This window comes from Methanobacterium paludis (assembly GCF_000214725.1).
GTDB lineage: Archaea > Methanobacteriota > Methanobacteria > Methanobacteriales > Methanobacteriaceae > Methanobacterium_C > Methanobacterium_C paludis.
Window position 1 is genome coordinate 2330758 of sequence record NC_015574.1, and the last position, 115343, is coordinate 2446100.

The 115343-nt window shown below is 37.7% G+C and carries 113 protein-coding genes, 3 tRNA genes and 1 other RNA gene (2 of these 117 only partly in view); 47 read left to right on the plus strand and 70 right to left on the minus strand.

Translation table 11 applies throughout. From position 1 onward, the window contains the following. Nucleotides 1-925, plus strand: the final stretch of a protein-coding gene (gene hypF / locus MSWAN_RS11120; RefSeq protein ID WP_048188114.1) for a carbamoyltransferase HypF. Its footprint begins 1385 nt before the window's first position; the window shows 925 of its 2310 coding nt (coding positions 1386-2310); its start codon lies off the left edge, out of view; it ends in the stop codon at nucleotides 923-925. A gap of 242 nt (nucleotides 926-1167) precedes the next feature. Here the strand turns inward: hypF and MSWAN_RS11125 are convergent, their stop codons facing one another. Next, nucleotides 1168-1608: an ArsR/SmtB family transcription factor gene (locus MSWAN_RS11125; RefSeq protein ID WP_013826751.1), complete on the minus strand. Its 441-nt coding sequence runs from the start codon at nucleotides 1606-1608 to the stop codon at nucleotides 1168-1170. A gap of 135 nt (nucleotides 1609-1743) precedes the next feature. Here MSWAN_RS11125 and MSWAN_RS11130 point away from each other — a divergent pair, with 135 nt between their 5' ends. The 3 genes from MSWAN_RS11130 to dnaJ all read left to right on the plus strand — a co-directional run bounded on the left by MSWAN_RS11130 (nucleotide 1744) and on the right by dnaJ (nucleotide 5826). Continuing rightward, a complete protein-coding gene (locus MSWAN_RS11130) occupies nucleotides 1744-2277 on the plus strand; it encodes a nucleotide exchange factor GrpE (RefSeq protein ID WP_013826752.1) in 534 nt (177 codons plus the stop codon). Between the two features lie 177 nt (nucleotides 2278-2454). After that, nucleotides 2455-4326, plus strand: coding sequence for a molecular chaperone DnaK (gene dnaK, locus MSWAN_RS11135; RefSeq protein ID WP_013826753.1), 1872 nt, complete (start codon nucleotides 2455-2457; stop codon nucleotides 4324-4326). 336 nt (nucleotides 4327-4662) lie between these two features. Beyond that, on the plus strand, nucleotides 4663-5826 hold the full coding sequence (dnaJ, locus tag MSWAN_RS11140; RefSeq protein ID WP_013826754.1) for a molecular chaperone DnaJ: 1164 nt from the start codon (nucleotides 4663-4665) through the stop codon (nucleotides 5824-5826). A gap of 138 nt (nucleotides 5827-5964) precedes the next feature. Here dnaJ and MSWAN_RS11145 read toward each other — a convergent pair whose 3' ends face one another. Then, on the minus strand, nucleotides 5965-6921 hold the full coding sequence (locus MSWAN_RS11145) for a TIGR03557 family F420-dependent LLM class oxidoreductase (protein WP_013826755.1): 957 nt from the start codon (nucleotides 6919-6921) through the stop codon (nucleotides 5965-5967). 258 nt (nucleotides 6922-7179) lie between these two features. Between MSWAN_RS11145 and MSWAN_RS11150 the strand changes: the two genes are divergently transcribed. The 7 genes from MSWAN_RS11150 to MSWAN_RS11180 all read left to right on the plus strand — a co-directional run bounded on the left by MSWAN_RS11150 (nucleotide 7180) and on the right by MSWAN_RS11180 (nucleotide 13949). Further along, on the plus strand, nucleotides 7180-7434 hold the full coding sequence (locus MSWAN_RS11150) for a DUF2769 domain-containing protein (protein WP_227716963.1): 255 nt from the start codon (nucleotides 7180-7182) through the stop codon (nucleotides 7432-7434). Nucleotides 7435-7692: 258 nt separating this feature from the next. After that, nucleotides 7693-9033 carry a PQQ-dependent sugar dehydrogenase gene (locus tag MSWAN_RS11155; RefSeq protein ID WP_144011587.1) on the plus strand — a complete coding sequence of 447 codons (1341 nt, stop codon included), beginning with the start codon at nucleotides 7693-7695 and terminating at the stop codon, nucleotides 9031-9033. Nucleotides 9034-9375: 342 nt separating this feature from the next. Next, nucleotides 9376-9939: a PadR family transcriptional regulator gene (locus tag MSWAN_RS11160; RefSeq protein WP_013826757.1), complete on the plus strand. Its 564-nt coding sequence runs from the start codon at nucleotides 9376-9378 to the stop codon at nucleotides 9937-9939. A gap of 168 nt (nucleotides 9940-10107) precedes the next feature. Beyond that, complete coding sequence (locus MSWAN_RS11165; RefSeq protein ID WP_013826758.1) at nucleotides 10108-11124, plus strand: ABC transporter ATP-binding protein; 1017 nt, start codon at nucleotides 10108-10110, stop codon at nucleotides 11122-11124. A 4-nt stretch (nucleotides 11125-11128) separates the two neighbouring features. Continuing rightward, entirely contained in the window at nucleotides 11129-12313 is a 1185-nt protein-coding gene (locus MSWAN_RS11170; RefSeq protein ID WP_013826759.1) for an ABC transporter permease, read from the plus strand. A gap of 275 nt (nucleotides 12314-12588) precedes the next feature. Further along, entirely contained in the window at nucleotides 12589-12960 is a 372-nt protein-coding gene (locus MSWAN_RS11175; protein ID WP_013826760.1) for a carboxymuconolactone decarboxylase family protein, read from the plus strand. A 113-nt stretch (nucleotides 12961-13073) separates the two neighbouring features. Beyond that, entirely contained in the window at nucleotides 13074-13949 is an 876-nt protein-coding gene (locus tag MSWAN_RS11180; protein WP_013826761.1) for a hypothetical protein, read from the plus strand. Between the two features lie 99 nt (nucleotides 13950-14048). On the opposite strand, the gene MSWAN_RS11185 is transcribed toward MSWAN_RS11180, so the two are convergent. The 6 genes from MSWAN_RS11185 to MSWAN_RS11205 form a co-directional block, all read right to left on the minus strand. Then, nucleotides 14049-14747 (minus strand): FtsX-like permease family protein, encoded by a 699-nt coding sequence (locus tag MSWAN_RS11185; protein ID WP_013826762.1) that lies wholly within the window; start codon nucleotides 14745-14747, stop codon nucleotides 14049-14051. A gap of 291 nt (nucleotides 14748-15038) precedes the next feature. Next, an RNA gene (gene rnpB, locus MSWAN_RS12400) (RNase P RNA component) lies at nucleotides 15039-15325 on the minus strand. A 23-nt stretch (nucleotides 15326-15348) separates the two neighbouring features. After that, nucleotides 15349-15423, minus strand: a tRNA-Met gene (locus tag MSWAN_RS11190). A 207-nt stretch (nucleotides 15424-15630) separates the two neighbouring features. Then, a complete protein-coding gene (locus tag MSWAN_RS11195; RefSeq protein ID WP_227716964.1) occupies nucleotides 15631-15903 on the minus strand; it encodes a DUF1622 domain-containing protein in 273 nt (90 codons plus the stop codon). A 107-nt stretch (nucleotides 15904-16010) separates the two neighbouring features. Then, nucleotides 16011-16496, minus strand: coding sequence for a hypothetical protein (locus tag MSWAN_RS11200; protein WP_013826764.1), 486 nt, complete (start codon nucleotides 16494-16496; stop codon nucleotides 16011-16013). 3 nt (nucleotides 16497-16499) lie between these two features. Beyond that, nucleotides 16500-16916 (minus strand): hypothetical protein, encoded by a 417-nt coding sequence (locus MSWAN_RS11205; RefSeq protein ID WP_013826765.1) that lies wholly within the window; start codon nucleotides 16914-16916, stop codon nucleotides 16500-16502. Between the two features lie 330 nt (nucleotides 16917-17246). Between MSWAN_RS11205 and map the strand changes: the two genes are divergently transcribed. Beyond that, entirely contained in the window at nucleotides 17247-18173 is a 927-nt protein-coding gene (map, locus tag MSWAN_RS11210) for a type II methionyl aminopeptidase (RefSeq protein WP_013826766.1), read from the plus strand. Nucleotides 18174-19183: 1010 nt separating this feature from the next. On the opposite strand, the gene frhB is transcribed toward map, so the two are convergent. From frhB to frhA, 4 genes are read right to left on the minus strand one after another with little or no spacing between them, the layout of a single operon-like run. After that, entirely contained in the window at nucleotides 19184-20068 is an 885-nt protein-coding gene (gene frhB, locus MSWAN_RS11220) for a coenzyme F420 hydrogenase subunit beta (protein ID WP_013826767.1), read from the minus strand. A gap of 12 nt (nucleotides 20069-20080) precedes the next feature. Then, on the minus strand, nucleotides 20081-20872 hold the full coding sequence (gene frhG, locus MSWAN_RS11225; RefSeq protein WP_013826768.1) for a coenzyme F420 hydrogenase subunit gamma: 792 nt from the start codon (nucleotides 20870-20872) through the stop codon (nucleotides 20081-20083). 6 nt (nucleotides 20873-20878) lie between these two features. Continuing rightward, nucleotides 20879-21352 carry a coenzyme F420-reducing hydrogenase, FrhD protein gene (gene frhD / locus MSWAN_RS11230; protein ID WP_013826769.1) on the minus strand — a complete coding sequence of 158 codons (474 nt, stop codon included), beginning with the start codon at nucleotides 21350-21352 and terminating at the stop codon, nucleotides 20879-20881. Nucleotides 21353-21361: 9 nt separating this feature from the next. Then, a complete protein-coding gene (frhA, locus tag MSWAN_RS11235; RefSeq protein ID WP_013826770.1) occupies nucleotides 21362-22582 on the minus strand; it encodes a coenzyme F420 hydrogenase subunit alpha in 1221 nt (406 codons plus the stop codon). Between the two features lie 396 nt (nucleotides 22583-22978). Here frhA and MSWAN_RS11240 point away from each other — a divergent pair, with 396 nt between their 5' ends. The 4 genes from MSWAN_RS11240 (at nucleotide 22979) to MSWAN_RS11255 (ending at nucleotide 24433) form a co-directional block, all read left to right on the plus strand. Beyond that, complete coding sequence (locus tag MSWAN_RS11240) at nucleotides 22979-23440, plus strand: hypothetical protein (RefSeq protein WP_013826771.1); 462 nt, start codon at nucleotides 22979-22981, stop codon at nucleotides 23438-23440. Between the two features lie 15 nt (nucleotides 23441-23455). Next, on the plus strand, nucleotides 23456-24166 hold the full coding sequence (locus MSWAN_RS11245; RefSeq protein ID WP_013826772.1) for a proteasome assembly chaperone family protein: 711 nt from the start codon (nucleotides 23456-23458) through the stop codon (nucleotides 24164-24166). Nucleotides 24167-24175: 9 nt separating this feature from the next. After that, nucleotides 24176-24249 (plus strand) — tRNA-Arg (locus tag MSWAN_RS11250). Nucleotides 24250-24358: 109 nt separating this feature from the next. Further along, a tRNA-Arg gene (locus MSWAN_RS11255) sits at nucleotides 24359-24433 on the plus strand. 490 nt (nucleotides 24434-24923) lie between these two features. Here MSWAN_RS11255 and MSWAN_RS11260 read toward each other — a convergent pair. The 17 genes from MSWAN_RS11260 to hpt all read right to left on the minus strand — a co-directional run bounded on the left by MSWAN_RS11260 (nucleotide 24924) and on the right by hpt (nucleotide 36986). Next, nucleotides 24924-25190, minus strand: coding sequence for a hypothetical protein (locus MSWAN_RS11260; protein ID WP_013826774.1), 267 nt, complete (start codon nucleotides 25188-25190; stop codon nucleotides 24924-24926). 232 nt (nucleotides 25191-25422) lie between these two features. Continuing rightward, on the minus strand, nucleotides 25423-26661 hold the full coding sequence (locus MSWAN_RS11265; RefSeq protein ID WP_013826775.1) for a TIGR00375 family protein: 1239 nt from the start codon (nucleotides 26659-26661) through the stop codon (nucleotides 25423-25425). Nucleotides 26662-27111: 450 nt separating this feature from the next. Further along, nucleotides 27112-27885, minus strand: coding sequence for a proteasome assembly chaperone family protein (locus MSWAN_RS11270; protein WP_013826776.1), 774 nt, complete (start codon nucleotides 27883-27885; stop codon nucleotides 27112-27114). After that, the gene (locus MSWAN_RS11275; RefSeq protein ID WP_013826777.1) at nucleotides 27886-28068 is read right to left on the minus strand and encodes an RNA-protein complex protein Nop10; all 183 of its coding nucleotides are present in this window, start codon (nucleotides 28066-28068) and stop codon (nucleotides 27886-27888) included. Next, nucleotides 28065-28844, minus strand: a complete 780-nt coding sequence (locus MSWAN_RS11280; protein WP_013826778.1) for a translation initiation factor IF-2 subunit alpha — start codon at nucleotides 28842-28844, stop codon at nucleotides 28065-28067. Before MSWAN_RS11280 ends, MSWAN_RS11275 begins: the two co-directional genes overlap by 4 nt. Nucleotides 28845-29012: 168 nt before the next feature. Then, nucleotides 29013-29198, minus strand: coding sequence for a 30S ribosomal protein S27e (locus tag MSWAN_RS11285; protein WP_013826779.1), 186 nt, complete (start codon nucleotides 29196-29198; stop codon nucleotides 29013-29015). 9 nt (nucleotides 29199-29207) lie between these two features. Next, the gene (locus MSWAN_RS11290) at nucleotides 29208-29486 is read right to left on the minus strand and encodes a 50S ribosomal protein L44e (RefSeq protein ID WP_013826780.1); all 279 of its coding nucleotides are present in this window, start codon (nucleotides 29484-29486) and stop codon (nucleotides 29208-29210) included. Nucleotides 29487-29621: 135 nt separating this feature from the next. Then, a complete protein-coding gene (locus MSWAN_RS11295; protein ID WP_013826781.1) occupies nucleotides 29622-30683 on the minus strand; it encodes a DNA replication complex subunit Gins51 in 1062 nt (353 codons plus the stop codon). Between the two features lie 2 nt (nucleotides 30684-30685). Next, nucleotides 30686-31420, minus strand: a complete 735-nt coding sequence (gene pcn / locus MSWAN_RS11300; RefSeq protein WP_013826782.1) for a proliferating cell nuclear antigen (pcna) — start codon at nucleotides 31418-31420, stop codon at nucleotides 30686-30688. 15 nt (nucleotides 31421-31435) lie between these two features. Further along, complete coding sequence (locus MSWAN_RS12375; protein WP_013826783.1) at nucleotides 31436-32296, minus strand: hypothetical protein; 861 nt, start codon at nucleotides 32294-32296, stop codon at nucleotides 31436-31438. Nucleotides 32297-32352: 56 nt separating this feature from the next. Further along, entirely contained in the window at nucleotides 32353-32670 is a 318-nt protein-coding gene (locus MSWAN_RS11310) for a transcription factor S (protein WP_013826784.1), read from the minus strand. 155 nt (nucleotides 32671-32825) lie between these two features. Continuing rightward, on the minus strand, nucleotides 32826-33239 hold the full coding sequence (locus tag MSWAN_RS11315) for an NUDIX domain-containing protein (protein WP_013826785.1): 414 nt from the start codon (nucleotides 33237-33239) through the stop codon (nucleotides 32826-32828). Between the two features lie 236 nt (nucleotides 33240-33475). After that, entirely contained in the window at nucleotides 33476-34165 is a 690-nt protein-coding gene (locus MSWAN_RS11320; protein WP_013826786.1) for an endonuclease dU, read from the minus strand. Then, nucleotides 34155-34424, minus strand: coding sequence for a DNA-directed RNA polymerase subunit L (locus tag MSWAN_RS11325; RefSeq protein WP_013826787.1), 270 nt, complete (start codon nucleotides 34422-34424; stop codon nucleotides 34155-34157). The genes MSWAN_RS11320 and MSWAN_RS11325 overlap by 11 nt, the downstream gene beginning before the upstream one ends. A gap of 1 nt (nucleotide 34425) precedes the next feature. Beyond that, nucleotides 34426-34995 (minus strand): exosome complex RNA-binding protein Csl4, encoded by a 570-nt coding sequence (locus MSWAN_RS11330; RefSeq protein ID WP_013826788.1) that lies wholly within the window; start codon nucleotides 34993-34995, stop codon nucleotides 34426-34428. 344 nt (nucleotides 34996-35339) lie between these two features. Next, entirely contained in the window at nucleotides 35340-36332 is a 993-nt protein-coding gene (dph2, locus tag MSWAN_RS11335; RefSeq protein ID WP_013826789.1) for a diphthamide biosynthesis enzyme Dph2, read from the minus strand. A gap of 81 nt (nucleotides 36333-36413) precedes the next feature. After that, nucleotides 36414-36986, minus strand: coding sequence for a hypoxanthine/guanine phosphoribosyltransferase (hpt, locus tag MSWAN_RS11340; RefSeq protein WP_013826790.1), 573 nt, complete (start codon nucleotides 36984-36986; stop codon nucleotides 36414-36416). A 616-nt stretch (nucleotides 36987-37602) separates the two neighbouring features. Between hpt and MSWAN_RS11345 the strand changes: the two genes are divergently transcribed. The 8 genes from MSWAN_RS11345 (at nucleotide 37603) to MSWAN_RS11380 (ending at nucleotide 44195) form a co-directional block, all read left to right on the plus strand. Continuing rightward, nucleotides 37603-38934, plus strand: a complete 1332-nt coding sequence (locus MSWAN_RS11345; protein ID WP_013826791.1) for a signal recognition particle protein Srp54 — start codon at nucleotides 37603-37605, stop codon at nucleotides 38932-38934. A gap of 157 nt (nucleotides 38935-39091) precedes the next feature. Continuing rightward, nucleotides 39092-40339 (plus strand): tRNA pseudouridine(54/55) synthase Pus10, encoded by a 1248-nt coding sequence (locus MSWAN_RS11350; RefSeq protein ID WP_013826792.1) that lies wholly within the window; start codon nucleotides 39092-39094, stop codon nucleotides 40337-40339. Nucleotides 40340-40747: 408 nt separating this feature from the next. Continuing rightward, nucleotides 40748-41038, plus strand: a complete 291-nt coding sequence (locus tag MSWAN_RS11355; RefSeq protein WP_173361665.1) for a 50S ribosomal protein L21e — start codon at nucleotides 40748-40750, stop codon at nucleotides 41036-41038. 5 nt (nucleotides 41039-41043) lie between these two features. Next, entirely contained in the window at nucleotides 41044-41376 is a 333-nt protein-coding gene (locus MSWAN_RS11360) for an RNA polymerase Rpb4 family protein (RefSeq protein ID WP_013826794.1), read from the plus strand. 84 nt (nucleotides 41377-41460) lie between these two features. Next, nucleotides 41461-42039 (plus strand): DUF655 domain-containing protein, encoded by a 579-nt coding sequence (locus MSWAN_RS11365; protein ID WP_013826795.1) that lies wholly within the window; start codon nucleotides 41461-41463, stop codon nucleotides 42037-42039. A 62-nt stretch (nucleotides 42040-42101) separates the two neighbouring features. Then, nucleotides 42102-42944: a 16S rRNA (adenine(1518)-N(6)/adenine(1519)-N(6))-dimethyltransferase RsmA gene (gene rsmA, locus MSWAN_RS11370; protein ID WP_013826796.1), complete on the plus strand. Its 843-nt coding sequence runs from the start codon at nucleotides 42102-42104 to the stop codon at nucleotides 42942-42944. Nucleotides 42945-43166: 222 nt separating this feature from the next. After that, nucleotides 43167-43481 (plus strand): carboxymuconolactone decarboxylase family protein, encoded by a 315-nt coding sequence (locus MSWAN_RS11375; protein ID WP_227716965.1) that lies wholly within the window; start codon nucleotides 43167-43169, stop codon nucleotides 43479-43481. A 120-nt stretch (nucleotides 43482-43601) separates the two neighbouring features. Continuing rightward, a complete protein-coding gene (locus MSWAN_RS11380) occupies nucleotides 43602-44195 on the plus strand; it encodes a HemK2/MTQ2 family protein methyltransferase (RefSeq protein WP_013826798.1) in 594 nt (197 codons plus the stop codon). Between the two features lie 107 nt (nucleotides 44196-44302). Here the strand turns inward: MSWAN_RS11380 and MSWAN_RS11385 are convergent, their stop codons facing one another. The 6 genes from MSWAN_RS11385 to MSWAN_RS11410 form a co-directional block, all read right to left on the minus strand. Continuing rightward, nucleotides 44303-45211 (minus strand): cation diffusion facilitator family transporter, encoded by a 909-nt coding sequence (locus MSWAN_RS11385; protein WP_013826799.1) that lies wholly within the window; start codon nucleotides 45209-45211, stop codon nucleotides 44303-44305. A 316-nt stretch (nucleotides 45212-45527) separates the two neighbouring features. Beyond that, on the minus strand, nucleotides 45528-46784 hold the full coding sequence (locus tag MSWAN_RS11390) for an Nramp family divalent metal transporter (protein WP_013826800.1): 1257 nt from the start codon (nucleotides 46782-46784) through the stop codon (nucleotides 45528-45530). 70 nt (nucleotides 46785-46854) lie between these two features. Continuing rightward, complete coding sequence (locus MSWAN_RS11395) at nucleotides 46855-48096, minus strand: magnesium transporter MgtE N-terminal domain-containing protein (protein ID WP_013826801.1); 1242 nt, start codon at nucleotides 48094-48096, stop codon at nucleotides 46855-46857. Between the two features lie 73 nt (nucleotides 48097-48169). Continuing rightward, complete coding sequence (locus MSWAN_RS11400) at nucleotides 48170-48619, minus strand: Lrp/AsnC family transcriptional regulator (RefSeq protein WP_013826802.1); 450 nt, start codon at nucleotides 48617-48619, stop codon at nucleotides 48170-48172. A 333-nt stretch (nucleotides 48620-48952) separates the two neighbouring features. Further along, on the minus strand, nucleotides 48953-49969 hold the full coding sequence (locus MSWAN_RS11405) for a hypothetical protein (protein WP_013826803.1): 1017 nt from the start codon (nucleotides 49967-49969) through the stop codon (nucleotides 48953-48955). 22 nt (nucleotides 49970-49991) lie between these two features. Continuing rightward, nucleotides 49992-50993, minus strand: a complete 1002-nt coding sequence (locus tag MSWAN_RS11410; protein ID WP_013826804.1) for a hypothetical protein — start codon at nucleotides 50991-50993, stop codon at nucleotides 49992-49994. A 664-nt stretch (nucleotides 50994-51657) separates the two neighbouring features. On the opposite strand from MSWAN_RS11410, the gene MSWAN_RS11415 reads away from it, so the two are divergent. The 4 genes from MSWAN_RS11415 to amrS are packed head-to-tail and all read left to right on the plus strand — an operon-like array spanning nucleotide 51658 to nucleotide 54615. Further along, nucleotides 51658-52056 (plus strand): Zn-ribbon domain-containing OB-fold protein, encoded by a 399-nt coding sequence (locus tag MSWAN_RS11415; RefSeq protein ID WP_013826806.1) that lies wholly within the window; start codon nucleotides 51658-51660, stop codon nucleotides 52054-52056. Next, complete coding sequence (cfbA, locus tag MSWAN_RS11420; protein ID WP_013826807.1) at nucleotides 52028-52489, plus strand: sirohydrochlorin nickelochelatase; 462 nt, start codon at nucleotides 52028-52030, stop codon at nucleotides 52487-52489. Before MSWAN_RS11415 ends, cfbA begins: the two co-directional genes overlap by 29 nt. Further along, nucleotides 52479-53549, plus strand: coding sequence for a thiamine-phosphate kinase (gene thiL / locus MSWAN_RS11425; RefSeq protein WP_013826808.1), 1071 nt, complete (start codon nucleotides 52479-52481; stop codon nucleotides 53547-53549). The genes cfbA and thiL overlap by 11 nt, the downstream gene beginning before the upstream one ends. Nucleotides 53550-53607: 58 nt before the next feature. Then, nucleotides 53608-54615 carry an AmmeMemoRadiSam system radical SAM enzyme gene (gene amrS, locus MSWAN_RS11430; RefSeq protein ID WP_013826809.1) on the plus strand — a complete coding sequence of 336 codons (1008 nt, stop codon included), beginning with the start codon at nucleotides 53608-53610 and terminating at the stop codon, nucleotides 54613-54615. Between the two features lie 282 nt (nucleotides 54616-54897). Here amrS and MSWAN_RS11435 read toward each other — a convergent pair whose 3' ends face one another. The 3 genes from MSWAN_RS11435 to purE all read right to left on the minus strand — a co-directional run bounded on the left by MSWAN_RS11435 (nucleotide 54898) and on the right by purE (nucleotide 57544). Then, nucleotides 54898-56184, minus strand: coding sequence for a UbiD family decarboxylase (locus MSWAN_RS11435; protein WP_013826810.1), 1287 nt, complete (start codon nucleotides 56182-56184; stop codon nucleotides 54898-54900). Nucleotides 56185-56274: 90 nt separating this feature from the next. Further along, on the minus strand, nucleotides 56275-56499 hold the full coding sequence (locus tag MSWAN_RS12855; RefSeq protein WP_048188120.1) for a hypothetical protein: 225 nt from the start codon (nucleotides 56497-56499) through the stop codon (nucleotides 56275-56277). Nucleotides 56500-56512: 13 nt separating this feature from the next. After that, nucleotides 56513-57544: a 5-(carboxyamino)imidazole ribonucleotide mutase gene (purE, locus tag MSWAN_RS11445; RefSeq protein WP_013826811.1), complete on the minus strand. Its 1032-nt coding sequence runs from the start codon at nucleotides 57542-57544 to the stop codon at nucleotides 56513-56515. Nucleotides 57545-57827: 283 nt separating this feature from the next. Between purE and MSWAN_RS11450 the strand changes: the two genes are divergently transcribed. After that, nucleotides 57828-59552 (plus strand): glycosyltransferase, encoded by a 1725-nt coding sequence (locus tag MSWAN_RS11450; protein WP_013826812.1) that lies wholly within the window; start codon nucleotides 57828-57830, stop codon nucleotides 59550-59552. A gap of 337 nt (nucleotides 59553-59889) precedes the next feature. Here the strand turns inward: MSWAN_RS11450 and mmp11 are convergent, their stop codons facing one another. The 7 genes from mmp11 to MSWAN_RS11485 form a co-directional block, all read right to left on the minus strand. Next, a complete protein-coding gene (mmp11, locus tag MSWAN_RS11455; protein ID WP_013826813.1) occupies nucleotides 59890-60822 on the minus strand; it encodes a methanogenesis marker protein 11 in 933 nt (310 codons plus the stop codon). Between the two features lie 439 nt (nucleotides 60823-61261). Then, nucleotides 61262-61672 carry a 6,7-dimethyl-8-ribityllumazine synthase gene (gene ribH / locus MSWAN_RS11460; protein ID WP_013826814.1) on the minus strand — a complete coding sequence of 137 codons (411 nt, stop codon included), beginning with the start codon at nucleotides 61670-61672 and terminating at the stop codon, nucleotides 61262-61264. A gap of 217 nt (nucleotides 61673-61889) precedes the next feature. Then, complete coding sequence (locus tag MSWAN_RS11465) at nucleotides 61890-63089, minus strand: aminotransferase class V-fold PLP-dependent enzyme (protein ID WP_013826815.1); 1200 nt, start codon at nucleotides 63087-63089, stop codon at nucleotides 61890-61892. Nucleotides 63090-63298: 209 nt separating this feature from the next. Then, entirely contained in the window at nucleotides 63299-64330 is a 1032-nt protein-coding gene (locus MSWAN_RS11470; protein ID WP_013826816.1) for an isocitrate/isopropylmalate family dehydrogenase, read from the minus strand. Nucleotides 64331-64550: 220 nt separating this feature from the next. Continuing rightward, entirely contained in the window at nucleotides 64551-65051 is a 501-nt protein-coding gene (locus MSWAN_RS11475; RefSeq protein ID WP_013826817.1) for a 3-isopropylmalate dehydratase small subunit, read from the minus strand. Between the two features lie 121 nt (nucleotides 65052-65172). Then, nucleotides 65173-66429: a homoaconitase large subunit gene (gene hacA, locus MSWAN_RS11480; protein WP_013826818.1), complete on the minus strand. Its 1257-nt coding sequence runs from the start codon at nucleotides 66427-66429 to the stop codon at nucleotides 65173-65175. A 123-nt stretch (nucleotides 66430-66552) separates the two neighbouring features. Then, nucleotides 66553-66966 carry a MarR family winged helix-turn-helix transcriptional regulator gene (locus MSWAN_RS11485; RefSeq protein ID WP_013826819.1) on the minus strand — a complete coding sequence of 138 codons (414 nt, stop codon included), beginning with the start codon at nucleotides 66964-66966 and terminating at the stop codon, nucleotides 66553-66555. A 398-nt stretch (nucleotides 66967-67364) separates the two neighbouring features. On the opposite strand from MSWAN_RS11485, the gene MSWAN_RS11490 reads away from it, so the two are divergent. From MSWAN_RS11490 to MSWAN_RS11530, 9 genes are all read left to right on the plus strand, one after another. After that, the gene (locus MSWAN_RS11490; RefSeq protein WP_013826820.1) at nucleotides 67365-69761 is read left to right on the plus strand and encodes an OB-fold nucleic acid binding domain-containing protein; all 2397 of its coding nucleotides are present in this window, start codon (nucleotides 67365-67367) and stop codon (nucleotides 69759-69761) included. 106 nt (nucleotides 69762-69867) lie between these two features. Further along, complete coding sequence (gene radA, locus MSWAN_RS11495) at nucleotides 69868-70803, plus strand: DNA repair and recombination protein RadA (RefSeq protein WP_013826821.1); 936 nt, start codon at nucleotides 69868-69870, stop codon at nucleotides 70801-70803. A gap of 399 nt (nucleotides 70804-71202) precedes the next feature. Continuing rightward, a complete protein-coding gene (locus tag MSWAN_RS11500; protein ID WP_013826822.1) occupies nucleotides 71203-72105 on the plus strand; it encodes an AEC family transporter in 903 nt (300 codons plus the stop codon). Between the two features lie 56 nt (nucleotides 72106-72161). Next, nucleotides 72162-72554 (plus strand): YkvA family protein, encoded by a 393-nt coding sequence (locus MSWAN_RS11505; RefSeq protein ID WP_013826823.1) that lies wholly within the window; start codon nucleotides 72162-72164, stop codon nucleotides 72552-72554. Nucleotides 72555-72738: 184 nt separating this feature from the next. Beyond that, the gene (locus MSWAN_RS11510; protein WP_013826824.1) at nucleotides 72739-74718 is read left to right on the plus strand and encodes a CoB--CoM heterodisulfide reductase iron-sulfur subunit A family protein; all 1980 of its coding nucleotides are present in this window, start codon (nucleotides 72739-72741) and stop codon (nucleotides 74716-74718) included. Nucleotides 74719-75109: 391 nt separating this feature from the next. Beyond that, on the plus strand, nucleotides 75110-75793 hold the full coding sequence (locus MSWAN_RS11515; protein WP_013826825.1) for a DUF169 domain-containing protein: 684 nt from the start codon (nucleotides 75110-75112) through the stop codon (nucleotides 75791-75793). 262 nt (nucleotides 75794-76055) lie between these two features. Then, entirely contained in the window at nucleotides 76056-77324 is a 1269-nt protein-coding gene (glyA, locus tag MSWAN_RS11520) for a serine hydroxymethyltransferase (protein WP_013826826.1), read from the plus strand. Nucleotides 77325-77510: 186 nt separating this feature from the next. Further along, complete coding sequence (locus MSWAN_RS11525; RefSeq protein ID WP_013826827.1) at nucleotides 77511-78203, plus strand: dihydromethanopterin reductase (acceptor); 693 nt, start codon at nucleotides 77511-77513, stop codon at nucleotides 78201-78203. Nucleotides 78204-78540: 337 nt separating this feature from the next. Further along, nucleotides 78541-78939 carry a HEAT repeat domain-containing protein gene (locus MSWAN_RS11530; RefSeq protein ID WP_013826828.1) on the plus strand — a complete coding sequence of 133 codons (399 nt, stop codon included), beginning with the start codon at nucleotides 78541-78543 and terminating at the stop codon, nucleotides 78937-78939. A gap of 126 nt (nucleotides 78940-79065) precedes the next feature. Here the strand turns inward: MSWAN_RS11530 and MSWAN_RS12860 are convergent, their stop codons facing one another. From MSWAN_RS12860 to MSWAN_RS11550, 5 genes are all read right to left on the minus strand, one after another. Further along, entirely contained in the window at nucleotides 79066-79218 is a 153-nt protein-coding gene (locus MSWAN_RS12860) for a hypothetical protein (RefSeq protein WP_154645735.1), read from the minus strand. Between the two features lie 219 nt (nucleotides 79219-79437). Continuing rightward, nucleotides 79438-81555, minus strand: coding sequence for a phage holin family protein (locus tag MSWAN_RS11535; protein ID WP_013826830.1), 2118 nt, complete (start codon nucleotides 81553-81555; stop codon nucleotides 79438-79440). Nucleotides 81556-81685: 130 nt separating this feature from the next. Then, nucleotides 81686-82543: a metallophosphoesterase gene (locus tag MSWAN_RS11540; protein WP_048188122.1), complete on the minus strand. Its 858-nt coding sequence runs from the start codon at nucleotides 82541-82543 to the stop codon at nucleotides 81686-81688. Nucleotides 82544-82737: 194 nt separating this feature from the next. Further along, nucleotides 82738-83019: a DUF5750 family protein gene (locus tag MSWAN_RS11545; protein WP_013826832.1), complete on the minus strand. Its 282-nt coding sequence runs from the start codon at nucleotides 83017-83019 to the stop codon at nucleotides 82738-82740. A 116-nt stretch (nucleotides 83020-83135) separates the two neighbouring features. Further along, on the minus strand, nucleotides 83136-83522 hold the full coding sequence (locus MSWAN_RS11550; protein WP_013826833.1) for a DUF192 domain-containing protein: 387 nt from the start codon (nucleotides 83520-83522) through the stop codon (nucleotides 83136-83138). A 509-nt stretch (nucleotides 83523-84031) separates the two neighbouring features. Between MSWAN_RS11550 and MSWAN_RS11555 the strand changes: the two genes are divergently transcribed. The 4 genes from MSWAN_RS11555 (at nucleotide 84032) to MSWAN_RS11570 (ending at nucleotide 91595) form a co-directional block, all read left to right on the plus strand. Next, nucleotides 84032-85240, plus strand: a complete 1209-nt coding sequence (locus MSWAN_RS11555; RefSeq protein WP_013826834.1) for a methionine adenosyltransferase — start codon at nucleotides 84032-84034, stop codon at nucleotides 85238-85240. Nucleotides 85241-85563: 323 nt separating this feature from the next. After that, nucleotides 85564-88758 carry an isoleucine--tRNA ligase gene (gene ileS / locus MSWAN_RS11560; RefSeq protein WP_013826835.1) on the plus strand — a complete coding sequence of 1065 codons (3195 nt, stop codon included), beginning with the start codon at nucleotides 85564-85566 and terminating at the stop codon, nucleotides 88756-88758. A 109-nt stretch (nucleotides 88759-88867) separates the two neighbouring features. Further along, on the plus strand, nucleotides 88868-91030 hold the full coding sequence (gene purL / locus MSWAN_RS11565; RefSeq protein ID WP_013826836.1) for a phosphoribosylformylglycinamidine synthase subunit PurL: 2163 nt from the start codon (nucleotides 88868-88870) through the stop codon (nucleotides 91028-91030). A 4-nt stretch (nucleotides 91031-91034) separates the two neighbouring features. Next, nucleotides 91035-91595: a diacylglycerol/polyprenol kinase family protein gene (locus MSWAN_RS11570; protein ID WP_013826837.1), complete on the plus strand. Its 561-nt coding sequence runs from the start codon at nucleotides 91035-91037 to the stop codon at nucleotides 91593-91595. 84 nt (nucleotides 91596-91679) lie between these two features. Here MSWAN_RS11570 and MSWAN_RS11575 read toward each other — a convergent pair whose 3' ends face one another. The 8 genes from MSWAN_RS11575 to MSWAN_RS11610 all read right to left on the minus strand — a co-directional run bounded on the left by MSWAN_RS11575 (nucleotide 91680) and on the right by MSWAN_RS11610 (nucleotide 98916). After that, nucleotides 91680-92819, minus strand: coding sequence for an ABC transporter permease (locus MSWAN_RS11575; protein WP_013826838.1), 1140 nt, complete (start codon nucleotides 92817-92819; stop codon nucleotides 91680-91682). 267 nt (nucleotides 92820-93086) lie between these two features. After that, nucleotides 93087-93287, minus strand: coding sequence for a helix-turn-helix transcriptional regulator (locus MSWAN_RS11580; protein ID WP_013826839.1), 201 nt, complete (start codon nucleotides 93285-93287; stop codon nucleotides 93087-93089). Between the two features lie 163 nt (nucleotides 93288-93450). Continuing rightward, nucleotides 93451-93885: a hypothetical protein gene (locus tag MSWAN_RS11585; RefSeq protein ID WP_013826840.1), complete on the minus strand. Its 435-nt coding sequence runs from the start codon at nucleotides 93883-93885 to the stop codon at nucleotides 93451-93453. A gap of 26 nt (nucleotides 93886-93911) precedes the next feature. After that, entirely contained in the window at nucleotides 93912-94691 is a 780-nt protein-coding gene (locus MSWAN_RS11590) for a hypothetical protein (RefSeq protein WP_013826841.1), read from the minus strand. Then, nucleotides 94688-95677 (minus strand): ABC transporter ATP-binding protein, encoded by a 990-nt coding sequence (locus tag MSWAN_RS11595; protein WP_161597495.1) that lies wholly within the window; start codon nucleotides 95675-95677, stop codon nucleotides 94688-94690. The genes MSWAN_RS11590 and MSWAN_RS11595 overlap by 4 nt, the downstream gene beginning before the upstream one ends. A gap of 270 nt (nucleotides 95678-95947) precedes the next feature. Beyond that, complete coding sequence (locus tag MSWAN_RS11600) at nucleotides 95948-97117, minus strand: ABC transporter permease (RefSeq protein ID WP_013826843.1); 1170 nt, start codon at nucleotides 97115-97117, stop codon at nucleotides 95948-95950. Nucleotides 97118-97351: 234 nt separating this feature from the next. Then, nucleotides 97352-98269: an ABC transporter ATP-binding protein gene (locus MSWAN_RS11605; protein ID WP_013826844.1), complete on the minus strand. Its 918-nt coding sequence runs from the start codon at nucleotides 98267-98269 to the stop codon at nucleotides 97352-97354. A 182-nt stretch (nucleotides 98270-98451) separates the two neighbouring features. Beyond that, nucleotides 98452-98916 (minus strand): hypothetical protein, encoded by a 465-nt coding sequence (locus MSWAN_RS11610; protein ID WP_013826845.1) that lies wholly within the window; start codon nucleotides 98914-98916, stop codon nucleotides 98452-98454. Between the two features lie 637 nt (nucleotides 98917-99553). Between MSWAN_RS11610 and MSWAN_RS11615 the strand changes: the two genes are divergently transcribed. Both MSWAN_RS11615 and MSWAN_RS11620 read left to right on the plus strand, forming a co-directional pair. Further along, the gene (locus tag MSWAN_RS11615; protein ID WP_013826846.1) at nucleotides 99554-100768 is read left to right on the plus strand and encodes a molybdopterin molybdotransferase MoeA; all 1215 of its coding nucleotides are present in this window, start codon (nucleotides 99554-99556) and stop codon (nucleotides 100766-100768) included. Between the two features lie 202 nt (nucleotides 100769-100970). After that, on the plus strand, nucleotides 100971-102128 hold the full coding sequence (locus tag MSWAN_RS11620) for a site-2 protease family protein (RefSeq protein WP_013826847.1): 1158 nt from the start codon (nucleotides 100971-100973) through the stop codon (nucleotides 102126-102128). A gap of 40 nt (nucleotides 102129-102168) precedes the next feature. Here the strand turns inward: MSWAN_RS11620 and MSWAN_RS11625 are convergent, their stop codons facing one another. The 5 genes from MSWAN_RS11625 to arsM form a co-directional block, all read right to left on the minus strand. Further along, a complete protein-coding gene (locus MSWAN_RS11625; protein ID WP_013826848.1) occupies nucleotides 102169-102843 on the minus strand; it encodes a DUF166 domain-containing protein in 675 nt (224 codons plus the stop codon). Nucleotides 102844-102897: 54 nt separating this feature from the next. Further along, nucleotides 102898-103092 carry a hypothetical protein gene (locus tag MSWAN_RS11630; RefSeq protein ID WP_013826849.1) on the minus strand — a complete coding sequence of 65 codons (195 nt, stop codon included), beginning with the start codon at nucleotides 103090-103092 and terminating at the stop codon, nucleotides 102898-102900. A 148-nt stretch (nucleotides 103093-103240) separates the two neighbouring features. Beyond that, the gene (locus tag MSWAN_RS11635; RefSeq protein ID WP_013826850.1) at nucleotides 103241-103618 is read right to left on the minus strand and encodes a putative zinc-binding protein; all 378 of its coding nucleotides are present in this window, start codon (nucleotides 103616-103618) and stop codon (nucleotides 103241-103243) included. Between the two features lie 2 nt (nucleotides 103619-103620). Beyond that, the gene (locus MSWAN_RS11640) at nucleotides 103621-104022 is read right to left on the minus strand and encodes an ArsR/SmtB family transcription factor (protein WP_013826851.1); all 402 of its coding nucleotides are present in this window, start codon (nucleotides 104020-104022) and stop codon (nucleotides 103621-103623) included. A gap of 48 nt (nucleotides 104023-104070) precedes the next feature. Further along, nucleotides 104071-104829 (minus strand): arsenite methyltransferase, encoded by a 759-nt coding sequence (gene arsM, locus MSWAN_RS11645; protein WP_013826852.1) that lies wholly within the window; start codon nucleotides 104827-104829, stop codon nucleotides 104071-104073. Between the two features lie 263 nt (nucleotides 104830-105092). On the opposite strand from arsM, the gene MSWAN_RS11650 reads away from it, so the two are divergent. Continuing rightward, nucleotides 105093-106448 carry an NAD(P)/FAD-dependent oxidoreductase gene (locus MSWAN_RS11650; protein WP_013826853.1) on the plus strand — a complete coding sequence of 452 codons (1356 nt, stop codon included), beginning with the start codon at nucleotides 105093-105095 and terminating at the stop codon, nucleotides 106446-106448. A gap of 231 nt (nucleotides 106449-106679) precedes the next feature. Here the strand turns inward: MSWAN_RS11650 and MSWAN_RS11655 are convergent, their stop codons facing one another. The 3 genes from MSWAN_RS11655 to MSWAN_RS11665 form a co-directional block, all read right to left on the minus strand. Next, entirely contained in the window at nucleotides 106680-107300 is a 621-nt protein-coding gene (locus MSWAN_RS11655) for a rubredoxin (RefSeq protein ID WP_013826854.1), read from the minus strand. Nucleotides 107301-107343: 43 nt separating this feature from the next. Beyond that, nucleotides 107344-107760 (minus strand): ferritin-like domain-containing protein, encoded by a 417-nt coding sequence (locus tag MSWAN_RS11660; protein WP_013826855.1) that lies wholly within the window; start codon nucleotides 107758-107760, stop codon nucleotides 107344-107346. 151 nt (nucleotides 107761-107911) lie between these two features. After that, entirely contained in the window at nucleotides 107912-109135 is a 1224-nt protein-coding gene (locus MSWAN_RS11665) for an FprA family A-type flavoprotein (RefSeq protein WP_013826856.1), read from the minus strand. Nucleotides 109136-109339: 204 nt separating this feature from the next. Here MSWAN_RS11665 and MSWAN_RS11675 point away from each other — a divergent pair, with 204 nt between their 5' ends. Beyond that, complete coding sequence (locus tag MSWAN_RS11675) at nucleotides 109340-110131, plus strand: V4R domain-containing protein (RefSeq protein WP_013826857.1); 792 nt, start codon at nucleotides 109340-109342, stop codon at nucleotides 110129-110131. Between the two features lie 122 nt (nucleotides 110132-110253). Here MSWAN_RS11675 and MSWAN_RS11680 read toward each other — a convergent pair whose 3' ends face one another. The 4 genes from MSWAN_RS11680 to cobI all read right to left on the minus strand — a co-directional run bounded on the left by MSWAN_RS11680 (nucleotide 110254) and on the right by cobI (nucleotide 113631). Continuing rightward, a complete protein-coding gene (locus MSWAN_RS11680) occupies nucleotides 110254-111138 on the minus strand; it encodes a hypothetical protein (RefSeq protein ID WP_013826858.1) in 885 nt (294 codons plus the stop codon). A gap of 168 nt (nucleotides 111139-111306) precedes the next feature. Beyond that, nucleotides 111307-111843, minus strand: a complete 537-nt coding sequence (locus MSWAN_RS12380; protein ID WP_161597496.1) for a hypothetical protein — start codon at nucleotides 111841-111843, stop codon at nucleotides 111307-111309. Nucleotides 111844-111908: 65 nt separating this feature from the next. Further along, on the minus strand, nucleotides 111909-112592 hold the full coding sequence (locus MSWAN_RS11690) for a hypothetical protein (protein WP_013826860.1): 684 nt from the start codon (nucleotides 112590-112592) through the stop codon (nucleotides 111909-111911). Nucleotides 112593-112932: 340 nt separating this feature from the next. After that, on the minus strand, nucleotides 112933-113631 hold the full coding sequence (gene cobI, locus MSWAN_RS11695; RefSeq protein ID WP_013826861.1) for a precorrin-2 C(20)-methyltransferase: 699 nt from the start codon (nucleotides 113629-113631) through the stop codon (nucleotides 112933-112935). Between the two features lie 273 nt (nucleotides 113632-113904). Here cobI and MSWAN_RS11700 point away from each other — a divergent pair, with 273 nt between their 5' ends. After that, a protein-coding gene (locus tag MSWAN_RS11700) for a helicase C-terminal domain-containing protein (protein WP_013826862.1) crosses the window boundary here: on the plus strand, nucleotides 113905-115343 show its 5' portion. The gene runs 301 nt beyond the window's last position; the window shows 1439 of its 1740 coding nt (coding positions 1-1439); its start codon is at nucleotides 113905-113907; its stop codon lies off the right edge, out of view.

The window sequence follows — 115343 nt, forward strand, 5'->3', positions numbered from 1 at the left end:
CCTCCACCCAATGTTCTTCACAACCAAACTTGCAGAAAAACTGGGCGATAAATTCCAATGCCCTGTTTTCCCTGTCCAACATCACCATGCACATGCAGCAGCCCTGGCTGTAGATAACGGAGTTGATGAAGTTATGTGCATAGCTGCAGATGGTGTGGGCTACGGAGAAGATGGAACAGCCTGGGGCGGTGAGATACTCCACTTGAAAGGAGGGAAATATGAAAGGGTTGGGAGTTTGATGCCGCAAAAAATGGCTGGTGGTGATTTAACAACCAAGTACCCTATTAGAATGGTTATGTCAATGCTTTATGACCATTACGATATTGAAAAACTTGTGGATCTCATGAAAACCAATTACCGGGACTACTTCAAGCACGGTGAAAGGGAAGTAGAACTTGTGGCCAAACAGCTTGAGCGTGATTTCAACATCAACCAGACCACCAGTACCGGGCGTGTTCTTGATGCAATTTCTTCAGCACTTGGTATATGTGGTGAGCGTACATACGAAGGTGAATGTTCAATGAAATTGGAGTCTGTGGCCCGAAATGGTGCTGATACCCTTGAGATTCCTGTTGAAATTAAAAAACACCATGGAATGGATGTTCTTGACACGACCCAGATAATGCGCTCCCTTCTGGATATGAAAGGATCCGGCGAGAGAGTGCAGGATATAGCAAGGGCTGCCCAGAAAGCTGTGTCTCAGGGGCTTGCGGAGTTAGCAATAAAGGCTGTGGAAAAAACAGATCTGGATGTTATAGGTGGCTCTGGTGGTGTTTTCTACAATGAAGCTGTGAGCATGACCATAAAAGCTGTTGTGGAAGATGCAGGTTACAGGTTCATCCAGCATAAAAATAGCTGTGCAGGTGATGGTTCTGTGTCAATGGGACAGGCTGCAGTTGCAGCATGGCATTACAGAGACTTATAAATTAGATTTTTTTTAATTAGAAGTTATGGGATCTAATTTTAGATCAAGGAATTTAGATTACCTGAAATAAATCTAAAAACATTTATTTTATATAACTAATTTCATAAAATTGGTTGATACTAAAACTAGAGCGTTATAAACGGTACGAACCAACTTAGAACATGTACAACAAAAACAGATAGTTTTAAAGTTATTTAAAGCATAAGCATATTATGAAGTTCATTACGCCTATGTTCGTTATCTTACCTTTTTTTTGGGTTTTCAACTTCAGCTAAAAGCTTTTCTGCATGCCTTTTTGCAACCTCATACTTCTTGATAAGGCGTCTAAGTTCATTTGCAACTTCAGTTTCACCCATACGGATTCTGCCCTCAACATTTCGAAGTTCTGAAAACTCTTCACCTATGATATTCAACTTTATAGACTCAGGACTTATGAATATTTGAATTTCTATGTCCTGGGAGATGTCGTAGTACTTACGGGGCCTTCCACGTTCTATCTTCTGAAATGATGAGCTTAATATTCCAAGTTCTTCCATTGCGCGCAGGTGTTCTATGATTGCCTTTTGACCAATATCAAGTTCCCTCGATATCTCGCTTACAAAGCGTGGCTCTTCTCTTAAAAGGTTTAATATTTCCCTTCTAGTTTTACAGCCCATTACGTCAAGTATTTCTTCAATATCCATCGTTTAACACTCAATTGTTTTTATAATTGTAGTTATTTGTTTTAATATTTAATTGTGCGAAAGGTTTATATAACCTTTGGTAACTATAATAGTTAAAGGTTACTGTTCTTTTTATACCAGATAAAAGGTGAATAAATGACTGATAAACAAGAATTAGAAAAGTTAAAGAAGGATCTGAACCGTCTGGAATCCGAGATCGAGAAGAAAGACAAGGAAATTAAGGATAAGGATGACGAGATCGAGAAAAAAGACGAAAAAATGGAAGATTACAAAGACCAGCTTCAGCGCCTTCAAGCTGACTTTGAAAATTATAAAAAACGATCAGAAAAGGACATGAAGGAATATGTCCGATACGCAAATGAACTTTTAATTTTAAAGGTTATAGATGCCTATGAAGACCTGGGAAGAGCGTTGGAGGCTGATTCCAAAGACCTCAAGGATGGAGTTGACATAATATACAAAAAACTCAAGGACATTCTCAAAGGAGAGGGACTCTGTGAAATCAAAGCTAAAGGTGAAAAATTCGACCCATTCAAACATGAAGCCCTCATGGTTGAAGACAATGAAAACTACAACGACGATTTCGTTATAGAAGAACTTGGAAGGGGATACACCCTGGGCCCTAAAGTTATCAAGTATTCAAAAGTTAAAGTCTGTAAAAAGAAGTAAGATCAAAGGTGCCAAAAAGTATTTAAAAAAGAAAAGTACTTAAAAAAAGACCAAAGATACGAAAAATTCACGTTGAAAAATTTAAAGACTACGTTTGTAAAAATAACTCGTGAAAAAAATATTTAAATTTTATGAAAAAGTTATAAAAAAAAGTATTTTAATTAAGAGGTGAATTTCATGGCTAAGAAAGAAAAAATAATAGGTATAGACCTGGGTACAAGTAACTCAGCAGCAGCCGTCTTAATCGCTGGAAAACCAACCATCATACCAAGTGCAGAAGGTGCAACACAGTATGGTAAAGCATTCCCAAGTTACGTGGCATTTACAAAAGATGGACAAAGATTAGTGGGTGAACCTGCAAGAAGACAAGCAGTTACAAACCCAGAACAGACCATAAGCGCCATAAAAAGGAGTATGGGAACAGATTATAAGGTCAAAATTATGGGTAAGGAGTACACTCCACAAGAGATATCATCCTTCATACTCCAGAAAATAAAAAAAGATGCAGAATCCTTCCTCGGTGAAACTGTAAACAAAGCAGTCATAACAGTTCCCGCATACTTCAATGACAACCAGAGAACAGCAACCAAGGACGCAGGTACAATAGCAGGCCTTGATGTTGTGCGTCTTGTTAACGAACCAACAGCAGCAAGTCTGGCCTACGGTGTGGACAAAGCAGAAGATGAAGAACTTGAAATACTTGTCTTCGACTTCGGTGGAGGAACACTGGACGTTACAATAATGGAGTTCGGAGGAGGAGTTTTCGAGGTTAAATCCACAAGCGGTGACACCAGACTCGGTGGAACAGACATGGATAACACCATAATGAAACACTTGGCTGAAGAATTTAAACGGGACACAGGCGTGGACCTGATGGACGATGACCAGGCAGTTCAGAGACTCAGAGAAGCATCAGAGAAAGCTAAAATAGAACTTTCAACCACCTTAACAACCGACATCAACCTTCCTTTCATAACAGCAACTCAGGACGGCCCTAAACACCTTACAGGCACATTAAAAAGGGCAGAACTGGAAAAACTGGTTGACCCAATCATCAAAAAATGTTCAGGACCTCTTGAACAGGCATTATCAGGCGCTAAAATGAGTAAATCAGATATTGATAAGATCATACTCGTTGGTGGACCAACAAGGATGCCTGCTGTCCAGAAATTCGTTGAAAAATTCATAGGAAAAACAGTTGAAAGGGGAATAGACCCAATGGAATGTGTGGCAATGGGAGCTGCAATCCAGGGAGGAGTCATGGCCGGTGAGGTTAAAGACCTGGTTCTTCTCGATGTTACACCACTATCATTAGGTATAGAAACTATGGGACAGGTTTTCACCAAGTTAATTGAAAGAAACACCACCATACCAACCAAGAAAAGTCAGATATTCACAACAGCAGCTGATAACCAGCCATCCGTGGACATACACGTACTGCAGGGTGAAAGGCCAATGGCACCTGACAACACAACACTTGGAAGATTCCAGCTTGTTGGAATCCCACCATCACCAAGAGGAATCCCACAAATTGAGGTTACCTTCGATATAGATGCCAACGGTATCATGAACGTTTCAGCAAAGGACATGGGAACAGGTAAAGAACAGAAAGTCACAATAACAGCCCCAAACAAATTATCCAAGGATGAAATCGACAAAAAGGTTAAAGAAGCAGAGCAGCACGCAGAAGAAGACAAGAAAAAACAGGAAGAAATCGAAATCAGGAACAACGCAGATTCAATGATCTACACATCAGAGAAAACTCTGGAAGAACTCGGAGACAAAGTGGACGCTGACAAAAAAACCAAAATTGAAGGATTGGTTAAAGAGTTAAGGGAACTTGCAACTGGCGATGACCTGGAAGCAATCAAAGCCAAAACCGAAGAACTGACAAAAACTGTGCAGGAAGTTGGAGCAGCCATCTACCAACAGGCACAGCAGGCACAGGCTCAAGCAGAACAAGAACAGGGCGCTCAGGGTCAAGAAGATGCAAGCCAAAAAAAAGATGACGACGACACCATAGACGCTGACTACAAGGTCAAAGACTAAAAGTGAATTAAGCCCCGAAATCCAGTAAAATGAAAAATAAATAGAGAAATAAAATAAAGCGAGGACAATCCTTGCTTTATATTTTTAATTTATTAAATTTGAATTTTTATACATACGGAATTGAATTACAAATTCATCAGAGGATATGAATTCATCCGTTGGATCATACTTTTATTTTAGCAATTTATAATAGTGCAATTTATAATAATGAATACATTCAATTTTTTAATGCTCATAAACCAATGTTCATAACGTTAACTAAAAACCGTTAACATGATGAAATTTTAGAATTAAGATTAAATACTCAATAAATGAAAATTTGAAGGTAAGATTATAATGGCAGAAAAGCGTGATTATTACGAAGTCCTTGGGGTGGAGAAGGATGCAGATAAAAAGGAAATTAAAAAGGCCTATCGTAAACTGGCAATGAAGTACCACCCTGATGTGAGCGAAGACCCTGAAAGTACAGAAAAATTCAAGGAGATAAGCGAAGCCTACGCAGTCCTCTCAGACGAGGATAAAAGAGGAAAATACGATCAGTACGGCCACGCAGGTATGAACGGATTCTCACAAGAGGACATATTCAACAACGTAAACTTTGAAGACATCTTCAGAGGTTTCGGATTCGGAGGAGGTAGTAGCGGAGGGGGCGGAGGATTTGACTCCATATTCGACCTATTTGGATTCGGTGGTGGCAGAAGGGACGGTTCCCGCCAGGGTGACGATATTGCCTACGAACTGAACATCACACTTGAAGAGGCTGCAACAGGCATTGAGAGGGATATTGAAGTACCCCACAAGAAGACATGCCCACACTGTAACGGTTCAAAGGCAGAACCTGGAAGCAACGTCAAGACCTGTGAAACCTGCGGTGGAACAGGACAGGTTCGTCACGTTAACAACACACCACTGGGTCAGTTTGCAACTGTAAGGCCTTGCAGCGTCTGTAGAGGTGAGGGAAAATTAATAGAAACACCTTGTAAGGAATGCCATGGAAAAGGCATAATAAGGAAAAAGAGCACGATTCACGTTACAATTCCGCCGGGAGTTGACAATGACAACCGTCTGCGCGTTCCTGGTGAAGGTGATGTCGGTGTAAGGGGAGGACCACCTGGAGATCTCTACGTGATGATAAGGGTTAAAGAACACAAGCTTTTCAAGCGTGACGGGGCAGACCTCACCTATCAAATGCCGATAAGCTTTGTTCAAGCATCTCTTGGAGACAGTGTCGATGCACCAACACTCGACGGTGCTGTAGAACTTAAAATACCTGCAGGAACTCAAACAGGCACATCATTCCGTATAAAAGGTCAAGGTATGCCCCATATGCGTTGGAATGGTAAAGGAAACCTTTACGTGAAGGTCAAGATTGTGACTCCAAAGAAACTCAACCCGAAACAGAAGGAACTTCTGCAAGAATTTGCAGATGTAAGCGGTGATGAAATCTACGCCGAAGAAAAGGGATTGTTTGATAAGTTTAAAGATGCAATAAGTCATTAAACACAACCTTTACTCTTTTTTTGAATTTTCTTTTTGAATTTTAAAATTTCATCTGAATTCCAGGATTCTTTGAGGTCTTTTCTTTTTGTGATCTGTTTTTGTGTTTTTTTGAGATGTTTTGAGATTTATTTTTTAAGATCAGTGAACTTCGGGCAAAACTTCTTCTTTACAGAATTCAATGAACTCTTCTTGATTGTTACCTATTTGCTGGATGCATATACGGTCAAAGCCAGCGTCTATGTTCTTTTTTATTTTATCTATGTGTACTTGGGGGTCAGGGCCGCATGGCATTCTTCCAGGTATATCCTCTTTTCTCGCATTTTTTACGAGTTCTTCAAAGTGTGTTTGTGTTGGGATATCCCAGCTTAGACTTCCTTTAATAACCATTAATGGCCAGTACTTGTAAACCAGGTCCATGGCTTTTTTTTCAGTTTCTGCCCAGCTAATTGAAATTTCAGAGTAGCTGGGTTTATCCTTTCCACCTGTTTTTTTAAATATGTCCAGAAGCTCTTTTTTCCCACCACTTACAATTAAGCCATCTCCATTATTTCCGGCAGCAGTAGCAGCTATTGGTCCATCTGCAGCCATGTATATGGGTGGAAGTTCTTCAGGGAGTGTGTAAATTTGTGCATTTTCAACATGATAATAGTAGCCTTCATAATCCTGCATTCCACCTTGCCATAGAGTTCTGATAACATCTACAGCTTCTGTGAGCATGTCAATTCTTATAGGTGCTGGGGGCCAGTGATCACCGTATATATGTTCGTTCAGATTCTCCCCTGAACCTACCCCGAAAATAAACCTGCCTGGCATCATTGAAGTTATTGTAGCTACAGCTTGAGCTACCAGTGCTGGGTGTTGTCTGATCGTTGGGCATGTGACTCCCGTCATCAGACCGAGATCTTCTGTTACTTGGGATATGGCACCTAGTGTACTCCAGACAAATGGACTGTTGCCCTGACTACTGATCCATGGATGGTAATGATCTGATATACTGGCAAAGTCAAATCCTGCTTTTTCAGCAAGTTCAGCATAATGAACAAGTTCCAAAGGTCCAAATACTTCACTTGCAAGTTTAAAACCAATTTCTACCATATTTTATACCTCCAGAATTTTCTAAAGAACTGTTAAAAGTTCATAAAGATTAATAAAAGGCACTTCAAGAGGTTATAAATCCACAAACAATAGGTTTTTAATCTTCTTAATGGTATAATTATGTAAAATATTATTATTATTTGTTTCGTGATCCTCAAAAAACATTAACGATGCATTATAAAAATAATACTGTTACAGAAGTTAATGGGAGGGGCTAAAAATGGGAGATATTGAATTCAATATGGAAAATGTTCAAAAATGCCTATGTCCAGATGCCCAGTGCAAGCTCAAAGTAGCTGCGTGAAAGAAAAACTGGATAAATTAAAAAGTATGAGCGGATCACCAGGTCCTGAGGATGTTCCTGGATTGTATTGTGCAACAGGAAAAGCCAAATGTGGAGACCTTGATCCAAAACAGATGTGTCAATGCGGCAAGTGCGAAATTTTCGCTAAATACGATTTAAGTCATGGTAAACCTGCAGGATATTTCTGCGCAAACGGAAAAGCACAATAAACTCTTTTTTACTCTTTTTTATTTTTTAAATAGTAACTTATGATATTTTTATTTTTTATACACAAGTTACCCCCATTTCGAATCCAAAAATGTCCCCCAGTAAGTTGTGTTTGGAAATATATGGATTAAATCCGGGTTTAACAAGTAAATAGAACTTTAAAATCAATGGTAAAGTAAAACAGGGCCAGTTATGTTAATTGATTAATAATAAAAATATATGTGTTTATAACAACAGACATTATGGTAATAGGTGATCTTATGGATGAAGATATTAAAAAACGATGGTGGATATTTCCAGGATTTAAAATAGAAACCATGGTCACAGGATTGGATCTGCCTGTAAACATCGCATTTGTCCCTAAACCAACTGATAACCCAGATGCTCCTCTTTTATACGTTACAGAATTGTACGGGAACATCAAAGCAATTACCAACGATTGGAATGTACATACATATGCTGAAAATCTCTTAAACTACGAGCCAAACTATGAATTTCCTGGAACTGGGGAATCAGGAGTAACAGGGATCTGTGTTGAGCCTGGAACCGGTGATTTATTTGTATCAATGATCTACGAAGATGAGGGAAATATAAAAAATAAGCTTGTTAGAACTAAAAGTAAAAACGGGCTAAAAATGGATTCAATTGAAACCATAATTGAAGATATTCCCTCAATCAAGGCCGCACACCAGATACAGGCGGTTAGTGTAGGATTTGATGGTAAGCTGTACGTGAATCTGGGAGAAGGTATGATCAATCCAGAGGTTGCTCAAGACGATACCGAACTTCGGGGCAAGGTTTTAAGGATGGACCTGGATGGTAACATACCTGAAGACAACCCTGATCCAAAGAGTCCCATTTATGCCAAGGGTTTCAGAAATCCATTCGGTGCTGTATGGCGTGAAAGCGATAAATCACTTTACATAAGTGATAACGGACCGGCCTACGATGACAGAGTCGCAAAAGTGGAACCTGGTAAAAACTATGGCTGGCCCGAGAGTATGCGAAAAAATTCACTCTTCTGGACGCATTTAAGCCAGGGAATAACAGCCCTTGATTTTATGCAGAACGAAGAATTTCCATTCGAATACGATAACGAACTGTTTGTGGCATTTTTTGGTGGAGCGTATGTAAAGGGCCCCGGTGTAAAGGGAAAAATGATAGTGAAAATGAAGGTCAACAAGGATACTTCAGGAGTTAACTCTTTTGATGTGTTTGTCAGGTACACCGGAGAAAATGCTGCAAGTCCCTGTGGAATAGCCTTTGGACCTGGAGGACTGTACTTTACAGATCTGCACGGCGAAGGAAATGGGCAGACACACACACCCAGTGGAAACCTGTTTAAAGTTAGCTCCATAATCAAGGCCGAAGGTGAGATATTGGTCCCATATACCAAAGAAAATACCGATAGATGCCTCTGTCCAGGATGTCCAACCCGTAACGAGTGCATGGGTAACAGAAATGAACGTCTTTTCTGTGCAGGTGGGAAAACCGACTGTGACCCTGAAAAAAAAGGTTGTCTATGTGGTGAATGTCCAGTTCAGGGCGAATATGGATTGGTAGATTTCTACTACTGTGCTGAGGGTGCTGCTAAAAAGTGAGGCTTGAAAAATAATTTTCAAGTTACCCTAAAAAAGGGTTGTTAATATGTTCAAATGACCAAATACCATTGAACTTCTATTTTTATATTTTTTGATTTTTTTTGAATTTCTTAATCTAATTTAATTACAAATAAAATTTCAATATGAAAGATTTCAACCACTTTTTTTATAGATCACAAAAATCATACCCCAAACTTTATATAGTACTAAAAGATAATATCGACTAGTCGATATCGAGAACTTGATATTGTTGTTGTACTTAGTTGAACATAAGAAATATTAAAGTTTCTACTCAATATCAAATTAAAAAGTATTATATCGACTTAGAGGCACTGATGCAATATGTGGGATAGAAAAAGCTGGTGGGATAAAGAAAGCTGGAAAAATTATCACAGAGAATTTCATGAAAGATTAGAACAGTTCGGCAGACTTGGAAGACTGAGGATATGGATAATTTACGTCTTGAGCGATGACCCAAAAAACGGTGTGGAGATCATGGATGCCATTGAAAAGATGCACAAAGCATTTCATAATATGAATCCCAAAGGCCACAAACACCATGCCCACCATGAACATGGAAAAGACCATAGTTCGTGGAGGCCTTCTCCAGGATCTATATATCCAATGCTCAGTAAGATGGTAGAAGAAGATTTGATAAGCAAAATGGAAGATGGACGGTACAAACTCACTTTAAAAGGGCAAACTACCGCTGACAAATTACTTATGCATTTCCCTGCCTATGGAAGTACTGATCAGGACAAATTAGAGAATGTCCTAACAGAAATCAATGGTTACATCTCTTATCTGGAAGATATCGAGAAAGAGAAACTGGTTCCCCACCAAGCAAAAATAGAATTACTGAGCGAAAGGCTCAAAAAAATAGGAGAATCACTCAAAAAAGAGTAGTTTAAGATTTGATTAGATCGTTTCACAGGGCCTAAATTTTCATTCACCTGGATAAACCCCTCAAAACAACGTTCTATACTTTATTTCTTTGTTTTTGGATTAATTAGCCATAGTTAGCTACGGCTATCTCCATAAACATGGATCATCCATCTAAATTAGGAGAAAAAAATGACAGAATACGCCATAGAGGTAGAAAACCTCACTAAAAAATTTGGAGATTTCACAGCAGTGGATGATTTATCGCTGAATGTGAAAAATAATGAAATATTTGGATTTTTAGGTCCAAATGGTGCAGGTAAAAGTACCACAATAAGAATGCTCTGCACCCTTGCCCAGCCCACATCCGGCTCTGCTAAAGTCGCAGGTTACGACCTCACCAAGGACCCTGCAAAGGTTCGCGAAAACATCGGACTGGTGGCAGAAAAGATGATCATGTACGACAGACTTACTGCAGCCGAAAACCTTCGATTTTTTGGAAAACTCTACGCAATGCCCAAGAAGAAACTCGAAGAAAGGATCGACGAGCTTCTTGAGCTGGTTAACATGCAGGAATGGAAAAATACACAGATCAACAAGTTTTCAACCGGTATGAAACAGAGAATCAATGTTATAAGGGCACTGCTCCCTGAACCAAAAATACTCTTCATGGACGAGCCAACACTGGGCCTTGACCCCCAGACAACGTTTTCAATAAGGGACATTACACGGGATATCAACCAAAGTGGAGTTACAGTTATATTAACAACACACGCCATGGCAGAGGCAGAGGCACTAAGCGATCGTGTGGCAATCATCGATCACGGCAAGATTGCAGCTCTTGACACGCCTCAAAACCTTAAAAAATCCATATCCCACGGTGACAAAGCCATTTTCAGTGCGAAGATTATGAATCTGACATCAGGAATGGTTGAGAAGATCAGGTCACTTGACGTTGTAACAGCCGTTGCACAGCAGGACGATTACGATCTGAAAATTAGTGCAGAAGGTAAAGACTCTCTTAACCAGATAATTGACGCTATCAGATCTGAAGGTGGCAATATAGTTTCTATAACCAACAATAGTGAGTCTACACTAGAAGATGTTTTCCTGGCAGTCACAGGTAAAGAAATGCGTGACCAGGCAAATGAAAAACCTGCAGCAGTGCACCATGGGCATGGGCATGCTCCTCAATCGAGGGTGAGGTGATACAATGGATGCAGTGAAAATGTTAAAAGATAGTTATCATATAATGGTCAAAGACCTGATCGAACTCAAGCGCAACCGCATGTCCCTGGCAGCCATGTTTATCATGCCTTTAGTGTTTCTGGGAATGTTCGGTTTCATCTTCCCCAGTGGTAACACACAGCAGAACATGCCAGTCGGACTGGTCGATCTCGACCAGGGTCAGGGAAGTGCAGAATTCATAACACAGCTTGAAACCCTGAATAAAAATGCCAGTTATATGAAATTCGAGAATTTTTCAAGTGTTGATGCTGCCAAGACAGAGATCAACAAGGGAAAATTAGACGGAACGTTCATCATACCGCAAGGCTTTTCTTATAACCTGACGCATGGACAATCTGCCAACGTCATAATCTATGTGGATAACAGCAACCCGCAGATAGCCACATCAATAGAAGGAGTAGCATCCAGCACAATAAGTGGACTGAATGGTATAAAAGCTGAAACTAATGTTTTACAGATGGGTAAAGCAACAAATCAGGTTGTCAATCCCCAAGCAGTGGTATTCCCTTACACACCGAATGTTCAAACCACAATCCCCGGACAAACAAACTATTTCAATTTCCTGGCTCCGGGACTGATGATTATGATTGTGATGATGGCTGTTATGACCGGTATCCCAGAAGCCATCTCCAAGGAGAAGGAAATTGGAACCTTTGATGGTATGTTATCTGCACCAATCAGCCAAATGTCCATAATACTTGGTAAAACCGCAGCGCTGTGTACCCGGGGTTTAATCCAATGTGTGATGATACTCATACTGGCTATGGTCCTCTTTGGCGTCACAATTCAGGGAAATCTTCTGCTAGCATTCTTCATGCTTATCCTTGGTATATTCAGCTTCACAGGCCTCGGAATCATGGCCATATCGATGGCCAGCGATCAGGCGTCGGGATCCATGATCATGAACCTATTAATGATTCCTATGATGTTCCTTGGGGGTATATTCTATCCGATCCAGCAGATGCCATGGTTCATGCAGGATATCTCAAAGCTAATACCATTGACCTATGCTGCAGATGCCATGCGTAAGATAATGCTCCTAAATGCCAATGTTGGGGATGTTTTCACCCAGATAATTATACTTCTGGCTTTCGGAGTTGTTACAATGGCCATAGCCCTGCCATTATTTAGAAGATCAATGACCCGGTAAACTGGAACTTAGTTAAATAAGTGGGTTTAAAAGACTTTTTAAATCTTTTTTATTTTTTTATTTTTTAAAAACTCCAATAATAAATTTAAGATTTTTAATTTTTAGAGTTTTTATTTAATTGAATCAAATTTTATAATTCTAGTACTATTTTTCTATTCATTTAATTAGAAGAACCCCAAATATAACAAAGTTATAATGAGAAACTATTTATTTTATTGATAGTTACTATCATTAAATGAAAGGTGAATTATAAACGTAAAAAAAGAGATGATCTAATGTCTCCTGAGAAAGAAAATTGTGATGTAAACGTTGAAGAAATATTCCTGAAGATTGAAGCGTACTTTGGCTTTGTTCCAAAGATATTCCAGGTTTTAGCTGAGAATCCTCAGGCTTTAAAGGCTTATTTTGAAAAATCAGAGGTACTGATGATGGACGAATCCCTACCGCCTCTGACCAAAGAATTCGTTTCAATAGGGGCTGCCTCTGCACTGGGAGCTGAACACTGCCTTGCCACCCATCTTGAAGTTGCAAAAGAGTTAGGGGCTAAAAACGAGCAGTTACTCCTTGCAATAATGATGGGATCATTTATAGCAGAGACCAAAGCTCTGGCCACATCATTGAGAGTTTATGAAGACTTCAAGAGTTAAAATTTCTATTTATTTATTCTTTTTTTATCAAATCTTGACCAAATAAATGAGGAAAATGCATAAAAGTTATTCATAAGAAAATATTTATTTATAATAATCTATATTTTAATAAAATGATAACTGTACCCAGAACATGGCTGTCTCTTGAGGATCAGATAAGACCAACTCAAGGTCGAAAAGTACATTTGATTGTGGATGTACTAACCAACGAGAACGTGCTGAAAATACCTTTTCCAATGGAAAAACGGGTGAAAATTCTGAAGCTTGTAATAAACGGCGTGAATCTTGGCCGTGAACTTACCTACACTGAAGATAAAAACTCATTTTTAATAGATCTTGGAGATTTAGAAAATTGGACATCCACTAAAAACTCCTCTGGATTAACCCATGCAAAACTGGATTTTAACTTTATAACCACCGATCCCAACGTAAAACTGTCACATATGGATCTGGGCTATGAAACCTTCATTGAAGTGGACGGCTATAAACTGGATGGTGGATCTTTTACACTGCCTAGGGGTCTGGAAATTAGTAAAGGGCACGTGGAAATTGAAACCTTCCTGAAGTGTGGGAAAATAGAGAAAAAATTTAAACAAACCGTTAAATCAGATTACGTTGAGGTTAATGAAAAGAGAAGAAGTTATAAATTTTTGGTTAAAACTGAATTTAAAGATATTGTAAACTATGAAAAATGTGAAATCAAATTCCGGGTCTCATACAGGGTTGTTAACGAAAGAAAATATTTCATAATCCCCCTGGTGTCTTTTGCATTACTTATAGTTGCAATAACCAGATTTAATGCGCTCCTTTCTGGTTCAGGCGAATTCAACATCGAGTACCTGGCAGCCGCAGTTGCAATCCTGGGCATCACACTGAACTTCATGAATGAAGGTTATGAACTGCCCTTAAGGAAGTTAATATTTATATCCGTCCTACTCTTGATAGTTGAAGTGTCCCTTGAGCTTATATTACTACCATATGGTAATTAATTGGATAAAAAGCTGAAAAATGCAAATGGGAGATACTATTTATCCCACTCATCAATTAATCCTAATTTTTTTATTATCCATAGATCCAAACAGTTTTTATTATTCATATCTCAAAGCAGGTAAAATATCCTTTTTACATTCATAAAATGCCGGATAAAGGGCTATGACCATGCTTAAAACTGTTGTTAATGCAAGAACCATTACAGGCAACCACCATGGCACCAAAATAAAAATCTGATCAAACTTTATTATTCCTGAAACAAAGACTATTCCAAGCACTCCCACAGTTGTACCGATTAAACCACCGATTAAACCAAGCAACCCTGCCTCCAGAATTGTGCTGAAGATTATTTGATTTTCTGTGAAACCCATAACCTTCAATAAAGCTATTTCTCTTCTTCTTTCCAGTAGATTAATATTCATAGTATTCAAAATACCCAACAACCCTACAAGAAGTATTATACTTGCTATAAAATCTAGAAAGTAGATCAGATTCATTAAAATATTCTTTATCCCGCCCACAAATTCTGAGTTGGTGAAACTCGTTCCCAAAACAGAGTTTATGTAATCCTTTGTAGAAGACAATAGACTAGCAATACCGGTTTTACTTTGATCCTGGCTGTCTGAGAATACATCTCCTGTTACATTTTGAACTTGTTTTAAAGCACTGTTAATCCCCAGTCCCGAACTTAGAAGAATTGTCAGGACTAGCACTCCAAAAGATATTCTCAAAACTGTTGAGATGTTTCTCCATTTATTTCTGTGCAGATTTTTGTATGAGAGACTGTAAATGTCCATTCCATTCACATTTCCTATTTTAAATGAAATTTTTGTAGAGTTTAACAGGATTATTATTAACTGCCCATTTTTTCTAGATATACAAAAATTTAATTTCCGTTAATAAAAATTTTTGTTTGAGAGGGCACTGAGTAAAAAATATATTAAAACTAAAATATTGTAGTAGGATAATAAAAGCAGAATTTCAGGAGAAATAGTAAACTGTTCTGAAAGATAGTTTAGTCCCAAAAGAAAAGTAGTTTAAGTTGATCATACAGATTTTTTGTATCATCTGAAAAATAGGGGTTTATGGCATGCCGAGAGTAACCCACATTCTGTTCTAGCAGCATTCATCTCTGCGAGCTACCTCTGCTTCATACAGGATTCATTAGCAGCATTTGCCCTTGCATCCCGTGGAATGGCCGTTTCACCGTTCCTTCTGACGTCCTCAGCATTTGCATCATTTTCATTCATCAGAAGACGTGTCGTTTCTGCTCCAGTGTCATGCTTCTCAGCACGTGCTTTATAGCACCACGGTTCTGTACGATGTGTGGAGTTTCCTCAGTTTACGAAAAACCGGTAGCTGCCCTTCGGCTTGCCATTAAAAATCAAAAAGTAAAAATAGCGGGGCCTAGATTTGAACTAGGGCTCTCGGGGTTATGAGCCCCGCGGGATTACCAGACTACCCCACCCCGCTGTAAGACAATGTTTAGCTTTCAGAGTATATAAAGCTTTGCATTAGTATTTTATTACCCTTTCTGCTTAAATCGCGGTTCAATTTCAACTTTTTAATAATTTTATAAAATTAAACCGCCTTAAAACTAAATATAAACTAGATAATCATTATTTTTTAAAAAGATCTTGCTGTAAAATATACCAATTGCTAAATTCATCATCAAAGATCCTACCCCTTTTTAACCAGTTCTTTGGCTTCTTTGTCCAGGAAATAACCCACAACCGTTCTTATGGATACAATAACTGCCAAAATTATAACATCATTCAATGTGGGTTGAAGTATGGTCTTTATAAGGTCTGCTGCTATGAAAAATTCAAGCGCGAGAACTATTTTGGAGGTGAAATCCGTCCTGATGTCACTGTAATCCGAAGACCTGTACTTTATCTCAGTGACCAGGAGACTAATTACAGATCTTATTCCCCCATAGAAAATCAGAGCCACACCTACACTTGAAAAAAAATAGGATATGTAAATAAAAATTTGTAAATACATTTTAAAATAATGAATTAATTGATGAATTTAAATCTTTCATTGGTTAAAGGATATTTTTATTTTTTCGTCTTCTTTAATTCTTCAGGATTTTCCAGTTTTTCAAGCCTTTCTTCGATTTTTTTGATTTTTTTGTTTGTGGAACCTCTGTACTCGTTGAACCTGCCTTCAAGTTCACCTATGTCCCTTGAAGTTTTGGTGTACCTCTTTTCAATGTCTAACAGATCCTTTTTGGTTGCAAGTTCCCAGTCTTTTATAAGTTGGTCGCTTTTATCATCCAAAAATGCCTCTATCTTCGTTGAAAAAACATCTGTAGAAATGGGAACCTCTTTAACTTTACCCCTTATCTTCTCACTCATGCCGTACATCTTTTCACTCATTCCAGCCATTTTCCCACCTTCCATTGTGGCTTTTTCACCTATTCCAGAAATTTGAGTCTTTGCCCTTGAAAAGGAAGAGCTCCTAACATCCTGCATGTAATAGTAAAGCAATACAACAATTGCACCGGCCAGTACAAGTATTGCAAATAACTCTAAGGCTTCCATGATCTAGTCCCCTCCTTTAACATTCTTGGTCTTCTTTTCAAGTTCTGTTTCCTTTTTTTCGATATCTCCTAAGAGTTTTTGAAGTTTGGCGTACTCTGTTTTTGCTTCAAGGCGGGTTACCCTTTCACTTATTTCACTGTGAAGGTATCCGGATTTTTGCATGAGATCCGATGTGTTTCCCCTTATTTGAGATAGTCTTTCTTGTTGATCCTTTGGTAGAATCACGTTACTCATCACGCGTTTGGATTCCAGATCTCGTTCAACTAGTTCTATTTTCTTAAGTTCGGCCTGTTTTGCCAAGAATTCAACGTTGCTTTGGGCTTCTCTTACCCTTCTCCACTGCATAAATGCAATTATAACTCCTACAATCACAATTACAGCAATAATTATCCAGAAAACATTTTGTGGAATCGTGTCCATATTACTCCCCCTTTATTATTTATCAAAACTTCTTAATAAGTATAATTATCTAAAATCGTTTTTCATATGTTCCATCCCATTTAATAAGATATGGATAAACAAATCATGGTTCCACTGGTTATACATCCTTTTTCCTTCTCAGTTGCAAGATGGAAATAAATCACCATGTATAAATTGTGGTTTTTATATACCATAATTGTTTATAATATTATTTTAAATTTATCAATCAGTGAAGGTTTTGAATGATTTTTAGCATTCTTTTGAACGAAATAAAAATCCAAAACAGGATATTTAATTAAATTATTTAAATGGACTTTAATAAGTGATTGTATGATTGAAATGTACGAAAAAGCGGGAAAAATTGTATCAAAAGTTAGAGGAATGGCTGTAGATTACATAGAAGAAGATATGAAGGTATTAGACCTTGTTAAGTTTGTTGAAGGTAATATAACAGAACTTGGAGGGGCAATAGCTTTCCCATGCAACGTTTCAATAAACGAGATCACCGCCCATTACACATCACCTGAAGGAGATGAAACACGATTTAAAAAAGGGGATCTTGTTAAAATTGACCTTGGTGCCCATGTGGACGGTTACATTGCAGATTCTGCCATCAGTGTTCTGGTTGGAATGGATGAAGGGGATTCCCTAGAAAATAGCACCTCCGAAGAAGTTGATCTGCACTTTAAAATGATTGAAACAGCTCAAGAAGCCCTTGGAAATGCCATAAGTACCGTGAGGGATGGTGTAGAAATAGGTAAAATTGGAACAGTAATTGAGGAAACAATAAACAATAAAGGGTTGCAATCTGTATCAAACCTTACAGGCCACAGCATGGATCAGTGGATACTCCACGCAGGAATTTCAGTTCCCAATGTCAGGGAAAAAAATGATCATAAAATCGAAGAGGGAGACGTTCTTGCAATAGAACCCTTCGTGACCAATGGTGTGGGTCGTGTGGGAGATATGAAAGATGCTTACATCTTTAAATTTCTGCGTGACAGGCCGCTGCGTATGCATCAAGCCAGAAAACTCCTTGATACCATTGAAGAGGATTACAGGAATTTGCCATTTGCAGGGAGATGGATTATGGAACGTTTCAACGGTAACAAGAACAGGTTAGCCATGAGAAAGCTTATATCCTCAAGGGCAATTTATCCTTACCATGTTCTCAAGGAAAAAAGCGATGCATGGGTTGCTCAGGCAGAGCACACTGTTATAGTTGAAGCTGATGGATGTAAGGTTATAACTGAGTGATTTTAAGGGTCTGCTTGTTCTAACCTATTTTTAAGTTTTATTTTTAAAATCTTTAAATTTTAGGTAGCTTTAGAACAGTTTTGATTATATACCAATTTAAGGGAAGCCTTTCTGACTTCCTTTAATTCACATTTAATGATGAGTGGATATATTATTCTAATTTTTAAATTCTACATATTCCACAATAGTACCATCTAAGTGTTTTAAAGTCATATTTATTCCAGTAGGGACTTCTTTTAATCTCTAATAACCACAGCACCGTTATTTAACAAGAAGTCTGATTCAATTATAGAATCTACTAAAAACGTAGCTTTTGTGTCTTTAAGTTGTAATGCTTCATCAGAACCACATAAAAGTAATATATTCCCCACTTGTGCCAGTTCCAAGTTCATTTCAGTATAGTTAACTCTCAAGCTACATTTCTCATTGAGTACTTCTCATAAAATTCAACTGCCTCATTCATTTCATGAACATAGAATCGACTTAAAATTTTATTTACTTTCATTATCATCACTCCACAACTATATATTCTAATTTACATTTATTTTACAAATTTTTCTATTCAGATGTTTAAATGTTAATTATAACATGTAATCTCAAGAAGTATACAATTAAACCATTAAACCGTTAGCTTTCTCTTTAAAAACAGTTATATTTGATAATTACGGGTAAATCCAGCATGATCTAATTCATGGAAAAAAATCTTCTTAATTAATGAATCCACTAAAATTCTTAATTAATGGATTTTAAAATTTATTTCATTTAATCGGTTTTTAGTTACGTTTTTATGATCTTTTAAATTCTCTTAAATTCTTATAAAACATCAAAAAAGAAGTTAATTCCTTAACAAATCCCTTAATTGGATAAGTTATTTGATAATTGATGAAAACTGGATAACAATAAAAAAAAACTAAAAAAAACTAAAAAATCCATTCAAAGCAAAAGGAGTAGTATAAAGGGATACTCATCCCATTTATACCGTTGAATGCTTTATTTAATCTATACTTTATTTAGATGTTTGCTAATGGGTCTTCTTTCTCGCTGCTTGCTTTGTAAGGTATTGGTAAGCCCATGGCTTTTTTCTCATCAATAACTTTCATTGCTTTCTCTTTTTTCTGAGTTGCGAGTTTTGTTAACATTTCAAGACCGAATTTGCCTTCGTTAACTGGTTTAGTCTCAATGACACCAGCATCGACAGCTGCTTTAAATATGGTTTCACCTGTACCAGTTCTGGTGAGGACTGTTGACCATCCATCTGGTGAGCCAACTGAACCAGTTGATACATCTGCTAATTCTGCAACGTAGTCGAGGCAGACTTTGCATCCGTTCTGTTCGTAGCCGTGGGTTTCTTTGAGTGGGAGAGCTATTACGTCATCAGCAGTGTGTATGAAGAATTTTCCTTTACCGATGTCCATTTTCTCAACGAGTTCTGGGCTAACTCCTGCTTTCTCTGATATAAATGTTTTGAGTGATTCGTATGGGAAGTTTTCCATACAGAATATACCAGTGAGGAGTGCTATTTTGTCTGCAAGGAATCTCACACCAAATGGATATGACTGCATTTTCCTTATACCCATGGTCTGGCATGGTATTGCGACTGTACCGACTTTTTCAAGACCGTACTGTCTTACAGCCTGTTTAAGCATCCAAACGTTTGGTGAGAATGTGTATTTGGTTCCTGCTGCAGCAAGTATCTCATCTGAACTCATTGCTACTTTTGGTTCAGGTTTCCAGAAGTCTTCTCCTGGTCCTGCTACCACTGCACCATCTATGATTTTTTCATCGAGGGCGTAGCAGAAGAGAGCAGATACTATTCCTCCGTCCTGTGCGATCTTCTGGATCTGTTTGTCAGTTGATCTTGCAGTAACAACTTCTTTGTATGTTCCTAATACCATTTTCTCATCCTCCTATAACCCTAAATCCTTATTAATCCTTTCTGCTGGCCACCAGCTTCTTGGACACTGGATGTAGCATATACCACATTTGACACAACGGTCACAGTTGACTTCTGGTCTACCGTTGGTCATGGTTATAGCACGAGTCTGACATGCCATTGCACAAGTTCCGCAACCTATACATAAGGATTGGTTCACAACTTTTTTCTGCAGGTCGCATCCACATGCTTCTGTGTAACCTACAAGATCCATCATTGGCTGTAGGTAATCCATGTCACCGTTAATTACAGCAACAACTGTTTTTGCAATTATTTCTGGTGATGGTGGGCATCCTGGTATTGCACAATCCACTTTTATAAGGTCTGCGATTGGCACAAATGACTCATGTGATGGCTGTGCTTGCTGTCCTCCCCTTGAATAACGAGTGAAACATCCTGTTGCAGCACATGAACCAAAAGCTACTACTAAGCCTGCTTTTTCCCTTACTTCCATAAGTTCATGTATACTGTGTTCATCCTGCAGACAGACAGACCCTTCAACAAGTGCAAGATCCATTTCTGGCATCTCCCATACATCCGCCAATGTTTGTCCGTAGACTATTTCCACCATATCGGTGAGTAATTCAGCGAGAATGTCATAGTTCTCAGTTAATGACATGACGTCTCCGGTACATCCTGAAAGGTGGATGTATCCGATTCGTGGTCTAGTTTTTTCTTCTTCAGCCACTTTTTCAACCTCCTGTTTTGAAGCTACCTCTTCCGGTTTGGCCTCCATTCCTAAAAATTGTTTTATTCGGGCTAACATTTTAAATTAAACCCCTATTTCTTTTAAAATCATGTTTATGGCCTCGGGAATGGCATTTTCCACACTTTTTGTTAAACCTAATTCAACATCAGGGGCAGAGATTGTTTCTGGTTGGCATCCTATTACCATGACTTCATATGTTTTGCTGAGGTCATGTAAAGGCTGGCTTACAGGCCATGAATGTACATTTTCATATGAACCCTCTGGTAGTTCATCAACGTCAAATATTCTTAGTGTTCCAGGTTCGGCTCCAAACTGTACAATATCCACTATTATAAGTTTTTTCCAGCATTCTTGAGGAAGTGTGAATATGAAATGTGGACCTCCCGTTCCTGCGTCTATAAGCATTGTGTTCTCTGGTAAACGGTGTTCGTGTTCTTCTGATTCTTCTAAGGCTTTTATAACTGCTGGTCCAAATCCATCATCTTTAAACAAGATGTTTCCACAGCCAATAACTAATATCTCTGCATCGTATGGCATGTTCTCCCCTTAAATCCTGACCATTTCGTTCCTTAGAACGCTCCTGTCTTCATCATCTACCACTATAACGTGGGTTGCGCAGGATAAACATGGATCGTATGCTCTTATTACATGTGGACCAAACTCATGATGGAATCCTTCAGTTGCAGGTCCCATTGTTGGAATGTTCCAGGTTGTTGGTACTAAAGCGCTGTAATAACCAATTTTACCTTCAGGTGTGACTGTTGCCATGTGCACGTCCATACCACGAGGACCTTCTATAGCACCTACTCCCAGTTTGCCTGTTCCTCTAACATCAAAGTCTGCCCTTACTGGTGCTGATGTATCAAGTTCTGCGAGTATGTCTATTGCTTTTGACAGGTTTATTTTCATTTCCATTGCTCTAGCAACGTGCTGTGCAACAACACCTTGTCCTTTGAAACCGTGGAATACGGATGCCCTTGCCCTTGGACCCACTTCTACATTTACGCCGTCGTAGAGTGGTATGGTTGAGCATGCTCTTTTACCAACTTCTGGGTCTTCATACCAGCTTTCTGGCATTATTTCTGTGAACCTATCAAGATCAAATTTGGTTCTGTCACCGTAAGTCTGGTGTGTAGCTAAGGTTGGTTGATTGTGGACACCAAGACCTTCAGGTAATCCTTTGTCAGCAACTAAACCCACTATAAGATCAACATGTGCGTCTACTTTTGGTTTTAATGCTTTTAGTCTTGCGTATAATCTCTTTCTTGCTACTTCACTTATGTTTTGGGCCATTCCACCGATCCTAACATCAGATGGGTGAATACCTTCACCAGCAACAGTGTCAACAACTTGTTGTACTGTTTTCCTTATTTCTGAAACTGATTTCACAGCGGTTGCAAAGAGATCTTCTGGAACAAAATCAGCTGCTATGAGGAAGTGGTGAATAGCGTGACTATTAATGGTGTGTGCTGCTAGTGTAAGCTCCCTTAACTGTCTACCTGCTTTTGGCACCTCTATATTTAGAGAGTCATCTATAGCTTCTACAGATGCTAATGTGTGAGGTATTGGACAAACACCACAGATTCTCTGTACCATTACTGGTGCAGTTTCTGGGACTTTGCCCGTAACCATTTTTTCTAGTCCCCTCACTGGAGTTATACTAAAGTATCGACCTTTAGTTACAATTCCTTCATCATCGACGTCCATACGCAGTTCTGCGTGACCTTCCTGTCGTGATGTAGGCGAGATAACAATAGTTTCGCTCAAATGTATCACCTCTTGTTTTTAATATCTAATGAACATCGATTTCTCTATTAATATACTATAATATTATAAGCTTTTCTTTAAAGTGTAAACTGAAAATTATATATATAATAAAAAACTAAAATGGTAACTTCGTCCTTAAATTGTGAAGAATCATAATCTAAGATCATATTGATTAGTAAATCATATGCATTTTTAAAAATTCTTGCATGGCAAATTTGTTCCATGGCAAATTTTATAAGTTATTTTCACAATACATTGTAAAAGATTAAGGTTAATGAAAAGTATAAATGTAAATACCAATTATACAATTAAATCTTAATATGAAATTAGATAAAGACAATTGAACATGATAACTATTGTATAAATGTTAAAACCTATTAAGTTAGAGGTGAGCTAATGATAGACACAAAAATCTTGCTATCTGTTGTGATAGTACTTTTAATAGGTGTTGCTGCAGCAGGTTATCAAATTAACAACAACAAAAATATCAGCAGCTTATGGCAGCCTAGCGCTGCTACTACTGGTACCACCACTACGCAGAGTCAAGATACAAGTCAAGGATCTTCATCTTCCGGGTTAAGTTCATCTTCCGGACAGGGACAGACTACTGGAACAGAAGTTTATTCATCCTCTGGAACGAGCAAAACTGGAGGTAGTACTGTGATATCAGCCAGTGCAGCTAAAACAGCAGCAAAACAGTATATAGGCCAAGAAGGCGTAACCGTAGGTACTGCGACATTGTCCTCAGATAAGAAGTATTATATTGTGACACTTGTTCAAAATGGTAAATCAGCTGGTTACATAATGTTAAACTCTACAACTGGCGCATTTGTTGAAGGAGCCGGAGACAACGCATAAAAGTGGATGGTTAAAATGGTTGAGACAGAAGTCGAATGCTGTAGAATAATCTCAGAAGATGTAGAAGATGCAGTGGTCCTTGAAGGATCACCTGAATTAGGCCTTATAGGAAATATCATAGGATGGCTCCTTGTTGAAGAGCTCAATATGAAACAAATAGGACATATAGATTCAAGGGATTTTCCTCCAATTGCAGTTCTCTACAAAGGAATGGCACTAAATCCCTTCAGGATATACAGCTCAGATGGAATAGTTTTATTCCTATCAGACTTCCCAATCCCACCAACCATTACCTATGATATGGCCAACGTGATCGTTGACTGGATGGACATAAACAATAGCAAAGAACTTATAACTTTCAACAGCATTGTTGTGGGTCAAAAAACCAACGGTGTTACAGGTGCTGCAAATTCAAAGGATGGTTTAAAAAGATTGGAAGATATTGAAGTACCAATTTTACCCTTTGGAAATGTTAATGGACTATCAGGCACCCTTCTCACAAGAACTACCACAAAAAATATTCAAGCCTCATGTCTCTTTGCAGAGGTCTTGAATCAGTACCCAGATCCAAGAGCAGCAGCAAGTGTAGTGAATGTTTTAAATAGGATGTTGAATATAGATGTGAATGCGGAGCCACTTATAAAAGAAGCAGAAGAAATAGAAGCAAGACTCAAAGAACTTGCAAAGCACGTTCAAGGTGAAGCAGAGTCTCCAATATACATGTAATTATCATTTGGGCCCGTAGCCTAGTTGGATAGGGCGTCGGACTTCTAATCCGAAGGTCCCGGGTTCAAATCCCGGCGGGTCCGTTAAATATAAACTTCTTTTAGAAACATTGAAATATGAGATAGAGTTATCTAGAATTACGATGGGGATTAATTAAAATCAAATACTTAAAAATAAATCCCTAAATCTTTAGGGCCCGTAGCCTAGTCTGGACAGGGCATCAGACTCCTAATCTGAAGGTCCGGGGTTCAAATCCCCGCGGGTCCGTTTATCTATTTTAAGAATTTCTATTAAACTTTTTTAGACGTTGATCATTGATCTAACTTGTTTGTTTTAGACCATTTTTATAACTAATGAATTGTTTTTTAATAATAATCTAAGTTAAAAATTTAGAGTTATACAAATTAGTTATAGAAATTATAATTAAATAGAACGTCCATTTTTACGAATCTAAACGAACAAACTAATTAATCAATCAGTCAATCATGTATTAAATTTCCATGAAGTTAACAGGTATTGAAAATCCAAGTATTGAAATAAAAAAATAATGAAAAATAGCATTTATTCTGAATAAAACTTAATCTTAAATCTATTAATCTATAGCGTCCCTATTGATTAATTGTGTCATTAATGAGACTAAGATCATTCCTATTATAATGACCATTGCAATTGTTATAGCATAATCCATCTTCACACCAACTCATTGTTTTTTTTAGTTTTCTTATAAAAAGTAATCTTTCATACTTTATAATGTTTTTCATAAGTCAATAAACGTTATGAAACTAGTTTTTCTGGGCGCTTCAACATCCATATTCTTTAAATTCATGTTAGATCCTTCTTTCATACTTTCCATAAATTTTATGATTCCATTTATGCCGTCTGCGAAGTTAAGAAATTCATCAGCCCCAATAATAACTACAAATTCGTTATTATCAAACATTTCAGGATCTTTGGGTAATATAACCAGTTTATCTTCATTATTGTCAGTTTTTCTACATATACCAACACTAGCTTTGAGATTCACTTAACCACCCTCTTTTCAATATTTCTATGGTTCCCCATTTAAATATGATGTGGAGCTTTTTCATAGTTAAAATGATCAATCAAAACATCATATATCTTTAAAGAAGGCCCTTTTGAATTAACCCCGGGAAAAGAATAACCCAATTGAGAAAAAAAGATTCATTCAATAATCTTAGATATGTAAGCAATTAAATAAAACTCAGATTAATAAAAAAAAGAATATTAAAGGTATATTAAATGTAGTTGTCGAGCGTATTGTGTTCCAGCATTATCTCACCGTATTTTCCGCCACCGCCAGATTCAATGTGGAGAGTACCCGTCCTGAAGGCATTTATAACTATTTTAAGCTTTGGATCCACCTCTTCGATCTCCTCAAGTGGTGCGTGGATAAGCACGTTTATCTCGTTTCCAAATTTATGAACCATCTCCTTCCAGATCTTCTGCACGAACACCGTTGTAACACCTTTACTGTAAGTTAAACTAATTATTTCTGCAAGGGGGAGTATGTGAATGTAAGGAGGTCTGTGTTGTGGATGGTGAGGCTTTTTCCATTTGGAAAGCTCGTATATCCTGTAATCAACACCTTTTTTTATTTTGCCACCACAGGGACAGCGCCAGTTCATTTTTATGGCATCCTCAATTTCGTATTTTTTATAACATTTGGAGCATGCAGTTTTATGATATTTACCAAGACGGGGGTCAAAGCCGTAGTTGGAGTGTATCTTCTTGTTCAGAATTGAATGTTTGATACCATCGAATGATAATTCTTTAAGTTCCATCTTATTAAATTCACGACCAAGTCTGTGCGGCCAAGCAGAATGGGCGTCTGAGTTAGTTAAGAAGGGTATGTCTTGAAGTTCCTCAATCATATCTGCCATGTCTGTGTCAGCTGAAAGTCCAAGTTCAAGAAAATCCGGTTTTTTTCCATAGCAATCACATACACTGTCGTATGCCTTGTAGATGCTTGTCCAAGGCGTGAAAGCATGGGCTGGACCTATAATGCAGCCCTGATCATGGGCTAACTCCATTATCTCATCACCTTTCATTCTAACACGGGGTCTGCCGTCTGCATCCATGTTTCCCTTGAGTTTTCCACGCAAATTGTAGGCAGATTCAAGGGATGGGAATATTATAACATGGTGCACTCGTTTCATATCCTCAACTTCGGTTGTTAAAATAAACTTAGACTCTAAATTCCCTTTTTCCTCTATGTTTTGTGATACCTCCTTTGTTTCCTCCTTTGATCCCTCTTCTGGATCAGTTAATCCATCTTTTAAAGAGAATATTCCATCAGATGTCTCTTCTGTAGTTTCCTCTATGATCTGGAGCCATTTGCCATGGAGTGCATCACCTGTACCCACAAGATCTAATCCTTTAAGCTTTGCTTGAGGTGCAATGGTGATTGGGGACATGTTTTTAGAGGTTGCCATGGAGTATTTGCCGTGAATATGAAAGTCCGCGTTTATTATCATGTTTATACCTGTACCTTTTGAATGAAGTATTGACAAGAGTTAAATAAGAACTTAATTTTCAGTTGATAAACAATTTTAGTACATTTTAATCAAGTTCTAAACTTCTTTTCAACCTTAATTCTTTTATAATTTTTCAAAATTATCTGAAATCAAAAACATTTAAGATTACAATTAAAAATTGAGAATAAGACTTGTTTGAGAATAAGATTTGTACTAAATTTTAATACATTGTTTAAACCAAAAAACCCGGGAATTAATTTTTTAAATCTAGGATTTTTTAATAAATAGATTAAAAAAAGGAATTAACAAAAATGAGGGAACAAGGGAGTATTAAAAAGATTATTAAAATAATGATTTGATGTAAAAAATAATTTAAAATAGATTCAATTTAAGAATTTAGTAGAAAAAAGTTTAGTAAAAAAAGAATTTAGTAGTGTTCCTTGAGTTAGATCATCCAATGTAACGGAGGTCTTCCTCACCGGGCACAATGTTCATCCTTTCGGATACTTCTTTTTCCATCTGCTGGGCTTTTGATATCATCTTTCGAGTTTCTTCAGCCCTTTCTTCAAGCTTAGCTATGTCGATCTCTATTTTGAGTATTTCAAGTAGTACTGTGAGAACTGCCTTTGAAGCATCGGCATCTATGAAGTAGCCCGGGGTTTCACCCATTAAACACACACCGTTCATTCCTTTGGCCATTCCAAGCCCTAATAAAAGTCCGGATGCACCTATTATTCCGCCATCTGCAGATCTTAAAGTTACTTCATGGTCTTCTAACATTTTTGCCAGTTCTACTGTGGTTGCTGCTCCAAAGACCTTGGGAGTTTCAACTGCCTGTCCTGTTCCAAGACCTCCTAAGGTGTAGATTTCTTTCACACCGTATCCTGAAACAAAATCAATTATCTTTCCACATATTTCGTACTGGCCCTCTGGACTAAGTCCTTGGGTGTTTCCGACAAGTATTATGTAGTCCCTTTCAGTTTCTCCCTGTGATTTGAGGAAGTAAAACTCATTTTTCATGGGTTCGATGGTTCCATCTTCACCTACAAAAACTTGAGGTGGGAATGAAGGTGAGTAAAGCTCTGCAAATTTTTCTGCACCTAATTCATGGATCATGTGCTCTGCAACCAATTTTCCCACATGTCCAAGTCCAGGAAGAGCCTCTATGAATATGGGTTCGGTGAGTTCAACATTCTCTATCATTTTAATGAAAGTCTTATCCATCTAACCAACTCCTTTGCCGCTCTTTAAGAGCTGCTTTTTAAGAATTCGTCTATACTTCCCGTACTTATCCTCCGGAGAATATTTAGGCGGGTAAACAATCCCTACATCTCCTCCGCAGTAGGGACATACATCCTGAAGTGTGTACTCCCTACAGGACATACACCTCTTCATTTTCATTTTCATTCTAATTCACGTTGGAAGTTACCTTCGCCGCCTTCTTCTTCAACAACGTCTATAGCTTGCTGAGCAGCTTCTTTAAGTAGAGTCTCTGCTGTGATGTAGTCAGATGATTTGACCATCAATCGATACCGTGGGGCACCTACACACTGCACTGAAATTCCTTCCTTGTCTATGGCACCAAGTGCTCTTTTTATAACTTCAACACCATCAGGTGCGTAGGAGTGTAAATTAACATAACCAGTTATATGGACTTCAGGTGGGGATATGTTTCTTTTAGCAACTTCTGTAATTGCAACAGCCCATTCTTCACTTAATTTACTCTCTTTAAGAGATTCAACACCCTCTTCTGCTGATATTTCAAATACACCGTAAAGATCTCCAAATTCATCCATAAGGCCGTATCCGACCTCTTCATAGGCTGTTTCCAGATCTTTTCCGAGTTTTTTTGCAGCAAATTCAAGGAGTCTCTCTGCCTTCTGCTCAATCTTCCACTGCTGGATCTTTCTTGTCCTCTGATCTTCCCTTATCCTTTTAAGGGAAACATCAACGTGTCCCTTTTGAGGATTAACACGCAGAACCCTTGCAACGATCTTCTGGTTCTCACGTACGTAGTCCCTTATATTTTTCACCCAACCGGATGATACCTCGGATATATGGATAAATGCTTCTTTATCATCATATTCCTCAAGGCTTGCGAAGGCCCCGTAGTTTAGAACTTTATGAACCGTTCCTACCACCAAATCTCCTTCATCTGGCCATTGTTTTCTCATTCTTACCATTAGAACACCTAATATGTCTAATAAATATTTATTATATATTTATTACATTATTAACCTGATAATAAGGTTATTATATTCAACCTTATAATAAAGGGAATTTAACCCTTAAATCAAGATTAAAGGAACTATTAACAATTCCTTTATCCTGGTTTTTTAGTCGTACTCTAATTAATCGAGTACTTCAATGATCTGAGCCCTTATCTGGGATTTTCCGCCCTGGGATCTTACCAAGGTTTTTCCGCAGATTATACATTTAACGTTGGATGCAGCATGGTCGAAGACTATTTGCTGGTTTCCACAGTCTGTGCATTTAACCCTTAAGAAGTTGCTTTTGTTACTTCTGAATTTTGCCATTTAACCACCCTACATTTTGAATTCTACTTTTCCAGTTCTGAATGAGGATCTTTTTATATGGGTTTTTCCACATTCTTTGCATTTGTATCGTAGATCCAGTTTTTTGATCGGTTTGTTTCTTGATGGAAGCGGCCTTGGGTAACCCCTGTAACCTGCAGTAACACGCCTGAACTGACGTTGACCCCATTTAAGTTCGCTTGCCTTTCTTCTTTTTGATTCAAATACTTCGTGAATGGTATGTTTCTTACAACTTGGACAGTAAGTTCTCCTTTCTTTCGGAATCTTCATATAATCACCTCTTTAACGTAAAAATAAGTCATGTTATATTTGCTTATTTAAACCTACTACAAATTATTAATATTAAACTTGTTATAAAAAGTCTAATCTGTCTAATTTATATTGGACTTATTTATCATTTATTGTTTATTTATATGTTTGGATAGATCTTCCCTTCTTGTTCTTTATCAGGATCCTTGCATTTGGCTCGGGTATGGTGATGACATCCTGGGGAGATACAGGGCCATAAACATTCTTATCAACACCCACAATTGATGGAAGCTCATCAAGCATCATCAAAGTCTCTATTGAACTCTTTTTAGCATGAACAGTTTTCACAGCTTTAACTGGAGATTCATCTACAGATCCAGATGCGGTCACACCAACTGTGGTTACCTCTGAAATTGAACCCTCTGAACCTGAATCTTCTGCACTTTCCTGGCTTTTTGAAGTTTCTTTAACTCCGGAATCTCGTTTTGAAGGTTCAGAACCATATATTTCGTATATTTGATTCTCAAACCCTGCAACAGCTTCATCTTCAAATTTTTTTTCAGACTTAGGTGCTTTGGTGGAAATATCCGATACGGGAATATTGGGTGCAGTTTCGTTTGCGGGTGCAGTTTCGTTTGCGGGTGCAGTTTCGTTTGCAACGGGTTTAGTTGATACAGGTTCAATCTCTACAGTTTTTGATACTGTTTCAGTTGATACTGGTTTATCTGTAATAACTTTATCTGTAATAACCGTTGCTGAGGCTTTTACCGGGGATTCAATCAGATTTCCATGATTCTTCTGAATGTAAGATTTTAAGGGCGCGGTCATGTTCTTCCTGTATTTGATAATGGAATCAACCATTTCAAAATACAGGTTTTCCTCCTCTGAGGTGGAGTTCATTGGAACTGCAATTGGATTTTCCTTAACCCTTCTTTTCTTACCGTTGGATTCTTTGAAGAGCTGATGTCCCCTCTGGACATTCATAACTGCACTGCTTGCTATTTTATGTTCTCTTCGCTCACAGATCTCCTCCACGATTCTCTGAGCGTCCCTAAGAAGATACGATTCAAAAGAGAATGGATTATCATCTATCTTCTTCATGAGCCGGTTAAGGTAGTTGGAAACTTCATCGTAGAAATTATCCCCAATACTGGATAAACCACTTAAACTCCGCTCCTTTTTTTGGATCTCCCTTAATACTTGGAAAAATTCATCCAACCCTATTCCTCACTTTCTATCCTTGGAGCTAAAAGGAATGTTAGCTCACCTTCTTCTGAGACCATTTTTAATGACAAGTTAAGTGGCATATCATTTCCTAATTTTAGTACAGCTGTTTCAGAGAATTTATCTGCTTTCAGCATCTCTTTTATTTTCTCAAGTGAAAAAACCGACTTTGCATTTTCTGTGATTTTCTCACCGTGGAGATACTCAATCTTTGCATCCCCAAACTCTCCTTCTGCAGAGGCAATTAATTTGTCAGCATCCACTATCAAAGCTATTTTGTCAGAAACTATGCTTATGTCCTGTATTGAATCTTTAAGCAGTGAAAATGGTATCTCAAATTCAGTTGGATACTCAAGCTCAGGAGGACTTGGAGCCTCATATTCTATGTCTATAAGCCTTATTTTGAATGTACGCCTTGCTTCATTTTCAAATGTAAGTATGAAGTTCCCTTCGTCAACTGTGAGCTCAACAATATCCTCTGATTTTGCCCTTTTTAGAACCTTCATTAGTTCTTCGGTGTCAACGTTGATCTTGAGGGGTTCATCGCACTGGTACACATCAAAAAGTGCTGATTTGAATTCAAGGTGCACAAATGTGATGTGAGACCTGTCAAGTGCGTCTAACCTTAATCCATCGCTGTCTGCCTTCATCTGAACTTCGTCCACAATTGAAGATATTGCATCGAAACTAGTCTTTAGAATGTTTGAATCGCTTAAAACCGCTTTGAACATTTTCGTCCTCCTTATCTATTTTTTATCTTCTCCAGTTATATTATTCTTATTCTTATCTACCTTATTATCATTTTCATCTGCAGTATTCTTTGAGTTTTCTTTTGAAGTATCAACTGGGCCTTTTCTTCCCTCAGCAACTTCAAGTTCTGAATGTATATTTTTAAGGAACGTGGCAGACAGTAATTTCTGATAAAATGCCGCCACTATTACAAATACACCAACTAACATTAAGAAAGCTGCGAACATTGCTGTTTCGCCGAACATAACGTTGTCAGCTACCTTAGTAACTGGACTGGACATCATGATTAAACCGTAAATTATGAGAATAATACCCACAAATAAAGCAGTAAACTGAGCTATGCGTTCTTTTTTGGATTTCAAAGTCCTGAAACTCTCATATTTCATGAGGTGTTCTACAAATGGAAACTCATGATCATCTTTAGCATTTGAGTCTTCAGAGGATTTAAGATCTTCAGAAACCTCAGATTTTGGGGATTCCTGCCCACCTTCAGAAACTCCGGGCTTTTGTGGTTCTGTTTTAGAAGTTTGTGGTTCTGTTTTAGAAGTTTGTGGTTCTGTTTTAGAAGTTTGTGGTTCTGTTTTAGAAGTTTGTAGTTCTGTTTTAGAAGTTTGTAGTTCTGTTTTAGAAGTTTTGGATGTTTCATCCACATGCTTTTTTTCGGGATTATCATGATGAGTTAGATCCCGCTCAAGCAACTCCTTGAACTGCTCAATGAATCCTTTGATGTCCGATAAGAATGAATTAAAAGAATTATCTTTAGTTTTATCGTTATTTTTATCATTCTTATCTTTATCATTCAGTGAACTATTTCCTTCCCCCATATCCCCTGAAACCTTATCTGAACTATCCGACATATTATTCTCCATAAATACTCATAAATTGGACCATATTTTTTTAACTTGAATCCTTATTAATCGTACTCACGCCATGTGTATCCACATTTGGTGCATCTTAAAAATCTTGTTTCTGACTCGTCAGCCCTTCTTGTCTGCTGAAGCCACCAGGATGCTTCTTTGTTTTTACATTTGGGGCAGATGGCTTTGGTTGTGGGTAATGTTTGGATGTCATCGCTTGTAAATATTATGCTCTCTTTGGCTTTCACTTTCTCAGAAACTTTATATTCACTCATTGATTCTTTTGTTATATCCTCTTTGTATCCGCATTTTTTGCATTCAAAACAATCCCCTTGAGGAAACATGACTGTTCCACATTTTGGACAAAATTCCATTTAAATCCTCCTGATATATTAACAAATTAGTAATAATGGTATTTAAGTGATGTAATCTACTGCGGGGTATTCCTGATTTGTATTAAATATGTTAAAAATTTTAATTTAAAATTTAGATTTTATTGATCAAGTATAAATTTATTATCTTTTTTAAATTATTCTTGAAATTTCAAGATGTTCAAAGCATCTTCAATGATCTTTCCATGGTCAAATGCCAGTTCAAGTTCCGAAATTTCATGAAGAGGGAAACATTCAACATCAGCCGCATCTGTGTCTGCTTTGAGATTCCCTTGGATGTTACGGGCTAGAAAACATACCGATACTGTGTGTCCTCTCGGGTCCCTTTTAGGATCCGAGTATACTCCAACGATTCTGTCGAGCTCCACTTCAAGGCCTGTTTCCTCCTTGGTTTCCCTCATGGCCGCTGATTCTACTGTCTCACCGTACTCAACAAAACCACCAGGCAGGGCCCAAAATCCTTTATATGGGTTGTTTTTTCGTTTGATGAGTACTATCGACTCAACATCGCACAGTATTACGGTATCTACAGTTAAAAGAGGGTTTTTAATAGGAACACTTCCCTGTCTTAAGACGTCGATTATTTATGATTAAATTAAACTTTAAGATTAATTCTTAACTAAAACACTTAACTATTCAATTTATTTAACTCATAGAATATTTTCTATAGAATATTTTGACTTCATAAATTTTATCTACCCATTTAATATTTGGTTTTATGCAATTAACTTATTAGATCCACAATTTAAAAAGAGTTTAATACTAGTTTCTGATGAGATTAATCGAATTACGCACTGCCTTTTGACTCTCCTGTTGTAACACCCGCCGCTATTATGTGGGCCGCCCTAATAGGTTCGGGTATGGCGCTTCGAGTTGCAGAAAGCCTTACTATTTCTTCTGCATCATCAACTCCAATTCCACACGTCTGAATGTAGACAGGCTCATTGTTTTCGACCTTGTGCACATTTCCGGCATCGATAACATTATTCCAACGCTTTTCCCAGTCACCAAACTTTTTTAAGGCTTTTTTTATCCTATCAAAATTTGGTTGCTTTCTCATTATAACTATAACAGGTATTCCTGTTTCATGGAAGATCTGATGGATGTTTGCAACGTTAAATCCCCCGAAGGTTATACCGTCAAGCATGATGACACCAAGCTGGTCTTTGTGCCTGGAACCATTCACCATGTCGGTTATTTTCTCGGTTGAGTCTGTACCGTCACCCTGGATGTAGGTTCTTAAGACGCCATCAAGCCAGACCCCTGCTCTGAAGACAGTACCTACCACCATAACAGGACCTTGAGTGTGGGGTGTGAATGGAGCATCATCAATCCCCAGAATCCTTATTTCTTGCTTTATTATTCTGAATTTCCTGTTTTGATCATGATTATCAGGATGGTTGTTGTTTTGATCTTTGTAGATCCCTTTTTTATCTGGATCTTTATTGATCTCTATATCTGGATCTTTACTTTTCATCTTTAAAAGGTTCTATGAGGTTTTTAAACTCATCACACCTTGATTTAACTGTCTCTGCAGCTTTCTTAAGCGATTTTCGAGGATTTTTAGCCTTAATATACAGCTTAGGTTCACCTATGATCGGGTGATCAATAACGTATGCTGCTGCCTCAACATCCTCATCTTCCATTAAAGTCTTTCTTAAAGTATTGCAGAGTGTGTGAGTTTCCCCTGTGATTTCTATTTCCAATTCCTTTTTTGTATCTTTTAATATCTTCATTTTACCCCTCATATTCTGAAGAAATATTTCTTTTCTCTTTTCTTCCACAATTTGGACATGTGACTTCATTTTTGTCTGTTCTTTTCATGAAGTGCCTGCAGTTGGTACACATTGCCTTTATAACTCCGAGTTCATCTTCGGCTGTTGTAAGGTCAACGTTGTCTATACCCATGACCTTGGTCACTCTTGCCTCAATAAGATCTCCAATCCTAAATTCATCGGATAATTTGGCCACATATCCCTTATCAGCCTGAGATATATGTATCGCTCCTGAAAAGGATGTTACAAGACTTCTGCTTTTGCCCTTAATTCCTTCTAGCCTCATAAGGGCGCGCTGACCCCTAACCTCTGATATCTGACCGAAAACAACTACTCCATTTTTTAGTACTGAAGGAGAGCTTGTTTTTGGGATTATTGATATCTTCTTATTTTTATTATCCATAGAAACTGTTCCGGCCGTAAGGGACCTTATTTCACCATCTTCTTCATAAGTCCCCTCTGACGGGACAAACTCTTCGGTAACTCCTAAAGCGTCACCGGGCAGAACAAAATCTCCAGATTTGGTTTTCATTGATTCACCTCAACTTAAAATAAGTATATGAATTTCATGAATTCAACTATCTTACAAATTTTTAACATGCGTTTATAAATTTTTAACCTATAGATCTTTTATACCTATAAGAATCAAATTTCTCCTTTACACATTATTTATATGTTGTTATATTAAGCTTGGTTATCTTTTTATAAACCATTGTAATAAATAGTTAAGGAAATATTTAATGTGAGATAAAACTTGTGAAATAATAACTAACATCGGCTGACCCTCATAAAAACTTCTTAAAGCCATTATACGACCCATTTCAGTTTTTTAATTAAATCTTGCAATGTTAATTTGCAATGTTATCTCAGATCGGCTCAATCATATTTAATTTCATCCATCTCATAGTCTTCCCACTCCCTTTTACCAAGGACTATCTCAAGCTCTGGAGGGGTTAAAAGCGGTTTTTTATACATTTTAGAATCATCTATAGCTATCCTTGGGCATGCTGTCACCACGAAAGCATCCAAATCTCTAAAAGGTACTAAAAGTTCGGGTGAAATATCGTCCATCACGATTATAAATGCTTCTCTTTCTTCTTTATCAATCATATTCTTTAAAACTTTTGCAAGGTCCAGTCTGGACTGGCCTTTCTTGGATGAAACAATTATTCCAAATCTTTTTGCGTCTGCAGCCTTTGCTATCCTTGCAAAACGAATTCTCATGATTCTATCTGCAAATTCATCAATATCTCGAGCATCATTCATGTATGGATCAGCTATTACAACGGGTTTATCTGTGAAAAGTTTGATGCCAAGTGTGTGGAAGTTCCCGCTTCCAACGTAGAGAACTGCATCAATATCCAGGTCTTTTATGGCTGAAAAGTTGCACCCCAAAACCTGACCCTTCTGCGTACCTGATCCCTCTTTCATCACGACTTTCTTCCCATTACCCTCAAGAAAACTGGTTATTTCATCAAGAAGATGCAAGTGCTGGGCTGTTGTAACTAATCCAATACGTTCATATCCTTCAAGGAGACTCAAAGAACTGCCGACAGCACCCATTACATCCATGTTGGATTGGGCCTCAACAAAAAGTACGGGTACATCGTAGTCCAGCGGGAGCGCTGTATGCCCAAAATGAACCAGCAGATCAACCGCACCAGCCATGTCCACGTCTGCAGCATCACATGCCCCGTAACATGGATCAGCTGATATCAAAGTAAATGCATCTGTCTCGTCTTCGATTTGTCTTGCAACATCGGTAGCATAAGTTTTAAGGCCTTCTGGAAACTGCAGTCCAACAGATTTTATATTTTTTTCCTTTATTCTTTCTATGATCTCGTTTACCTTGAATTCGTAGTCCAACATCTCATCCCCATCTCATCTTAGAGATTTTTTTAATGGCAATTAAATCATTGATTAACCCAGTTATTCGTCCACAAGCCATACCTAAGACTCATCAATACTTCCCTTAATTACGACCTTTCCATTCACCACATTCAACTTAACAAGGCTGCGAACTGTGACCCCTGTGGCATCTTCAACTATACATTTTCCTTTGCCCTTTTCTATTACCGCCATTACGTCCACTATATCAACCTTTATAGCTTTAAGAGCCTTAAGGACCGCTATCATAGTACCGCCTGTGCTCACAACATCATCAACAAGAATTATTCTATCCCCGCTGTTAAGTCCATTTATGTAAAGCTCTCCTTCGCTGTAACCTGTCATTTGATGGACAGCAACTTCACCTTCAAGCCCATAAGAACGTTTTCTAACAACTACAAATGGTATTCCTGTTTTAAGGGATAATGCTGTTGCAATGTGGATTCCCATTGCTTCAACACATACTATCTTATCCACATTCATATTTCCAAACTTTGAAACTCCATCTGCAACTTCTTCAAGGATTTCAGGAACAACAAGTGGAACACCGTCGGTTATCGGATGCACAAAATAATCATAATCTCCTTTTTTTACTACAGGAGCCTCTATTAAACTTTTTTTAAGCTTTTCAAACATTCTATCACCATGAATCGGATTTTGATTATTTAAAGAATTATCTTTTAAAGAATTATCTTTAGGGTTATCTAAAAGGAACTTATCTTTAGGAATTATCTAAAAGGAACTAACTAATCTGAGTGGAAAGATGTGAGTTGAGTTTATGTGAGTTGAGTTTGTTTGGACACAACTTAAGTCCAATAAACTTTTAATTAATTTTTTTGAGTCAATTTCTTAATATACGTTTCAATGAATTCAATTTTACTCTTTTTTATTATTTTTAACTATTATAAAATTTTTAACCGTTTATACTGTTTATGTCTTTGAAATAAAAATTTTTAGATTTCAAATCGGGTTATGGGCAAGTTTAATATGATAAATATAGATTAAAACTGATTAAATCATTACCTAAATCATTGTCCATAACAAGATACATGAACTTAAATCATCTATATACTTAGTGTATAAAAATTAATTTATACTACATATAATATGAGTTATAGTTTACAGATTATATTTAAATAATTCATATTTCAAAAGTAAACCCCATAGCATAATACTGTATTTTTATTTGTTATGAAAAAGAAGTTAATATTATAGAAATTGATTATAAGTGTTTAAGACACCGGTGAGAATCATGTTAGACAATCTGGGCAAAAATCTGACCAATACCATGAAAAAATTGGCAGGAATGAGCATAATCGACAAGGAAGTCGTAAAAGAAGTTATAAAAGATATTCAGAGGGCTCTTATCCAGTCGGATGTTAACATAAAGCTGGTACTAAACCTCTCCAAGACCATAGAGGACCGTGCCCTGAATGAGGAGCCTCCAAAGGGTGTCACACCCAAGGAACACGTTATAAAGATCGTCTATGAAGAACTCGTGAATCTCGTGGGAGAAAAGGCCCAGGAAGTAGAGATAGACAAAAAACCATACAAAATACTGTTTGTAGGGCTTCAGGGAAGTGGTAAAACCACCACAATTGGTAAAATTTCCCGCTATCTTCAGAAGAAAGGTTTCAATCCAGCGATCATTTGTACAGATACATGGAGACCTGCAGCCTACGAACAGCTGCGCCAGCTGACTGAAAATATGAACCTGCCTCTTTACGGAGATCCTGAAAATAAAGATGCTCTGGATCTTGCCAAAAAGGGTTTGAATGAGTTTAAAAAACAGGACCTCATAATTGTGGATACTGCAGGACGTCATAAGGAAGAAAAGGATTTACTGGATGAAATGGAAGAGATCTCTGCAATTGTCAAGCCTGACGAGGTAATACTTGTTATCGACGGAACCATAGGTCAGCAGGCAAGAGAGCAGGCTCTTGCATTCAGCAAAACCACCAAGATAGGATCCATAATCATCACCAAACTCGACGGTTCTGCAAAAGGTGGAGGTGCTCTTTCGGCTGTGGCAGAAATTGGAGCCCCCATCAAATTTATAGGAACAGGAGAAAGGGTTGATGACTTTGAAGCCTTCGATCCAGAACGTTTTATATCCCGGTTACTGGGAATGGGCGATATAAGAAGCCTGATCGAAAAGGCCGAGGAAATAGCTAAAGATGACATTGATATGGACTCTGTCGATGCTATGATGAGTGGTAAATTCACACTCAAGGATATGTACTCCCAGTTCGAGATGATGAACAAGATGGGTCCGATGAAACAGGTTATGAACATGATCCCTGGTATGGGAAGTAAACTTCCAAAAAATGCCTCCCAAATGACGGAAGAAAAGCTTGGTAAGTACAAAATACTCATGGATTCCATGACCGAATACGAACTTGAACATCCTGAGGTCATTAAACAGTCAAGGGTTAAAAGAATAGCTCGCGGATCTGGTATGCGTAATGAAGATGTTAAAGAGCTTATGAAATACTACAACGTCACGAAAAAGGCCATTAAAGGCTTTGGAAAAAGGAAAATGGGCGGGCCAATGGGTCAAATGATGCGTCAAATGATGAGGTAACTAAAAACTTAAAATGATTTTAGGAATTTTTATCCTTATTCAATCATTTTTAGACAAATTTTTAGGAACTTGAATAAGACCCTCACTAATTTTCATTTTTAAATAGAAATTACAGAATTAAATAGATATAAGTCCTATTATTATGGATGAGGTAAAAATGGAATTTGAAATACGAGATAAAGCAGTTAAAATTATCGAAATTACAGAAGGAAAACTCTGCAACAGATGTTTAGGCAGAAATTTCTCTAAGATAATAGATGCCCCTGGAAACATGGAAAGGGGAGAATACGTGAGGAAAATTCTCTCTCAAAACGGTTACAACCTGCCTCAAAATGATTTAAATAGTAGTAAATGTCATGTCTGCAGTAACATCTTCGACCAGGTGGATCTGGAAGATGAAAACATTGTAGACAGGATAATTAAGGAAATAACTGATTCTGGAATCGAATTTTCGAACTTTCTGGTTGGATGCAAGGTTCAACCTGAAATCCTGGAAAATGAGGCAAAAATCCAGAAAGAACTTTATATTGACGTTGAAAGTATTAAAAAAGAACTTAACCGGGAGATTGGTAAAGCCCTTTCATCGAAACTTGGAAAAGAGGTAGAATTCGACAACCCCAATCTCGTTGTGATGATAGACTTTAAAAATGGGAATATTGAACTTCAGACCAATCCCCTCTTCATTGAAGGCCGTTACAGGAAGCTTTTACGAGGTATTCCCCAGACAAAATGGCCCTGCACCAAATGCAAAGGAAAAGGATGTGAAAGATGTAATTTCACAGGTAAGATGTACCAGGAATCTGTTGAAGAGCTAGTATCTCCAGATGCCGTGAAAGCCACACAAGGTTCATCCTCTAAATTCCACGGGGCCGGCCGTGAAGATATAGACGTTAGAATGCTTGGAAATGGAAGGCCTTTTGTACTAGAGATCAAAGAGCCCAAGCTGAGGGATATTGACCTGGAAGAGCTTGAGGAAAATGTAAACAAACATGCAGAAGGAAAGGTTGAAATTTTAAACATGAAATTTGTTGGTAAAGAGAGGCGCAGCCAGATAAAGACCTCATCAACAGATACGTACAAAGTTTACCGTGCCATTGCAGAACTTGAGGATGAGGTGGAGGATGAAGTTTTAAGATCTTTAAACTCCATTAAGATCATAAAACAGCGCACACCCATAAGAGTATCCCACAGGCGTGCCGATAAAATACGCACACGTGAGGTTAGAAATATGGAGTTCAAAAAACTAGATGCAAAAACTCTTGAACTTGTAATAGAATGTGAAGGGGGACTCTACATCAAGGAACTCATATCTAGTGATGAATCTAGAACCAAACCCAGCGTATCAGAGGTACTTGGAACCCCTGCAAAGTGTGTAAAGCTTGATGTTCTGGAAGTGAACATTTAAGAGTTACCAGAACATAAGTATTATATAAGTTAAAAGAATCAATAGCATGATCAAATATATATTAGATTCCCTGCAAACCATTGTATCAACTACATTAAACAAAAAAAATACATTGTAAAATATCTGAAATTTCAGATTTTGTAGGTTCAAGTTATATCTAATTTCAAAAGAATATTATATCTGATTTCAAACGAATTTTAAAGTATTCCTGGATCAGCTTTTTCATTTGAACTAGAGTTGTTGATACATGATTACGGATGATATGCTTACAAAATAAAAACATTAAATCCATAGTATTAACATAGAAATTGGATATAGATCCACTAGTAATATTCATATAAATGAATTCAATTTGACATTTAGTCACTTGATCAACCTTTAAAAGGTTGAAATGGAGGTTCAAACATGGTGAAAAGATCAAAAGGTTTTAGAAGTAAAACACGTTTCAAACTTAAAAAGAGTATAAGGCCCGTTAGAGCAAACAACATAACCAAAAGAATACAGATCTTCAATGAAGATGATCTCGTTCATATAATAATCGACCCAAGCATTCAAAAAGGTCAGCCACATCCCCGTTTCCATGGTCAAACCGGTAGAGTCGCAAATAGAAGGGGACGTGCATATATAGTACAGATAAACGATGGTAATAAAGCTAAAAAATTGATAATACGACCAGAACACCTTAAAATGCAAGAGTGATATTGATGATTGGAAAAAAAGTGATAGAAACCGATCCTATCACGGTTGCAGATGTTAAAACAATGCTGGGTGGGCTTTCAGAGAGTTATGATCTCACATACGAGCAGAATCTTGCTTTAGATCATGCTACAAAGTTTTCAAAACTTGAAGTTGAATCTGCAGACAAGTTGGTTGAGGAACTTCAGGAGATCGTGAAGAAAACTCAAGCTATCAAAATAGCAGATGTTATGCCCTTAGATCTGGCGGATCTGAGGCTGATATTTGCTAAAGAAAGGGGTTCACATAAAAAAGAAGAGTTAGAACAGGTACTAGAAGTAGTAAATAAGTACAGGGAATAACTCAAAAAATTTAGTGTAAAAATTTTAGTGTGACTAAAAGACCTTATGGTCTTGAATAAATAAAAAAACCATCCGGGTGGTTGAATGGAAGATTATGCAATTATCCTTGATTATCTTCCTTTAGGTTATGTTAGGGAAGGTGCGCCTTCATTTAAACGGAATCCTCTGGCTCAGGCTGTGGGTACAGAAGAGTTTACTATCCTTGAACTCGTTCCGAAGGAAAGTGCTCAACTGGATATACATGAAAAGGTTTACATAGGCTCAGGAAAAAGGGAAAAAATAGCACGTGTGAACAGGCGAATTAAGTACGATACACTCACAGCCACTGCAAAGTTAGAGCTCAGCTATGTTATAGAAGAGATCATAAAGGCCAAAGAGGAAAAATTTGTTGAATTCTTCAATGAAGCTGGGTCAATATCAACAAGGCTGCATCAAATCGAGCTTCTGCCCGGAATAGGTAAAAAGCATATGTGGGACATAATAGATGCAAGGCAGGAAAAGAAATTTGAAAGCTTTGAAGATATAAAAAAACGGGTCCCCATGCTTGCAGACCCTGTAAAACTCCTTGCAAAACGTGTCCTTCTGGAACTTGAAGCAACAGGAGAACAAAAGGGAAAAAGGAAGTATATTCTCTTCACGAGACCTCCTAAAAAGCCTGTTTAACTTAATCCAATTAAATTTATTTCCATACTATTTTTTTAACATCTTTTTTTAGGAGTACATAAATGTTGTCTGAGACCCTCAAAATACTAAAAAAACAGGATATAAGACTTGACAAACGAAAGGGTCAAAATTATCTCGTAAACAAAACTGTGCTCTCAAAAATAATCACTAACGCAGAGTTATCATCGGAAGATACAGTGCTTGAAATCGGGGCGGGTATTGGAACCTTGACCATTCCACTTGCAAAGAGGGTAAGGCATGTTTTTGCAGTTGAACAGGATTCAAAGGTTGCAGAAGTTTTAATAGAAAGGCTCGAAGATCTCGGTGTTTCTAACGTCAACGTCATTGTTGGGGATGCAACCAAAATGGAGTTTCCAGAGTTCAATAAGGTTGTTTCAAACCTCCCCTACAAGATATCATCCCCAATAACATTCAAACTCCTCAAAAACAAGTTTGATTTCGCCATACTCATGTATCAACGGGAATTTGCAGACAGAATGGTTGCAAAAGCTGGAGAAAAGAATTATTCACGGCTTTCAGTTATGATGCATTTCTGCTCAAAAGTTGAGTTTCTATTTGAGGTTTCAAAGGACTCATTTTTCCCCAAACCCAAAGTATCATCGGCAGTTATTAAGTTAACTCCTAAAAATGCTGCAGAATCTGGTGTTGATGAATTCTTCTTAAAGACTGTGAGGGCGTTGTTCCAGCACAAGAAGAAGAATGTGCGAAACGCTCTGCTTGATTCATTCCATGAAATAGACGATATGGACAAAAAATCAGCTAAAAAAGTGGTTTCGAACTTAAAATCAGATTTTTTGGTTGATAAGGTTTTTAAATTAGAACCAAATGAAATAATGGCCATTTCAAAGGAACTTAAAGTTGTTTTAAATGAATTTAAAGCTTAAAACTTAATTAAGTTAAATTTAATTAAATTAAGGGGTTAAATTGGGAATTAAATGGACTAACATTGAAATTGATTGAGCGTTATAACGAAGAATTTTTATATCTACAAGAATTTTATATTCAAGATAAGATTAAGATTCGTCATTAAAATATTTATTACTAAGAAAATAATAGTGATTGAGTAAAATTTTATGCACAACTGAATTGATTAAAAAATAGGATTGATGAAGATGGATCAAAACCCCTATGAAATATTTCAAAATGAATTTCCAGAACTTGCAGGTAAGTTCAATGAGCTGGTTGAAGCACAGATCTCCCTTAAAGGACTGGACCCCAAAACCAAACAGCTCATTAACCTAGCCATTCAAACTGCCAATAGAAATCCTCAGGGAGTTAAAATGCACGCAATGATGGCCAAAAAAATAGGAGCCACCAGAGAAGAAGTGACCAGTGCTGTAGTGCTGAATTTACATCTTTCTGGACTTGCAGCTGTGCTTGAATGTCTTCCAGCTGCTATTGAAGGTTTTAAACTGGAATAAATAATCCTTTTAAGTTTTTTTAATAGGTTTAAATAAGAATTTTTTTTAATAAAAATTTTGTAAAAATCTTTAATTTTTTAATTTCGATTTTTAATATATTAAATTTCATGTGGAAAGACTATGATCAAATACAATGAAATGGAGTTTCAAACCCATCTTGAGGTGTATGAGCCTGCAGAAGACACCTTCCTATTTTTAGACAACCTCAACATTAAAGAAAACGATTACGTGCTTGAAATAGGGCCAGGTACGGGCATTATTTCAATAATCGCCTCCAAAACAGCTGAAAACGTTGTAGCCGTGGATATAAACCCACATGCAGTTGAATGTACCAGAAAGAACGCAGAGCACAACAAAGCGTTTAATATTGGTGTGAGAGAAGGAGATCTTTTTGATCCAGTTAAAGGCGAAAAATTCGACCTTATCTTATTCAACACGCCGTATTTACCAACAGGTGAAGATGAAAAAGTTGATGACCAACTTGAAGCTGCATGGGATGGTGGAGAAGAGGGTAGAGAAACTATAGACAGATTTCTGGACGAACTGTACGATCATCTGAAACCCCATGGAAGGGTCCAGATGGTGCAATCTTCCCTCTCTGACATTCCAAAAACCCTTAAAAGATTAGAAGAAATGGGTTTTGAGGCCGCTGTAACTGCCAGCGAACACTACTTCTTTGAGGAAGTTGTTGTTATAACTGGCACTATCAGTTAAGAAGTATTTTAAGAAGAGGGTTTAATCTAAAAAGCAATATTATATCCTGATTGGATTAAAACAGTTCTTTGAGCATATATTTAATAGGTACCTACACTTAAAACTCCTTAAGCATCATTTTTACTTACCACCACTTCATCTTCACCAACGGGACACACATGGACTATTGCAAGGGTTACAACATCCACATTTTCAATTATGTTTTTTTCAACCTTGTGCGACAATTTATGAGCTTCTCTAAGGGCTAAATCGCCCCCAACCTCAATATGGAGTTCTGCAGATGCGCAGGGGCCCATGTAATTTATTCTTATATCATGGGCATCGTAAACACCAACAACAGATAGCGCTGCAGATTTTACATCTGTTAAAAGTTTTTCTGAAGGTATTTTTCCCATTATATTGTCTATATTATCTTTAAATACATCAAGAGCTGTTTTTAAAACCATTAACCCTATGAAAAATGCCACTATCGGGTCTAAAATTGGAAATCCCATTTTTGCCCCGATTACACCCACCAGTATTGCAACACAGGCAAATATATCCACCTTTTGGTGATTGGCGTCTGCTATTATGGCAGGACTGTTTACCTTTTTACCAACTTTCATTGAGTATGAGGTTAAGGCAAAGTTGGCTCCAACTCCAACAAGGGCCATCACCGCTGCAAGGTAACTTGGAGGGGTTAAAGATACACCCAAAGTAACTTTAGTGTAAACCTCTGAAAATATTTCGTAGGCAATAATTATCAGGAATAGAACTATGGCCAGCCCCATCAATGGCTCAGCCCTCCCATGTCCGTAGGGATGTTCCTTGTCCGGAGGTCTAAGGCCTATTTTAAATCCTATGAAAGCTATGGCCGATGTCATTATATCAGAGAATGTATGTGCCGATTCCACAATCAGCGCAGTACTTCCAGATAAGATCCCCACTATGAAATTAAAAATAGTAAGAGCTATTTTTCCAGATACGGAAAGTATAACTGCTTTTTGTCCTGTTTTCTCCCTCATTTCTGCATCCATTTAAAACTTCCAACCCAATCTTCATAATCTTCAATTAACTATGTGGTTAGATAGGTGCCCAGATTTAAAGTTTTCGGGAAAATAAGTTAGGCCAGTCTAATATTGAAGATTTTGTTTCATTAAACTATTTTAAAACCATTTTAAAGATTTTATAATTCTATTTATTAAAATAAAGCGTGTTAGATCTTTAAATTTTTATTAAAAGTAGATTGTATTTAGACCCTGTGTGTATACTCTGTGTTCATTAAAAAAAATAAAAAATCAAATTGTGATTAGTTTAAAACACCGATTAAAAAAAGAACAAAATGTGATAAATCTAAAACAAAGCTGTCAGAACCAGACCTATGCTCAGACTCATCACAATTACAACTGTTGCAATGGCTATCAAGTTAAACAGCTTTGAGTTTACATGCTCACCCATGATATTCCTGTCATTTATGATAAGAAGCATCAATATCAGTACAAATGGGAGAAGCATGCCGTTTGCAACCTGAGATAGGTACAGGATTGAAAGCAAAGGCACGTTTGGAAGCATGATAATGATAACCGCCAGTACAATGAGTCCAAGGTACAACCCATGGAAAACCGGTGCTTCCTTGAAACCCTTTGAAACCCCTGCCTCAAAGCCCAGACTTTCACACACGTAATATGCCGTAGACAATGGCAATATACTTGCTGCAAAGAGTGAAGCATTCAAAAATCCAAACGCAAATAATATGCTAGCATATTGTCCTGCAAGAGGTGCAAGTGCATTTGAAACATCTGCAACGTTATTAACCTGGATTCCATTGGTGAATATGGTGGCTGCACATGCCAGCACAATGAAAAATGCCACTATATTCACAATTACTGCTCCTATTATGGCATCTGCCTTGGAATACTTCAGGTTCTTTAAACTGATGCCCTTCTCCACAACCGATGACTGAATGTAAAACATCATCCATGGAGCTATGGTTGTTCCCACCAAACCTATTACCATGGTGATGTAAGTTGGATCCAGGCTTATCTGAGGCACTAAGACACTTTTTATAGCAAGGCCCCAATCAGGGTGGGCAAGGTATCCCGCAACAATATACGTTAGATAAATGGCTGAAGCTGCTAAAAAGACCTTTTCAACGCTTTTATAACTTCCTTTAACCACCAGAAGCCATACGAAGAATGCTGCAACAGGTAAAGCTATGAACTTGGGTACATTAAATATTCCACTGCTTACAGCAATACCTGAAAACTCTGCAAGTACGTTACCAAAGTTGGCAAGGAGCAGTGCTATCATCATTAAAAAGGTGAATTTAATTCCAACCTTTTCACGTATAAGATCTGCTAGCCCCTTTCCTGATACAACTCCCATTCTAACTCCCATTTCCTGGATGACAGCTAAAGCTATTATCATGGGTATAAATGTCCAGAGGAGGTTGTAGCCGAACTGTGCACCGGCAAGGGAGTATGTGGTGATACCACCGGCATCGTTGTCAACGTTGGCCGTTATAATTCCAGGACCCATTACCGAAAGAAATATTATGATACTTAGCACAGCAGGGCTTTTAAAAACCCTGCGGATAATTTGAAAATCCATACAATCTCCTCAAATTTGAAAATCTACAAAAAATTCATGAAAAAAACGTTTCAAGGTTATTTAAACCTGATCATCTTCCAAACATTCTTGGAACCCTTTTTTTCCATGCCGTAGGCAGAACAATATCTATGGCATCGTCGACTGTGATAATACCCCTTAATTTAGTTTCATCCTCCACTACAGGTAGTGCTATGAGGTTGTACTTGGCAATTTTTTGGGCTACCTCGTGCTGGTCTTCCATTACATCTGCTTTTATAATATGCGTGTGCATGAAATCTGAAATGTTTGCATCCAGGTCTGCAAGTATAATATCCCTCAAGGAGGTTACTCCTACAAGATCGCCTTTTTTTGAAATAACATAAACATAGTAAAGGGTTTCAACATCTTCTGCCATCTTACGAATAGCGTCTAAAACCTTACGAACAGTTAAATCCTGATCAACGTATGCAAATTCTGTTGTCATGATTCCGCCTGCTGTGTTTTCAGGGTATTCCAGAAGTTTCCTAAGATCCTTTGATTCTTCAGGTTTCATTAATCCAAGCAGTTCTTCGGCCTTGTCATCCGGTAGATCTCCAAGTAAGTCTGCAGCATCGTCAGGTGACATCTCATCCAAAAGATCTGCAGCACGTTTACTATCCATTCCCTCAAATAGAGATACCTGTCTTTCAGGCGATACTTCTTCCAATGTATCAGCTGCGGATTCATCATCAAGAGAATTTAAAATTGTTATAGATTCATTAACACCAAGTTGATCCACAATTTCAGCAATATCTGCAGGGTGGAGCTTTTTAAGGTTTTGTTTAGGTACCTTGAGTTTTAACTTGGAATAATCACTTTCCAGAGGGTCTATGTCATTCCATGCAATAATATCATCTGTTTTAGCAATTCCCAGAGGTTTAGTTATTCTTTGAAGCCCCAATCTTCTTATAATACCTTGAATACCAATATCGACACCAATAATATGATAATAACCATTAGTAGCTGATATTTTTAGATCATTTACTCGTCTGATCTTCTGATCCTCAATATCAACAACCTGTCTATCCATTACGTCTTCTAAAAGTTTTATATCACGTTTTGCAAAGTTGTACTCTTTAATATCATCTAATTCTGATTTTAACTTAATTTCTCGCACCATATTCTCTACGTATTCCCATGGCACATTTATTTGTTTCTTATCTAATGTTTCTACTGTTATAGCTTCTATTATAGGATATGGGCTTTCTGAGGACACTATAACATCCTTGAGTTTTCCTATCTTTTCTCCCCTCTGGTTGATCACAGGTCTTTTGATAAATTCACTCAGGTACAAATTCTCACCTCCCTTAAACCTTGTGGATAGTTTTTTTGGACTGCTAACTTATGGTCATTTTTGTGTATACTTACTATTTCGGCCCCATAGGTGGCACCACCCCCTCTTTAACACGTTCCATCACGATCATTTCTGTTAAATCTTCAACACCATCAACAGAACGGATCTTACTGTTCATTACTTTGTTAAGCTCCTCTAAACTGTGTGACCATAGTTTAATCAGGATGTCGTACTCTCCTGAGATACTGTAAACTTCAGAGACCTCTTCAAGCATTGACAACTCCTTTTCAACATTTTCGTGTTTTTCTGATTCTGTTTGGATAATTACTATTGCAGTAACCTTTAATCCTAGCGCTTTTGGATCCAATATTAATGTATATTCTTTTATAGCGTTTTTTTCAAGTTTTTTAAGCCTGTTGGAGATGGTAGCGTCAGGCACATCTATCTCTTTTGACATCTGGGAGATGGTGATCCTTGAATTTTTGATCAAAGAACGTATTATCTCCATGTCTATATCGTCCATTTGGAACTCACCACAATACTTTATACATAATTCAATCTTTAATTAGTATCAGTATATTACCAACATATCTTATAAATGTTCGGTAGATTACCCAAATTATTTCAGCTTATGGGAAGATCACCCATATTTTCATGAATATTTGGTAATGTCTAAAGAGTAAAATTTGACCTTAAATAGATTTTAAACTAATATAAATGATTAAAATCTTTTAAAGCTTGTGAAAAATATTTGAATATTTAAAAAATATATTATAAAGAGATTATAATTAAATTAAAACAATTAAAAGGAGTTATAACCCTAAAAAAACATTGAATTTAAGTTATTTATAAAAGTCTACATCCACACCTTCAAAACAAATGAAGCAGGTTGTGGATTTAAATACTCAAGTTTAACCTGATCTGATGATGTTCCCTTGGGAACACCCACAACATACGCATTAAACGATTCTCCAGGGTTTCCATTTGTACGTACATGAAACCATAACACCGCGATTTTATGATCACCTAAAAGCTGTGAAATTCTGTTATTTACAGGAATTGGTGTTGAACTAAACTTTTGTTCGTCATTTGTCATATTATCGGGTTTATCTATGATCCAACGGGCTGAGTCATCACCTAAACTAGGTGAATCGGACATTACATAAAAGTCCGTGAAGTTCAAATCGTACTGTGTGATGTTGAAATGATGGCAAGCCCAGCCAGGTTTTCCAGAGTCAAAATCAGGAGTTTCATGTTTAAGAGACCCAGTTAAACCAGAATGTGTACATACTTCCCAATCTTGCCCTGATTGGTGGCTCCAGGAAGGGTTTTTGTGGGAATTCATGCTCACCGATGCCGTTATATACATGTAATCGCACAAAACCGTCCTGTTTACAACTGCCACTTGTGCGGAATCAGGAGAAGGAGTTTTGTCATGTATTACAATTGGAGAGAGTTTACTGTCCATGGGATAGACCATCATGTTTGAATCTGCACCTTTTGGAAGGATTTTGTCCATTAAATCTTCATAATTTTCCTTGAGACAAAATACCTTTCTAATTGAAAGGGTGTTGGGTACGGTTCTGCACGTTTTAACATCCCACTCTGCAAGTCCCGGAGTCACACTACCTGCTAAACCACTGTATTTCTCCCAGTCATTGGGAGACCCCGGGGTGGTTATAAGTATATCGGCTGTATCCTCTGTTATTCTCTCAAAAGAATGTTCTGAGGAATAATCCTGGATTTTGTAGCTTACAAGATCCATAGCATTGGCTGAAATGCCTATTATAACTGTTATTACTATAATGGCCAGCATTGCATCAATTGAAAACGCCTGCCCATTTTCATCTCCAACAAAACCATTAAAAATCATTTAATCACTGAACTTTAATTCTTTAATCAGAAAATGTTGGTAAACCATATTTTGACCTGTGACCGTTGTCTAAAAACAGTTTGAAGTGATTAACCCCATCGAAGTAGTACTCAATTGCCTTGCCTCTGTAGGTTCCACTTCCATCAGGATCTGTGTCGTTATATATAACGTGGTCTGAAGAGCAGGGGGCGAATGTTAAAGTTCCATCCAGGGACGGTGCGGGTTTTATAAATGTTTCAAAGCCGTAATGGTAGCATGTGGATTTACCTTCTAACCTACAGAGGAAACATGCCCCATCACTGCTTTCATGGAAATATCCATTTTCTAAACAATTTTTAAGGGCGATATAATTTTGGCTGGTTCCATGATAGTCGTAGGGGTCGTAAGGGCATTTTTTTATGAAAAGGGGTGCAGTTGCATTTTCATAGGCAGTTGCATTCGAAACATTCCGGGCATTCAGGTATTTTGCAAGGCTTGAACCGTATAAAATTCTGCCGGTGTTGTTTGTAACCCCTCCGTGGCTCTTGCATTTTATAAATGGTAGGGGATCCGGTATTCTAGAGTCTGCATCCTTAATTGAAATGTTCTGGTTCACGGTTTCTCTGTGTTTAACATTATCTTTCTCCACACATATCGTGGAATTGACCTCCACTTCAAAGGGATCACTGGCAGTATTCACGTTTATTATGGTACAATTAACTCTCAAACCTGTGCTGTTATAATACTCCTCAGCTTTCAGATCCATCCGTTTTTGAAGAGCAGTTTCAACTGCTTGTCTACTGTTTACAACGGGGGCACCTGTTTTAACAACTCCTTCAGCTTCTTCCCTTAAAACTTCCAGCCCCTGAACTGGAATGTCTTCTTCAATATCTTTTGCAGCGTAAAGTGTAGTGTCAGATTTTAAAATTGTGTCTGCAGATTCTCCTCCAACGTGAGCCATATCCATAAATACTGCTACAAGTAAAATAGCAGGCACCACCAGTAAAAAGGATAATCCTCCCATCACGTAACCCTTACGATCCATTTTATCCCTCTAAAAACTTATTTTTTGTTTAAAAATTTTTAAACTTTTTTCAGATAGCTGTAGTTAAATGACGCCAATTTTCTTGAAATACGTTAAATTGTTTCTTGAGATATGTTAATCGTCTAAATCTCCAACATGATACTAAAAAATTGTTCAAGGTATGAGTATTAATTTTTTAATTAAATGTAATAATATATAAATGTATTTATATGGAAAACTAAGATGTATATGAAAAAAATAACTGAGACACCTTTTAGAACACAATCTGTATTAATTATTCCAGATATAATCATAATAAATAAGAAAATAAGAATTTCTGTGATAATTCTGTGATTACACCTAAAAACAGGTTAGATCGTGAATTATATAGAAAAATATCAATTAAAAGTTTTAATTGGAAACTATATGAAAGAATTATATATGAAAGAATTAATTTTAAAAAAAATATAATTAAAAAAGTAAAGGTAATGGATAAATAGAGGATATTATCTCATAGAGTATTTATTAAAAATTTAGATTTAATAAAAAAAGATAAAAAGGATAGTTAAACATAATATGGTTTTATAGAACTGTTTTAGTTTTTGAAGCTGATTAAATATTTAATATATTTTTAGTGATCAGACTTAGGATGAATTTGCAAAAAGCAAGTTAATGGAGGTTCAATATGAAAGACATCGTTAGAGGTTGGCGCCATATTCAGCAGCGATACAATCTCATAGGATCAAAATGTTCACAATGCGGAAAAGTTTTCTTTCCAAAAAGAGTTATATGCCCGGAATGCAGGAGAAGGGGTAAAATAGAGGATATTAAACTCAGTGGTAAGGGTAAAATATATACTTACTCTGTTATAAACACTCCAACAGATGAATTCAAAACCCTAGCACCCTACGTTGTGGCTATAATTGAACTTGAGGAAGGTACAAAAATAACATCTCAGATAGTAGACTGTGACCCAGATAAAATTGAAATAGGCGATGAAGTCGAAGTGGTTTTCAGGAAAATAAGAACCGAAGGCGATGACGGAGTGATCTCATATGGATACAAATTCAAACTCAAAAAATAAGATAGGTGTGCTTCTGGTTGGACATGGAAGCCGATTACCCTACGGTAAAGACGTTGTAAGTCAAATTGCAAATATTTACAGAACAAATGAAGACTACCAGGTCGAAGTGGGTTTCATGAACATGTCAAAACCCTCTATACCTGAAGCCATAAGAAAACTTGCAAATGAAGGTGCTGAAAAGATCATTGTAACCCCAGTATTCCTTGCCCACGGAGTCCACACAACACAGGACATACCAAGGATTCTTGGACTGAAAAATAATGGCCACGACGATGACGGACATTCCCACGAAGGTCACCATCACGGCCACAGTCATGAGGATGAAGCGGCTGAAAAGATTGAATTTGACGGCGAAATCATTTACACAGAACCATTAGGTGCTGACAGCAGAATAGCCGACATAATAAAAGACAGGGTTAATGATGCCCTCTAAATCTTTTAAAGATTTAAAAGTTTCTGACCTTGGGGAAAAAAGATTAATAAAAAGGCTCCTTGAAAGGAGCCAAAAATCCCAACCTACTTCTCTTTTTTTAGAAAAATTCCTGGATGAAAATTCAGTTAAAAGCACCAAAGATGATGCAGCCCTCATTGACCTTGGAGAAAATTATCTTGTTGCAACTTCAGACCTACTAATGCAATCTGCTCATTTTCCAGATGAAATGACACCCTTTCAGATGGGTAAAAAGGTTGTAACTGTTAACGTCAGCGATATTGCAGCCATGGGTGCCGATACTATTTGTATAATCGTTTCCATGGGATTGCCAAAAGACATGTCTCTTTCAAACTTCGATGAGATGATCGAGGGCATACTTGAATCATGCAAACAATATGATATGGTACTTATAGGTGGAGACACCAACGAATCTGCGGATTTAACCCTCTGCGGAACCTGTATCGGCATGGTTAAGAAAGAAAATGTGCTGATGAAAGGTGGAGCTAGATCTAGTGATGTTGTCGCTGTTACAGGGAAGCTTGGACTTGCAGCAGCAGGATTTGAGCTTTTATTTTGTGATGAATCTGAAGAATCTAAATTAGAGGGTTTAGATCATGGTTTCATGAGCCTTGCTTTAGAACATGCCCTTCAACCAGAAGCAAGACTGAAAGAAGGGATTCTGCTTGGAAAAACAGGAGTTGTAACCTCTGCGACAGATATAACCGATGGATTGCTGAGTGAAATCGGTGAAATAATAGATGCATCCCCTGAAAATATTGGTATAACATTTTATGAAGAACAGGTTCCAATACCTCATGAAGTACATGAAATTGGAAATATTTTGGGTAAAAATCCACTTGAAATGGCTTTAACCTATGGAGAAGATTTTGAACTTCTTTTAACCGTTCAAAAAGATAAATTTGATGATTTGAATCATTTAAAAAATGTTGTGGATCTTCATGAAATAGGTTTTGTGGATTCATCCGGAATTATCAAAATGATAGATAAGGATGGAAAAACAAATGTAGTAACACCAAAAGGTTATGAACACCTTAAATAATTCTTTAATAAATTGTATGGGTTTCTTAAAATAAACCCTTTAAAGAGTGGTGGAAGCTATGAGAAAGGAAGCAATACTTTATGAGAAAATTGGGAAAGCCCTGAACTGTAAAGTCTGCCAAAGACGTTGCATAATCTCTGAAGGAAAAAAAGGATTTTGCACAATGCGGGAAAATGAAGGTGGAAAGCTTTACACCCTCAACTATGCTGCAGCATCCTCCGTTGCAGTGGACCCTATAGAGAAAAAACCACTCTTCCACTTTTATCCCGGTTCAACTTCCCTGTCCCTGGGGACTCTGGGCTGCAACTTCCGCTGTAAATACTGTCAAAACTGGACCATCTCCCAAGCAGACCTTGGAACTGTTCCAACAAATGAAATACTTCCAGAACGGGCTGTTGAACTTGCAAAGGAGTATGGATGCAAATCGATCTCCTGGACCTACAACGAACCAACCATGTGGTTGGAATACACCCTAGATTCTGCTAAACTCGCCCATGAAGCAGATATAAAGACTGTTTACGTTACAAACGGTTACATGACAGAGGAAGCATTTGAGCTTCTGGCTCCGCATCTTGATGCTGCCAACATCGACCTCAAAGGTATGTCAGACAAGTTTTACAGTGACCTATGTGATGCCCGACTCCAACCTGTTCTTGACAACATTAAACGAATGTACGAGAATAATATTCATATAGAAATTACAAATCTTCTAATTCCAGGTTACAACGACTCTGAAGAAGATATAAATGCCCTTGTAAAATTCATGGTAGATGAGGTTGGTGTTGAGGTTCCGCTCCATTTCACAAGGTTTTTCCCCTACTACCAGCTGAAGGATGTGCCTCCAACTGCAGTTGAAACCCTCAAAAATGCATATGAAATAGCGAAAGATGCTGGTATGAAGTACGTCTACGTTGGAAACATACCACACACCGATGGAGAGAACACTTACTGTCCAGATTGTGGTGAGCCATTAATCGAACGGGATGGGTTTCAGATAGTTGATGATGAACTTGAAAAGAGTAAAAAATGTCCCAAGTGTGGGGCGGGAATTGATATTGTTGTTTAAATGATTAAAGGAATATTTCTACTTTTTATAAATACAGATTTCTTTTCTTTGATCGTGACCAATAGTCATAGTGAACAATATTCTTTTAAAAAAAAATGTTGAATTCTTATTAGTTGAATTCCTATGAATTAGTAATTAAAAACTCTAAAATTTTAAAAATAAGTTTTAATAGAGGCTTAATAAGTTTTAATGAGTTTAATTTCTTTTATAATCCTTTATTAATAAAGAGTTATTAAAAAAATATTAGAAGTAGGATTAGTTTTATTTAATTAAATTCTTAATTCAGTCTCCCATCCGGCTCACCCTCTCAAACTTCTCTTTTTTATCTAGAGATTTGGTTGCATCTACACCAACCTTGGTTGTGGTACCATCAGGCAGTGCGCAGGGATCAAGTGATGAGCCCCTGGCTTTTGGAATTATAACAATATCATCATCACCTTTAACCCTGGTTGCAATTGCATATTCCAGATCATCGCTGTTGAAGATATCTATATCTTCATCAACCACAACACAGTGTTTCAATGATGGGTGTGCTGCAAGGGCTGCCATTATAACATTTTTACCATCACCCTGCGTCTGCTTCTGGATTGAAACTGCAGCATGGAGCCAGCAGCAGCCGCCCTCAGTTAAAACAACATTTTTAACCGTTGGGATGGTGTTCTGCACAGCTCTGTATATCCTTGGTTCCTGTGGTAAGCCCTGGAGGAGTTTGTGTTCGTTTCCTGCAGGCATTATGGCATGGAAAAGTGGATCCTTTTTGTAGTGCATCTTTTCAAGCTGAATGATTGGTTCCTGGCGCACCACATCATATGTATCTGTTAAATCGACGAATGGTCCCTCAGATTCCCTTTCATGGGGTAAAATCCTTCCTTCAAGGAGTATTTCACAGTCAGGCACTTCAAGATCGACTGTTTCACACTTCACAAGTTTCATTTTCCCGTTGTGGAAGGTGTTAGCAACCTCGAGTTCGTCTGCAGTTATTGGTATGGATGTGCAGGATGCAAGGAGGGTAGCTGGGTTCATTCCAATTGCTATTGCAATTTCAAGGGGTTTGTCCATTTCTTCTGCCTTTTTGTAGTAGGTGTAAAGGTTTCGTGGGACTATCCTGATTCCAAGCCTATCTTTATCATTTACAAGCATTCTGTGTATTGAAGCATTCCTCACACCTGTTTGTGGGTCCTTTGCAATTACAACCCCTGCAGTTATGTAGGCTCCACCGTCAGCTCTGTAGTAGGTGGGTATAGGAAGCTCAGAAAGGTCTGCTTTCTTTGAGACCTCGAAGTTTTCACCGATTTTTTCCACGTTATCGATAGGAGTGGGTTTATCTGTTGCATCCATTATCCTGCTGGTTATTTCAGGCACGGTTGTAGATATTGAACGGGCTATTTTCTCCCTGGTGTTGCATATACCTGAAATAATCCTCATATCGCTTTTTTTAACATTTTCAAAGATTACTACATCTTTAGGATGTTCCTTCAATATTTTAGAAACTTCGTACTTTGTTGATATTTCTTCCTGGATTTTTATAACCTTGAATTCATCTTCAAGGACTTTTAGAAATTCCCTCATAAATTCACCAGCCTTTAATCCTTTCAACTAATTTGTAATCTGACCTTCACATTTAAAGCCATATATCTTTTAAGTATCCATTAGCGTTCTTCATTTAATTGTGGTTGCAACGAACATCACAAGGAGTATAACGGTTATTCCGAGATATATGTAGTTTGCAGAACATCCGCAGCCATTCACGTTGCACTGGCTTTTTTCATTCTGGATTGGGTCTTCTTGGTTTGGGTCTTCTTGGTTTGGGTCTTCTTGGTTTGGGTCTTCTTGGTTTGGGTCTTCTTGGTTTGGGTCTTCTTGGTTTGGGTCTTCTTTCTCCATTTAATCCCCTTGACTATCGTTGACATCTCATGTTGTCTTTGAACTTCAGGAGATCCTTTTTTATATTTTTATCGCCTAATCCTAATATTTCAGCGGTTAATAAAGCTGCGTTACCCCCAGAATCTATCCCCATGGTTGCAACTGGCACTCCTGGCGGCATGTTGACCATTGAAAGTAATGCATCCATTCCACCCAGTTTTATGGCGCAAGGCACCCCTATGACTGGTTTCTCTGTGTAGGCCACAACTGCACCGGTAACGTGTGCAGAAAGCCCTGAAATAGCTATATAAATTTTAACATCATCCATCTCTTCCATATAAGTTTCAAATCTTTCAGGGTGCCTTATTGGAGATATAACTGTTGAATCATAGGATATATTCATTTTATCAAGGACCATGGTTGTTTTCTTTGCCACTTTCATGTCAGAGTGGCTTCCAGATATAACAGCCACATCAGGGCACTTTGTACCATTTTCAGTTTTATCTGCCTTGTCCTGTTTTGGTGAGTTACTCTCAGATCCGCTCGTACTGAATACCTTTTTGGAGTAGTAATCTCCTTTGAGTTTGTCTGCGAGTTTTTCTTCATCATTTTTTATTTTGAAGAAGAACTCTTTCCTCATTGTTGAAAGTTCAGATCTAATCTTCTCATCGTGAACCCCTATTATCTGGGCTGCAAGTATTGCAGCATTTTCACCACGATCTACTCCCACTGAAGCCACAGGTGCCCCAATTGGCATTTGAACTGTTGCAAATAAAGCGTCCAGTCCGCCGAACTTAACGTCCACTGGAACACCAACAACTGGTTTGTGGGTGTTGGCAGCTATGATTCCTGGAAGATGAGCTGAAAGTCCTGCAATCCCTATGAAAACTTCCACACCACTTTTTGTGGATTCTTTGACGATCTTTTTAACCTTCTCATGGGTTCTGTGGGCCGAAGCAACTCGAACATCGTAGGGTACCTTCAATGTTTCCAGAATTCTTATGGCCTTCTCTGCTATAGCAAAATCAGATGCACTTCCAAGTATTATCATTATCCCTGGTTCCATCATACCCCTCATTATTATTTTAATTAAAATTATTGTTTTATAAGTACAATCAAGTTATTTTCAGTGGTTAAAACCATATTTACACTAAAATTATATGATTGAAGAAAGTAAATAAACTTTCGTAGATATGTAAAAAAAAGTTAAAATAAAAAAAAATGGAAATGTTGAACCTTGATATATTGAAAGTGTTGAATAGGGATTTGTTGAATATTTGAAATATCTCGAAATTATTTAAGTAATGTTCATATATGAATAAAGAAAGGAAACTATTGAGGTGTACCTTGTGTCATGGACAATACTGATGCTTTTTTTACTCCTGGCATCATTCAGAACAATCAAAAAACCCAAAGATATGACCGTATCCGTGATAATTCCAGCTTACAACGAAGCAAAAACTGTTAAACATGTTGTAAGCGTTGCAAAGTCTCTAAGCTACATCCTTGAAATCATAGTTGTAGACGATGGATCAACAGACGGAACTGCCAGAATCGCTGAAGAAGCTGGTGCAAGGGTTATAAGACACCTCGAAAATAAGGGCAAAGGTGCGGCCATTAAAACCGGTTTTACCAACTCTAAAGGAGACATAGCTGTATTTTTAGATGCTGACCTTCATAACTTAACTGCAGACCAGGTTGAACGGATCATAAAACCCATATTGAATGGAGAAGCAGACATAACAAAAACCAAGTTTAAAAGAGAAGCAGGTAGGGTAACTCAACTTACAGCTAAACCACTTTTAGATTTCTTCTTCCCAGAGGTAAAATTTGACCAGCCCCTCAGCGGCCAGTTTGCAGCTAAAAGGTCCTTTTTAAGCAGTATAAAACTTGAGGATGATTACGGTGTTGATGTTGGAATTGTTCTGGACGCAGATGTGCGCGGTATGAGGGTTAAAGAGGTTGATATTGGCAAAATAGACCATGTACTATCTTCTTTAGGTGACCTGAACCTCATGGCCACAGAAGTTGTGAGAACCATTGTGGATAGGGCAATGGAATATGGTAGGGTCACAATGATGGACTCTCTGGGAAAATCTATTAGAATGGGGATACTTGGACTTTCACTGACCATACTTGGTGTTTTCTGCATATTTTTCATCACATTTGTGCCCCTAAATTTTGGATTAGTAATTTCAGTAGTGGGTATGATAATTGCCATTTTCTACATAGCTAAGATCATAAAAATGTCTTTCCATATAATCCGAAGGTCTGAGGCGAAGTTACGTACCCTCAAATCATTTTTTTACATGCACTCACCCATCATAGTCTCGGGATTGATACTCATAGCAATGCTCACAACACTTTTAGGTTCCGTACACATTTATGACGGCAAAATATCCGTGGAACCCTCCTCAAGAAACCTTATATATTGGATAGAACCTGCTCATAACCAAAGCGTAGATGTAAGAGGCCCATATACTGTTGACAGTGCACTGGAAAATGAGTACACCATCATGAGAATGACCCCGGAATCTATAGCCACCCTGGAACTTGGGTACGGAGATGCCGTCTATATTAATAATCAACAATACATCCTGAACCAATCCCTCCCAGGGGAGGGCAATACTATCAGGATACCTTATAACGCCAGAAATTTCCTTGGAATAAATGTAGGAGACGTTATAAGTGACAGCAATCTGAGAAACGTCTTCAAGAATGTTTACGCTGCAAAGAATCTGCAGCTGCAGAATACAAACAGTAACATAACTGTTAAAGAAGGAGTACTCATTAAAACAGATTCAGAAAATGGAAGGGCCGTTAACATATCCATTAACGGTACCCCAGTTACAATGACCTCCGGAATATTTAAAAACGGGGCTTACTCCATTTATGTTGACGGTTCAAGGTATAAAACAATTGAAATTAATGATGATACGTCATCAACGTCTTATTATGTAAAAGTGGGAGAATACACCATAAAAATAGATATTGGAGCATTAGGTACCGCACAATCAGATATGGAATTCGCACCTTCAAGTGAAGGTAAATTCTTGAACTTCACCTCCTCATGATCTTGTTGAAGTTTGTAATCTCCTAAATGTAAATCAATAACTTAATTTTTTTTATTTCATTTATCTGGATCCTGTAAAATTAAAAGTTTATTCTATCTAATTATCAATCATTTATCAAAACTAATATGCGTTGACCCCCATTTCCCATTTTAAAAAACTTAAACATTTAAGCAGCATTTTAAAGTAATTGATTAATTTTTAATAAATGATACTCAATGATCAACAATTAAATAGAGAGTTTAGGGAATTTCAAAAAAAATAAAAAATGGCAAAAAAGAAATAAGTCGTGCATAAAATCCTGCACATAAAGGTTTTTACAGTTAAATGGGGTTTTATTTTAATAATAAACCTTAACAGCTTCTTCCATATCCTCATAAAGTCCTAACGCTGCAAGAGCCCCTATCTTACCCCTAGAACCTGTGACCTCAACAAATTGAACTCCCGCTTCTTTTCCAACTTCTTCAGCCTCTTCAATGGTTTTCATAGATTTTTTAGCTGATATTCCGTATGATCTGAGCGTTGCTGGAATATTTATTCCATCTAGAACTGCCATTGCAGTTTTATCAGAAAGGGTGCTCTCCCTAAGAAGTTCACATGTTTTTTCTACGAGTTTATCTCGTTCCCCAGGTTTTACAGCAAATACCAGTGCTATTGCAACGCAGTTCTGGGTTTTGTTTGGGTTGTGTGGGAAAAGTTGGCAAGTGACATGATCCAGATATTCAAAACCCATCTGGCTGAGTTTCATGCCTATATTGTTTGCAAGGGTCCATGTAGCGCCTTCCTGCTTTGTGTCGGTGTCGTCGATTCCTATAACAACTTTCTGGAGTTTTGGAGTTACAACTGCAGCTCTTCCAACCTTTGAACCTCCTCCTATATCATAAAGTTCCACACGTTTCACTCCATGTGCCATTCCCCGGCACATTGCAGCCCCAACACCTGCGCCTGCAAGCCCCGCATGTACAACCTTCACTTCCTCCCCATCGACAGATACCTCTTCAATTCCAGCTGCTGCAAAGCTGGGTTTAAGGTTTAGATCGGTTTTTCCAACCTTAACTAAGTAAGTATGTTTGTCGCCATCTTTTTTTGAATCTAAAACTAGTTCGCTTGTTCTTTTGTACTGATAAATCATCCATCCAGACCCTGCTATACAGGGGTGGTATTCAACAAGTTCCACCAGGTCATCATCAACCATTGTAAGGACCTTTTTGTAGGGTGCTACCCACGGGTCCTTGAATTTCTCTTTTAAATCGTCAGGGGTCAATATTTCCATAAAATATCTCCATAAATCTTTTTAAATGTTCAACTAACTCTTTGTTACTAATGAAAATTATTTCCACAGAAAATTATTTCTAAATATAATATTCTACAGATTTACTATTAAAACTATTAAATTTCTACAATTAGAATTTTAAAATTACTATTAGAATTCTAGATTTTCTAGATTAAGTTGGATTTTTGTTAAATGTTAAATACTATTGTAAGTAGATCATTTTTTATCTTTTTTAATTTGATTTTTTAATATTTAAATTCGTATAAAATAAAATTCAATAAATAATTGTAGACTACTCTGTTACTAAAAAATAGTTAAAAAGAATTATTTAAAAAATCAATGAAGGTACATCTTTCTGAAAGGTTATTCCAAATTCACAAACATGATAGTAAATGATGATTAAAATAATTAAAAATAGAAAATAAAAAATTATTTCAAGTTATTTTAAACGTTCACACATCTTAACAACCGCTTCAACAGCACGTTTTCCATAATCAACACGCTGATGTGCCTCAAGTCTTGTCATTTTAGGGCCGGATATTCCCAGGCCAACTGGTTTGTTGTAATCCAGTGCAAGGTCTGCTATTTTACGTGAAGCATGCTGTGCTACAATCTCATCATGTCCTGTTGCACCTTCTATTACAGTACCGATAGTTACAACTGCATCGATGTCATCCTTTTCAAGGAGTTTTCTTATTGCAAGGGGCATATCAAAGACACCGGGAACTGTTATAACCTCTGTTATCTCAGAATCTAAAAATTTAGCATGTTCCTTTGCTAATTCTAACATCATATGAGTTATATCGTAGTTGAATTCAGATACTACAGCTCCTATTCTAACTTTTACCATTTTATAACCTCCACTCAATTTAAAAAAAATTCGTTTCGACTTAGAAAATATTTGGATAAAATTTCAGGGTTAAGAAAAGTTACCTTCAAATCCAAATCTGGCTTAAATAATTAGTACTTGTAATACTTTAAACCATATAAGCTACAAAAGCCGCAACTGAACTTAAAACCATTATGAGAATTATAAATAATGCTATAAACTGTGCTCTTGTCATGTTTCACGCTCCAAAAAACTGCGAAATCTCTGCAAGGGTCTCGCTTAATATCTGAACCTCATCCTTGGTGTTGTAGCAGTGAATCGAAGCCCTCACACTCCCCCCAAAGTCATAAGCTCCTGTGTGTCTTATGGCAGGGATTGCACAGTGGTGACCACTCCTAACACATATCCTCTTGAGCTCGTCCAGTATTTTAGCGACGTCATGTGGATTTGCGCCATTTATATTGAAGGCCACTATCCCATAAATATTTTCTGGATTGCCGTAAACTGTTGTGTTATCAACATCATTGATCCCCTCGAACATCAGCTTGGTGAGTTTCTGGGAATGCTTCTCAATCCTGTCAAGTCCTATGTTTTTTATGTAATCCACTGCAGTTCCAAGTCCTATGACTCCTGCTATGTTCTGTGTACCGCCTTCAAATCTTGCATGACCCTCTGCAAGTTTGAAGTCATCCTCTGTAACATCAAATACTGTTCCACCGCCAAGGTTCTCTGGCTGAAGCCCGTTCATTTTATCGGCCTTACAGTAAAGGAATCCAGTTCCAACAGGACCCATGATTCCCTTATGCCCCGGGAATGCCGTGAAGTCTGCTTTGATTTTTTTCACATCGAGTTCCATGTGGCCTGCAGACTGCGCAGCATCCACCATGTAAAGAAGATCATTTTCCTCTGCTATGTCCCCTACTTCATAGACTGGCTGGACAGATCCTATAGCATTTGAGACATGGGTGATTGTTATAAGTTTGGTGGTTTTATCAACGGCTTTTTCAATGTCAGCTGCATCAACGACACCATATTTATCGGCTTGAACTATCTTGAGGTTCACTCCCCTCTTTTTAAGGTTTAACCACGGCAGAAAGTTGGAATGATGTTCTATATTGGGAACTATCACAGAATCCCCTCGTTTGAAGTCAAGACCGTGTGCAACAAGGTTTATGGCCTCTGTGGTGTTCTTGGTAAATATGATCTCTTCAGGTTTGGAGTTTATGAACTTCGCGATCTTGGAGCGAGCCTTCTCGAACTCACTACTAGCTTTAACTGCAGTCCTGTAGGCCCCCCTACCTATATTTGCATTGTAGTTATAATAATAATTACACATTGCATCTACAACTGGTTTTGGGGTGGGTGTTGTGCTTGCAGCATCCATATAAATGATTTCATCAAGCATTGGTATGTCCTTTCTTATATCAGCATTTTCCATAGTGGATCTCCTAAATTCTCATAAATTTTCGATCTGATGTTTGAACATTCCTACACAAACCTATATAACTATTGTTATACATCTTCCCTCATTCAGTACTCACAGTTCATCACGTTTTAATTTCATCTAACCTGCGTTCAAAAAGATTATAATTAACTTATAATAACCTATAACTAAAATAATAAGTTTTAAAGGTTATATATCGTAAATTATAACTTTGAAAGTTTTCTTGCTACCTCTTCTGCCATTTCCATGGTTGACGAGCTGCCTCCAAGGTCGGATGTAACTATCTTACCCTCGTCAATGGTTTCAACCAGTGCTTTTTCAACTTTCCTGGCTTCATCCGGCTCTCCAAGATATTCCAGCATCAGCACAGTAGACAGTATCATTGCAGATGGATTTGCTATACCTTTGCCTGCAATATCCGGTGCAGAACCGTGTACTGGTTCGAATACTCCGTTCTTATCCCCAATATTTGCTGATGGTAACAATCCAAGTCCTCCAACAATTCCTGCTCCCTCATCTGAGAGAATATCACCGAAAAGGTTGCTTGTAACTATGACATCAAAGTCCTGGGGCCTGGTGACCAAGTACATTGCTGTTGCATCAACGTAAAAATCATTGGATTCAATATCATCATATTTTTCTGCTGTTTGGTAGAAAACTTCTTTAAATATACCATCAGTTTTTTTAAGCACGTTTGCTTTGTGCACAGCTGTAACTTTACTTCTTCCTGTTTTTTTTGCGTAGTCAAATGCAAAGTCACAGATCCTTCGTGTTGCAGAACGTGTGGTAATACGTAAAGCTGTTGCTCCCTCATCAGTGTACTCTTCATGACCCGAGTAAAGACCTTCTGTGTTTTCACGGACTATTACAAAGTCTACATCACCAAACTTGCCTGCCTTTCCATAGGAATGTACAGGACGAAGGTTAACATAGAGGTCAAGTTCTTTTCTAAGTTTAACAATCACATCTGCAGCTGATTCTCCAACAGCTCCGAAAAGACATGCCTGTGACTTTTTCACAGCGTCAATTGTCTCTTGAGGAAGTGCAACGCCGGTTTTTTCAGCGTATTCATCCCCTGCATCGGCAAAGGTGTAGTCAAATTCAATGCCAGATGCATTTAACACATGCAATGCCGCTTCCATAACTTCTTTTCCTATCCCATCACCAGGTATAACCGTTATTTTATACGTATTATGCGTACAACCATTTCCATTATTACCACAACAACATCCCATAGTATCAACTCCTGAATTTCTAGATAAAATTTCTTAGATAAATATCATGTTTATGTGAAATTAAATCGTTTATTATACCAATTAAATTGTTTAACCAATTATTTGAATTTTTTAATCAATTTAATCAGTTAATAGTCACTTATATAAATTTTAAAGGATTGAAAAATAATAAATTAGATTTTAATGAACCCTAATTAATTAAATTAATTCCTTTTTTAACCTAATCTTCTTTTATATCGGCAATGTGCTCTTTCAGATAAGGGATTAAACCACCTTTATTTAAAATTTCAAGCATGAAATCAGGTAATCCTTGGACTTCAAATTCCTTAGATGTGTTTAAATCCTTTAAAATCTCTTTATCCATGTCTATTTCGACTTCATCACCTTGGGAGATATTTTTTGAAATATCTTTGGCCTCTAAAAGTGGGAGTCCCACGTTTATGGAGTTCCTGTAAAATATTCTGGCAAATGACTCTGCAACCACTACAGAAATCCCAGCACCCTTAAGGGCAATTGGTGCGTGTTCTCTTGAAGAACCACATCCAAAGTTTTTTCCTGCAACGATTATGTCCCCTTTTTTAACTTTTTTAGAGAAATCAGGGTCGCTTCCTTCCATAACGTGTTCTGCAAGTTCCTTCTCACCTTTTAAGACCAGATATCTTCCGGGAATTATTACATCAGTGTCAACGTCATCTCCAAATTTCCAGACTTTTCCTTTCATTTTAACACCTTAAACCTTTATTTTAGTGATTTTATTTTATTAAATTACTTCATTTGTTTATCTGTGTGTTTATTTACAAGTTAAATTAAAACTTGTTTTAAATCCAGTTTTATATCCTAATTTACATTGCCCTTGGATCCGTGATCTTTCCGTAGATTGCAGATGATGCTGCAACTGCTGCTGAGCTGAGGTAGACTTCAGCATCAGGGCTTCCCTGTCTTCCTTTAAAATTCCTGTTGGATGTTGAAAGGCTCACCTCTCCTGGGCCAACCAATCCAACATGGCCTCCAAGGCAAGGTCCGCAGCAAGGGTTGCAAACAAGAGCACCTGAATCCACAAATGTCCTTAAAAGTCCTTCATCCATGGCTTGAGTGTATATCTCCCTTGAAGCAGGTATAACAAGCATTCGAATATTGTTGGATATACTGTGGCCTTTAAGGATCTTTGCAGCAGTTCTAAGGTCATCTAATCTGCCATTTGTGCATGATCCAAGGAAAACCTGATCAATCTGTGTTCCTTCAACCTCTGAAACAGGTTTGACGTTGTCAACATGATGAGGACACGCTACTTGTGGTTCAAGATCGTTGACATCTATTTCCATGGTTTTAAGAGATGCTGCATCAGAATCCGTCTTCATGACCTCGTACGATTTACTTGACCTTCCTTTAAGATAATCAAAGGTCTTTTGGTCAGGTTCTACAAGGCCTGTTTTTCCTCCCATCTCAATGGCCATGTTGCAAAGAACCATTCTATCAGATACGGACATCTCCTGAGTTGTTTCGCCCCCGAATTCACATGCCTTGTAGGTTGCACCGTCTGCACCAATTTTTCCAATGATGTTGAGCACGACATCCTTTGCGTAGACATAGTCGGATAGTTTCCCTGTGATATCAAATTTTATGGTTTCAGGAACTTTGAACCACAGTTTACCCGTTGCAAAGACCATTGCCATATCAGTTGAACCTATCCCTGTTGAAAATGCTCCTAACGCACCATGTGTACATGTATGGGAGTCTGTTCCAACTACAACTTCTCCTGGAACAATGTGCCCCTTTTCAGGCAGTACCTGATGACATACTCCTTCCCTAACATCGTAAAAGTTGTTTATTTTCTGCTCTTTCACGAATTTACGCATTTGAATGTGGTTATTGGCCGCTTCAATCGAATCTGCAGGGACCTGATGGTCAAACACAACAACTATCTTCTCTGGATCCCAGACTTTATCTACGCCTATCTTCTCAAATGATTCCACAGATAATGGTCCTGTTAGATCATGCGTCATTGCAACATCTATATTTGCCATTACTATTTCTCCAGCCTCTGCTTCTTTTTTACCTGAGGCTTTTGCAAGTATTTTCTCTGCCATTGTCATGGACATGTAATTCCTCCTTTTATTAAAATTACCATATTTAAATGGATAATTCATATTTAATGGATAATTTTAATGGATAATTGTTAAAATGAATATTTTTACCAGAATGGGCCAAATCAAGCCCATTTATTAGCTAATTTTTTTTATAATTTTAATGAAGTTGTCAACCTCTTCAGGATTTAAAATCTTTAAAATCTTTTTAATTGTATTTTTATGAACCTGCTTATGCATTTTCATAATATTTTTACCTTTCGGCGTCAACTGAAGGAAATAAAACCGTTTATCAACGTTAGATTGGATCTTAGTCACAATTCCTAGCCCTATTAACTGATTAATAGCTACTGAAACTGTTGATTTTTTAACGTCCAGTGCTTTTGATAGTTCAGAAACGCTTATTCCTTCGTTCTTATTGATTAATTCAATATAATACAGTTGACGAATTGTATATTCTTTTAAATCCCCAGTAAGAAGCTGTGTTTGGAACTTTCTAATTAATTCACTTAATTTATCCATTGATTCTACAAGCTCAAGCTCTTGATTCATATTGTCACTCCACAGAATATATAGTTTTATCTAACTAACTATTATAAAAATGTTTTGAAAACTATGAAACCATATCAATGGATTATTCATCAAAAAATCAGTACCCATTATATTATATCTTAAAACTCATTATCGTCTTAAATAAATTTAATAAAATTATTGTTTATTATCGAATAGTCTTATCAAGCATGGATAAGTTATTAAGTAGGTAAAATAAGAATATAGGTCTAAATATTTATAGCAATTTTATATACTAATCTTATAAACTTAAAAAAAAAGTAATAACATATTTATATTAAGTAATAATTATATTAATTGAAACATGAAAAATACTTCTCATGTGCACTGGCTAAGAGTACTTAACCAGTGATAAGAAATATTTTAGTGAGGGAACCCAAATGACTGGTGAGATTAAAGAAGAAATAAAGAAAGAATATGAGAGAATCAAGGATAAAATCCCATACGAGGACTTTCTAAAGAAAATGGACGAAAGGAAGCACGACTATGAAGATGTGAGTTTCATGAGTGATCTCGATATAGCAAGGACGATCACTGGGGAATACATAAACGAAGAAAACACCCCTCTTTCAGAGAAGAATGAACAGAAAAAAATCTCTGAACTGGTATCCGGACAGGATAACATCAGTGTGACTGGGCGTATCATTCACATCTCAAACGTTAAAAAATTCACCAGCAGGAAGGGAAAAAACGGGAAACTTGCAAATATTATACTCGCCGATGAGACCGGCGAAATACGTGTTGTACTCTGGACAAACAACATAAGATCTCTCAAAGATGTCGAAGAAGGAGATATAGTCAAAGTAAACAGTGTTGAAGTTAAACAAGGGTTCAGAGAGGATGAACTACAGATGAACATGGACTCAACAATTAAAAAAATCCCTGAAGATTCTGAAGACATTTTCAAGGCCTTTCCAAAGTATGATGACAGCATAACCCAGATAAAGGACATTAAAGGTGACATGCAGGTTAACGTGATAGCGGGAATCATCAGGATACCAAGGATAAGAAGCTTCGATAAGAACGGTAAAGATGGTAAAGTCGCTTCTCTCGAAATTCAGGACAAAACTGGGACAATACAGTACACTCTCTGGAACAAGGACACTAATCTCATAGAAGATCTTAAACTCAAAGAGGGAGATTCTGTTAAAATACTCGGAGCACTGGGCCGTGAAAGGAATGGAGAAATATCTTTAACCCATTCATGGCTTGGAAGAATAATTAAAGGAGAATTTGATGTTCCGAAATTCAGTGAAAGCATTCTTAAAATTGGAGATGCCCATGAAATGAGGAACGTCACCATAATTGGGGTTGTGTGCAAAAATTATGATAAAATAACCTTTCAAAGAAATGACGGGACCGCTGGACAAGTTAAGTCCGTTGAAATCCAGGATGATACCGGCAGTATAAGGGTTACACTCTGGAACGATGACGCCGATGAAACAAAGTTGAACATTAAACAGAAGGACATACTCAAAATAATCGGCGGAAACATCGAATTTGACGAGTATTCCAGTACAGGATACAGGATAAACACCAACTGGAACAGCAAAATAATCATAAATCCGGAAATAGATGATAAATTGAAAAAAATACTGGAAGAACGTTGCGAGTACATCAAACCTGTCAAAGTAGCTGAGTTAAATGATAGGGATGATGAAGGGGACGAAGTGGACATAGTGGGAAGAATAGTAAATGTCTACGATCCAAATGAATTCCAGAGAAGCGATGGCACCACAGGATTGGTTAGAACCATTGAAATAGGAGACAGCACAGGAGTCATACGATCCTCACTCTGGGACGACAAAGCAGAAATGCCATTAAAAGAGGGCGATCCAGTAAAAATCGAAAATGCAAGAACCAGGCTTGGAGATTACATGGAGCTCAGCATAGGGAAAACTTCGAGGATAAGTGAACCAACTCCTGAAGAAATTAAAGATATCCCGTCTTTAACCGAAATAGAGAACAGGATATACACAACTAAGAAAATCGATGAACTTACAGAGAGTGACCGTAACGTAAGACTGATTGGAAGGATAATAAACGTTTATGATCCAAATAAATTTCAGAGAAATGACGGTACCACAGGGTTGGTCAGAACCATCGAAATAGGAGACAGTACCGGAGTCATACGATCCTCACTCTGGGACGACAAAGCAGAAGTACCATTAAAAGAGGGCGATCCAGTAAAAATCGAAAACCCACAGGTAAAAATGCGAGAAAATAGAGTAGAAATAAGTATTGGAAGAAGTACCCTTGTTACAAAACCAAAAGAAGATGAAATTGAGAAATTACCGTCTTTCGATGAAATTAAGGATATGATCTACAAAACACGGAAGATCGATGAAATTGAAGAAGAAGACCAGAATATAAAAGTAATAGGACAGGTCGTAGAGGCATATGGAAACAAAATACTCTATGAAATGTGTCCAAATTGTAATAAAAGAGTTACATTCTCTGATAACGCTTATATCTGCGATATATGTGGGGAGGAAATAGAAAACCCTAATTACCTCATGATAATTTCCTGTGTGGTAGAGGACGATACTGGAACCATGAGAACCACCTTCTTTAGAACGGCAGCTGAAGAGTTAATTGGAATGAATACCGATGAAGTGAGGGACGTTATCGAGAAAACTGGAGATGAGGGTTCCCTTGAAGAGAAAGTTGAGGATCTGGTTGGTCAGGAGATCACCATAATTGCAGATGCAAGCTTCGATGAGTACAACGAAGAGATACGGCTCAATGCCAAAAAAGTGCTGGATAAAAAACTTTGATCATTAAATCTTTAATATTTCTTTAAATATTAAAATTCTTTAAAAATTTCTTTAAAATAAGAATTTATAAGCATAAAATAGTCATAAAGTTTAAAAGGAGATTAAAATGGTGGAACTAGAGGATTTACCAAATGTTGGAGAGAAAACTGCCCAGAAACTGAGAGATGCAGGATTTGCTGATATGATGAGGCTTGCAACAGCAACGGCCAAAGAATTAAGTGTTAAAGCTGAGATTGGTGAGGGTGTTGCTGAAAAGGTTATAGAAGCCGCAAGAAAATCAGAACAAATTGATTTTGAAACTGCTCTGGACGTAATGGAAAGAAGAAAAGATGTGGGGCGATTAACTACAGGAAGCACCGGATTTGATGAACTTATAGGTGGTGGAATTGAAACACAATCTATAACAGAAGTATTCGGTGAATTCGGTTCGGGTAAAAGTCAGATATCACATGAAATTGCCGTAACTGTTCAGCTACCCCCAGAAAAAGGTGGACTTGGAGGAGAATGCGTTTTTATAGACACAGAAAATACTTTCAGGCCTGAGAGGATTAAACAGATTGCAGACGGCTTTGAACTGGATGTGGAAGAAGTTCTGCAGAAAATACACATTGCAAGGGCATTCAACTCAAGTCATCAGATCCTGATGGCAGACAAGATCAACGAACTGATACAGAAAGGTACAGATATTAAACTTGTAATCGTAGATTCATTGACGGCCCACTTCCGTGCAGAGTACGTCGGAAGGGAAACCCTCGCAACAAGGCAGCAGAAATTGAACCAGCACTTACACACATTGCAAACGATTGCAAACACCTATAACGTGGCTGTTTTTGTGACCAACCAGGTACAGTCCAAGCCTGACGCATTTTTCGGTAGCCCTACCAAAGCTGTTGGTGGACACATTCTTGCACACGCTGCAACCTACAGGATATGGCTCAAGAAAGGTCTTGCAGGTAAGAGGATTGCAAGGCTTGTGGACAGTCCTCACCTGCCAGAGGGAGAAGCTGTGTTCAAGATAGTTACCGAAGGAGTTGTAGATTAATATTTTTTTACCTTTAAGCATTGAAAGTAAAAATTAAATCTTTAATTCCTTCTCTATTTTTTATTTTTAGTTTTCGAACGTCAATACTATCATAAATAATCAAAGATAGTAAAATCTGTGCCAGAATCGAAACTTATTTTGTAAAAATTTGATTCATTAATTTTCAGTTATAATATCATAACATAATTTAACAACGTTAAAAAATACTTAAATAATAGTTATAATAAACACTATCAATCTCTGAATTGAAGATATGATGGTCATAAGATATCACTAGAACTAATTCTTTTTACCCATATTTTATCCTAAAATCTTTTATTCTAAATGTAATGTATTTTAAAATGTAATCAATCCAACTCATTTAAAATTAAAAAAATTTAAAAAAAATCGAATGATAAAATGAACTCACTAGAAACCATAATTCCCATTATCGTTCTTATAATAATAGGATACGCTACCAAGCGTGTCGGACTTTTGAAACCAGAAGATTCTATCAGCCTCAACAAGATCGTTGTTAACATAGCCATCCCGTCGCTGATTTTCATGGCAATGTACACTGCAGATCTATCTAGCATAGGAAGCCTTGCAGAGATAACAATGATATGTTTATCAGTCGGGGCTTTAGGGGGTTTAATGGGCTTCATCTTTTCAAAAATAAGGAAATATCCTAAAAAAACTCGATGGAGCATCACAGTCACATCAGCAATGTTCAACTCCGGTTTTATGGGCTACCCCATAGTTTTAGGTGTTTTTGGTGCCGAAGGGCTTGTAAGGGCTGTTTTCTATGATGCGGGTTCTACCATCATATTCATAATTTTTGGAATTCTTTTGCTCTTGGTTTTTGGTGGAAAATATTCAACAATAGCCAAACGTACCCTTCTATTTCCCCCGCTGTGGGGTATAATACTCGGAGTATCAGTTAACCTTTTACATCTTAACATAGGTTCTATGGCCCCTACCATCCTTAAATATTTAAGTGGGGCTGCTGTTCCATTAATAATGATGTCTCTTGGGCTTTCTCTGGAGATGGGTAGCCTGAAAAACTACGTTGAAGAAGCTTTAGCAGTTTCGGGTATTAAACTCATCTTAGCGCCTTTAGTTGCATTGTTAATGGTTAGTATTCTTGGTTTAAGCGGTCTTAACAGTCAGGTAACCGTTACGGAAGCTGCAATGCCCTCAGCAATGCTTGCCCTTGTACTGGCAATCACCTATGAACTGGATGTTAAAGCTGCAGGTGCTTGCATCTTTTTAAGTACTGTGTTCAGCATGGTAACCCTACCCATTATAATGGCGTTAATATAATCAAGGAAAAATAAAGAAAAAAGTAAGAATTAAAACATAATGGTTGGAACGTCAAAATGAAGGTTAATTGGGGTAAGAAGTGGAGAAAGAATTTTGAGAAACTTGAATATGAAACTTACGCCCTTTACCTGTCTTACAAAGATCCAAGAGTTCCATTATATGTTAGAATTCTTATAATTCTTTTTGTGGCCTATATTTTAAGTCCTATCGATTTCATACCAGATTTCATACCTGTTCTCGGCTACCTGGATGATTTTCTCCTTGTAACTGTGGGTGTTCCCATATTAATTAAGATGATCCCAAAAGAGATTTTAAAGGAGCATAGAACAGAAGCACGACTTAAATTTAAGAATAATAAACCAAAAAACAGTTATATAGGTTTAATTGTAATTTTAATCTGGATACTAATTATTTTTATAATTTTAAAAGTTTTTTTTAGATTATATTAGAATTAAATGAAAACTAAGGATTATTTAACTAAAATACTGTTTTATGAGAATTTAAATTTGAGCTAAATCTTCTCATATATAAACTTTGTATAAAAAAATAAATAGAAAACTTTATTTGTTGAGGTGTTAGACGTTAGACCATAACATAATAATTGTCACATATTAATTGGAATAGGTGATCTAATTGGCAGAAGAAAAAAAACAAGAAACAACCGAAGAACCAAAAATCGGAGTATACGTTTGTCACTGTGGTATTAACATAGCCGGTGTCGTTGACGTTGAAGCCGTAAAAGATTACGCAGCAACACTTCCAAATGTTGTTGTATCTGAAGACTACAAGTACATGTGTTCAGACCCAGGACAAAACCTTGTTCAGGATGATATTAAAGAAAAGGGACTTAACAGAATAGTTGTTGCAGCATGCTCCCCAAGGCTCCACGAGCCAACATTCAGGAGAGCTGTCAGAGAAGCAGGACTTAACCAGTTCCTATTTGAATTTGCAAACCTCAGGGAGCACGATTCATGGGTGCACATGGATGAACCCGAAGCAGCAACCGAAAAAGCAAAAGACCTCGTAAGAATGGCAGTTGCAAAAGCAAGATTATTAGAGCCTTTAGAATCTGAAGTAGTATCTGTTACAGACAAAGCTCTTGTCATAGGTGGAGGAGTTGCAGGAATTCAGTCCGCACTCGACCTTGCAGACATGGGATTCAAAACCTACCTGGTTGAGAGAAATCCAACCATAGGTGGAAGAATGGCCCAGCTGGACAAAACATTCCCTACACTCGACTGTTCCATGTGTATCCTCGCACCTAAAATGGTAGACGTTGGAAAACACGAGAACATCGAACTTCTAACTTACTCAGAAGTCAAAAATGTCGACGGTTACATAGGTAACTTCAAAGTCACAGTAGAGAAAAAACCAAGGTACATAAACGAAGAGTTATGTACTGGATGCGGAAGCTGTAGTGAAGTTTGCCCAATAGAAATACCAAACTACTTCGATGAAGGAGTTGGTATGGTAAAAGCAACCTACATACCATTCCCACAGGCAGTTCCACTATGTGCAACCATAGACAACGATTACTGTATCGAATGCCACCTCTGTGACACAATATGTGAAAGGGGAGCAATCAACCACGAACAGGAACCAGAGGAAATCGAACTTGACGTTGGTACCATCATAGTTGCAACAGGTTACGACCCATACGATCCAACAGAGAAGACAGAATACATCTACGGAGATGCTAAAAACGTCATAACAGGTCTTGAACTTGAAAGATACATAAACGCATCAGGACCAACTCAGGGACACGTTGTTGTGCCTTCAAGCGGCAAAACACCAAAACGTGTTGCATTTATACAGTGCGTTGGTTCAAGGGACGAACAGATCCACAAACCATACTGTTCAAGGGTCTGCTGTATGTACGCAATGAAAAATGCTCAGCTTATCATAGACCACGAACCTGACACCGAAGTTGCAATCTACTACATGGATATAAGGGCATTTGGTAAAGGATTTGAAGAGTTCTACAAACGGTCACAGGAGAAATATGGTATCAAATTCATCAGAGGTCGACCAGCATCTGTAATAGAGAACCCTGACGAAAGTTTAACCATAAGAGCAGAAGACAGCTTCCTTGGAAAAGTCACAGAATACGACTACGACATGGTAGTTTTATCTGTAGGTCTACAGCCACCAGCAGGTATAGAAACCTTAAGACAGACTTTAGGTATCTCTAAGAGTGCTGATGGGTTCCTTATGGAAGCTCACCCAAAACTCAGGCCTGTTGACACATTAACAGACGGTATTTACCTTGCAGGAGTATCACAGGGACCAAAAGATATTCCTGACGCAGTTGCACAAGCATCAGGTGCAGCAGCAAGAGCAGCAATACCAATGGTTAAAGGTGAAGTGGAAATCGAACCTATAGTTGCATTAGTAGACGAAGATGTCTGCGGTGGATGCGAAGTGTGCATAGAACTATGCCCATTCGGTGCAATTGAAAGGATAGATGAAAAAGCTCACATAAACATCGCATTATGTAAAGGATGCGGAACTTGTGTAGGAGCATGCCCATCTGGAGCACTTGACCAGCAGCACTTCAAAACAGCTCAGATTATGGCTCAGATTGAAGCTGCACTAAACGAACCAGCAAAATAAGCAGGGTTTAAACCCTTCTTTTTCTTTATTTTTCTTTCAATGCTGTTTTATTTTGTTTTATTTCAAATACTATTTCAACAAAATCGGTTTAACAAAACGGATTTTATTACCTAAATGAATTATTTAGACTTATTTTTAGACTTATTCTCAAAATGAACCCAAATTTCGATTGTATCATAGTTTATAGGTTATTTTTTTCAAGTTTATAATATGAAACTAAATATCAGTTTTCATCTTCTTAATTCAAATTTAACATTTTAGTTTTCATCGATCATCCAAGTAGTCTTTCTAAACTTTTTAGAATATTTGAAAATATTCAGTATGAAAATTAGAAAAAATAGAAAATTTTTATTATCCTCACATTCATTTTAATAAATAGGGAGTTGGAAAAGTGTACCAGGAACTGGGTGGAAAACTAAAAGAAATATTGAAACTTGAAAGGGAACCTGTAGCTTTAAAATGGTCCGTGAGAGAGCCAAGAAACATGAAAAAAGAGGAAGGAAAGTCAAGGTTCTGCACCAAACTTGAAAAAGCCATGAATGGGAAGATCTTCTATTCAACTGCCGATGAAGAGGAATGTATGGGTGGCATGAGATACTCAGGAATGAATGATCCAAAAGAATTCCCTCCAAATATGCAGAGCGGTTCATTCCTTATTCCAGGAGGGGTTTTTAAAAACATCCCTGCAACACAGCGGGCCTGGAAACACAACGTAGCCATTGACCCGGGCATATTCCAGGCAATAATGTTTGCACCCCTTCAAAAGTCCCCATTCGAGCCAGACATTATTTTCATCGTGGGTAACGCAAGACAGGGCATGGAAATACTGCATGCCAATACCTACGACTCAGGAGTCCAAAACGAAGGGGCCGACGTTGGGCCGATCTGCAGTTCCATGGCAGCCAGACCCTATATCACAGGCAAGGTAACTTACGGCTTCGGTGATATCGGATCTCGAAATAACATGAACCTGAACCCTGAAGACGTTATGGTAAGTATTCCTGCAGGGGATCTGGAACGTATAGTCACAAATCTTGAGGAAATGAAGACCAAAACCCTCTTTAAAATGGGTTAATCCTGAATTAATTAATCTGGATTAACCCATATTATTCTCACATTTCCAATTTTTTAATAAGGAATCTTTAGATTTAAAAAATCTTAATAAATCAGTTAAATCCAATAAAAAGTTTAAATATTAAAATTCAAGTAAATTAAAGAGTTAAATGCGCTAACTCTCAAAATTGTTTATTTTGAAAGTATTTATACCCGGTGGATTTTATACATAGATCAAGGTACCCTTAACAAATTAATTTAATGTTTATTTTGGAGGATAATTAATGTCTAAAAATCAGGAATACGCTCTAAAAATAAAAGAACTTACAAAAGAGCATCATAAATGGATGGAAAATAGTATAAATCTTATAGCAAGTGAAAACATAACAAGCACAAGCGTTAGGGAAGCCTTAGCTTCAGATCTTTCCCATAGATACGCTGAAGGTCTATCGGGCTGTAGGTTATACGAGGGCTGCAAATATGTGGATCAGATAGAGGATATAACAGTAGACCTCTCGAAGAAGATATTCAAAGCAGAGCACGCAAATGTACAACCCGTATCTGGTGTTGTTGCAAATTTAGCAACATTTTTTGCCCTTGCAAACTTCAACGACCGCATAATGGCGTTAGAAGTACCTGTAGGTGGCCATATAAGCCATGCCAATGTTAGTGCAGCTGGTGTAAGGGGATTAAAAGTAACTCCCCATCCTTTCGATGAGAATAAAATGAACATAGACCCAGACGCCATGAAAAAAGAGATTTTAGAGAAAAAACCTAAGATCGTGCTTTTAGGTGGAAGTGTATTCCTATTCCCACACCCAGTTAAAGAGGCAAGAGAAGCTGCAGACGAAGTGGGTGCAAAAGTAATGTACGATGGAGCACACGTGCTGGGGTTAATAGCTGGGGGTAGGTTCCAGGACCCACTCAAAGAGGGTGCAGACGTTGTTGCAGGAAGTACCCATAAAACTTTCCCTGGCCCACAAGGAGGTATAATACTCTGTAAAGAAGATATAAGCCGTAAAATTGATGATGCAGTCTTCCCCGGTGTTGTGAGTAACCACCATCTCCACCACCTGGCAGCCCTTGGAATTGCAACCGCGGAAATGCTGGAATTCGGTAGCGCCTACGCAGATCAGATCATCAAAAATGCCAAAGCCCTTGCACAGAACCTCTACGAACTCGGATTCAATGTACTGTGTGAAGATCTTGGATTTACAGAGAGCCATCAGGTCGCAATGGATGTTTCAAACCTTGGTGACGTTGCAAAACTGGCAAAAGAACTTGAATCAAACAACATAATCCTCAACAAGAACCTGCTTCCATGGGATGATGTTAACCGCTCTGATGATCCATCAGGTATCCGTATCGGAACCCAGGAAATAACAAGACGAGGATTGAAAGAATCCCACATGAGTGAAGTTGCAGAGTTCATCAAAAGGGTTGCAATGAACAGTGAAAATGTTAAAGACGAAGTAACAGAGTTTATGGGCCAGTACAACAAAGTTCACTATGCATTCAAGGAAGATGACGCCTACAAGTACATAGAATTCTGAATATGATTTATATTTTGAGTATAGATTATATTCAGAATATTTTGAGTATAATTATATTTAGATGTTAAATGGCTTAATTTGAGCGTGTTTATGGATCATTTGATGTTAAGATTTGAAAATAAATTTTCATCTCTTTTTATTTTCAGAATTTTTTTTTGAGATTTGGAAAATTCGGGGCAGAAACATATGAAAATAGCTTGGGGAATTACAGGAGCAGGACACCTGCTTCAGGAAAGTGTCGACATTCTCGTTGAACTTTCAAAAGAACATACTGTAACTGTTATGCTTTCAGGAGCAGGAGAGGAAGTTCTTAAAATGTACGGCCTCTTTGACAGGGTTAAAAATGTGACAGGCGGTTATTACAGGGAACTTGTTCGTGAAGACGACCAGAGGTCAAGCTTCCCCATGACCGGCCGTTTTTCACTTGGAAAGTACGACCTTCTATTCGTTTCTCCAACAACTGCAAATACCGTGGCTAAAATAGTAAATGGAATATCAGACACCTTAATAACCAACGCAGTTGCTCAGGCAGGTAAAGGAGGGATTAAAACCTGCATAATTCCAGTGGATCTGGAATCAGGTGATGTTGAAACTGTTCTGCCCTCAAAACTCGAGCTAAAGTTGTGCCAAAGCTGTGAAATCTGTGAATCAGCTGCAGCATGCCCTTCAGATGCCATAACCCCCGGTATTGAGATAAACCTACTACAATGTAAGGGCTGCGGGGCCTGCCAGTTGGCATGCCCATTTGGAGCCGTAACTGGTGGGAAAATCATCACGATCCATATGAGGGAAATAGACATTCAAAACACCCAGAAACTCCACAAATTCGATGATATTGAAGTTTTAGGGCAACCAGATGATATTAAACGGATTTTATAAGGATCCAAGCTTATAATGATATTAAAGAGATATTAAGGATTTTTAGGATTTTTAGGATTTGTCCCTTAAAAATTTTTAAAGATTAACGAATTTAAGTTATTAAAATATTTTTTAACGGCCTTCTACTTGTTAAGTCGCTCTTATTCTGTTTTCTCATCATTTATATCTAAAACTAATGGTATCTTATTTTTAAAGTATATTTTTTTACTTTAAGGTTTTAAATGGTTCAAAAGAGTCTGTTTAAATGATCTTAATAAAATGAAAACTGTATTAAAAGATTAGATACATATAATAATAAAAGGACTTTTTTAAAAACAAACATTTCGGAGGGTATGAAATGCCTGAAGAACATAAAAGGATAAATTTTCTCATAGAAGAACTCCAAAATGATGATTGGGCCGTTAGAGAAGATGCTGCAGAACTTCTTGCAGAAATTGGGGATCCAGGAGCCGTGGATCCATTGATAAAAGCTCTTGAAGACAAAGATTGGCATGTAAGGGAAACTGCTGCCCTTGCACTTGGCACATTCAATGACAAACGTGCTGTTAAACCCCTGATAAATGTTTTAGAAGATGAAAACAATGGGGTGAAATACGCTGTTGCACTGAGTTTGGGTGCATTGGGAGATAAAGAAGCAGTAGCCCCCCTCAAAAAAGCATTGGATGAAAATCCTACCATGAAAAATGTTGTAGAAATAGCACTTGAAAAAATAGAAATGAAACCAGAGAAAGGTTAGATATTTCAATAAAAATGATATTTCAATAAAAATAATTCGATGTAGAGACCTGGAATGGGGTCATTGAAGAGAGTTTTGGTTTATTGCTACTCTATCCAGTATTCTAAAAAATATAAAAGTTAACTGTTAACTCCTGATCTTAAGGTAAGCTACAGCCATGAAAAAAACACCCACAACTGTCCATACAGCTCCAGAAGAGTAATCTTTAAGGTATATAAAACTGTAAACTCCTAGAATTATCAGTACCAATGCAAAAAAGTATAAAAGCAATTGTTTCATGTACATATCTTTTAATCATTAAAATTCTGTATTTAAATCTTTTCCTAGAATTTGAGAATTTAATAAACTTTTTTTAAACTCGTTGAGCTTAATGATCTAACTAATTTGATAAATAAAACTATTAAAAAAGATTCAAACTCCCCTTATAAGTTTAAACTGTACCCTAAATTTTATCAGCCCCTCCTATTATCAACAATACCTTAGTCAAAAAAATCATTTTTATTTATTATTCACACTATTCAAAGTCTCATGAAGATTCCAACTCTTCTCCATCATGGTTTTTAAGGTGTGATAAACCTTTTCAGCCCCAACGATCTCTTCATCATCAATATTCCATTCCACAGGATGCATTAGAAACGGCTGGGATTGGTTACCCCCAATTCCACCATGGCTCCCTATAAGTTCCTCAAACGCGGCAACTTCCCCTGTTTCAGGGTCATAAAAACTGTTTACAATGATGTCAGGCACGTACTTGAAGCTGTCAGTCCTCCTTAGGTGGTGGGCAGCATTTGCACCAAAGTCTGAAAGTGGATTTTCTCCTTCAAATTCATCATCATCGAGATAATAAGTCCCCTTTGAACCTATTACAATGGTTCCATGTTCTTCAGAGCGCACCATTATAAATCCTATACCCTCATGCCGGACAATACCGGGTATGAGGTTTGGAAATGCTTCGTTAAGCTCTTCATAGGTCATGCGTCCATCCCATTCATTGAAGTATATTAGGCCCAGATTCCCTGAGGCCAAAACAACTGTTTGAGCTTCTTCTGGGGAAATATATCGAGGTTTATGCATTTTTTGGGGTTTATCCAGAGATTTAAACGTCCGTCTTATGAATGGGTTCTCAGTGACCGATGCCATTACACTTCTCCCAAATTCTCTGCTGCTTTCAACTGTGCTTGCTGTTTTTTGATTTATAAAATCTTTACCTTCAGTTATAGGATATTTAACAGCTTGACTGAAGTGGTCAACGTTGGTGTAAAGGGCGCTGTGGATAGTTATGTCCTCTGGGAGTAATCCGCGCACCAAATCCTCAAGTGTAATACCGTAGCGCTGTTTGAATGTTGCACCGTTACTTTGCCCATGATCAGAAAGTACGATGAGATTGTAAGGACGAGGCACATCTCTTCTTACATTTTCGAGTCTTTTAAACTGTTTATCAATTTTTCTAAGGGCATAAAATGCATCGAAGTCTTCAACACCAGAATGGTGGGCTATTTCATCGTACCCCACATAGGTTGCGTATGCTGCATCCACCTTACCCGCCATCATATCTCCAGCTATTGTGTAGGTGGTTATCTCCCTGAGGAACACGTTTGCAGTCGCACGTACTGGTAAATAGAGAAGGCTGCGATTCATCCGTGGCTTAATATTTTTTATCGACTGTCTTATACGTGACCCAATTTCCATGAACATGTCTCCGACTAAAAGCACTAATGTACGTGCGAAGTTGTATGGGTTTGAGTAGAAGAAGTACCATGCCCTGGTGTAGAACATCTTCAGGTTGCTGAGTTTGCTGTAGGTGAAAATGGTGTTGGTGGCATCCCCAGAAAATAGGTTGGACCTGCTGGCACCGTTAACTGAAAGCAGACCTTTGCCATTAGATACACGTTTTTCAATCAAAGGAGCGTCGAACAAGCCCGTTGAAACCCTTAGTTTGTTGTTATTCTCCTTCTCAACCCACCTAAATGCAGGCAGATCTTGGTTGTTTCCATGGAGGATTCCTGCTTGGGACGCACCGGTCTGGCTTGACAGGTCCGTTTCCCAACCTTTGATCCTGTGGCTCCCTTTTTCAAGCCAGCTTTTAAGGGTGGGCATGTACCCCCTGCTTATGGCTTTTTTAAGGGTTGATTCTGCAAGGCCATCGATCTCAAGGAATATGAATCCCTGTTTTCCAGTATCAACATCCTTAACCCTATGTTTTAGATCCCTTCCAAGTACGGCCCTGTAGTAGGATGCCTCATCATCTATGGTTAAAATAGCTGAAACCACGGTATTTATTGCTGCAATTCCAATAGGTACCAGAATAAATGCCCATCCACTTATACTGATCCCTGGCACGAACTGGCTTGCAATCCATATAATAAATCCGTTCAAAAGAAGTGCACCTACACCAAAGGTGAAAACCAGGAAACTAAGGGTGTAGTAAGATAGAAATGGCCATAAAAATGCATTTAAAAGCCCAATAACTGCAACAGCCACTATTGCAGTCTCCCAACTTTCTACAGTCAGACCAGGAACAATTGAAGCCATGATCATGAGCCCAACAACTTCGCTGGCCCATAGTGTCAGTGTACGTCCAATCCAAAGGAGATATTCCTTTCCGTGATTTTCCATTTTAAGTCCTCTTAATTGAAAACTTTAATTATATGGTTGTTTTTGTGAATTATTACGCATGATTGGGTAATATACCTTTAACATACTTGTAAAAACCAATGGATATAAAAAACCCAATTGATCTTGACTTCTAATTGAAATTTTTGCTTTGAAGTTTGAACACCGTTATTTCAGGAGGACAGTTGATCCTCAACCAGAAAACATTGGTCCCAAGACCTCTGTTGGTGTACTGAACCATGTCACCTACTTGATACTTACCAATTGGATATTTTTTAAAGTTAGATCCCTTAAATGGGGTTCCAAATCCTGGGATAACCATTTGTCCCCCATGAGAATGTCCTGAAAGTTGCAGACTGAATCTTCCTGTGGCAGCACTTGTATCTGCAAAGTCGGGTTCATGCACAAGAAGTATGGCCGGTCCTGCAGATGGAAGCTTTTCAAGCACCAGATCAAGGTCCTGGTGGTTTAATGTGATACTGTCCACCCCTGCAATGTGCAGCATAGCCTCTCCCCGTTTCAGGGTGTAAACATCGTTATTCAGATCTATGATGTTGTTTTCATCCATTATTTTAAGGATTTTTTCTGCACCCATGACATGGTCATGATTTCCCAGTACAGAAACCGTTGCATCGTGGGGTTGCAGATTTTTGAGGGATCTCAACATTTCCATAACTGGTTCATCAGCCAAGTAGGAGACAGAATCCCCAGTTATGGCCACAAGATCTGGTTTTTGCTGGTTTACAAGGTTAACCACACCTTTAATACGTTTTTCAGATATCCACTGCCCTAAATGGATGTCGCTTATGTGTACTATTCGATAATTGTTGAATACAGGGTCTAAATCGGGAATTGTTACCTTAACAGGTACTACTTCAAAGTCCCCTGGGTTGAAATCATGGAATCCCATTTTATCTCGAAATCCAGACATTGCAAGCTGCATTTTCTGCCTCAATATCAGGGCCTTTAGATTATAAGAAGATTTTTTCATTGATTTCACTTTAAAAGCTCATTTAAAAGGAAACAACCTTTGATTTGGATTTTAATAAATTTATACCTTACATCAAGTTTTATATATCCTTTTAGATCGTTTAAAACCAATCTATGCATGATCCACTAATTTTTCTCAGGAATTCGATCTTATCATTAGGTTAGTTTATAATCCTAAATCTAGTTTAGGATTATCTAATCCTCTTCCAAAAGACTCGTGAGATAAACAATCATTTCAATCTCTTCACGTGCCACGAAGTCCTCAGGTTTGTACTGGGCCTCTTGGCTTTTGAACGGGAAATATTCCTCCTCAAAATATGTTGTTATGTACATATCTCCATTTTTTAGAGTTACTTTTCCTTCAACACGTTTTTCAAGCTTTTTCTGGGTTTCCAGATCAATTCCAGTCACCTTACAGGTAACGTAATATCTTTTTGAACTTGTTGAAGCTCCATAATCAACAATTTTTACCTCCATAGTACGCCTCCAAACATTTACTCCATATTATTTACTCAATTCCATGCTTCTTCATTCTGTACATGATTTTTTATCATTTGAGTTACCTTATGAGTTAACTAATGGTTTTTTTATCGTTAAACATGGTCACATGTGAAGTCCAGCTCATCACCGATTTGTGTGCTGGATGATGCCAATAAACCCTTTTCAAATTCTATAACATATTTTGCAGGGGCTTTTGGCGTGTAGGTTTTCCAAGGCCCTATTGAAATCACGTCAACAACCTTTCTATTGGAATCTGCAAAGATTATGTCCAGTGGCATCTTCATAAAAAACATATGGATGGCAGAACCATGTCTGCTTCGACTCTTTGGAAGTTTTAATATCAACCCTCTTTCTAAATTCTTTTTAAACATCAGCCCCAGGAACCTCGACATGAAACTGTCTGCAATATCTGCATGCCCAAGTTCTGTTCCCTTACTCTTATTAATCACGGATACGTAACTCATTCTGGAAGTATGCATGTTCTCTCTCCATTATACTAAATTTCTTAAACCTACTAAATTTCTTAAACCCCTACTAAAATTTAATCTAAAATAATGTATAAAACTGCTATCTGATTAAATTTTTGGGGATTCATGAGTAACTCTACAAAAGAAACTAATTTTCAATAAAAGCTTTTATTTGAAATAATGAGTTTAATGGATTTAATTGGACTAAAAAAATTATTTCTTATGTTAAAATATCATCATGATGCCGTTAAACTTTTCTCAATGAATAAACATGTTTTAGCATTATGTGTAATACCTGTGTAAATTTTATTTTTAAGTTCTTGATCTAAATACTATTATAAGGATTTATAAGGATCAATTTTTATATCATCAGTTTCAAAAGCCATGTTAGATTACCCCAAAATGGAGTTATGTATTATTTTTTAGGGTACGATGCACAAAAAAAATTTGTATATTGGTCTAAAAACGTAACTCTTAGGATATTATAACAAATTAACTAACAAGTTTTGGAGGTTAGGTTCATGAGAAATATCATAGTTAAAGAGCTTATCCAGAAACCAATTGAAGAACAAGAAGTAGAGATAATAGAAAGAAAAGGTATAGGACACCCAGACAGCATAAGCGATGGAATTGCAGAATCTGTGAGCAGAGCCCTATGCAAAGCTTACATGGAAAAATTTGACGGTCACATAATGCACCACAACACAGATGAGGTGCAGATCACTGCAGGAGAATCAGACCCCCATTTCGGTGGAGGAGAAATAATAAAACCAATAGAAATACTCCTGACAGGTAGGGGCGTTTCAGAGTATGATGGAACAAAAATAGGAATTGACAGAATAGCCATAACCGCTGCCAAAGAATATTTGAAGGAAAATATCATAAACCTGGACGTTGAAACCTCCACGGTGGTGGAGTGCAAAATAGGTCATGGATCAGGAGACCTTGTGGACGTGTTCAGAAGGGAAGGAATGCCCTCATCCAACGACACCTCATTTGGTGTGGGATATGCTCCATTCTCCGAGACAGAAACCATAGTTCTGGAAACAGAAAAACTTTTAAACTCCAGAAACTTCAAGAAGAAGTATCCACAGGTAGGAGAAGACATAAAAGTTATGGGCCTAAGGGAGAACGGAGATATAACCCTTACAATAGCCTGCGCAATGGTATCCAAATACGTGGACGGTAAAAACACCTATCTCAATGTTAAAGAGGAACTTAACAACATAGTAACAGATCTGGCCCTTAAACACACAGACAGGACTGTTCAAACCTTCATAAACACCGGAGACGACCCAACCTGCGATTCAGAAAAAGGATATTACCTGACAGTTACCGGAACATCAGCAGAGATGGGAGACGACGGCTCAGTTGGAAGGGGAAACAGAGCAAACGGCCTTATAACACCTAACAGGCCAATGTCAATGGAAGCAACCTCTGGTAAAAACCCAATAAACCACGTTGGTAAAATATACAACCTCCTGTCAAATAAAATGGCAGAGGATATAGCAAAAGATGTGGAAGGAGTTAAACAGGTCCATATAATGTTATTAAGTCAGATAGGTCAACCTATAGACCATCCTAAAGCTGCAAGTGCGCAGATCATCCTTGAAGACGGTTACAAAATGGAATCAGTTAACAAAGATGTGGAAGGAGTAATGGATTCCTGGCTTCAGGATATAGGTAAAATCACTGAAATGATGGTTGAAGGAAAGGTTAGAACTTTTTAACCGATACAGATAGAGGGGTTTAAAATATTTATGTTTTTAAACTCCTTACCTTTTTAGATGATTTCAAAAGTACATTTAAACCATATATCTTTAGAAATTATATCTTTAAATGTGTTTTTAAGAGATTTTACTTGAAAAAACGTGAATTTGGTTGTTAGATCTGAAAATATTTCATGATCCATAGATTAAGTTTTTTATTTTTTTAATGATTGTTTATTTTAACTCAATTTCTGCCTTTAATTAAACTATTTTATATACTAATAACAAACCTTAGATGTGAATTCACAATAACGAAAAATCATAAAAATCACAGGAGATTAGAAATGCCAATAGAAGAGGCTCAACGGGCATATGAATCAAGGATCATCGAGAAGAAAATCCAGAATTTCTGGAATGATGAAGACGTATACGAAAAGACCAAGAAAATGCGGGAAAAAAAACCTAAATACTCATTTTTAGACGGTCCACCATATTGTAGCGGAAGAATACATCTGGGAACAGCCTGGAACAAAATAATCAAGGACACGTATCTTCGATACAAAAGCATGTCCGGATTCTCCGTCAGAAGACAACCTGGATGGGACACCCACGGACTTCCGATCGAACACAAGGTCGAAGAAATAATGGGTTTAAAGAGTAAAAAAGAAATAGAGGAACGTGTCGGAATTGAAACATTCGTGAATAAGTGTAAAGAATTTGCGGTGGAAAACAAAGGCCTCATGACAGACCAGTTCAAAATGCTCGGTGTTTGGATGGACTGGGACAAACCCTACGTGACCTACGACACCAAGTACATGGAATCATGCTGGTGGACCCTTAAAAGGGCACATGAAAAGGACCTGCTCATAAGGGATAAGAGAGTTATCACATGGTGCCCTCACTGTGAAACAGCCCTTGCAATGGCAGAAATAGACTACGACGACAAAGAAGACCCTTCCATCTACGTTAAATTTCCATTGGCCCAGCAGGAAAGCGAAGATTACACAACCTACGTCCTGGTCTGGACAACCACACCATGGACATTGCCTGCCAACATGGCGGTCTGTGTGCACCCTGACTTTGACTACGCATACGTAAAAGTCAATGAAGAAGTTTACATAATGGCAGAAGCCCTTGTAGACTCGTTATTTGGATCTGACCCTGAAGGACACGAACATGAGGATCAAAAATGCCAGTGCAGCCAAAAAAACTACGAAATCCTTAAAGTAGTTAAGGGTTCCGATCTGGAAGGACTGGAATATAAACATCCTCTTCTAGATGAAATACCGGTTCAAAATGAGTTTAAACACGTAATACTACCTGGTGAACATGTGACCCTTACAGAAGGTACAGGATGCGTTCATACAGCCCCAGGACACGGTCCTGACGACTTTGAAATCGGTAAAAAGTACGGACTGACCATATTCTGTCCTGTGGACGAGGCAGGATTGTTCATGGAAGATGCTGGGAAGTATGTTGGCCAGTTTGTAAAATTTGCAGATCCAAACATAATAGAAGACCTGAAATCCCACAACCTCCTCCTTAAGGATGGGATCATAAATCACCGTTACGGTTTCTGCTGGAGATGTAAAAGCCCAATAATCTACCTGGCAACCAAACAGTGGTTTTTGAAGGTAACAGATATAAAGGATCAAATGCTCAGCGAGCTTGATAAGGTGGAATGGGTCCCATCCTGGGCTGGAGAGAGTCGTTTCCGTAACTGGGTAGAAAATGCAAGGGACTGGACAATATCAAGGCAGAGATATTGGGGGATCCCAATTCCAATCTGGGTTTGTGAAGATTGTGGTGAAATAACAGTTGTAGGTTCTATAGATGAGTTGAGGGAACGTGCAGTTGACGGAGAACTTAAGGGAGATTTCATACACAGACCACACGTGGACGAAATAACCATCAGATGCCAGTGCGGAGGGAATATGAAACGAACTCCAGATGTTTTAGACGTCTGGATAGATTCAGGAGTTGCAGGATGGGCAGCCCTCCACTACCCTGAAGAAAAAAATCCATTTGAGGAATGGTACCCATACGATTTCATAACAGAAGGTCACGACCAGACACGTGGCTGGTTCTATTCTCAACTCGGCTGCGGAGTGATATCCCACGACAGTGCCCCCTACAAAAAGGTTTTAATGCATGGTTTCACCCTAGATGAAGAGGGTAAAAAAATGAGCAAGTCCCTTGGAAACGTTGTTGAACCAGATGAGGTTGTTGAAGTGTACGGGGCCGACGTTCTTAGATTCTACCTGCTCTGGGGTAACAAACCATGGGAAGACCTTAAATTCAATTGGGATGAGGTTAAAAATGTTAATAAGATGTTCAACATCCTCTGGAACGTTTACGTATTTTCAACCACTTACATGTCCATCGACAATTTCAACCCAACTCTTTACAGCGAAAAAGACCTCAAACTGCGTGATGAGGACCGCTGGATAACTTCACGTGCCAATTCAGTTGCAAAGGATGTTACAAAATCTCTGGAAGCACTGCACTTCCACAAAGCCACGAGGGCCATTAACAACTTCATACTTGAAGACCTGAGCAGATGGTACATCAGACTCATAAGGGGCAGAACATGGATAGAAAAAGATAATCCTGACAAGTTAGGGGCATACTACACTCTTTACAACGTTATAAAACTTCTTGTAAGGACCATGGCACCTATAGCACCCCATATCAGCGAAGAAATCTACCAGAACATGGTGAAAGGTGTTGAGGAAGATGCACCACAGAGTGTTCACATGCTTGACTGGGAATTTAACGAAACCCTCATAGATGAGGAGCTTGAAGCCAACATGGACGTTGTACGTGATATAATTGAGGCCTGCGCCAGAGCTCGTGACGTTGCCCGTTACAAACTAAGATGGCCTGTGATGGATGTTTTAATAGTTTCAGAGGATAAAAAAGTTCTTGATGCTGTTGTATCCCTTAAAAACGTTATAATGGAACAGGCCAACACCAAAGACGTTTTATCGTCCAGTAAATTTGAAGATGTAACCATACATGCCGGCCCTAACATGAAAACCCTGGGTCCTAAACTGCGTGGAGACGTTCCAAAGGTAGCATCGAAACTTGCAGAAGCTGATGGTGCTGTCATAGTTGAAAAACTCGAATCTGAAGGAGTTTACAAGGTAGAACTTGAGGACAAAACAATTGAACTTGCTCAAGATGATATTGTATTTGAAACAGAGTTACCAGAAAACATTGCAAGTTCAGAATTTGATGGTGGAAGCATATTTATCAACACAGAACTTACAGAAGAAATATTATCAGAAGCAATGGCTCGTGAGCTTATAAGAAGGATTCAAGACATGAGAAAGGACCTTGACCTTGATGTAGAGGCCAATATCGAGGTATCTGTTGATTGCAGTTCCAAATTCACGGGACTTATAGAAAACTTCATAGACTTTATTTCACATGAAGTCAGGGCAGATAAATTGATATTTGGAATTGAAAATGAAGATTACACCAAACAATGGAAAATAGAAGATGAAAATGTTAATGTAAACATTAAAGAGTCTTAAAATATTTGTATACTTCCTTAAAGTCTTTATAAAATAGAAAATTAAAGGATAATGAATATAGAACAGATAAGGTTGCATACTCCAGATTGTATGGATAGATGGTGATAAAATGGCTTTAGCAGATACTGAATTTGAATATATTAAAAAGGAACTTGAAAGAGAGCCTAACTCCCTGGAATATGGGATGCTGGACATAATGTTCTCAGAACACTGCTCCTACAAGAGCAGCCGCCCAATATTAAGACTGTTCCCAAATGAAGGTAAAAACGTGATTATAGGTCCTGGAGACGATGCAGGAATAGTTGAACTTACAGATGAACTTGCCCTGGTCATTGGAATGGAAAGTCACAACCATCCATCTGCAATCGAACCTTATGGAGGCGCAGGTACCGGAATTGGTGGAATAATCAGGGACATAATATCCATGGGGGCCAAACCAGTAGCACTGTTAGATTCACTCCGCTTTGGATACCTTGAAGACCCAAAATCAAGATACCTATTTGAACACGTGGTTAAAGGAATATCAGATTACGGTAACAGAGTTGGAATACCAACAGTAGGTGGAGAAGTTGAATTTGACGAGAACTTCAAGGCAAACCCACTTGTAAACGTGTTATGTGTGGGCATAGTCAGTAAAGACTCAATTGTAAAGGGAATAGCTCCTAACGTGGGAGACATCTTCGTACTAATGGGTGGGAGAACAGGACGTGACGGAATACACGGTGTTACCTTTGCATCTGAAGAACTGACAACTGCTTCTGAAATAGAGGACAGACCCGCAGTTCAGGTGGGAGATCCCTTCACCAAAAAACAGGTAATGGAAGCCACCTTCGAAGCCCTTGAAAAAATAGACATTCAAGGACTTAAAGACCTTGGAGGAGGAGGTTTAACCTGTTGCATCTCAGAAATGGCTGCAAAAAGTGAAAACGGGGCAGAAGTAGATATTACAAAAATACCTCTTCGTGAAAAAGGAATGACACCCTACGAGATAATGTTATCAGAATCTCAGGAGAGAATGGTCTTTGTTGTCCATCCTGAGGATGTTGACGATCTCATGACAATCTTCAAAAAATTCGAACTTCCTGCTGCTGCCGTTGGTAAAGTCACAGGCACAGGAAGGTTTGTGATGACCCAGAAAGGAGAGGTTATCTCAGATCTACCGTGCCAGCTCCTCTCAGACCCCCCTGTTATTAAAAGAGAGGCAAAAAAACCTGAAACTACTCCAGAATACGTTGAGATTGAGGAGGTTGATCCAGAAGAGGCCCTCCTTAAACTTCTATCATCCCAAAACATTGCAAGCAAAAAATGGGTTTACAGTCAGTACGATCATGAGGTGCAGATAAGAACCGTTGTAAAACCTGGAGACGATGCTGCTGTAATGCGCGTGGACGATGAAAGAGCATTTGCAATCACATCAGACTGCAACAGCATCCATACCCAGCTTGACCCATACCATGGAGGTGCTGGTTCCGTTGCAGAGGCCATAAGAAACGTTGTGAGCATGGGGGCCGAGCCAGTGTGCATAGCAGACTGTCTGAACTTTGGAAATCCAGAAAAACCAGAGGTTTTCTGGCAGTTTAAGGAGTGTATTAAGGGTATGTCAGATGTTGCAAACTGCTTCAGCACACCAGTTATAAGCGGTAACGTGAGCTTTTACAACGAAACAGAAGGAGTTACAGTTAACCCTTCACCTGTTGTGGGTGTTGCAGGAATCATGGACATAAAAGATATCAGAACATCTGAATTTAAAAATAGTGGCGATAAAATCATATTAATCGGTGCCACCCATGCCGAACTCGGTGGATCTGAATTTTACAGGTCTGTGCACGGCGTTGTGCAGGGAAAAGCTCCGCAAGTAAGGATGGAACAGGAATATGGTTCTGCAATGGCCGTACTTGAACTCATTAAAAATGACAGCAATGGCAATGTAACAGCAGTTCATGACCTTTCTGCCGGAGGACTTGGCGTTGCAATCTCTGAAATGACCATAGCAGGAGGCTTAGGAGCCCGTATAGATCTTTCAAAGGTTCCTGCAGATGAAACCCTAACAGTTTCTGAAATTCTTTTCTCAGAATCACACGGCAGATACCTTGTAACAGTTGAAAAAGATGTTGTAGATGAAATATTAAATAAAATTAAATCAAATAATATTTCTGCAGCCATTATAGGACAGGTAAATGGGGATAAACTTGTTATGAATGAATCAATTTCAATTCCTGTTGAAAAGCTTAAAAAATCTTACACAGGAGTTATAGAAAAATTTATGGCATGATGTTATGAAAAAAGAAGTTGTGAGACAACTAGTCCATGCATCCGGTGTTTTCATCGTTATTTTGGGCATGTTTGTTAAAGCAGAGCTTCTAATACTTCTATGTATAGGGATTGTAGTTCTTGTTGAGATGATGTTCAAACTCGACAAACACCACGACATCCCACTCTTTTCAACAATTTTCAGGACCTGTAAAAGACGTGATGATGAAAGAGGATTTGTATATTTCTTTATAGGAATCATATTAACCCTTTATATTTTTAAATTCAACATGGCAATTGCGAACGCCGCCATACTGATTCTGCTTTTTGGAGATTCTGTTTCAACCCTTGTGGGTCGTAGGTTTGGCAAACACCTCCTACCCTTTCAAAACAGGAAGACATTTGAAGGAAGTCTAGCATTCCTTTTTGTAGGGTTTTTACTGGCTTTTACACAGGTTCCAGTAATTCCGGCATTTTTTGGAGCATTATCAGGTATGATCACAGAGGCCTACAGCCCCATAGATGATAACATTCCAATACCACTTGTATCTGGTGCCATCATCAGTTTAGTTATGTATCTAATTTGAATTCTACTTCTAAAACTGTTCAATGGATATTCAATTGAAACTATTCAATAAAATATGAAATTATTCAATAATTTTAATTCTAAATCAGAGGCGTATGGCTCTTTCATGCTTGAAGTACCTCACGGTAATCAAAAATATGAAGGAAGATAAAAACACCGTGGGTAATGACAGCAACATGATTTCAGGATTTATATTTGGTGTTGATGCCAGTTTAACCATCAAAACTGTTGGTATGAAGTTTAAAATGCCTTCAAAGTATGATGAGGTTATAAATAATGGCATGAATAGTAAAAAGGTTGCAAACACCAGCAGCATGGTTATTGCAGAGTTAGCCTCTTTGGTACTGTCAACCAGCATAGATATGAATATTCCCGCCCCGATAAAACCCAAACCTACGAAAAAGAGTATGAAAATCAGGGAAAATGAGTTGTATATTGGTACGTGAAGAATTTCCAGAATCAACATCCATGCAACACTCTGAACAAGAGAAAAAATTAGTATAGGCAATGTTTTTCCTAAAATAACCATTGAACTGGAAATTGGTGCCATTAAAAGAATTTCAAAGGTTTTTCTCTCTCTTTCTCCTACTATGCTGTCTGTTACTATGTTACCTGCAAGGAATATGGGCAGAAGAAGGATAAATGGTACTATGAAACCGTACATGATCTCCACAAAGTAAGGGCTGTCCAGGGCTATACCTGCATCCTGATTCTTTTTAACTCCAACAACGTTTAAAGTCACCAGATTCTGGACTTTTTGGATATCAGAATCGTTGACCCCTGCAGATTCTAACCTTTTTTCGACTTTAAATTTGTTAACAGCACTGTTTACCTTGGTGGACACCACAGGATAAAAAACATTGGCAGTATCCATGTGCACAGTTACATCTTGCTTTGGTTGAGATGAAACCTCAACAACAGCAACCAACCGGGTTCCAAGAAGATTATTTGCCTGATTCATGTCCTTGAAATAGATCAGATTCAAGTTCTGGGCTTCAAGATCCTTTGCAAGTGCAGAACCATTTAGATCCTGTGATATTCCAACTTTAAGGGATGAACTCAAACCGTAACTGTCTAGAAGATTCGGGTCCATTGCAATTGAACTTGCAACTGCAAGACCGAAGGCTCCAAAAATTATGAAGACCTGTACAAAAACCACCAGCAGGTAAATCTTATTTCTCAAGATATCTTGGGCTTCCTTCTTCGCAAGAGTTATTAGTTTCATAATTACCCCTAATAAGCACCATAATGCCATTGAATAATTATTTAATTAACCGTAACCTTCAAATTATCAAGTTATATTATCAAACCCGCCTTTGAATATTCCGGATGTTACCTTCTCTCAGTTCTAGAACTTATCTACAAATTCTACCGATTTTGGTTGTGTGTTATGGTTATGGTTATGGTTACTCTTCCCATTTTATTGATCATCACTTCCCTTCCATTCATTGGTTTCCCAATCCCATTATTAATATTCCATTATATATAATTATTACAAATTCTCAAGATCGAATACTTCTTCAATACATTGTTTCTGGAGGGCTTTGGTAATTCTGTAGGCTAAAATCAGGGAAGGATTGTATTTTCCCTGTTCTAATGCTATGATCGTCTGTCTGGTTACATCTACCAGTTTAGCCAAATCTTCCTGAGTTAAGTTCAGTTCCAAGCGATACTTTTTAATATTAGTCTTCATTGTCTCAGTTTCAATCCACTTTTGTTGAATAATCTCTCTTCTTGGAAGTTACAGTAAATGATAAAATAGTATAGATATTATTACATTCCCTGTTAACATAATTTTCATGCCAGTACACAGAATATGACCGCTTGAAAATCTTAATATCAAATCACGTTCTTATTCAGTCCTCCTTTTCCAGGCGGTAGTTTGTCACCGATTGGATGATTATTCCCACTACCAGGGCTAATATGATGAATGGGTCCACATAAACCCTGTTTTGCAAGATGTTGTAAGTTATTTCTATGATTAATCCTATGTTCAAAATTAACATCATTCCCCATGCAGAATTTCGCTCAGCAATTGCCTCATGCATTCTTTCCCTTTCATCTTTTTTCAGTTTCCACATGACATCCATAATATCCAGATTGGAAAATGAAAACAATACTGCAAATGCTATTATAAAAATCATGTTTCCAGAATAGACAGCGATGGTAATTAACACTAGCAGAACTAACGCCAGAACCCCAGAATAAACTGCACCCTGCCATGTACCTATACTAACTCCCCAACCACTGTATTTCCTTCTTTTAAACCATTCTGGTTTTGCAATTACCATGCTTTCGCCTCTTATTAATTATTCACTTAAATCGTGATTTTCTCCTTATCCAACCTATTTATCATAACTAATACTAAACCAAACGCAGCTGCAATTATTATGGCACTGCAAGCTGCAACCAACCAGTTCGCAATATGTCCTGTGGCAATTAAGCGCAGAACATGCCCTGAGCTTATAAATACTAGTACTGCTATACCTACTGCAAAGAAATTCAGGATTTCCATTAACTTGGGATGGGTGAACCTTAAAACAGACCAGGATGAGAAGGCTGCGTAAGCCATTGGCACCATGGGCATTATGAAAAGGGTCATTATCCACCCTGCAGAGGACATAACCAAAAATGGGTTTAATCCACCTAAAAAACTCCAGGCAACGGAAAATATAACAATGACCGCAAGAACTACAGGATAACTCAATAAAAAGATAGAGATCATTTTACCTGCCCACAATGTTTTTAATGATACAGGAACTGTTAAGATGGCTTCAAATCTTCTTAAAATCTTCTCATCACTGAACTTTTCTTTTATGAAGGGTACACTTACTATGTACATGGCAAATGGAGGCATAACCAGAAAAGTCATCTCAAGGAACAGGTTCCTCAAAGATGCAACTTCGTAATTCTGGGTAAATATGCAGCCAACTGCTGCAAACACGATGATATTTAAAATTATCGTGAAAATATAGTCTCTACGTCCTGTGACTTCCTTTACCTCTTTTAACACGATTGTGTTTATTTGGGGGTTCATTTTTCTCCCTATAGCTTCCTTTGTTCCTTTCAAAATAACTGAATCTACCTGAGGGTTCATGTTTCCACCTTTTCATTCACATTTTTATCTGCAACTAGGTTCAGGTAAACTTCTTCAAGTGATGAATCAACTTTCCATGTATCCAGAATACTCTTTTCACTTAATCGGGACGTATCAAAATCGTTTTCTGGATAAAATGAAACTAAGGGCCCTTCCACTTTTATATCCCGGCCAATGTGCCGTATTTCCTGAGCCCACAAATCAGCATATGCTGGAGATTTAAGGCGAACAAAAAGCCTTGATCTTCCAAAATGACTTATAACATCTTTTAAAGTACCTTTTGAGATCAGCTTTCCTTTTTTTAGAAGTGCAATATGGGAACAGACTTTTTGAACCTCTTCAAGGTCATGAGAAGAGAAAAATATAGTTTTACCTTGATCTGCTAGATCCTTCATCATGTTCCTTATAAGGTACCTTGATTCTGGATCAACACCGGCGGTAGGTTCATCCAACACCAGAATATCCGGATCAGATACCAAAGCTCTTGCCAAAGCCAGTCTTTTGTGCATTCCATAAGAATACTTCACAACCGGAACATCGTTCCACTCCCATAAGTTAACAGCATCCATGAGAATTTTAGCCTGCTCATGCGCTTTTTGGCCATTCATACCGTATAATTCCGCCCAAAAAACGAGATTCTGTAAACCGGTTAAGTTTTCATACAGACCATTAAATTCTAGCATGGATCCAATGTGCCTTCTCGTATCCATGGCTTTATCATCATCAGGATATGGATCTTCTCCCAAAATGTGGACTTTCCCTGAAGATGGGCTGATCAATCCCAGTATAAGTTTAATGGTAGTTGTCTTTCCAGAGCCGTTTGGACCCAAATAACCAAATATCTGACCCCTCTCAACTTCAAGAGATACTCCCTTCAAAGCTTCAAAATCCCCATAAATCCTGTGAACTCCATTTAAATCAATTAAAACTTCAGCCAATCCTTCGCCCCCTATAAAACAAATACCTGTTCTCTCAGTCAGCTTCAAAAGCCCTATTAAATGAACCTTGTTGAATAGTATGAATTAAAATGAAATAACAAATCCAATCTCTCATATTATTCAGAATTACCAGTATGTAAAAAATATGTTACATATAATGTAACAAATACATTACATTGTATTTAAAGATATCGATTTTTTAATAACATTGATGACGGTATTAAATGAATAGAACAAGAAAAGTAGGGGATAGGATGAAATGAAAATTTAATAAATGAAATTTCAGTGAGATAAAAAAAATATGGTAAAACTTCAAATTCAGGTAACTAAATCCCTTAAGAGTCTTAAAATACCCGGACGTGGCCCAAAAACCACATCATCCCTCTTGAACAGTTTTATCGCAACCCAGTAGAATACAATGCTTAAAAGTAATATGCCCAAAATTGCAATGAAGTAATCTCCAGGTGGTATTGATTCCCCTGAGAAGAGCCTCATCACTATGGTCATCGAGGATATGTTTGCTGCTGCAGATTTCCGGGATATGTAGGCAAGAACTGGAACAACCAGAAATCCCACAATTCCAATGTACATGAAGCTTAAGGCTATGCCTGCTTCTTTGAAATTTTTTGCATAGGTGGCTACTACGGTTGTTATACCCACGATAGGTATCGAAGTCAGTACCACAAACATATACACAAGTAAAGGATTTTTTATCTGGAATCCTGCTATTAGAAGTATTATCATCCACATTGCAACCTGTAGTGCTATTGTCAAAACCACCGCCAGGCTCTTACCCATTATGATCTGGGTTTGAGATACTGGCATTGCAATGAGTATCTCCCCTGTCTTACGCTCCTTTTCTCCCACAACACTGTCTATAATCATATTGCCAAACAGAAAAAGTGGCAGGAACAACAGGACAGCCAGCATGACCTTATTTATGATCTGCATTGGAAGGGACTCTCCTGTTGATTTTTGAGTAAATTTCGGCTCTGATGTGTTTTGTGGGTTCAACGATCGGACCCATGATGCAGTTAGAGCATCTCCCACCAATTTGGCTGTTGAACTAACTTCATCCTGAACAACAGCATGTTTAGGGTCGCTGTAATCCAGGTAAAGCTCCAAATTTACAGGTTCCATCCTTCCTATTCTACTATCAATATCAGCCGGGAGCTGTAAAAATCCTGTAGTTTGGCCTTGATTTATCTTTTTTATGGCGTTGCTGTAATTTGAGGATGTTAAATCTATGATTTCGGGGTTTATACTCTTTTGAAAGAGTCCAGATGCGTCTTCAACATCAAGTGAAGCAAATCCGGTGAGTGAAGGTGTGATGGACAGACCTTTAGAAGATTCCAGGTTTGTAACGACGGAATTGAACATTATTATCATTAAAAAAAGTACGGACAGCTGTAAAAAGAATATCATAAGGAATTTTTTGCTTGAAATTGTGCCTTTAAACTCCCATTTGGTTATTGTGAGGAACTTCATGTTCTTAACCCTATAAATCCATAAGATTATCATTTAAGCTGTTACTTATTCAAAACCTTGCTTACCCCTAAAACATTAATTAAACGCATTAATTACCCATAAAATCTTATTTGAACACATTAAGTTACCAATGGAACCCAATTAAGCCCAATGAATAAAACCTACCGCAGAATGGAATATCCCGTTTGAATAATCCTTAAATTGATCTAATAATAATTAAAAACATTGCAAACATCATTTAACCATATTTATGAACACATCCTCGAGTGTGGGTTCCTTTGTACTGATCGATAACACCTTATCGGCAAAAACATCGGTTATACTCGCAATTTCGGCCCTTGAATTTAAAGATATGTGGAATTCATCTCCAACAATGTCCATGGCTTCAACAGATTTGAAATTTCTGATTTTATTTTTATCAACACTTGATGGATCATTTACTATTACATTAAATATTACATCACCATGTACCTTGGATTTTAGGTAGTCTGGAGTTCCCGCATCGAGCAGGGTGCCCCTGTTCATGACTGCAACCCTGTCGCAGAGTTCCTCGGCCTCTTGCATGTAGTGAGTGCAGAGTATCATGGTTTTATCACCCTTTAATTTTCTTATGAAGCTGCGTATGGTGTTTGCGGTTGCAGGATCAAGGCCCATGGTTGGTTCGTCAAATATGAGGATTGGAGGGTCATGAATCAAGGCCCTTGCTATTCCTACACGCTGGCGCATGCCCTTTGAAAAGGTATTTATCTTGTCATCGGCCCTTTCAGTCATATCCACAAGTTCCAGGAGCTCATCTATCCTTGGATCTATATCCTGTTTTGGAACCCCGTAAAGCTCTGCAAAGTATTTTAAAAGGTCCCTAGCTTTGAAACGTTCATACAAATTTGGTTCTTCTGGAAGATATCCTATCATGGATTTGGTCTTTATCTGGTCTTTGTGGATACTATAACCGTCAACTAGAACCTCCCCAGAATCCGGTCTCAATATACAACAGATTATCCTTATTAAAGTTGTTTTGCCCGCGCCATTGGATCCTATGATTCCAATAAGTTCACCTCTACTTATTTCCAGTTTTAGATTGTTAAGAGCTTTTATACCGCCAAATGACTTTGTAATGGAATCTAATTCTATCATAGTATCAGTTAAACCCATATACAACCCCAGATATCCCTTTCCAATGAATTTGATCTCTTCTAAATTTTTTTAAAATTTGAGTCATTCTGTTTGTTAATAAATTTTGTATTAACAAACTGTTAAAATTTACATCTTGCCAAATCAACACAATTTGAAGGGGATGAGTATTCTGTTTAAAACAAGAAAAAAGACCCTGAAACTTAAAAAACCCTTAAAAGGAAGCATACAACAATCACGAACAAAATTAAGGTTAATATGGACCCCATAAAACCTTTAGAACTATTATTATACTCTTTCATTCCGGTGTAGAGATGATTAAGTGAGTAGAGGGACAGGGATATAATCAGAACCGTTACCAAAGCTGCTTCGGCGTAAAGGCCCCAACCAAACATGTAAACAATGGGTGCGGTTATGGCCAGTGCAATGTTATTTATACCGGACTGCCTTTGGTATATTTTGCTTTCAACATGTCCTGAAAGTTTTGAAGCCTCTTTTTCAAAAAATAAACTTTCAATTCCAGTTAAACCTGCTATGAATACCACCGCAAACACAGCAAATATGTTAAACTGTTCTGCAGGGTTATTACCCCAAAAAAATGCAAAAAATATTCCTAAGGGCAATCCAAACCATCTCATTAACTCCAAAAATTTGTTAACATTGAACATGCATTTTTAACCCCCTTTTTAAGATATCAAGCAGCAGAAATGCGTTAACATTAACGCAAAATCTTTTATTAATTTCTATCTTCGAAACTATTTAAAAGATTTTATTAAACTTAGTTAAACATTACTAAAACTCTTAAAAAATTGTTATATTATCTAAATATCGAAATTTTTAATTCTACTCAATTAGCCTGAAAAAGATTGAAAATCAAATTTTTAAACCAGATTATCTAATTCTTGAAAACTTCTCATGTTCAGGGGGGTTGATAATGAATAAATTCTAAAATAGATTCAACTATCCTTTATTTTAAAATTTCCTCCCTTTAAATGAAAGAGAACTTCTAATTCTTATAAAATTACGGGGCATTTGATGATTAAATGATACCACAATGCAGATAGAAAATAGGATAAAATTATTCACATTTCCAGTTTTTTGAAATATTACACCTTACTTAAGGGTATTTGATATTCAATGTATTTAGTTCCATAAAAAAAATCTACGGGATAATCTATGGATAAATATAATTAACCCAGAACAAATATTTAAACAACGTTTAATATTAACTTAAAAAGTTAACCTTCAATAAAGGAAAATCTAATCAAAAAAATCAATAATCATCCATATTACAAGTGAGTTACCATGTTCCTATCAGAGCTAATGCCAGCAAGAGATGCGCTGAGCATTATAAAATCAGTTCCATTAAAGTTAGATGTTGAAGAAATTCCACTGGACGATGCCCATAGACGAGTGCTAGCAGAAGATGTGAAATCCCTGCTTTCATCACCACCATTTGATAAGTCAGCAATGGATGGATATGCACTGCGTGCTGAAGACAGCTTCGGACATTCCCAGACCAATCCTGCACACCTCAAAATTAAAGACAGGATAGGTGCCGGGCAGATGTCGAATGTGACCCTTAAAAATGGTGAGGCCGTTAAAATTGCAACAGGGGCCCCAATACCTGAAGGGGCAGATGCCGTGGTTATGGAAGAGTACACAATAGAAGATGGGAACAATTTAGAGGTTGAGATGTCCCTCACACCAGGGGAGAACGTAAGTCCCATTGGAGAGGACATAGTAGTTGGAGATTTGGTTTTAAGGGCTGGACAGCTATTAAGACCCCAGGACCTGGCCATAATCGCTTCTTCAGGATACGATGAAGTAAAGGTATTCAAGAAACCTAAAATTGGAGTTATAACCACAGGAAATGAATTGGTGATGCCCAATCCTGATATAAGTGGAGCTGAAGTTATAAATTCTAATCATTACACTGTGAAAGCGTTGGTTGAGGCAACAATGGCCTGCCCAACACTCGTACACCGGGTAGATAATGCTGAAATCGTTGAAGAAGAGTTTGAAAGGATGCTTGCAACCCATGATGCCCTTATAACAACAGGAGGCACTGCCATAAGTAAGGGTGATGTTGTTGTGGATGTTGCAGATAAAATAGGGGAAGTACTAATACATGGAGTTGCATTAAGGCCGGGTAAACCATTTGCATTCGGGAAAGTTCATGATAAACCCGTTTTCATGCTTTCAGGATATCCTGTGGCTGCAATGGTTCAGTTCGATGTATTTATAAGGCAGCAGCTCAAGAGGATGCAAGGCATCAACACATGCCCTAAAACTGTTAAAAAAACTGCAGCACGTAAAATAGCTTCAACCCTTGGGAGAACAGATTACATAAGAGCAGTAACAGATGGTGAAATGGTTAAACCCCTTAAAATAAAGGGTTCTGGAATTATAAGGTCCATGGTTGAATCTAACTGTTACATCATAATTGAGGAGAACCTTGAAGGCGTTGAAGCTGGAGAGGAATGTGAAGTCATCTTATACGATTCTTTACAGGTCTGATTTAACTGATAAAATCAATGCAGTTAGGGCCCAGTGATAGTTAGGTTTTTAACAAATTAACTAATAAGGATCATTTGATAAGAGTATGAAATAAAATTTTATTGGAAGGTTAAAAAAATTGATTAAGATTGGAACTTAAAAACAACCTAAAAAAATAGGATTAACAAAAAAATAATTCCTTATTCTAATAAAGGGTGATGACTTGAACGCTTTATGGTACTATGCCATTGGATTTATTGTTGTATGGGTCCTGGCACTCTTATTTCGAAAACAACTGAAAATAGATATTGAAGGGCCCCTTTTAATGAGAAAAACCACTCGGTTAAGGGGTTTTATAGATTCTGTGGCAAATAAAAGTCCCAGATTCTGGCGCTGGACCATGAACATTGGAATTCCTGTTTCAGTATTTTTCATGGGCTTAATGGTGTACGCACTTGTACTTTCATTGAAAATTATGTTCAACAGTCCAGCAGTGGCCATAGTCCTGCCTGGCGTTGATATACCGGGTTCTCCAATTTTTGTACCTCTCGGCTATGGTATCATTGCTTTGGCCATTTTAATGGTTGTACACGAGTTCGGTCACGGAATAATCTCAAGGGTTGAAGGAGTTAAGATAAAATCCATAGGCGTTCTAATGCTCGCCATACTCCCTGGGGCATTCGTAGAGCCAGACGAAGAAGATGTAAAAAAAAGCAGCCGAATTTCAAAGCTAAGGATATATGCTGCAGGTTCAACATTTAATCTTATTGTTGCACTGATAGCCTTTCTAATAATGACAGGTATGGGTACGTTCCTAATAGATCCATCGTTCCACTCAGATGGAATGGAGATAACAAGCGTTGTTACCAACAGCCCATCTACAGGTATACTTTCTACGGGAATGGTGATAGAAAGTATCAACGGTTACACTGTTAAAGACACTACAGATTTCATGCAGGCCCTGAACCAAACAACGATAGGCCAGACAGTTACATTCCAAACAGATAAAGGAACTTATACTGTTAAAACAGGCCCAAACCCCACAAATTCAAGTAAAGCCTATGTTGGGGTGAGGAGCCAGAGCCATCTGGTGGTTAACGAGGGTGTTTCAAAGAGTTTTGGGAATCTGGTTCCATGGATCGTTTTCCCTGTTAAGGACCTTTTATACTGGATATTCCTCCTGAACTTCCTGGTGGGAACCTTCAACCTGCTACCAATGAAGCCTCTGGACGGAGGATTAATATTCGAAGAACTTCTACGCTATAAATTACCCGAAGACAAGGTGAAATTAATAGTAACAAATGTTTCCTGGATTCTTATAGCGATTGTGGTAGTTTTGGTGGTATACGGAACAGTTCCAGGAATATTAAAGATGATCTGAGATTGATTTAACCAAATAATCGAAAATAGTTTAATATTATTTAATTCTTCATCCTTAATTTTTTACTTTTCTCGGCCCTTTTAATGGCTTCTTCAAATGCGTCTTTGTGGAAATTTGCTGCCATTTCCTTTTTACACTCATCATCAGTAAATAATCGCATTTTAGGGGCTCTACATGGGTAATGCTGTATTCTAAGCCCGGCCAATACTGGTAAACCTTCCAAATTCTTGCCAATCATTTCATCCGCAACAAAAAAGGTTGAACCGCAGGGTGAAGTCCTTAAAACCTGGACATCGGTTACTTTACCGTCTTTACATTCTATTTCCACAACGGGTTTGCCGAAGTTGGACACGAATTCATCAAAAATGGGGTTTCCATTTTCTTCAAGGTCACACATGTTTTCAGGACATGTAACATTTCCAAAGCTTTCCACTTGGTTTTTAAATCCTTCACCCCTCCATGCCCCTACAATGATCCATCCCACCTTATCGTGAAGCCTTTCCACAAGTTCCAGGGTGAGGTCAGGGTGGAGTACATAGGTTACCAGGATATCTGCAGATTCAAGCTGTTTCAGGGTCTCTTCTGGAATTTCTACGTTGTCCATGAACATTGACGATGGAGGTTCCATCGCAATGTACTCGCTTTCAAATTCTTTAGATATTGTTTCGTGAGCCCTTTCTCCATATGTACCATCAGTAACTATAACCACCTTCAAAACCATTCCCCCATTTATCTAGTAATTAGCTTCAAGTTAATGAAAGATTTTATGTTATCTATGTTTTTTCTCGCAGATAATGCAGAGATCTGTGTCCCTGTTGGTCTTGAATATTTTTCCACATGATCTGCATTTGACCTGCTTCAAGTCAGATTCACTTTTTTCAACGAACCCAGTCTGACATCCGCAGCCGCATCCGCTGTACATGCCTTTAATCTTTGAATCAAAGCCCTTTTCATCGTCAGCCATATTTATGCCCCCATTTTTTAAGTTAAACCTTAAACAGTCCATAATCTTAACTTTGATTCCAGTGAAAATTCTGAAAGTTAGTTAAGGACAAATTTAGCTTAAATAAAATTCTTTTGTAAATGTTGAAATTGACAGACATTAAAGCTAATTAATCCCTTAATACCTTTTTAAGTCGTTTTTTAACTGCATCAACAGATTTTTCTCCTTCATCATCGAGTCTTGAAACATCGGTTGGTTTTAGATCTTCTTCATTGAGTATTTCCAGAACATTTAAAGTTTCTGCAGCTTCAACTCCCTTCTGCTTCAGTATTTTGTTAACGCAAGACCCTTCACAACCGTTAAGCGCCACTATTGGATATTTCTTTATTAAATCTCTGAATCCTTCCCTGTCAGCTGATGTGGCCCCCATACAGAGTGATATTAAATTATCAGATTCAGAAACCATGTCTGAAGCCACTGCTCTTGTTACCAAACCATATGGGCTCATGCCGCTGCATGCCGCTATTGCCTTTTTCTTGTTTTCCATTTTTAAAATCCACCTTTTTCGTTGAGTATACTAGTCAAATTATCAATTACTCCCACTATTTCTGCATCTGCAAGTCTGTAATGTATCCAAACGCCTTCTTTTCGGCCTTTTATGAAACCTGCTTTTTTCAAAATGTTCAAATGGTGCGATATAGTTGATTGCGGCTTTTTAAGTGCAAATATAATTTCACAGACACATAGCTCACCATTTCGAAGTAGATAAAGTATTTTAAGCCTAGTAGGGTCAGAAAGTGGTTTAAATAATTCTGATTGAGCCTGAAGTCTATTTTCATCTGGTAAAATGACCATTATTTCCTTTAGTTTATCTATTTGGCTTTGAGATGGACTTTCTTCACCCTTGTTTTTTCCAGACAATTTTCCACCATTAATTTCACATGTTTTCATTGAAAACCACTTACCTTAAATTTACTTAACATCTGCCCAAAAACTATTTTATTTCTCTGCTTTTACCTGTATGCTGAGTATTTTTCCCTCAAGCCTTTCATCCATATTGGGTTCTGCGTAGTAGTGTGCCTCAACAATTTTCACATCCTTGAAACCTGCTCCATGAATGGTTTCAAGATAATCCTGCTTTTCCATGGCCCCTGCAATACAGTCTGACCATGCCTGGAAACTTTTACGAGTTTCTTCGGGTATTTCTCCATCGGTTACAAGGTCCGAGACCAGTATGCGGCCTCCAGGTTTTAGAACTCTGAATGCCTCAGAGTATGCAACAGATTTGTCAGGGGTGAGATTTATTACGCAGTTACTGATTATGACATCGATTGTTCCGTCTTCAATGGGCAGATTCTCTATTTCTCCGAGTTTAAACTCCACATTCTGGTAGTTGCCTTCTTCAGCATTTTTTAATGCGGTTTCTACCATCTTAGGTGTCATATCGATACCTATAACCTTCCCAGTATCTCCAACTTTCTGTGCTGCTAAAAATACGTCAATACCCCCTCCAGATCCAAGATCAAGAACTGTTTCTCCTTCTTTAATCTCTGCAAGTGCAGTTGGGTTTCCGCAGCCAACTCCAAGCACCGCATCGGCGGGTATGCTACTGATCTCCTCCATTGTATAACCTGCTTCTTTAGCCTGTTCTATTATGCTTTCCTCACCACCACAACATGAACATGAGCATGATTCTTCTTTGGTTGCCACCTTTGAATAGCGTTCCTTTACGAATTCTTTAATATCCCTCTCATTCATAATTAACCCCCCATTTAAGTGATGTATTTAAATATAATTTTATATATCTAAATTCATGGATATATTGTAGGGAATAGAATATAAATGTTTACAAAAAAATGTTTACAACAATTGATTTGAAATTGAGTTTGATGTAGATCTTGATGTAATCTGATCGATCCATGATTTGATCCATGAAGTTATAAAGAGTTGAAATTATAAAAATAAAAATGTAGAACCATTTGAATTCCCAAGGAATTCTCATAACTCAGGTGAAAAAATAAATGAAAGTTGTCGTAATAGGAAGCGGTGCTGCAGGCCTTACCGCAGCCTCAAACATAAGAAAATATGATGAAAAAGCAGAAATAACCGTAATAACCAGAGAAGAGTATTTGGCATATTCTCCCTGTGCCATACCATACGTTCTGGGTGGTGAAATCAAATCATTTGAAAGTATCATAATGCACGAACCTGAAGATTACAAGAAAAAAGGAATCAATGTTGTAAGGGAAGCAGAAGTTTATGACATAGTTTCCCATGAGAATAAAGTAGAGTACAGAGTGAAAGAAGAAGAAAAAGAGATTAATAAATCTGTGCAATACGATTACCTCATAATAGCAACAGGAGGTGCCCCATTCATTCCACCTGTTGAAGGGATCAATTTAAAAGGTGTTTTCAAAGTCAGAACCATTGAAGACGGGATGAAGATCCGGAAATGGGCTGAAAATATTAAAAACGCCGTGGTTATCGGTGCAGGGGCAATAGGCCTTGAAACTGGTTACGAACTTAAAAAATTTGGCCTTGATGTTGTAGTGACTGAAATGCTCCCTCAAATATTTCCAAGGTCTCTAGACCCTGATATGGCCCTTATAGTACAGAAATACCTTGAAGGCCAGGGCGTGAAGATAGTTCTGGGAAACCCCGTTGGAAAAATTCTAGGTGAGGAAAAGGTTGAAACCGCAGTTGTTGGCGATGAGACCCTAAAAACAGACATGGTTATAATGGCCACAGGAGTCAGACCACAGGTTAAACTGGCAGACAAAGCAGGCTGCAAACTTGGAAGATGGGCCGTAGAGGTCAACGAAAAAATGCAGACATCCATCCCAAACATATACGCAGTTGGTGATTGTGTAGAAGTTGTAGATGCAATAACAGGACAAAACACCTTATCACCATTCGGAACAACAGCTGTACGTCAGGGAAAGGTGGCTGCTAAAAACATTGCAGGCAAAGACAGCAAATTCAACCCTGTTTTAAACTCGTCTGTTTCACAGATTGGAGCAGTGGAAATAGGTGCTGTGGGTTTAACTGAAACAGCAGCTAACTTAAACGGGATAGAAGTTGTTACTGGCAAAATCAAAGCCCTTACAAGAGCAAGGTATTACCCTGGATGCAAACCAATCTATATAAAGCTTATATGTAACAGTGAAGGTAGAATTCTCGGCTGCCAGATAATTGCAAAGGAAACAGTTGCAGAAAGGGTCGATACAATGGCCATTGCAATATCAAAAGGAGTTACATGCAATGAACTGATAGGAATGGAATTCTCGTATGCACCTCCCCTCTCAATGGTTGTGGACCCCTTTGTACAGGCAGCAGAGGATGCATGTGAAAAGTTAAAGAATAATACAATAGAATAGGAATATCTCCTTAAAAAGACTATTTATATTCTATTTTTTTCTATTTTTTATTTTTGTCCAAAAAATACCTATTTCCATCCTAGGGAATCAGTGCTCATGGGGATGTATTTAAACCTTTTTTTTAAACTTATTTAGATCTAATTTAGACTAAATTTGACTTTTATATATTAAATAAGTAAAATAATTGAAAATTAATATTTAATATGGTCTTTTTAATGTTTATAGATAAAATTAGATATTTTTAACTTGAGAAAGTTTTTTAAGAGTTATGTGGTGCCCATAACCTTTCTGTTCTTTATTTATACGGTACCTGTAACCTGTGACTTTTTCAAGTGCCATTGCCGCAGTATTGGTGTAAGGGCAGGTTGTTATTAAAATATTCTGGCTTTCAAGTTGTTTGCATATGGAAAAAAACCTGCAATTTTTAACAATAAGTTCCACTTCATCTTCTTTTATTTCATAATCCATATCAAGAGCAAATTTATGCTGATCTATGAAATATTTCCTTACAGATTCCAGTGCATTTTCCTGTCCATTTAGATCCATTTCACTAGATTCTAACTCTTTAAGGAATGTTTTTCCTATTTCCCTGGTTACAGAATAGGATCCTCTTCCAGATATTGTCCAAAGACCCCTTGTAAGTGCGAAAACCATTAATGCTAATGGGGCTTCTCCTTTAGGGTTTATATCCATATTACCCACAGGATGGAAGTATTCCTTTTCAATTCCACATATTGGACACACCCAGTCATCAGGTAAATCTTCAAGAGGCATTCCCCTTTTAAATCCAAATTTTGGATCTCCTTCATCTGAATCATAGATGTAGTGACATATTTCACATTCATATTTCATTGAAACACCATAAAAAAAAAGTTAAACTTAAAAAATAAGAGATTTAGAAGTACCTCTCAAGAAGTCCTTCCAACATTTTGGCGTGCCTTCCCTCATCCCTCGAGCTTTCATCAAAGAAATCGTGGGCAGCGTCGATACCGCACTCCTTTGCTTTGGTGGCTGCGGCTTTTTTCTCCTTGTTGGCCATCTGTTCACCTGATAACATCGTTTCCAGGTTCTCTTTCAGGGATGTGGAAATTACGCCGTTCATTTCAGCAAAGTGTGATGCATGTTCGGCTTCCTCAAAGGCTACTCTTTTTAAAACTTCTCCAACCTCAGGAAGGCCGTCTCTTTGAGCCTGACGTGCCATTGCAAGGTACATTCCAACTTCCTGACATTCTCCCTCAAAGTTCGCCTGAACCTCTTTTTCTACCTCTGTTCCTTTACAAACCCCTACTTCATGTTCGTTTACTAGATCCATGTTTTTATCCTCCTAAATTTTCATTTATATATCGATTATGCTCTTTAATTTCCTGAATTACTTGATTTATTCCTGTTACACTCATAAATACGTTCAGTTCACTACTTTAATATCTTTTAAAAAAATTTTAATTGAAGTTTAATCAATTTTGTTAAAGATCTTTCACCTTCAAAGCCAGTTGTTTACCCACCTTGTAGCACTGTTCCAATTCATCTTCATCTGGAACGTAATATACTTCGTAAGCATCTGAAACATCAAATCCACATTCTTGAAGGTCTTCTTTGATTTTCTGTGGTGCTCCTCCCTCACCGCCCATGGAACCGAATGTGACTGCAGGCTTTTTAACACCGGTCCTACCAAATTTCAGTCCGCGGAGGTAGTAGACAATATCGCCCATACTTGGGAATGGTTCTCCATAAATGGTTGGAATACCGAATGCAACGGCCTTACTGTCCAGAATGTCCTTAACTATTTCACTGCGCTCGTCCTCATGGAGGAAGTACATTTTAACATCAAACCCTTCACTTATAGCGCCTTCAGCAACTGCATGGGCCATTTTCTGGGTGGATCCGTGCATGGTGTCGTATACTATTGTTATCTTGTCCTTGCAGTCTCCTGTAGCCCATCCACTGTAAGCTCCTATGATTTTCATAGGATCTGTCCATATCTGGCCGTGTGCCGGTGCAATCATGGTGATCTTATCAAGCAAGCCAAGTTCTTCAACTTCCTTGAACTTTTTAAGCACAAGTTTTGATATAGGTGTGATCAAGTTAGCGTAGAATTTCTGGGCGGCATCCATGAGCACGTATTCTGGAATTTCGTTGTCGTATCTTTCTGTTAAACATAGGTGCTGTCCGAAAGCATCGTTTGGGAATAGAACACCGTCTTCAACAAAGAGGGTGAACATACTATCAGGCCAGTGCAGGAGGAATGCCTCGAGAAATGCCAGTGTTTTTCCTCCAAGGTCCAGGGTGTCTCCTGTTTTAACTGTCTTGAAATCTGCACCTTTAAGTGCGGGGAAGTGTTTTATAAGGCCTTTAACTGCTATTTCTGTGCAGTATATTGGGGAATCTGGGAATTTCTTGTGGATTTCTGTAAGGGCCCCGCTGTGATCCTTTTCAACGTGGTTTTGTACTATCACGTCGATTTTCACGTCCTTCCCTTCTTTTGTGAATGCGTCCTTGATCCTGCCCCACATCTGTGCAGAATGTCCAGGGTAGCAGTTGTCTATAAGGGCCACCTTATCTTCTCCAAATACTAAATATGCGTTGTATGTGGTTCCATTTAACGTGTATCCATGATAACTCCTTAAATCCCAGTCTAAAACTCCAACCCAGTACACTCCTTCCTTAATTTTTGTTGCATCTGCTTTCATGTTCCATCCTCCAAGTTTTTCTATTATTATTTTTCGTTTTTAGCAAACCTTTATCAACCAAAAGTTTTGATTGAATAAAATTTGGTTCGTATATCTCAGGACTGTATGCTTCTATACGAACTAGTTCTATATAAAGTTTACTGTTCGCATTAACACGAACCATTATATAGTGTGAGAAACACCATAACTAGTGAGGACAGCTAAATGAACCATGAAAAGAATGAAACAAACGCCCGCAATAAAACTGAGCTGGACAAAAACAGCCAGATCAAAATCTTTGCTACCAACAAAGGTCTGAACGTTATAGACAGCCCAATAAAAGCTAAAATATTATCCATACTAAAAGATGAAGGTTTAAGTGCTTCTAAAATTGTTTCTTTAACCGGTAAATCTAAATCAACCATTTCAGCCCACCTCAAAGACCTGATCGATGCGGGAATAGTTGATACAAAATCAGACCCCTCAGATGGCAGACGAAAAATATTTTACATCAAATCCCGTTACCTGGGTGATCTTTCCCGTGTAACAAGTTTTGAAAAGGAAATGGACAACTACATTACCACCCAGGTTACAAACTCCGATGATCCATTTAAATTCTTTAGATTCATTTTCAGAACAATAAGAGTGGCATTAATGGAGGAAGGTGTGAATATAGACCCCATACTTTACAGCGCAGGGAAAAAGGTTGGGGAAACATTTTACAAAAAATTAGAAGACCCTGATATTAACAAATTAACACAAAACCTTGCTTCATTCTGGGAAAAAAATAAGTTAGGACGAGTTGAAGTTGAAAACCTTAATCCAATTACAATAAGGGCCTATGACTGCTTTGAATGTGAAGACTTGCCAAAAACAGGAAAACCGGCCTGCGCATTTGACTCAGGAATACTTGGAGCAATTTTTTCAGCCCACTTCGGCGAAGAAATGGACGTTGAAGAAGTTAAATGCTACGCAATGGGTGATGAATTCTGTAGATTTGTGATAAGCCCTGAATAAAACGTGGAATATAAAATTGTATAGGGCACCAAAAACACTCACAGATCCCCTAAAACTCGAACCCAAAGGATCATCAAGCCGGTTGAACCATTGTACCAAAATCACTACATTAATCCATCATTTCAACCACTTTTATCAAGACTTTTCATGTATTTCAATTTACCACCACACTCACATATATCTGAGAAATCTTCTGGTTTTTCACCAGATTGAAGCTTATAATAATCACCACAATTTTCACAGACAAAATAACCATGTGATATTCTCTTTTGTTTAGAAGTTGCTCCATCGATTAATTCTGAAAAATCTGTTTTAATAATTTTAAACAATGTTTTATATGCTGTAAACACATCACTTTCACCTATTTTCTCTTTTCCTTCATTTACAGCACTACAACCCGCTAGAAATAAGATAACTCGGGCCTGTCTTATATTGAACGAAGACTCATTGATCCCATAATCTTTAAACAAAAAAAGTGATATTATCTTATCTAATTCTGTGTAAATTTTCTTAGTTTTCCTATTTTCCCATTTTAATTTTTGAAGTTTCTGAAAAAATTCTGAGGTAACCTCAGGAGTTTTATCAAATTTAGCAAAATTTAGCAAATTTAATGCTATTTTTTGACCTACACCACTGGAAAATAACCTTTCAACATCATCAGGTTCAAGTTGTCTTTCCAAATACATAGAATAAACCCACTCTAAAAAGGGGAAGAAAAAGTAAAACGTGTCATAATCTATTAAATCTGATAAAAACTTAACTGGAATGTTTCTCAAGTTTTCATGAGCAAAAACTAAAAAATTGCTTTTTTCCGCGATTTTATTACTTATATCACTTAATAAAGACACTGGTTCTTTCCAATCAGTATAAACTTTGAATAAAGTATCATAATAACCAGAATCAATTAAAAACTGCAAATCGGCCATTAAATCATCTAATAAATCATTAGAATATTTTTTTTTCAATTTTTTTAAGCCGTATTCTCCAAGATCGTTGTGCGAAGGCATAACTATCCTCCAACTAAATTAATTTTATTTGTTTAAAAGTTTCTTAAGCTTTTCCGAAAGTTCATAAGATGATCACAACACCAAACTCACAGATCCTCTAAAACTCGAACCAAAGGATCATCAAGCCGGTTAACCATTGTACCAGAACCACTGCACCAATCCCTCATTTCAACCACTTTTATCAAGACTTTTCATGTATTTCAATTCACCACCACTCTCACATATATCTGAGAAATCTTCTGGTTTTTCACCAAATTGAAGCTTATAATACCTTTTACAACTTTTACAAACCAAATAACCCGTTTTTTCATTTTTAGAAACTGATTCCTCCTGTTTTTTGCTTATAACTCGAGCATTGTTAAATAAAAATATTGACAAAAGTAGGAAAGTGAAAGCCTGAATCAAATAACCATTAAAATAAAGTATTATGGCTAAACTCATCATTATACCACTATAAAAAAGATACATAATCCTATGAACCAAAATAAAAGACAGAATCCCTGCGAAAGCAAGGAACAAACCACCTAAATAGACAGGATAATACCCATAAAAAACAATTAAAATACCTAAACCCATAAAAAGCAAACCCCAAACCCTCAACCATATATGCAGCAATGCATCAGAACTCAACCGCCTAGAAAACTTCTCAAAGAAAGAATACTTCTCGAAAAAAGAGTTATCTGCATGAAAATCCGCATCCCCCACACTCTCAGCTGCCTTATACGCGGTTACATCAGTTCTCATAAGCTTAAAATAAGTCTTATAAGCTTTTATAACATCATCAACAGAAACCTCACCTCTACCATCCGAAGCAGCAGCACAAAAACAAAGAAACTCAACAAAAAGTTGTTCTTCACCACCAAATAAAGTATAATTTTGAATAGTGTTCCTAAAACACTCAATGTATGATCTATTTTTTTAAAAATATTATGACTTTGTTTTTGCCATTGAACTTGTCTTAAGTTCTGAAAAAATTCAATTGTAGGTTCTGGTGTTTTTTTAACTTTATAAAAGTTATCTAAAAAGGTAATTACACATTCACCCAAACCACCATAATAAATGTTTCTCATATCCTTTATATCTAGACGCTCTTCTGTATTCACATAATAAAAATATTCAAAAAAACGGTAATTATCACAGAAAAGATTGAAAACTACTCCCTTAAAAGGTGGAAGTCTAATAAAAAAAGGATGAACAAGATTTTCATCTGCAAGTTTTATCAAAGGTGATCTGAAGAATTCTTCACGAACCACATTTGTTTCATAAATATCATTTTTTAACTTGTAAACTTCCATTAACCTTTCATAAATACCCAAATTCATTAAATTTTTAATTTCAAAGATAATTTCTTCAAGACCTGCAACGTTAGCATCATTTGCAAAACTTTCCAGCCGTATTATATTCCTCTCGACAATTTCTTGATCCCACTCAGCAAAAGTTTCGCGTATTCCCATATATTTACTTCCTTTCTTTCATTACTAAATCTATTATGCCTTTAATTGTTAAGATAGTTGCTGCAACAGCCAAAACAAGTCCAGCTGTTGTAGGACCAATGTAAATAGAAAGCATAGTAATTCCCACACCAATGATTCCCAAAAAATCAGGAGAACTAAGTGTTATAGTAATAGGATATTAATATAATATAATACTGAATATTAATATTATATATATAAAGTTTGTGGAAAAGGTATGAGCTAAAACCAAAAAGAAGAGTTTTACTAATTTAAATGCAAAACTCTTCAATAATATTTCAATACGATTTAAAAAAAAGATTAATTTATTCTTAAATATCTTTTATTCATCCTTAAATTTAACAATAGTCGTGGAAAGATATTTTTTATCCTTTGAAAATCCTTTAAATACCTTTTCATCCTTCATGCTGCAATTCTGCACCGATATTACGTCTTTATCCCTCTTATCATGAGCTACAATTTTCTCAAGCTCCTCAGAATGCCTTGAAGTCTTCATTATAACGAAGGTGTCCCCGTACTCCATGATCTTCTCCAGTCTCTCGTCCACCTTGGGCACTATCACGATTATCTCATCTTTCTCTGCAATTGGAATCCCTGCAGTTGCAGCACAGCCTGTAAATGATGTTACGCCAGGTATTATCTCCACATCAAAATCCATGGCAGTTATTCTCTTGCACACGTAGGAGAATGTGCTGTAAACCATTGGATCTCCAAGGGTTATAAATGCCAAGTTCTTTCCATCCTCGAGTTTCTGGGCCATGACCCCTGCCGCATCATCCCAGTAACCTTCAAGAGCATTTTTATCCTCAATCATAGGAAACAATGGTTCTAAAGTTTCATATTCATCATCCCTATCATCCAGAACAGGTTGTACGATTGAAAGTGCCAGACTCGGCTTTGAACTTGCAGATCTGGGTGCACATATCACCTCAACACTTTGAAGTGCCTTTACAGCTTTAACAGTTAAAAGTTCTGTGTTTCCAGGACCCACACCTATACCAATCAGTTTTCCTCTTTTCATCTTGAACACGCACTTGACTTACATATTTTTGATTTCAGTTGATTTTATTTGAGTGATTTTATTGATCTTTAAAAAAATTGGGAATCTATAATTTCATGTACTTAGATCAACTTTAGATAAATTTCTATCGAAAGATACTATCTATTGAAAGATACTAGTTTCTTTGTGATTCAGATTTATTTAAGTTTGGATTAAACTTTTTTAAAGGTTTCATTTTACCATCGATATTTCCAAAGGTTTCATTTTTATACCATCAAAAAAATATAATTCTTCATGGACAACGGCTTTTTCTGTAAACAATGCGGAATGGTAAAGGCAAGATGTGTTTGCCCCAAAGGAAACACTGAAACCACTAAAAAACCAGAGACTTCAAGAAACATGACCCCTGAAATTAAAAAGCTCTATCCTGATGTGGAAGATGAAATAATAGAGAATTTCCCGTTTTCTTCTCCTCGTAAAGGACAGTTCGAGATAATATCCAGGATCAACGATGCAATGGACGATGGTTACAAGTACATCATCCTCGAGGCAGGTACAGGTACAGGGAAATCTGCAATTGCAACAACACTTGCAAACATATACCAACCCGCTTACATCCTCACAATGACCAAACAGCTCCAATCCCAGTACTCCCAGGAGTTTGGATATCCCATGGTAAAGGGAAGGGCCAACTTCAACTGTAAGGATGCTGGACTTGAGGCCACTTGTGATATGGGAACCTGCCAAACAATACCGAGCTCCCAGAAATTCGTATGCGAATACGGGATAACGAAATCCCCATTTGATGATGGATCTTCAGCCTTCATGGACGCATACGGCTCCCCAATATATTTCAGATCAGGCGATGCCTGCAACTACTGGCGACAGAAGGCCAGAGCAGTTGAAAGTCCCATAACCCTGATGAACTACGACTACGCCCTCCTTGAGCTTGCCTACGTTAAACATTTCGGGAAAAGACAGCTCATGGTACTGGATGAGGCCCATAACATCGAAGACAAACTCATGCGCAGACTTGAAGTGAACATATTCAACAACAGCCTCCGAAAGGACATTAAAACAACCATACCAAGGAATATGATGGGATATGAAGATCCTAAAGAGTGGACACTGTTTATTCAGGCCATTTACCAGGATTACAAGGACCTGAACGTTAAAGAACTTCCAAAAAACAAGGCTGATAGGATAAACAGGACAAAATTAAGATTGAGCGAGCTTATGAGCAACCTGGAGGAACATCCAGACAACTGGGTGGTTGATACAACTCCAGGCGGTGCTTCTTTCAAACCCCTGAAAATCGATGTCTATGCACAGGAACGCTTATTCCAGTACGCGGATGTATGCCTATTTATGAGCGCAACCATACTCGACCACGAGCTCTTCTGCAGGTGGCTTGGAATTGACCCTGAAGAAGTTTACTACCTGCGCATAAACAGTTCCTTTCCAGCCTCTTCAAGGCCAGTCCACATTAAAAGTGTGGGACCCATGTCACAGCGTGCCATAAGGCGGACAGCTCCAAAAACAATCCCGATACTGGAAAAAATAATAGAACACCACAAGTATGAGAAAGGGCTTATACACACCCACAACTACAAGTGCCAGCAGTACATCATGAAACACATCAAAAATCCCCGACTTATGGACCATGACAGTAAAAACAGGGAGTACAAACTCCATGAATTCGAGAGGAGTAAAGAACCCAAAGTATTCGTGAG

Coding starts and splice junctions, on each gene's coding strand:
- MSWAN_RS11125 (WP_013826751.1), bottom strand. CDS start 1,608: ATGGATATTGAAGAAATACTTGACGTAATGGGCTGTAAAACTAGAAGG.
- MSWAN_RS11130 (WP_013826752.1), top strand. CDS start 1,744: ATGACTGATAAACAAGAATTAGAAAAGTTAAAGAAGGATCTGAACCGT.
- dnaK (WP_013826753.1), top strand. CDS start 2,455: ATGGCTAAGAAAGAAAAAATAATAGGTATAGACCTGGGTACAAGTAAC.
- dnaJ (WP_013826754.1), top strand. CDS start 4,663: ATGGCAGAAAAGCGTGATTATTACGAAGTCCTTGGGGTGGAGAAGGAT.
- MSWAN_RS11145 (WP_013826755.1), bottom strand. CDS start 6,921: ATGGTAGAAATTGGTTTTAAACTTGCAAGTGAAGTATTTGGACCTTTG.
- MSWAN_RS11150 (WP_227716963.1), top strand. CDS start 7,180: ATGCCTATGTCCAGATGCCCAGTGCAAGCTCAAAGTAGCTGCGTGAAA.
- MSWAN_RS11155 (WP_144011587.1), top strand. CDS start 7,693: ATGGATGAAGATATTAAAAAACGATGGTGGATATTTCCAGGATTTAAA.
- MSWAN_RS11160 (WP_013826757.1), top strand. CDS start 9,376: ATGTGGGATAGAAAAAGCTGGTGGGATAAAGAAAGCTGGAAAAATTAT.
- MSWAN_RS11165 (WP_013826758.1), top strand. CDS start 10,108: ATGACAGAATACGCCATAGAGGTAGAAAACCTCACTAAAAAATTTGGA.
- MSWAN_RS11170 (WP_013826759.1), top strand. CDS start 11,129: ATGGATGCAGTGAAAATGTTAAAAGATAGTTATCATATAATGGTCAAA.
- MSWAN_RS11175 (WP_013826760.1), top strand. CDS start 12,589: ATGTCTCCTGAGAAAGAAAATTGTGATGTAAACGTTGAAGAAATATTC.
- MSWAN_RS11180 (WP_013826761.1), top strand. CDS start 13,074: ATGATAACTGTACCCAGAACATGGCTGTCTCTTGAGGATCAGATAAGA.
- MSWAN_RS11185 (WP_013826762.1), bottom strand. CDS start 14,747: ATGGACATTTACAGTCTCTCATACAAAAATCTGCACAGAAATAAATGG.
- MSWAN_RS11200 (WP_013826764.1), bottom strand. CDS start 16,496: ATGGAAGCCTTAGAGTTATTTGCAATACTTGTACTGGCCGGTGCAATT.
- MSWAN_RS11205 (WP_013826765.1), bottom strand. CDS start 16,916: ATGGACACGATTCCACAAAATGTTTTCTGGATAATTATTGCTGTAATT.
- map (WP_013826766.1), top strand. CDS start 17,247: ATGATTGAAATGTACGAAAAAGCGGGAAAAATTGTATCAAAAGTTAGA.
- frhB (WP_013826767.1), bottom strand. CDS start 20,068: ATGGTATTAGGAACATACAAAGAAGTTGTTACTGCAAGATCAACTGAC.
- frhG (WP_013826768.1), bottom strand. CDS start 20,872: ATGTTAGCCCGAATAAAACAATTTTTAGGAATGGAGGCCAAACCGGAA.
- frhD (WP_013826769.1), bottom strand. CDS start 21,352: ATGCCATACGATGCAGAGATATTAGTTATTGGCTGTGGAAACATCTTG.
- MSWAN_RS11240 (WP_013826771.1), top strand. CDS start 22,979: ATGATAGACACAAAAATCTTGCTATCTGTTGTGATAGTACTTTTAATA.
- MSWAN_RS11245 (WP_013826772.1), top strand. CDS start 23,456: ATGGTTGAGACAGAAGTCGAATGCTGTAGAATAATCTCAGAAGATGTA.
- MSWAN_RS11265 (WP_013826775.1), bottom strand. CDS start 26,661: ATGATAATAAACGCGGACTTTCATATTCACGGCAAATACTCCATGGCA.
- MSWAN_RS11270 (WP_013826776.1), bottom strand. CDS start 27,885: ATGGATAAGACTTTCATTAAAATGATAGAGAATGTTGAACTCACCGAA.
- MSWAN_RS11275 (WP_013826777.1), bottom strand. CDS start 28,068: ATGAAAATGAAAATGAAGAGGTGTATGTCCTGTAGGGAGTACACACTT.
- MSWAN_RS11280 (WP_013826778.1), bottom strand. CDS start 28,844: ATGGTAAGAATGAGAAAACAATGGCCAGATGAAGGAGATTTGGTGGTA.
- MSWAN_RS11285 (WP_013826779.1), bottom strand. CDS start 29,198: ATGGCAAAATTCAGAAGTAACAAAAGCAACTTCTTAAGGGTTAAATGC.
- MSWAN_RS11290 (WP_013826780.1), bottom strand. CDS start 29,486: ATGAAGATTCCGAAAGAAAGGAGAACTTACTGTCCAAGTTGTAAGAAA.
- pcn (WP_013826782.1), bottom strand. CDS start 31,420: ATGTTCAAAGCGGTTTTAAGCGATTCAAACATTCTAAAGACTAGTTTC.
- MSWAN_RS12375 (WP_013826783.1), bottom strand. CDS start 32,296: ATGTCGGATAGTTCAGATAAGGTTTCAGGGGATATGGGGGAAGGAAAT.
- MSWAN_RS11310 (WP_013826784.1), bottom strand. CDS start 32,670: ATGGAATTTTGTCCAAAATGTGGAACAGTCATGTTTCCTCAAGGGGAT.
- MSWAN_RS11320 (WP_013826786.1), bottom strand. CDS start 34,165: ATGAAAAGTAAAGATCCAGATATAGAGATCAATAAAGATCCAGATAAA.
- MSWAN_RS11325 (WP_013826787.1), bottom strand. CDS start 34,424: ATGAAGATATTAAAAGATACAAAAAAGGAATTGGAAATAGAAATCACA.
- MSWAN_RS11330 (WP_013826788.1), bottom strand. CDS start 34,995: ATGAAAACCAAATCTGGAGATTTTGTTCTGCCCGGTGACGCTTTAGGA.
- dph2 (WP_013826789.1), bottom strand. CDS start 36,332: ATGTTGGACTACGAATTCAAGGTAAACGAGATCATAGAAAGAATAAAG.
- hpt (WP_013826790.1), bottom strand. CDS start 36,986: ATGTTTGAAAAGCTTAAAAAAAGTTTAATAGAGGCTCCTGTAGTAAAA.
- MSWAN_RS11345 (WP_013826791.1), top strand. CDS start 37,603: ATGTTAGACAATCTGGGCAAAAATCTGACCAATACCATGAAAAAATTG.
- MSWAN_RS11350 (WP_013826792.1), top strand. CDS start 39,092: ATGGAATTTGAAATACGAGATAAAGCAGTTAAAATTATCGAAATTACA.
- MSWAN_RS11360 (WP_013826794.1), top strand. CDS start 41,044: ATGATTGGAAAAAAAGTGATAGAAACCGATCCTATCACGGTTGCAGAT.
- MSWAN_RS11365 (WP_013826795.1), top strand. CDS start 41,461: ATGGAAGATTATGCAATTATCCTTGATTATCTTCCTTTAGGTTATGTT.
- rsmA (WP_013826796.1), top strand. CDS start 42,102: ATGTTGTCTGAGACCCTCAAAATACTAAAAAAACAGGATATAAGACTT.
- MSWAN_RS11375 (WP_227716965.1), top strand. CDS start 43,167: ATGAAGATGGATCAAAACCCCTATGAAATATTTCAAAATGAATTTCCA.
- MSWAN_RS11380 (WP_013826798.1), top strand. CDS start 43,602: ATGATCAAATACAATGAAATGGAGTTTCAAACCCATCTTGAGGTGTAT.
- MSWAN_RS11385 (WP_013826799.1), bottom strand. CDS start 45,211: ATGGATGCAGAAATGAGGGAGAAAACAGGACAAAAAGCAGTTATACTT.
- MSWAN_RS11390 (WP_013826800.1), bottom strand. CDS start 46,784: ATGGATTTTCAAATTATCCGCAGGGTTTTTAAAAGCCCTGCTGTGCTA.
- MSWAN_RS11400 (WP_013826802.1), bottom strand. CDS start 48,619: ATGGACGATATAGACATGGAGATAATACGTTCTTTGATCAAAAATTCA.
- MSWAN_RS11405 (WP_013826803.1), bottom strand. CDS start 49,969: ATGATTTTTAATGGTTTTGTTGGAGATGAAAATGGGCAGGCGTTTTCA.
- MSWAN_RS11410 (WP_013826804.1), bottom strand. CDS start 50,993: ATGGATCGTAAGGGTTACGTGATGGGAGGATTATCCTTTTTACTGGTG.
- MSWAN_RS11415 (WP_013826806.1), top strand. CDS start 51,658: ATGAAAGACATCGTTAGAGGTTGGCGCCATATTCAGCAGCGATACAAT.
- cfbA (WP_013826807.1), top strand. CDS start 52,028: ATGGATACAAATTCAAACTCAAAAAATAAGATAGGTGTGCTTCTGGTT.
- thiL (WP_013826808.1), top strand. CDS start 52,479: ATGCCCTCTAAATCTTTTAAAGATTTAAAAGTTTCTGACCTTGGGGAA.
- amrS (WP_013826809.1), top strand. CDS start 53,608: ATGAGAAAGGAAGCAATACTTTATGAGAAAATTGGGAAAGCCCTGAAC.
- MSWAN_RS11435 (WP_013826810.1), bottom strand. CDS start 56,184: ATGAGGGAATTTCTAAAAGTCCTTGAAGATGAATTCAAGGTTATAAAA.
- MSWAN_RS12855 (WP_048188120.1), bottom strand. CDS start 56,499: ATGGAGAAAGAAGACCCAAACCAAGAAGACCCAAACCAAGAAGACCCA.
- purE (WP_013826811.1), bottom strand. CDS start 57,544: ATGGAACCAGGGATAATGATAATACTTGGAAGTGCATCTGATTTTGCT.
- mmp11 (WP_013826813.1), bottom strand. CDS start 60,822: ATGGAAATATTGACCCCTGACGATTTAAAAGAGAAATTCAAGGACCCG.
- ribH (WP_013826814.1), bottom strand. CDS start 61,672: ATGGTAAAAGTTAGAATAGGAGCTGTAGTATCTGAATTCAACTACGAT.
- MSWAN_RS11465 (WP_013826815.1), bottom strand. CDS start 63,089: ATGGAAAATGCTGATATAAGAAAGGACATACCAATGCTTGATGAAATC.
- MSWAN_RS11470 (WP_013826816.1), bottom strand. CDS start 64,330: ATGGGATGTTGTTGTGGTAATAATGGAAATGGTTGTACGCATAATACG.
- MSWAN_RS11475 (WP_013826817.1), bottom strand. CDS start 65,051: ATGAAAGGAAAAGTCTGGAAATTTGGAGATGACGTTGACACTGATGTA.
- hacA (WP_013826818.1), bottom strand. CDS start 66,429: ATGTCCATGACAATGGCAGAGAAAATACTTGCAAAAGCCTCAGGTAAA.
- MSWAN_RS11485 (WP_013826819.1), bottom strand. CDS start 66,966: ATGAATCAAGAGCTTGAGCTTGTAGAATCAATGGATAAATTAAGTGAA.
- MSWAN_RS11490 (WP_013826820.1), top strand. CDS start 67,365: ATGACTGGTGAGATTAAAGAAGAAATAAAGAAAGAATATGAGAGAATC.
- radA (WP_013826821.1), top strand. CDS start 69,868: ATGGTGGAACTAGAGGATTTACCAAATGTTGGAGAGAAAACTGCCCAG.
- MSWAN_RS11500 (WP_013826822.1), top strand. CDS start 71,203: ATGAACTCACTAGAAACCATAATTCCCATTATCGTTCTTATAATAATA.
- MSWAN_RS11505 (WP_013826823.1), top strand. CDS start 72,162: ATGAAGGTTAATTGGGGTAAGAAGTGGAGAAAGAATTTTGAGAAACTT.
- glyA (WP_013826826.1), top strand. CDS start 76,056: ATGTCTAAAAATCAGGAATACGCTCTAAAAATAAAAGAACTTACAAAA.
- MSWAN_RS11525 (WP_013826827.1), top strand. CDS start 77,511: ATGAAAATAGCTTGGGGAATTACAGGAGCAGGACACCTGCTTCAGGAA.
- MSWAN_RS11530 (WP_013826828.1), top strand. CDS start 78,541: ATGCCTGAAGAACATAAAAGGATAAATTTTCTCATAGAAGAACTCCAA.
- MSWAN_RS12860 (WP_154645735.1), bottom strand. CDS start 79,218: ATGAAACAATTGCTTTTATACTTTTTTGCATTGGTACTGATAATTCTA.
- MSWAN_RS11535 (WP_013826830.1), bottom strand. CDS start 81,555: ATGGAAAATCACGGAAAGGAATATCTCCTTTGGATTGGACGTACACTG.
- MSWAN_RS11540 (WP_048188122.1), bottom strand. CDS start 82,543: ATGAAAAAATCTTCTTATAATCTAAAGGCCCTGATATTGAGGCAGAAA.
- MSWAN_RS11545 (WP_013826832.1), bottom strand. CDS start 83,019: ATGGAGGTAAAAATTGTTGATTATGGAGCTTCAACAAGTTCAAAAAGA.
- MSWAN_RS11550 (WP_013826833.1), bottom strand. CDS start 83,522: ATGCATACTTCCAGAATGAGTTACGTATCCGTGATTAATAAGAGTAAG.
- MSWAN_RS11555 (WP_013826834.1), top strand. CDS start 84,032: ATGAGAAATATCATAGTTAAAGAGCTTATCCAGAAACCAATTGAAGAA.
- ileS (WP_013826835.1), top strand. CDS start 85,564: ATGCCAATAGAAGAGGCTCAACGGGCATATGAATCAAGGATCATCGAG.
- purL (WP_013826836.1), top strand. CDS start 88,868: ATGGCTTTAGCAGATACTGAATTTGAATATATTAAAAAGGAACTTGAA.
- MSWAN_RS11570 (WP_013826837.1), top strand. CDS start 91,035: ATGAAAAAAGAAGTTGTGAGACAACTAGTCCATGCATCCGGTGTTTTC.
- MSWAN_RS11575 (WP_013826838.1), bottom strand. CDS start 92,819: ATGAAACTAATAACTCTTGCGAAGAAGGAAGCCCAAGATATCTTGAGA.
- MSWAN_RS11580 (WP_013826839.1), bottom strand. CDS start 93,287: ATGAAGACTAATATTAAAAAGTATCGCTTGGAACTGAACTTAACTCAG.
- MSWAN_RS11585 (WP_013826840.1), bottom strand. CDS start 93,885: ATGGTAATTGCAAAACCAGAATGGTTTAAAAGAAGGAAATACAGTGGT.
- MSWAN_RS11590 (WP_013826841.1), bottom strand. CDS start 94,691: ATGAACCCTCAGGTAGATTCAGTTATTTTGAAAGGAACAAAGGAAGCT.
- MSWAN_RS11600 (WP_013826843.1), bottom strand. CDS start 97,117: ATGAAGTTCCTCACAATAACCAAATGGGAGTTTAAAGGCACAATTTCA.
- MSWAN_RS11605 (WP_013826844.1), bottom strand. CDS start 98,269: ATGGGTTTAACTGATACTATGATAGAATTAGATTCCATTACAAAGTCA.
- MSWAN_RS11610 (WP_013826845.1), bottom strand. CDS start 98,916: ATGTTCAATGTTAACAAATTTTTGGAGTTAATGAGATGGTTTGGATTG.
- MSWAN_RS11615 (WP_013826846.1), top strand. CDS start 99,554: ATGTTCCTATCAGAGCTAATGCCAGCAAGAGATGCGCTGAGCATTATA.
- MSWAN_RS11630 (WP_013826849.1), bottom strand. CDS start 103,092: ATGGCTGACGATGAAAAGGGCTTTGATTCAAAGATTAAAGGCATGTAC.
- MSWAN_RS11635 (WP_013826850.1), bottom strand. CDS start 103,618: ATGGAAAACAAGAAAAAGGCAATAGCGGCATGCAGCGGCATGAGCCCA.
- MSWAN_RS11640 (WP_013826851.1), bottom strand. CDS start 104,022: ATGAAAACATGTGAAATTAATGGTGGAAAATTGTCTGGAAAAAACAAG.
- arsM (WP_013826852.1), bottom strand. CDS start 104,829: ATGAATGAGAGGGATATTAAAGAATTCGTAAAGGAACGCTATTCAAAG.
- MSWAN_RS11650 (WP_013826853.1), top strand. CDS start 105,093: ATGAAAGTTGTCGTAATAGGAAGCGGTGCTGCAGGCCTTACCGCAGCC.
- MSWAN_RS11655 (WP_013826854.1), bottom strand. CDS start 107,300: ATGAAATATGAATGTGAAATATGTCACTACATCTATGATTCAGATGAA.
- MSWAN_RS11660 (WP_013826855.1), bottom strand. CDS start 107,760: ATGGATCTAGTAAACGAACATGAAGTAGGGGTTTGTAAAGGAACAGAG.
- MSWAN_RS11665 (WP_013826856.1), bottom strand. CDS start 109,135: ATGAAAGCAGATGCAACAAAAATTAAGGAAGGAGTGTACTGGGTTGGA.
- MSWAN_RS11675 (WP_013826857.1), top strand. CDS start 109,340: ATGAACCATGAAAAGAATGAAACAAACGCCCGCAATAAAACTGAGCTG.
- MSWAN_RS11680 (WP_013826858.1), bottom strand. CDS start 111,138: ATGCCTTCGCACAACGATCTTGGAGAATACGGCTTAAAAAAATTGAAA.
- MSWAN_RS11690 (WP_013826860.1), bottom strand. CDS start 112,592: ATGGGAATACGCGAAACTTTTGCTGAGTGGGATCAAGAAATTGTCGAG.
- cobI (WP_013826861.1), bottom strand. CDS start 113,631: ATGAAAAGAGGAAAACTGATTGGTATAGGTGTGGGTCCTGGAAACACA.